Below are 115,343 nucleotides of genomic sequence, written 5' to 3' on the forward strand. Positions count from 1 at the left end.
CCGGCACTGGCGCAATGCCCGCACGCACACGCTGCACGATCCGGTGCGCTGGAAATATTCCATCCTGGGCAAGTATTTCCTCAACGGCGAAAACCCGCCGCTGCACGCCTGGAGCTGATTTCCCACCGGCGGGCGGGCGGCTCGCCACATCAAAACTTCGACCACCCAAGAGGCCCACTGCCATGTCAAACCCAACAGTCGTCGGCTTTTCCGGCAACATCACCCGGCCGTCAAAGACGCGCGCCTTCGTCGATCTGGTCACCAGGGACATCGCCGCCAGCCACGGCCTGTCAGCGAGCACCTATGACGTCGAGGATCTCGGTCCATCGCTGGGAACGGCAAGATGGGCCCGCGATCTCGACGGACAGGCGCGCGCAATCCTGGAGGAAGTCCTTGCCGCCGATGTGCTGGTCGTCGGGTCGCCGACCTACAAGGGCAGCTACACCGGCCTGTTCAAGCACTTCTTCGACCTGATCGATCCGGCTGCGTTGCGGGGAAAGCCTATCCTGTTGACCGCGACCGGCGGCGGTGAGCGCCACGCCCTGATCGTCGAGCATCAGCTGCGGCCGCTGTTCGGCTTCTTTGAGGCCTTCACATTGCCCACCGCCGTCTATGCCACAGACAAGGATTTTACGGACGGCGTGCTTCGCTCAGATGCGATCCTGAAGCGTGCGGCGCAGGCGGTGGACGAGGTCGGCTTCGTGCTGGCCAACCGCTCGGCAGGCAGGATCGCCGCCGAGTAGCATTCGGCCGGCCCATTGTGCCGATAAATCCGCGAGGGCAGTGCCCTTGCTTACGCGCAATTTACGACCGCCCGCCTACATCTGTTCCTGTCTGATTCGTCTGGGACAGGAACATCATGAGCAAAGCCCTCGCCTCCTTCGCACTCGTCACCGTGCTGACCGCCTTGCTCATGGCGTTGAGCCTGGCCGTGGCCAGGCACGGCTATCCCTATGGCGCGATCGGCGTCAGGCGTCTCGACGGCATCGCCGATGCCGGAACGTTCATTCCGCTTGCATCAGTCTATTTCTTCAGTGCGCTGCTGATGATGATCCTGCCGATCAGGGCGGCCAGCATCGTCCTGACCCATGCCGCCGACGCGCTCTTCTGGACGGTGATCGTGCTGTTTGCCGCCATTTTCGGCTGTCTTGCCGCCAGATGGGCCTTCGGCCAGGGCAGCGCTGTATGGGCGCTGCTCAACTGGCGGTTCCTGTTTGCCGCGGCGATCGTCGGTTGCCACTTCGTCCTGAACGAGCTGCGCCGCAACGTGCTGCTGCGCAGCCTGTTCTTCGTGGTTTTCGCCGCCGCGACGCTGGCCTGCCTGTTCTGGTCGTTCACTCTCTGAATCAGAAGATAGCCGGCTAATTATCTGAGTCGACGGCTATATTGCTGGCCGCTGTCTCCATCCATGTCCAGAGATAGGCCGCAAGACCGCGATCGACATGAATGCGCAGTCTGCCCTGATGGCGATAGACGACGGCGCTGATACCGGCGAAGGAAAGTGAAGGACTGGCGCTCGCTTGCTTGGGATCGAGCGTCGTTCCGCGCGCGATGAAAGCGTCGAGCGCCGAGCCCTCGACCTCGAACACCTGCAGCCCGGCGCTGATCCCCGTCACCGCGAAGCCTTCTGCGTGCCAGCCGGTCGCGATCCCGAGAGGTGTATTCGACACGACAAGCAGCCGGTCGCGCGCCAGCCGCGCCGCATAGCGCTCGCCCTGCGCGGTGCCAAAGGCGCCAACACCGTTCCCGTCCATCCCGGATGCCCGTGCCCAGGCGTCGAGGTCACCGCTGACCAGCAGTTGGTCGAGGCCGGAGATCGCGCGCACCACAAGTCCGGGCGCCGTGATGACCGCCGACTGCCAGTCCGGCGCGACGGACCATTTCTCCGCGAGATCACGCATGCAGCCTGTCTCCTGCCGGGTCGAAGGCGCAAGGCGCGGCGATCGTCGCCGTCCTGACCTTGCCGAGATGCTGGATTTCGATCGTCTCCCCGTGGCGCGCCGCGCCGCGTTCGATCAGGCCAAGTGCCACGGCGCAGCCAAGCGTTGGGCTCTGGTAGCTCGAGGTGACAAAGCCCTGGCTGCGCAATCTGCCGTCGATCCGCCGGATGCCGTGGGCACCGGTTGGCAGCGGCGCTTCGCCTCGCGGCACCGTCAGTCCGACAAGCTGCATGCGGTTGTCGCGTGAAGCCTCCTCGGTGAACAGCGAGCGGCGGCCGACGAATTCGCTCTGGCGTTTGGCGCGCGGACCGTCGACCCCGAGGTCATGCGGCAGCGTGGTGCCGTCAGTGTCCTTGCCGATGACGATAAAACCCTTCTCCGCCCGCAGGATCATCAGCGCCTCGAGGCCGATGACGACGGCGTCGAACACCTGGCCGGCCTGGCGCAGATGCGCCCAGAGCGGCGCGGCGCGATCCGCCCGGATCGACGTCTCGTAGCTCCTGTCGCCGGTGAAGCTGACGCGGGCAATGCGGACCTCGTCACCGGCATAGGAGCCATGACCGACCGCCATGTGCGGCAGATCGGCATCGTCGAGCGAGAGACCTAAGCCAAGCGTTTCGAGCAGCTTCCGGGCGTTTGGCCCCGAAACGGTCAGCGTCGCCATTTCGGCTGTGGCGTTGTGGATATAGACCGCACCGCGTCCGAAACGGTCCTGACGCCATTCCTCCAGCCGCGCATGCACGGCAGTGACATGCGAGGACGAGCACGACACGACGAATCGATGTTCGTCCAGTCGGACCAGAACGCCGTCATCGAAGACCACGCCGTTTTCCGACAGCATGAAGCCATAGCGGCAACGACCGGGCTTCAGCGTCGACATGGTGTTGTAGTAGATGAAATCGACGAATTCGGCCGCCTTCGGTCCGATCACCTCGATCTTGCCGAGCGTCGAGCCGTCGAACAGCGCGACCGACTGACGCGCGCGCCGCGCCTCGTCCTCGATCGAACGCTCGGTGTCGCCGCCGCCATAGTGCGCCGGGCGCAGCCAGCCGCCATACTCCTGGAAGACGGCGCCGCTGGCGCGATGCACGGCCTCCAGCGGCAGCCGGCGCACCGGCGCCATCAACTCGCCGCCGCGCGCGCCGGCAAAGCTTGCCAGCGGCACCGGCGTGAACGGCGGGCGATAGGTGGTGGTGCCGACTTCCGGCACGGTGCGGCCGGTGATCCCGGCCATCAGCGCGAGACCCGGCAGGTTGGAGGTCTTGCCCTGGTCGGTCGCCATGCCGAGCGTCGTGTAGCGCTTTAGATGTTCGACCGAGACGAAGTTTTCGCGTGCCGCCAGTTCGACGTCCTTCACCGTCACGTCGTTCTGGTAGTCGATCCAGATGCGTCCCTTCGAGCCCGGCATCGGCCATGCCGCGAGAATGCCGCCCGTCGCCTCCGCTCCGGTGCTGCGCGGCACTGCTGTCGTCGTTTGGCCAAGCGATGCAATCGCCTTGCCGGCGCCTGCAAACACCTCCGACAAGGAAACCGCACCGGCTGCTGCGCCTGCCACGGCGATGCCATCGACTGGATCGCCCGGCAGGAAGGCGGCGCACGCCTCGCTCCAGGCGAGCTTGCCCTTGGCCTGGCCGAAGAGATGAATGGTCGGCGTCCAGCCACCCGAGACCAGCACGCAATCGGCATCGACCCTTGTGCCATCATCGAGCGTTACCGCTTCGACGCGCAGCTTGCCGCTGGCGGAAGCGAGGGCGCGCCCTTTGATCAGCCAGACATTTTCCGGCTTGGAAGGCGTGCCATCGCGCCGCAGGTCGACAAGGGTGACTTCGGCGCCGGCCTTGACGATCGCCTCCGCCACCTCATAGGCACTGTCATTGTTCGTGGTGATGACGATGCGGCGGCCGACCAGCACCGCATGCCGTTTGAGATAGGCAAGCGCCGCATCCGCCGACATGATGCCAGGCAGGTCATTGTTGGCGAACGGCAGCGGCCGCTCGATGGCGCCGGTCGCCAGCACGATCTGGCGTGGCCTGACCCGCCACAGCGTGTCCGGCCGGCCGTCTGGATGGCGCTGGTTCAACCCGACCAGAATGTGGTCGTAAATGCCGAAGGCGGTGGTCGAAGTCAGGATCAGGTGACCGGCCGCAGCAAGCTCCGCAACCGTCTCATCGACCCAGATGTCGGCCGGCTTGCCGTCGATCTCGCCAGCGCGGTGGCCGAGCGATCCGCCTGGCCTCTGGTCGTCGACCAGCATGACGGAGAGGCCTGCGCCTGACGCCAGCCTTGCCGCCGCCAGGCCGGCCGGTCCGGCGCCCACCACCAGCAGGTCGCAATGGTGATTGATCTGGTCGGCCGTACCGGGCGATATCCAGTCCGCATCGACCTTGCCCAGCCCCGCCATGGCGCGGATGCGCGGTTCGAACATGTGCCAGTCAGGCCACATGAAGGTCTTGTAGTAGAACGCCGCCGGAATGAAGCGTGAAAAGCGGTCGAGGAAAGAGTTGCGGTCGCTCAATGCACTGGGCGTGGCGTTGACGCTCTTCGCCACCAGCCTGGCGCGCGCCGCCTCGGTCGTGGCGCGCGTGTTGGGCGCCGCCAAGGCACTGCCGCCGATGTCGACCAGCGCGTTCGGCTCCTCGACGCCGGCGCCCCAGATGCCGCGCGGCCGGTGATATTTGAAGCTGCGGCCGACAACCGCGACATCGCCCGCCAGCAGCGCCGAGGCGATGGTGTCGCCGGCAAAGCCATGCACGGTGGAGCCATCGAAGCTGAAGCGGATCGGCCGCGAGCGGTCGATGGCGCTGCCGCCGGTGGCAAGGCGCGAGGCGGTCACGCCGCGTGCTCCCCACCGAGGGCGGTTGAGGACAGCACGTTGTGGGTGACGGTGTCACGTTCCATGACGAAGAACTCGCCGCAGTTCATATGCACCCAGATTTCGCGCGCCGTGCCTTTCGGATTGGTGTGCAGATAGAGATAGTCCGCCCAGCGATCGATCGGCACGTCGCGACCGTCCGGTCGCGTGTTGCCGGCGTCGCCGCCATAATGGAACTCGGTCTCGTCGCGCGGGCCGCAAAACGGGCAGGGGAAGAGCTGCATCGGAACCTCGTCCTAGTCTTTGTCTTTGTGCATGTCGTTGTCCCAAAACCGCTGCGCACTTTTGGGCGACATGCATCAGTGCGCGATGCCGGAGCCGGCCGCTTCGTCGATCAGCCGCCCGCTGGCGAAGCGATCCAGGTCGAAAGGACGGCTGATGTCATTGTGCTTGCCGGTGGCCAGCAATTGCGCCAGCAGCGTGCCGCCGGCGGGAATGGCCTTGAAGCCGCCCGTGCCCCAGCCGCAATTGAGGAACAGGCCGGGCAACGGCGATTCGCCGATGATCGGCGAGGAGTCCGGCACGACATCGACGATGCCGGCCCATTGCCGCATCAGCTTGAGCTGGCCGAAGATCGGGAACATCTCCAGCAGGCCGGCAATCACCGTCTCCAGCGTCGGCAGATTGCCGCGCTGCGCATAGGAGGGGATACGGTCGAGCCCGCCGCCGATGACGATCTCGCCCTTGTCCGACTGGCTGACATAGACGCCGGCGCCAGGCGACAGCACCACCGTATCGAGGATCGGCTTGACCGGCTCGGAAACGCAGGCCTGCAGCGCGTAGGAATTGATCGGCAGCCGGAAGCCGGCCTTGGCCGCCAGCACCGAGGAATGCCCGGCCACCGCCATGCCGATGCGCTCGGCACGGATCGCGCCACGCGAGGTCTGGACGCCGCGGCAGCGGCCACTCTCGATGATGAAGTCGGTGATCTCGCAGTTCTGGATGATGTCGACGCCGAGCCGGCTCGCGGCCCGCGCGTAACCCCAGGCAACCGCGTCGTGACGCGCCGTGCCGGCCCGGCCTTGCCAGATGCCGCCGAACACCGGGAAGCGGGCGTCGGCTGAGAAATTGTAGATCGGCGCCACCCGGCGCACATCCTCGGGGGAAAACAGCTCGGCATCGATGCCGTTGATCTGCATGGCGTTGACGGTGCGCGCCCCGATCTCCATTTCGGCGGTGCTGTGGCACAGATTGACCATGCCGCGCTGTGACAACATGACGTTGTAGTTCAGGTCCTTGGACAGCGCCTCATAGAGCCGGTGCGCCAGCCCATAGAGCTCGACGCTTTCCGGATAGTAGTAGTTGGAGCGCACCACGGTGGTGTTGCGGCCGGTGTTGCCGCCGCCGATCCAGCCCTTTTCCAGCACTGCCACCCGGCTGATGTTGTGGTTCTTGGCCAGGTAATAGGCCGTCGCCAGCCCATGGCCGCCGCCGCCGATGACGATCGCGTCATAGGACGGCTTCGGCTCGGGCGAGCGCCAGGCCGGCTGCCAGCCGGTCTGGCCGGCCAGCCCCTCCTTGAAGAGCGACAAAGCGGAATAAATTCTGGTCATGGTGTGCCGGGCAAGGCTGATTTCTCAGGGTAAAGCGTAGTAGTATTGTACATATATGTCTAGTACACCTGTCGATCCTGCACGCAGCGGATGGTGCTAGCGTTTGCGCGAAATCGTCTCCTCGACATAGCGCGAGAACTCCTCGACATCCTCTGCCTGAGGCTCCTGGCCGGTGAAGCTGCGCAGATAGGCGGCGACGTGAGGCAGGCGGCTGCTCATCGGCTCGTTCAGCTCGAGCGAGTAATAGCCGATCTGCATGAAATAGAGCACACGGGCCCGCACGAACGCATCTTCCTCGTCATAGCCATGACGCATGAACATGTCGCGAATGGCACTGACGCGCTCCTCGTCGGCCGCGTCGAGCGCGCGCCGGATGGCAGGCGAGCGACGCGCCCAAGCCCTGATCGCGAAATCCAGTTGCGGATCGAACAGCCTCTCGTCGACCCAGCATTCGAAAATGCTCATCACCCCGCGGATCACGGTCGCGGAGGGCCGCCTGGCGCGTTCGACGATGAACCTGGTATTGGTCTGCCGCCAGTAGTCCAGCAACTGGTCGAGCAGGTCCTGGCGGCTCTTGAAATACCAGTAGAAGCTGGAGCGTGACACGTCGAGCTTTTGGCCAAGCGTCAGCACGCGGACGCGTTCGACGCCATCCGAGATCAACGTTTCAAGCGCAAGCTTCAGCCAGTCTTCGCGGGTGGCCTTGATGTTGCCGGTGGCGCCGGCGCGCTGGGTCGTCGTGTCGGTGGCTTCCATCGATACGACGCATGACACGCTGCATCAGCCAAATCAAGGCTATGGACACATATGTACAGAGCAATTCGATCAGGCCCGGCCGATGCCTCACGGAAGTTAGCCGAATTGGGGGATCTGTATGGCGCTGCCGCCACCGCGTCATCGGCGTGACGCCAGGCCAGGGGATTTTTGTCGCGGCGCTTGGCCCACTTGCGTGCTTTCCCGCAAGGCAATTGTCTGGCAAATACCAATTCAGACAGATGCCGCCGTGCGGCCCACCAGCAGGAAGACAAGATCATGACCCCGTTTCGACAGAACTTCATCGACGGCGAATGGGTTGGCGACGCCGGCTCCCGCAACATCAATCCCTCGGATACCGGCGATGTCGTCGGCGACTATGCCTCGGCGGGAGCCGCCCAGGCGGGGCAGGCGATCGCCGCGGCCAAGGCGGCGTTTCCGGCATGGTCCCGTTCCGGTCCGCTGGCGCGCCACGCGGTGCTGAAGAAAGCCTCGGACGAGATCCTGGCGCGCAAGGACGAGATCGGCCGCAACCTGGCGCGTGAGGAAGGCAAGACGCTGGCCGAAGGCATCGGCGAGACCATTCGCGCCGCCCAGATCTTCGATTTCTTTGCTGGCGAAACATTGCGCCTGTCCGGCGAGGTCGTGCCAAGCGTGCGGCCTGGCGTCGGCGTCGAGATCACGCGCGAGGCGGTCGGCGTGGTCGGCATCATCACGCCGTGGAATTTCCCGATCGCCATTCCGGCCTGGAAGATCGCTCCGGCGCTGGCCCATGGCAACACCATCGTCTTCAAGCCGGCGGAGCTGGTTCCCGAGAGCGCCTGGTCCATCGTCGATATCCTGCATCGCGCCGGGCTGCCGAAGGGCGTGCTCAATCTCGTCATGGGCAAGGGCTCGGTCGTTGGCCAGGCCATGCTCGACAGTCCCGACGTCAACGCCATCACCTTCACAGGCTCGGTCGGCACCGGCAAGCGTGTCGCCGCCGCAAGCATCGAGCATATGCGCAAGTTCCAGCTCGAAATGGGTGGCAAGAACCCGCTGGTCGTGCTGGACGATGCCGACCTAGCGGTCGCCGTCGATTGCGCGCTCAATGGCGCCTTCTTTTCGACCGGCCAGCGCTGCACGGCCTCGTCGCGGCTCATCGTGACCGACGGCATCCATGACCGTTTCGTCGATGCCCTCAAGGATCGCATGAGCAAACTGGTCGTCGGCGACGCGCTCGACGCACAAACCCAGATCGGTCCGGTCGTCGACGCGACCCAGTTGAAGCAGGACGAAGACTACATCGCCATCGGCCGCGCGGAAGGCGCCGAGCTTGCCTTCGGCGGCGAGCGGCTCGACCGCAAGACGCCGGGCTTCTACCTGCAGCCGGCGCTGCTGACGCAGGCCACCAACACTATGCGCAGTTCGCGCGAAGAGATCTTCGGACCTGTCGCCAGCGTCATCCGCGTCAAGGACTACGACGAGGCGCTGACTGTCGCCAACGACACGCCCTTCGGGCTGACCTCGGGCATCTGCACGTCGAGCCTCAAGCACGCCACGCATTTCAAGCGCAATTCGGAGGCCGGCATGGTGATGGTCAATCTGCCGACGGCGGGTGTCGACTTCCATGTTCCCTTCGGCGGCCGCAAGGGGTCCAGCTACGGACCGCGCGAACAGGGTCGCTATGCCGCCGAATTCTACACCACGGTGAAGACCGCTTATACGTTCGCAGGCTGATCGGCGCAGGGTGATCGGACGCCGGCCGATCGGGCCGGCGAGCCGCCACGCACATCGAGAACACCGGACCGGGGCAAGGCGATGACATTGCAAGACCTGACCTGGCTCAATCCGCCGCCGCACCATGTCATCGACGGCGATACGGTTCGCGTGCGCACCGGCAAGGAAACCGATTTCTGGCGCGAGACCTTCTACGATTTCTGGCGCGACAACGGGCACTTCCTGTACCGCAAGGTCGAGGGCGATTTCACCGCCGAAGTCTCGGTCGAGGGGCGCTACGAGGTGCTTTACGACCAGGCCGGATTGATGGTCCGGCTGAGCGAAACGCACTGGATCAAGGCCGGCATCGAATACACCGACGGCGTGATGTATTTTTCCGTCGTCGTCACCAACGACGCCTCGGACTGGTCGCTGGCCACCATTCGGGCCAGTGGGCACGGCGTGCGGATCCGGTTGACCCGTCATGCCGAGACGATCCGCATCCAGTATCTCGATGCTTCCGATGGCCACTGGAAGCCAGTGCGGCTCGCCTATTTCCCGATCTCGAAGGCGGTCGATGTCGGCATGATGTGCTGTTCGCCGCAACGCGAAGGTTTCGAGGTCACATTCTCCGGTTTCACTGTCGGTCCGCCGATATCACGGGAACTGCACGATTGAAGCCTGCGCTTCTGCTCCGAAGCATTGATCATGCGCCGGCCTCATCCAGTCCCAACCCATCGCGAACGGCATTGCTGATGGCTTGCGGCCCGAACCTCGCCCATACCGCTTGATGCGCGCTGATACGCTGCTTTGCTCTGCGGTCCGTGTCCAGGCAAAGTCTGACGGCCATGTCGGCAAGCCCTTCATCGGTATCCGACAGCAGCAACTCTTCGTTATCGACCAGGCCCAGCCCCTCGGCCGCCAACGGCGTGGCGATCACCGGCACGCCCCAGGCCATCGCCTCCAGGATCTTGATGCGCGTGCCGCCGCCTGCCGCAAGCGGAATGATGGTGAGATGTGCCCCGGACAGGAGCGGCGCCATGGTTTCGGGGTTTTCGACGAGCTCCACATTGGGCAATCGCGCCAGCGCCCGCACGGCAGGCTTCGGGCGGCGGCCTGCAATAACCAGTCTCGCCGCCGGCAAGGTCTGCCGGATGCGGGGCAATATGCTGCCGGCTAACCGCTTGGCGGCATCGACGTTCGGCGGATAGTCCAGATGACCGACCAACAGGATGACCGGAAAGCCATTGTCGGCCGCAGCCTCGGTGGGCAGCGTTTCGGGGATATCGCCGGCGTGGGGAATTCCGTTCGGAACGACATCGATCGGCACATTGTGCGGGAAAAGCGTCATCAGCCTTTCGCGATCCTCGTTCGAGCAGACCCAGACCCTGTCGACAAGGGAAAGCGCCTTTCTTTCGAGGCGCCTGATGGCAAGGGCCGTGGCGAGCCTGGCCGCGGCGGATCGCGCTCTATCGGCCCGATGCAATTGCGCCGCCAGGTCGGACTCGACATTGTGCATGTCGAGGATGAGCTGTTTGGTCAGGGGCCGCAAAGGCCGCAGCAGCTTGAACAGGCCGACGCCCTCGACCACAATGGTGTCCGCGCCGAAGTCTCGAACGAGCATCTCCAGCCGCGCCAAAGCGGAGCGTGAAATGCGATGCTCTGCCCTTAAGCGCCACCATCCGATCGAACCGGTGCGGGCTTCTCCTTCGATCGACAGGGCCTCGATGCGGATCGGCGGATCGGCCGCGTCCGGCACCATGGCCTGCGGACGCACCGACACCAGGCAGACGGGACCGAATGCCGCTGCCGCTACAGCATTGCGATGGTTCCGCAGATCTCCGCCGGAGGCCGGTGGAAAGGCCGGATCGTGCGACACGACCAGCACGCGCCGTCCGGCGCTCTGCGGCTCTATTCCAGACGGCATTCCAGGCGGTTCCGCAATCACAAAGACAGCTTCGACTTGTTTAGCCGAACGGCGCTTTCGTCAAGCACTGGATCCCCTTCCGGTGCAGCCAGTCTAACCATGGCCGGCCAGCATGCGGTAGGACACTAGGGTCACCGCCTGGACCACGCCAGCCAGCGCGCGGACAGCTGCCGCCAAAATGCGGTGAACCGGGTTCGCCGGTAGGCGTCGCCGGCCATCTTTATGCCTTGTGCCTGCGTCGGGAAGGGATGGATGACTTCGGCCAGCGCGTGCAATCCCATACCGGATTTGATGGCGAGCGACACCGCGTTGATCATCTCGCCGGCATGGCTGGCAACGACGGTGGCACCCAGGATGCGATCCGATCCTTCCTTGACGTGAATTTTGACAAAACCCTCTTCCTCGCCGTCCATGACCGCGCGGGCGACATCGTGCATCAGCACCGTATAGGTCTTGACCGGGATGCCGTTCTGGCGCGCCTGCGCCGGATAGAAGCCGACATGGGCGATTTCCGGATCGGTATAGGTGCACCACGGAACCACCAGTTCGCTCAGCCTCTTGCGTCCGAGGAACAGGGCGTTCTGCACGACGATGCGGGCCGTTGCTTCCGCGGTATGGGTGAATTTGTAATCGAGGCAGACATCGCCCGCCGCATAGACGCGCGGATTTGTGGTCCGCAGATAATCGTCCACCTTGATGCCGTCGGCAGCGTATGCCACCTCGGCGCTTTCCAGGTCGAGACCGTCGACATTGGGTGAGCGGCCGATGCCGGTGATGATCTCGTCGACGGAAATCGTCGTCGTGTCGTCGTCCCGCACCAGGTCGGCGAGCTTCTTGCCGCCTGCCGTCCGCACCGCCATCACTTCGGTGTTGAGGCGAACCTCGATCCCCTCGCGCGCCAGCGCGTCCGAAAGGACCTGGGCGGCGTCGCGTTCCTCGCCGGGCAGGAACATCGGATCCCGCTGCGCCAGGATGACTTTCGCACCCAGCAGGCAGAAGGCCTGCGCCGCCTCGCAACCGAGCGGTCCGCCGCCGATGACCAGAAGCCGTGGCGGGCAGGCTGTGAGGTTGAACATCGTCTCGTTGCTGAGATAGCCGGCTTCGGCCAGCCCTGGAATAGCCGGCAGGCTTGGACGTGCGCCTGTCGCGACCAGCGCCTTCCTGAAACGCAGCGTCTTGCCCGCCACCATGACCGCGTCCGGTCCGGCAAATCGCGCTTCGCCAAAATAGAGGTCGATGCCTTCCGACGCGATGGTCGCGGCGGCATCGGCGCGGCTGATCCGCTGCCGGATCTGCCGCATCCGCGTCATCGCCCGCTGAAAGTCGACGCGAAGATGGTCCGGCGCATCGCCGCCGAAATTCTCGGCATCGCGCATATCGGCATAGAGCCTGGCCGTGCGGATGATCGACTTCGACGGGATGCAGCCGACATTGATGCAGGCGCCGCCGATCAGGTTGCGCTCGATGAGCGCGACCTTTGCGCCGAGGCCGGCCGCTTCGCGGGCGGCGGTCAGCCCGGCCGGTCCGGCGCCGATGACGACGAGATTGTAGGGACCGTCCGGCTCCGGGTTCCGCCAGTGCGGCGGATGGGCGTGCTTGATCAGATTGATGTCATTGCGGTCGACAGGGAAGGCGCGGGCCCCGGTTCGGTCAGCCGACATCGCCGCCATCCCTCGACAGCCAGCCGCCGCTGAAACCCGCTTTGCCCAGGCCGCGACGGATGTGCTGGTTGGACTGCATCAGCTTCCAGATCAGGCGCGAGCGATGGTTCTCGATCATCATCACCACGATGCCCTGGTCCAGACCGTAGTGGCCTTCGGAGACCCAGCCGTGCCGGCCGAATTTTCTCCTGTTGGCCAGTGTCGGATTGAAGCCGCTCGGCAGCCGGAAATTGTCGATCACTTCGGGGTAGCGATCTCCGAGATGGCGCAACGCCGCCAGGCAGATATCCGGCGCGAAAGGCAACGACGCCGGATAGGACCATGGGGCGATCGTCCCGTCATCCGGCCCGAACGGGGCGCCGCGCGCGGCATAGCCGGAAAACCGGCGACGCTGTCGCGCTACGCTGGCGCGAAAGCCGCCCGGCCCGTCGCCCGCGGAAAGTCCCCACAAATTCTCGTCGTAGCCGTCATAACCATAGGGGTTGTGGCGCGCATAGTCGCGATGAAGGTAGGTCGCGCGGCGGCTGTTTTCGAAATAGTCCGAATTCTTCTCGCGCATGAAAGCGTCGCGGATGCCGGCGAAATCGATCCAGGCATGCGAGAACTGGTGCATGAACAGCGGTCCGCCATAGAGCAGGTCGTAGCCGTAGATGTTTTCCCACTGGTAGGTCGCCGTCCAGCCTGCATAGCTGTCGTCCGAGGTCGGGCTGTCGGGCGAGGCCATCGACAGCACGTAGAGGATCGTCGCTTCGTTGTAGCCTTCCCAACCATAATGGAGAAAGCCGCTCTTCGGCTTCCAGCCCTGCCGCAAGGTTGGACTGCTGCCTTGTGCCCATCGCCAGTCGACGCGCCGGTAGAGCGCCTCGGCCAGTTGGCGGATTTCGGCTTCCTCGCCATCGTCACCGGAGAAATAGGCACCCGCCACCAGCATGCCGGCGATCAGCAATGCGGTATCCACCATCGACAGTTCGCAGCGCCAGACACGCAGGCCGGTTCGCATGTCGAGGAAGTGATAGTAGAAGCCTTTGTGACCGGTGACGTCATCGCCATTGCCTTGCGGGCTGGTCCAGAAGAAACGCAGCGCGGCAAGGGTCAGCTTCACAGCCGCCTCGCGCGTCATCCAGCCGCGCTCGACGCCGATCGGATAGCAGGACAGGGCGAAGCCGACGACGGCGATGCTGGCCGGTGAATTCGGCCGCGACGTATCGGCGACCAGCCCGTTTTCCGGGTTCATGTTCTCGAGGAAATAGTCGAAGGCAGCGCGCTGATAGCGGTCCAGAAGCTCGTCATCGGGCAACGCGTCGGGTTCGGCTCTAAGCAAACGATGCAAACTCCAGCCTGATGGCCGCAGCCTTCGTTGGTCGTACTGCGATGGCGAGCCGCCGGCGGCTTGTCGCGCATGCCGAGCTGTCACTCCGTGTCATGGTTTCCCCGCATACTCTGCCTGGATCATCGCCGATTCGAGCATTGGCAACTATACGCGTGTCCAGCTCCGTTCGTTGCCCCGTCACGCAGAATTGTAGTTTCAACCGCCCGACGCAGGGATGTTCCGACTTGGACCAGCAGGTGGCGCTGCCGCCTCACCAGCCTGGACTTACGCCGGATTTCCCTCGAGCTCTCTGCCCAGGGCTTCGACCATCGCTACCAGCGCTGGCCCGATTTCCGCATGGGCGCGGTCCTCGGTGATGATCTCGCCAATGCCGCCACAAGTGATGGCGATCAGCGGCGAGCCGTCGCGCGGCCGGAAAGGCACGCCGACCGCATGGATGTAGCTGTGCCAGGCGCCAAACGATGTCACATAGCCGAACCGTGCATACTGCGCGATCGCGTCGGTGAAGGCCGCTTCTATCTTCTCGGTGCTCTCCGGTTCCGCTTCCTGCAAAGCTCGCAGGAGCCCCGCGCGTTCCTCGGGCGAAAGGGCCGCCACATAGGCCAGCCCCATCGATGTCTTCCAGATCGGCAGATAGGAGCCCGGATTGAGCCGCAACGTGACAAGGCTCTCCGAGCGGCAATTGGCCAGGTAGACCATGTTGAGGCTGTCGCGCGTGCCGAGCGCCACCGCCGCCCCGGTCAGGTCGGCCAGCGGCTGCATCAGCGGCCGCGCGACGTGAACGACGGCGCTGGAACTCAGCGCCGAATAGCCCAGGGCCACGGTCGCTGGCCCCAGGCTGTAGCGGCCGAGGTCCTTGTCGTACAGGAGGTAGCCGAGCGCGCTCAGCGTATAGGTGATGCGCGACACCGTCGCTTTCGGCAAGCCGGTGCGGGCGATGATGTCCTGGTTGCCGAGCGAGATGTCGCCCGGTCGGAAGGCGCGCAGGATGCCGAGCCCGCGCACCAGCGACGACGAAAGCTGCCCGCCTTCGCCTTCAAGCTCCGTCTCGTCCTTGGTCGCTCGCTTGCGCACGCTACGGGTCTTTCTGGCGACAAGTGTTCGCCGGTCAGGCCGGTGCCGCCGGCGCGGTGGTCGAAAAATGAAATTAAATTCCATTTATATTGACAGGGGCTTTCCCGGACTGTCAATATGCTGCATCGGTGGCATGTCCCAGCGCCTTGTGCCATCCTACGAAGCCCGTCCTTGTGAAGGTAGCCACGTGTCCCGCTATATTTTGCGCCGGCTTATCGCGATGCCGTTTCTGGTGCTCGGCATCGTCACCATCGCATTCCTGATCACCACGGTGACGAAGGGCGATCCCCTGACGGCGATCGTCTCCGAGCAGCAGATGAACAACCCGGAGGTGGTGGCTGCTGCCAAGGCGCGCTGGGGCTTGGATCGTCCTTTGCCGGAACGCTATATGATATATCTTGGCAATCTGTTGAGCGGCGATCTCGGCACCTCCTTCATCACCAAGCGCAATGTCGGCACCGACATCCTCTATCGCTTGCCGGCAACGCTCGAACTGGTCACGGCCGCGATGATCTTCGGCACCACGCTCGGCATCGTGCTTGGCGTGCTGGCGGCCTATTTCCGCAACAGCCTGATCGACCATGGCGCGCGGCTGTTCGCGCTGTTCGGATCGTCGCTGCCGGTGTTCTGGTCGGGACTCGGCCTGCTGTTCATCTTCTCCGTCCTGCTGAACTGGCTGCCGGGGCCGGGCCGGCTCGATGCCCGCCTGGCGCTGCCGCCTGGCATCACCGGCTTTCTCACCATCGATTCCCTGCTGGCCGGCAATCTCACCGTCTTCAAGGACGCATTGTGGCACTTGCTGCTGCCGGCCTTCGTACTCGGCTGGACGGTTTCGGGAACCATATCGCGGCTGGTGCGCGCCAACATGCTGGACGTGATGAGCCGCGAGTTCGTGCTCACCGCGCGTGCCAAGGGGGCGAGCGAATTGCGCGTCGTCGTCGTGCACGCGCTGCGCAACACGATGGTGCCGACCTTGACCGTCATCGGCTATTCCTTCGCCTACCTGATCACCGGCGCGGTGCTGACCGAGACCATCTTTTCCTGGCCGGGCATGGGCTCCTACGCCGTCGAGGCGGCGCGCGCGCTCGACTTCCCGGCGATCATCGGCGTCACCATCGTCGGCGGCCTCGCCTTCCTGGTCACCAATCTCATCACAGACATACTCTATGTCGTGGCCAATCCGCGCGTGAGATTGAGCTGATGACAGCCATCGTCACCAAGTCTCGCTCCTCGACGGTCCCGGAATGGCTGACCGGGCCGTTGGTCATCGGCACCGTCGTCATACTGTTCTGGCTGTTCATGACCGTGTTCGCCAATCTGGTCGTGCAGTTCGATCCGCTCGAAATGGTGGCACGCCGCTTGCAGCCGCCGAGCTGGGCACACTGGCTCGGCACCGATGCACTCGGCCGTGACGTCTTGAGCCGCACCTTGCACGGCGCGCTGCATTCACTGCCGATCGCGGTTCTGGTCGTCGTCTCAGCCGTGGTCATCGGCTCGCTGCTCGGCGCGATCTCAGGCTTCATCGGCGGCCTGCCTGGTGCGGCGATCATGCGGCTTGTCGACGTCACTCTGTCCTTCCCGCCGATGCTGCTGGCCATGGCTGTTGCCGCCTCGCTCGGGCCGGGTCTCGGCAATGCCGCCATCGCCATGGTGCTGGTGTGGTGGCCGGTCTACGCCCGGCTGATGCGGGCGCAGGTGCTGGAGGTGAAGGAGCGCGAGCATGTCGAGGCGGCGATTGCCGCCGGCGCCAGGCCGCGTCGCGTGCTGTTCACGCACATATTGCCGCTCTGCTGGACCCCGGTGCTGATCAGCGCCACCATGGATCTCGGCCAGGTCGTGCTGCTCGCCGCATCGCTGAGCTTCATCGGCCTTGGCGCCACGCCACCGACTCCCGAATGGGGCTCGATGATCTCCGATGGCGCCGTCCATTTCTATCAATGGTGGATCGCCTTCGGTCCCGGTGTGGCCATCCTCACCATCGTGCTCGGCTTCAACTTCATCGGCGACGGCTTGCGCGACATTCTCGATCCAAGGTCGGACTAGACGATGAGCGCACAGCACTCTTCGGCGCGCTCCGGCGCCATCGACAACAACGCAGCAGGGCGAGAGCCATTGCTGTCCATACGCGGGTTACGCGTCGGCTTCCGGCGAGCGGGCAGTCAGTTCGAAGCGGTGCGCGGCATTGATCTCGATGTCGCCAAGGGCGAGGTGGTCGGCATTGTCGGCGAGTCCGGCTCGGGCAAATCCGTCGGCATGCTCGCCGCTCTCGGCCTGACCTCCAAGAATGCGGTGGTCACCGGCTCGGTTCGTTTCAACGGCGATGAACTGGTCGGCAAGCCGGCACGCGAGATGCGCAAGATCAGGGGCGCGCGCATCGCCATGATCTTCCAGGACCCGCTGTCCTCACTCAACCCGGTGATGACGGTCGGCGCGCAGATCGCCGAGGCGGTCAGGCTGCATCAGCGCGTCACCCGCAAGCAGGCCATGGCGCGCGCAGTGGAACTGCTCGCCCTGGTGGCGATCCCGCAGCCGGAGCGGCGGGTCAACCAGTATCCGCATGAATTCTCCGGCGGCATGCGCCAGCGCGCTGTGATCGCGATGGCCGTCGCCAACGATCCGGACCTCTTGATCGCCGACGAACCGACCACGGCGCTCGACGTCACGGTGCAGGCGCAGATCCTGTCGGTGCTGCGCTCGCTGCAGAAGCGGCTCGGCCTCGGCCTGGTCTTGATCACCCATGACCTTGGCGTCGTCGCCGGCCACGCCGACCGCGTCGCTGTCGTCTATTCCGGCCGGGTCGTCGAACAGGCCGGCGTGTCCGAGCTGTTCGCCGACCCGCGCCATCCCTACACGCGCGGCCTCATCGCCTCGATCCCCAATCTCGAGGAAAGCCGCGACCGGCTGTTCTCGATCGATGGCTCGCCGCCGGCACTCGGCCGTTTGCCCGGCGGCTGCGCCTTCCATCCGCGCTGCATCCATGCCGAGGCACGCTGCCGAACCGAAGACCCGCCGCTGCACGATATCGGCGGCCGGTTCTCGGCCTGTCATTTCGCGACGACCTTGCCACCCTTCCACAGCGCCTCGCTGGCGGCGGCAAGCCTGGACAGTGGAAGCGTGGCCCCATGAGCGCAGCGGAGCAAATCCAGACTGAAGCCAAACCGGCGCCAGCACTTTCGGTTCGCCATCTCGTCAAGGACTTTCCGGTCCGTGGCGGGCTCGTCTTCGACCGCGCGGTTGCCCATGTGCGGGCGGTCGCCGATGTTTCCTTTGATGTTGCGCCCGGCGAAACACTGGGCCTCGTCGGCGAATCCGGTTGCGGCAAGTCGACCCTTGGGCGCTGCCTGATGCGGCTGATCGAGCCGACCAGCGGCGAAAGCTGGTTCCGCGGCCAGAACCTGCTTGCGCTGAACCACGAGGACATGCGCCTGATGCGGCGCTACATCCAGTTGGTCTTCCAGGACCCGTACGGCTCGCTGCATCCACGCATGCGCATCGCCGACAACATCGCCGAGCCGCTGCGCATGAGCGACATGTCGGCGGCCGATCGCCGCGCGCGCGTCGCCGAACTGCTGGAACTCGTTAAGCTCAATCCCGAGCACGGCAAGCGCTATCCGCACGAATTGTCCGGCGGCCAGCGCCAGCGCGTCGTCATCGCCCGTGCGCTCGCGCTCAACCCGCAAGTGGTGATCCTCGACGAGCCGGTGTCGGCACTCGATGTTTCGGTGCAGGCTGGCGTGCTCAACCTGCTCAAGGACATCCAGCAGTCCTTCGGCACCTCCTATCTGTTCATCGCGCATGATCTCTCGGTCGTGCGCCACATCTCGCATCAGGTTGCGGTGATGTATCTCGGCAAGATCGTCGAGATCGCGCCGGCGGCCGAACTTTATTCCAGGGCGCTGCATCCCTACACCCAGGCGCTGCTGTCGGCGGTTCCGCTCGCCAATCCCGAGAAGGAGCGCAAGCGCGAGCGCATCGTGTTGACCGGCGACGTGCCGAGCCCACTCAACCCGCCGTCGGGTTGCCGCTTCCGCACGCGCTGCTTCAAGGCGCAGGCGATATGCGCCAGCGCCGAACCGCCGCTCGATCCGGCCGGTGGTGCGCATCGCGTCGCCTGTCATTTCCCGGAGCCCGTCGACACCTTCAGGACTGTCTGAAAGGCCTGTCAGCTGCCGAACTTACCCGCGAAGGATTTTTGATCGTGACTGAAGACCACCCTAAGGATGCCATCACGGCGGGCCGCGCGCGCCTGCCGCTTGAAGGCATCAAGGTTCTCGATCTCTCGCGGGTGCTGGCTGGACCGTGGGCAACGATGAGCCTCGCCGATCTCGGCGCCGAGGTCTGGAAGATCGAAAACATCGACGGCGGCGACGACACCAGGGCGTGGTCGGTGCCGAGCTACAAGGGTGTTTCCACCTACTATCTCTGCGCCAATCGCGGCAAGCGGAGCATCGCGCTCGACATGAAAAGCCCCGAGGGCCTGGCCATCGTGCGCGAGCTGGCGGCCAAAGCCGACATCGTCGTAGAGAATTTCCGCTCCGGCACCGCCGACCGACTTGGCGTCGGTTTCAAGGAACTCAGCGCCTCAAACCCACGCCTGATCTACTGCTCGATCTCCGGCTACGGCCAGACCGGTCCCGATGCCGGCCGGCCCGGCTATGATTTCGTCATGCAGGCCGAAAGCGGCCTCATGGCCATCACCGGTGAGAGCGGCGGCGAGCCTATGCGGGTCGGCGTCGCCATCACCGACGTCGTCTGCGGCATGGTCGCCACGCAGTCGATCCTGGCAGCGCTTTTCGAGCGCGCGACGACCGGCAAGGGCCAGTTCCTCGACCTGTCGCTGATCGACTGCGCGCTCAGCCTGCTGATCAATGTCGGCAGCGGCTACCTCAACACCGGCCGCGAGGTCGCCCGCTACGGCAATGCCCATCCGACAGTCGTTCCCTACCAGATTTTCGAGGCCTGCGACGGCGGCTTTGCGCTGGCGGTCGGCAATGACCGCCAGTTCGCCGCCCTGTGCGAGCAGGTCGTGCAGCTGCCGCATCTGGCCAGGGATTCTCGCTTCATCAGGGCAGGGGCGCGTGCCACCAATCGCGAGGCGCTGATCCCGCAGCTTGCCGCCGTCTTCAAGTCCAAGACGCGCGACCACTGGATGGCGGCCTGCGCCGCGGCCAGCGTGCCGGCCGGCACAGTGAAGTCGATACCGGAAGTCTTCGACAGCCCCAATGTGCGCGAGCGCGGCCTCGTCCAGACCTTGCCGCATCCGCATCTCGGCTCCGTCGCCATGGTGCGCCCGGCGCAGGGGCTTGCCGCGCAGCTCACCGCCGACTTCACCGCGCCGCCGATGCTCGGCCAGGACACCAAGACCGTCCTAGCCGGTGTCCTCGGCTACAGCGCCGAGACCATCGATCATCTGATCGGGACCGGCGCCATCGGCATCCATGCGCCCGCCGCCGAGCCTGTTCCCGCCTGACCTTTCACGGAGCCTGATATGTACAAAAACGTGCTGCTGCACATCGACGGCTCGTGGCGCGGCGCACGCGAAGGCCGCACCATGCCGATCGTCAATCCAGCGACGGAAGGCCTGCTCGGCTCGCTCGCCCACGCCGGCATCGAGGATCTCGACGAAGCACTGGCGGCTGCCGCAAAGGGGTTCGAGACGTGGCGGCGCGTGTCGCCCTTCGACCGCTCAAAACTGCTGCGCAAGGCCGCCAACATCCTGCGTGAGCGCAACGAGCTTATCGCCACACTGATGACGCTGGAGCAAGGCAAGCCGATCGCCGAAGCGCGTATGGAGGCTTTTGCCGCCGCCGACATCATAGACTGGTTCGCGGAGGAGGCGCGCCGCAGCTACGGCCGCATCGTGCCGGCGCGCTTCGATGGCGTCAGCCAGTCGGTGGTCAAGGAGCCCGTCGGCCCGGTGGCGGCCTTCACGCCGTGGAACTTCCCGCTCAACCAGGCGGTGCGCAAATTGTCGGCGGCGCTTGCCGCCGGCTGCTCGATCATCATCAAGGGACCGGAAGAAACGCCGGCTTCACCCGCCGAACTGGTGCGCGCCTTCGTCGACGCCGGCCTGCCCAATGGCGCCTTGAATCTGGTCTATGGCACGCCGGCGGAAATCTCCGCCTATCTCATTCCACATCCGGTGATCCGCAAGATCTCCTTCACCGGTTCGACGCCGGTCGGCAAGCAGCTGGCATCCCTTGCCGGACTGCACATGAAGCGGGCGACGATGGAACTCGGCGGCCACGCACCGGTCATCGTCCTGCCCGACGCCGATCTCGACCGTGTCGCGCGCTCGATGGTGGCGGCGAAGTTCCGCAACGCCGGCCAGATCTGCGTCGCGCCGACGCGCTTCCTTGTCGACCATGCGGTCTATGATGATTTCGTGGGGCGCTTCGCCGAGGCAACCCGCCGGATCAAGGTCGGCGACGGGCTTGCCGATGGCACCACGATGGGGCCGCTCGCCAATCCGCGCCGCGTGCAGGCGATGGAAGAATTGGTCCACGACGCCGTCCAGAAAGGCGCCGAACTCGTCACCGGCGGCAAGCGCATCGGCAATTCAGGCTATTTCTTCGAGCCGACCATCCTGTCAAACGTGGGCGCCGATGCCCGCGCCATGAATGAGGAGCCGTTCGGCCCGCTGGCACTGATGACACCGGTGAGTGGTTTGGACGAGGCCCTGGCCGAGGCCAACCGGTTGAACTACGGGCTTGCCGTCTATGGCTTCACCCGCTCGGCGGCGAGCGCCGCGAAAATGTCGTCCGGGCTCGCCAGCGGCATGGTGTCGATCAACCACTATGGCCTGGCGCTGCCGGAGGTGCCGTTCGGCGGCATCAATGATTCCGGCAATGGCACCGAGGGTGGCGCCGACGCGCTGGAGAGCTACCTCAACAGCAAGTTCGTCTCGCACCTGCAAGTCGACTGAGTCGCTGCTGATTATTTCTGTTGGCCGTAGGTTTTGTAACGCCCGCGAATAGCGGCGAGCTCGGTGCCCTCGATCAGCACCGGCGTGCCGGCGCTGCGCGCCAGCAGATACTGCCGCGCCAGGGTTTCGAGCTTGATGGTGCGGATGAGCGCCATGTCGAGATCCACGCCGAAGGCGATCATGCCGTGGTTGGCGAGCAGGCAGGCCGAGCGGTCCTTGAGCGCTGCGACGGCAACCTTCGCCAGTTCGCTGGACGCAAACAGCGCATAGTCCGAGCAGCGCACATCGTCCCCGCCGAAGCCCGCGACCATGTAGTGGAACAGCGGCAACCCTTCGCGCAGGCACGACAGCGCCACGCAATGGTCGGGATGGGCATGGACGACGGCGCCGGCCTCGGGAAAGGCCTTGTAGATCTCGGCATGCATTTCCCATTCGCTCGACGGCCGGAACGCGCCGTCCCAGGATCCATCGAGCTGCATTGCCACCATCTGCTCCGGCAGCAAGGCGTTCGAGGCTATTCCGGTCGGCGTGATCAGCATGCCGTTTTCGGTACGCAGGCTGATGTTGCCGGTGGTGCCGACGTTCAGCCCATTGGCATCCAGTGTCTGCGTCGCGGTGATCAGCTTGGTGCGCGCCATTTCGACTTCCATCACGATGCTTTCCCCGTGGTCGGCCTTGTCGGTGGCCATGTATCGATTGCCGGCGCAATAGTGCTCGGACGCGTCATATCTTGCAGAACGTCGGTGAAGATGTTGGCCCCGCCGAGCTTTCCCGATTTCAGCATCAGCGCCAGCGGATCGGAAGGCAGGCCGGGGAGGTGGGCGATGGCGCGCGACAGTCCTGGGCCTTCATAGGCACCCATGGCGATCCGGTCGATGCCGAGCGCCTTGACCACCGAACCGGCCGTCTCGCCGCCGGCGACAACCAGCCGCCGCACGCCAAGCTCGCGCACCAGAATCTGTGCAATCCCGGCCAATATCGCTTCGGCCCTTGCCGCCACCGTCTCCCGGCCATGCGCCTCTTGCAGCGCCTCGACCGTTACCTGTGGGGCGGTCGTCGCGATGGCGATCATCGCATCGGGCAAATGCCGCTCGGCAAAGGCACGCGCCTCGGCGACGACGTCATCGCCTGCGAAGGCGCTGGCCAGATCGATCGTCAGCAGCGGATTGCTCTGCGCAAAACGTTCGAGCTGTTCGATGGTGCGGTCGGCGACACTGCCGGCCAGCACCATCGCCGGTCCGTTCACCGCCGGCAGGCTGGCCGCAACGAGATCTCCGGTCTTCAGCAGTCCATGCGCCAGCCAGGCCGGCGGCAGATGTGCCGCGACCGAGGAATTGCCGGTCATCAGGGGCAGGTCGAAGGCGGCTTCCGCGATCGCCGCCAGGTCGCGCTCGCGGATCGTGTCGGTGATCAGCAGCGTCTCGCCACGCGCACTTTGCTCTCGTATCGTATTGCGGATGGCCTCGGTGCCGGCATCGACAGTGAGACAGGGCACCAGCCCAACCCTGCCCTTGCTCTGCGCCTGCAACACACGAACCAGATTGGAATCGGTCATCGGTGTCAGCGGATCGAAGCGCTTGGGCGACTCAGCCAAGAGCTGGGCGCCGCCGAACATATGTCCCTGATAGACGGTGCGGCCGGTTTCGCACAGCGCCGGGGTGAACAGCGTGACGCCGCCACCAAGCCTGTCGAGCAGCGCCTCGGCGCAGGGGCCGATATTGCCGGCCGGAGTCGAATCGAACGTGGCGCAATATTTGAAGAAGATCTGCCGCGCGCCCGCCTCGGCCAGCCGGTCGGCGGCCTCGAGCACCTGGCGCACCGCATCGCTTGCCGCGATGACGCGTGTCTTCAGCAGGATCACATGGGCAAGATTACCTGAGGGGATCGGCGCCTGCAGCCCGACCGTGCATCCCGTGGAAATGCCGCGCGCCACCAGCATCGAGGCGAGCTCGGTGCCGCCGGTCAGATCGTCGGCTATGGCACCGAAGAGGAGGGAAGGCATCGACGTGGTCATGCGGCCCGTCTCATGTCTGCCCGGCTTATGTCCGCTTGTCTCATGTCGGTGGTCAGGCCATTCGTGGTATCATATACACAGCCCACGCGACGCAGGCGACGCCTGCGCGACTGTAAGAACGGAGAGCGGATGTGACTGCTTCTATCGCGCCGATCGCGCGCGACAATCTGACGACGCGTGTCTACGAGGAGCTTCGCCGCGCCATGATGGAAGGCCGTTTCTGGCCGGGCCATCGCTTCAAGATCCGCGACCTTGCCACCAGCCTTCAGGTTTCCGAAACGCCGGTGCGCGAGGCGTTGATGCAGCTCGTGCGGGAAAAGGGCCTGGAGATGGAGGCCGGCCGTTCGATCACCGTCGCCCAGCTGTCCCTGGCCCAGTATCTGGAACTGCGCAGCATAAGGCTGCATCTCGAAGGCATGGCGGGTGCTGCGGCGACGACACGCATCGAGCCGCGCGAGATCGATCGTCTGGCCGCGGTGCATGACAGGCTGATCGCCGACGAGGACAATGGCCGCTGGTTCGAGGCCGTCCGCGACAATTGGGAGTTCCACCATTCGATCTACCAGGCGGCGCAAATGCCGGAGCTGCTCGCCATCATCGAGGGTATCTGGCTGCGCAACGGCCCGCTGGTGAACTATCAATACCCGCACGCCAGGCCGACCTATGACGGCCGCCACCGGCATCTCGATATCCTCGACGCGCTGCGTGCGCGCGACGAGAACGGCGTGCGCAAGGGCATTCAGCAGGACATGATCGAAGGCGGCCGCCTGCTGGTCAAGGTTCTCGAACGGCTGAACGACGGCGCGGTCACACCCGAGGAGCTGCGCCGCGCGGCGCAGAATGGCCGCCTGGTCTCGGCTGCCGGCTGAACGATCTGTTTCTTCTCCCCACCGCATGGTCGCCGGTTCACGCCACCTGCGCCGCCGCAGCCATGCCGGCTTCGGCCGCCCGCAGGGCAAGGTCGATATCTCCGGCGGTATGCGCGGCACTCAGGAACATGTTGTGCCGGGGATGGAAATAGGCACCTTCGCGCAAGGCGGCCGAGCAGAACGCATCGGCTTTTCTGAACTCGGCATCGCCGTCGAAAAGCACCATCGGCATCGACACCGGACCGGTCTGACGCAGTGACAGGCCATGCTTCTTCGCCGCCGCGCCGAGGCCTGAGCGCAGTCTGTCGCCTGCCGTGGTCATCTGGCTGATCGCGTTGGTGTCGCGCAGCGTCTTGATGGTGGCGATCGCCGCGGCCATGGCGACCGCGCCATACCAGAACGAACCCGTCACATAGACCTTGGTCGCGGCTTCGCGAAACCGGTCGGTGCCGGTGATGGCGGCGAGCGGGTAGCCATTGGCGATCGCCTTGCTGAAGGCGGACAGATCCGGCAGCACGCCGAGCGGCTGCCAGCTACCGGCGAGATCGATGCGGAACCCGGCCCGGACATCGTCGACGATCAGCGCGGCGTCGGCAGCGGTGCAGAGTTCGCGCGCCCGTTTGGCGAAGGCGGCGGTCGGCAATTCCTGGTCGCGGGCAATGTCGTGCCGGAAGGCAGTGACGACGATCGCCGCGAGATCGTTGCCGGCCTGCTCGACCGCTGTCTCCAGGCTGGAGATGTCGTTGTAGTCGAAATGAATCAGGTGTGCGCGGTCCTCGGCGGTGACGCCGGCGAGCGAGGGCGTGCACCACGGCACGGCGCCGTGATACGAGCCACGCGCGACCAGCACCTTGCGCCGGCCGGTACCGGCACGCGCGATCGTCACGCAAGCGGTGGTGGCGTCGGTGCCGTTCTTCTGCAGCATCGCCCAGTCGGCATGCGCGACTGTCTTGACCAGGAGTTCCGCCAGTTCGACCAGCACTTCACCCGGTCCGTTCATCGCATCGCCCAGGCGACGCTGCCGCTCGGCCGCCGCCTCGACGGCCTGGTGATGGTGGCCGAGGATGTTGGGCCCCCAACTGCACATCAGGTCGATGTATTCGCGGCCGTCGACGTCCCATACCCGGCAGCCGTCGGCGCGCTCGAAGAACTGCGGATAGGCCGAGCCGAGATAGCGCGTGGCCATGTGTCCCCACATGCCGCCCGGAATGGCCAAGGCCGCACGTTCGCGCAGCATCTGGTCCTTGGAGTTGATCAGGGAAGGCATCGCGAAGTCTCCGTTCATTGATATATCATATATTGAAATTAACGTTGAAAGAGAAGGATTTGCTGGTCTTCCCTGGGGAAAACGGGGAGGCGGCTGTCCACCTCCCTGTCATCTCTTCGCTCAGTGGCTCAGTTCTGCCAGTGGCAGGTTGCAGCAGGCGCTGTAGCGCACGCCCTTGACGTCCGACTTGTAGGCCAGGATCAGGTTCGGGCTGACCAGCGGCAGGATGATCCTGTCCTTGATCATCTCTTCACCGGCCTGGTGCCAAAGCTTGGCGGCCTCGTCGCCGCTCGCTGCCAAGGCTGCCTTGTAGAGGTCTGCTTCCTTCGGGTTGAGCACCGACGGGTCGCGTTCGGCCCCCGCGCGCCGCGACCAGGGACTGCCCTTGGTCATGGCGAAATAGTCGACATATTGCGAGGTGCCGTAATAGTCCGGCGCGTAGAACACCGCCGTCATCGGAATGCCGTCGCCATTGACGCGCTCGCGCCAGTTGGCGAAGGGGATCGGCTGCAGGTCGAGCTTGATGTTGATCTTGGCCAGATCCTGCTGAACCTTCTGCATCAGCAGCGACAGGTCAACGCCGTAGACGTTCATGCCGGGGAATGCCGCTTCCATCTCGAAGCCGTCGGCGTGGCCGGCCTTGGCCAAAAGCTCCTTTGCCTTGGCGACGTCATAGGGCTGCGCCTCGAAGCCCGAGCCGCCTGGGAAGCCGAGCGGGATCGGCGCGCTGATCAGCTGGCCCTCGGAACCGATGGTGAAGTCGAGGATGCTCGGGCGGTCGAGGCCGAGCGAGATCGCCTCGCGCACCTCGGGCGTCAACGGAACCTTGTTGGCCTTGGCGCCCGGCGACAGCGCCACATAGATGAAGTTGTAGGACGGCACGGTCTCGATCTTGACGTCGCTGCCCGTCATCGTCTTGGCCGTATCGGGGTCGATCTGCATGGCGATGTCGGCGGTGCCGCTCTGCAGCATCTGCGCCTGCGCCACTGCATCCTTGGTCTGCCGGATGACGACTTCGCTCAGCGCCGGCGCGGTGCGCCAGTATTTGTCGTTGCGTGCCAGGCGCAGTTCCGAGTTGGGCTCATAGGACTTGAGCACGAACGGCGCGCTGCCGGCCGAATGCGCCAGGAACCAGGCCTCGGCATTGTCCGTGGTCGAAGCGTCCGCATCGGCCTTGGCGCCGGCTTCGGAAGCGACCTTGCTGTTGACGACCGCCGTGTAGGGCGCCGCCGAGATGTTGAGGAATTCCGAGCTCGGCGCCACCATCTTGACGACGACCGTATGCGCGTCCGGGGTCTCGATCGAAGCCACATTGTCCATCAGGAACGAGGCGCTGCCCTTGAGGTTCTTCAGCCGCTCCCAGGACCATTTCACGTCCTTGGCCTCGACCGGCGAGCCGTCGGAGAATTTGGCGGCCGGGTCGAGCGTGAAGGTGAAGCTGGTCTGGTCGGCATTGCCTTCCCACTTCGACGCCAGCAGCGGGATCAGCTTGTTGTCCTTGTCGAGCGTCAGCAGCGATTCATAGACGCTGGAATTGTAGATCTGGCAGGTGTCGCAGAAGGCGCGGTGCGGATCGAGCGAGTTGAGGTCGATGTTGCGCGCGATGACCAGCGGCTTGCTGTCCTGCGCGAACGTCGCCGGTGCCCAGAACGCGCTGGTCGCCAGCAGCACGGCTGCCAGCATCGTCGTCCTGGTCTTGTGTCTTGGTAGGATGGTCATGTCAGTTCTCCCATTTTCTTGTCGGATCTTTGTGGCAATGCGTTCGCTCTACCCGCCCACCTCGGTGAGGGATTGAAGCGCGGCCTTGAGCTTTTCAGCGCCGCCCAGTGCGGCCCGGTTGAGCGGGGCCGATACGACGGGAGCCGAGAGACTTCCCGTCACATGCAGGATCTCGTGGTCGAGATAGTCGAACACGCGGTCCTGAATCTCTTGTGTCAGTCGTCCGCCAAGCGACAGCCCGCGCTGCACCTGCTCGACGACGGCAACCCGGTTGGTCTTGCGGATCGAGGCTTCCACCAGCGGCCAGTCGAGGCCGGTCGGGTCGAGGCTGCGCAGGTCGATGATCTCGGCATCGATGCCGCTCTCCTCGACGACCTGTCTGGCGACGCCAACCATGCTGGCCGTGGTCAGCAACGTGCAGGCACTGCCGGGCCTGACGATCTTGGCCTTGCCGAGCCGCACGCAGAAGCCACGGTCATCCGAAGGCACAGGCCCCTCGCTTGGGAACAGTTCGACATGCTCGATGACGACGACCGGATCGTTGCATTTCAACGCCGAATTCATCAGGCCGACATAATCGAAAGGCGTCGTCGGCGCGACGATGCGCCAGCCGGGGAACAGCGCGAACAGGCCGGACGGATCGCCCGAATGCTGCGAGCCGTAGCCTGTGTGCGGCGAGACGCGGACCCTGAGCACGATCGGCACCGGAAAGCCGCCGCCGAACATGTGCCGCACCTTGCTGACCGCGTTGAACAACTGATCAGCTGCCACCAGGCAGAAGTCGCCGAACATGATCTCGACGATCGGCCGCAAGCCGCACAGCGCGGCGCCCAGCGCCACGCCGACAAAACCGTTCTCGGCGATCGGCATTGCCAGCACGCGCTCCGGCCAGCGCTCCAGCGCACCCTTGGTGGCGCCGGAAACGCCGCCGCGCAGCCGGTGCACGTCCTCGCCCATGACGATGATGCGCGGATCCTGCTCCATGGCGCGGGCAATCACCTCGGACGCGGCAACCATGAACTTGACCGGTTTGGTCTCGGCCGGCGGCACGTCCTCGATCTCAAGGAAACGCTCGTCCTGCAGTTCCGTGAGGTCGCCGCGGATCTGGGTGTCGACGTCGCTGGGGTTTGGCCACAGATGGTCGGGGATGCGCAGCGCGTTGCCGCTCATCTCGGTCAGCGAATCGGCGGCGGCGTTGACCACCTCCATGACGCTTTGGTCGAGTACGGCGAGCTCGGAGGCCTTGAGAATGCCCATAGACTTCAACCGCACCGCCATCGTTGCAAGCGGGTCGCGCGCTTTCCAGATGTCTTCTTCGGCCCGTGTGCGGTAGCCGAACTCGCTGCCCGGACGCGCGCCGCTCTGATGCAGAAAGCGGTAACAGAGCGCCTCGACCAGCACCGGGCCGCCGTCTTCCTCGATCGTCCGGCGCGCTTCGCGCATGGCGTGGTGGACCGCCACCACATCCATGCCGTCGCATTCGATGCCGCGAAAGCCCAGCATCGGCCCGCGGGAAGCCAGCCGCGTTTCGCGCGTCTGCTCGTTGATATGCGTCGAGACGGCATAAAGATTGTTTTCGGCGAAGAAGATCACCGGCAGCCGGTAGAGCGCGGCGATGTTCATCGCTTCATAGGCCGGCCCGGCCATCATCGTGCCGTCGCCGAAGAAGGCGACCGAAATGTTGCCGGTGCCGAGCAGTTTGTCGGCAAGCGCATAGCCGGCGGCGTGCGGCAGGTTGCCACCGATGATGGCGCTGGTGCCCGGAATTCCGGAGGCGTCGTTGCGCATATGCATCGAGCCGCCGCGGCCGCCGCAATAGCCGGCGCTCAAGCCCATGATCTCCGCCATCAGGCCGCGCACCGAGCCCTGCATGTCCGGGTTGAAAGCGTCGTGCAGCGGGTCGAACCCGCGAGGCGTCTGCGCGTTGACCAGCTTGGCCAGCACCTGGTGGTGGGCGCGGTGGGTGCCGTTGATGCGGTCGCCGGTGCCGAGCACGGACATGGCGCCGACCGCCGTTGCCTCTTGCCCGATGCTGGCATGCGCCGGACCGTGCACCAGCCCGGCATTGGCGAGATCGAGCACCTTTTCCTCGAAACGGCGGATGAGCAGCATCTGGTGATACCAGCGCACCAGGCTCGAAACCTCGGCGTTGTTCCAGTCCGATTGGTCGACGTCAAGCCGCAACCAGGGCGCCGATGGCTGGATCGATGTCTGCTGGACCATGTCAGCTATTTCCGTTCTGGTAGATGATATATCAAATATTTTCTCAGTCGATTGGGCCGATCATTTTTCCGGGCACGACACAATTAGAAGTCCGCGCGTAAATGGAATTAAATTTCATTTTATGCGCGAAGCCGAGACTATGCCGGGACGGCGCCGTTCCGCAAGAGGGAATTTTGAGAGGATGCCGGGCCGTTCCAACCCTGGAATTGGAACGCGAAGCGGCGTCTGGGCGAAGGCCATCTTGCCGCAATGAGGCGCGCAAATCGGCGAGAGGTCCAGCTGCTATCGGTCCGCCTGATGCTGGAAGAACTGCAAAAACAGTTCCCGCTCTGTGGTGATGTCGAGCTTCTCATAGATGCGCCGGCGATGGTTCTTGACGGTGCCGACGGTGATGCCGAGGCGCTCGGCGATATTCGCCGTCGGGTGACCGGCGAGGATCAGCTGGACCAGTTCGCGCTCGCGCAGCGACAGCTCCGGCCACAGGCTTACCGGGATGGTCGGCTCTTGCCGGGGCGAGGCGCCGGGACCGGTCGGCGCCGACGTGCGCGAGAACTCGGTTCCGCGGGCCTTGATGTCGAGCGCGTGCAACGCCTCGAACACTGGCAGCCGCTCGTCCAGCAGCGCGATCTCGCTGTCCTTGAATGCGGTGGTCGAGCGGTCGAGGAATATGCCGAGACACCAGTCGCCGCCATCGGCCAGCATGATGCCGACCTCGTCGCAGATTTCCGACTGCGCCAGGAAGCCGGCTATGTACTGGCCGCGCTTGGCCTCGTCGTCGGCAAGCCGCTTCAGCGGCATGATGCCGAGCCTGCGCTCGCGCCGCCACGAGGCATAGAACGGGTCGAACACGTAGTAGCTGGCGAGATAACGCTGCACCATCTCATCCGAGAAGCGCCGGTGCTTGACGAATTCCGGCGTCTGCGTCGCCGAATAGCGCGTCACGGTGACGAGGTCGTGCTCGATGTCCGCGCCGATCAGGTCGATCAGGCAGTCGACATGCCTGTCCGTGCCGGTGGCGGCGATCGCTCTGGCGAGCGGCGCCCAGATATTGCCCATGCGCATGCCCCTCTCTCGGCGATCTCAGCCCAACCGTCATTGTGTCTTTAGGCATATGGCGCGATGCCGCTCGTCGAATCTAGCCTAGCGTCAACCTAGACCAGATCCCGAGGCGACCGTGACCCAACCCAACCTCACCGCCCCTATCATCGGCAATCCAATCGTCATCGGTATCGACGCCGGCGGCACCATGACCGACACGATCCTTGTCGATCAGGACGGCCACTTCAAGATCGGCAAGTCGGCGACGACACCGAAGAACGAGGCCGAGGGCTTCCTGGCTTCGGCCGAGGACGCGGCGGACGCCTGGGGCATCTCGCTGGAATCGCTGTTTTCCGGCGTCAACGTCGTGCTCTATTCCGGCACCGGCATGCTCAACACGCTGCTGTCGCGCACCGGGCGCCGGCTCGGCCTGATCACCACCAAGGGTCTTGAAGACATGATCCTGATGGGCCGTGGCCTGCAGGCCTGGGCCGACTATTCCTATGCCGACCGGCTGCATGCGGTCACGCATCACCATCCCGACCCGCTGGTGCCGCGCCGCCGCACCCACGGCGTCACCGAGCGCATCGACCAGTTCGGCGACATCGTGCTGCCGCTCTACGAACACGAGGTTTCCGCCGCCGCCAAAAAACTGATCGCCGACAAGGTCGAGGCGATCTGCATCATGACCATTTTCTCGCACGTCAATCCGGTGCACGAGAAGCGCATCGCCGAGATCTGCCGTGAGGAGGTCGAGAAGGCCGGCGCCGACATCATCGTCTACACCAGCCACGAGGTCCGTCCGGTCATCCGCGAGCAGTCGCGGCTGAACTCGGTGCTGATCGAGGCATACGCCACGTCGCGTGGCCGCAAGCAGCTCAAGGGGATCGAGGATGTCTCGAAGAAGTACGGTTTCAAATATGGCGTGCAGACACTGCTCTCCTTCGGCGGCCTGACCTCGATCAACCATCCTCGCCTGCATGAAACCATGATCTCCGGCCCGATCGGCGGCATCCTCGGGGCTGCCTATGTCGGCAAGCTGATCGGCAATGACTCGCTCATCTGTTCGGACATGGGCGGCACCTCCTTCGACATGGGCGTCATCACGCGCGGCCAGACGCGGATCGAGAACGAGCCGTTGATGGACCGTTTCAAGCTCAACGTGCCGACGCTGCATCTCGACACTATCGGTGCCGGCGCCGGCATGATCCTCAAGGTCGATCCACTGACCAAGAAGGTCTCGCTCGGACCGGAAAGCGCCGGCTCCGACCCCGGACCGATCTGTTTCGATCGCGGTGGCACCGAACCCACCATCGCCGATTGCGACGCCATTCTGGGACGCCTCAACCCGCACTACTTCCTTGGCGGCAAGGTCGTGCTGCAGGTCGAAAAGGCCCGTCGCGCCTTCCAGGAGAAATGCTCCGACATATTGGGCGTCGGGCTGGAGGAAGCCGCCGAAGGCATGATCGACATGCTGGAATCCGACGCCAACAACGCGCTGCGCCGCGTCATCTCGGGCCAGGGCATCCATCCGTCGGAGTTCACTCTGCTCTCTTACGGCGGTTCGGGTCCGCTGCACCTGGCCGGCTGTTCGCGCGGCATCGGCTTCAAGGACATCATCACCTTCCAGTTCGCCGCCGCCTTCTCCGCCTTCGGCTGCACCACGGCCGATTTCATGCGCCGCCATTCGGTGTCGACGCAGCACGACATTCCCTCGCGCGCCGACGAGGCGACGCTTGCCGGTTTCGGCGCCAAGGTCACCACGGTGTGGAACGATCTGACCAAGGCGGCGGTCGAAGAGATGATCGCCGACGGCCATGCACGCGAAAAGATCAGGACCGTGCCGTTCCTGATGATGCGCTACACCGGCCAGCTCGAGGACGTCGAGGTCATGGCGCCGCTTGCCGAAGTCAATTCGGCCGACGACATGCGCAAGGTGCTCGATGAGTTCGAGGCGGTCTATGCCAAGGTCAACCACCGCGTGTCGCGCTATGGCGAAGCCGGCTTCACCATCACGGAACTCGGGCTGATCGCCACCGCCGACAAGGTCAAGCCGGTGCTGCTCAAGCGGCCGCTCGGGTCCTCCAATCCGGCTGCTGCCCAAAAGGGCGTGCGCGAGGCCTATATCAGTGGGCGCTGGCACAAGGCCAATCTCTACGAGATGGATCTGCTGCAGCCGGGCCATGAAGTGATCGGCCCGGCCATCATCGAACATCCCGCCACCACGCTCGTCGTCCATCCGCAAGACCGTGTCTTCGTCGATGAATGGACGCTGCTGCACTACACCCACGCTTGAGAGGGCGATCGCCATGTTGGACAAACCTGCCTCGGCCCTGCGCCTTCGCGAAAGACTGCTCGATTCTGAGCGGCTGATGGAAGAGACCGGCTGCTATGACGGCATCACGGAACTCACCCTGCGCAACCAGGATCCGCTGAAATTCGAGACGCTGCACACCAAGCTGCGTGCCTATTGCGTCTCGGCCCGCGAAATGGCCCGCCGCATCTCGGCCTCGCCCGGCGTGCGCGAGGTCGGCGAAATGGTGGTCGCCATCTACACGCCCGAGGGCGACGCAATCGCGCTCTCCAACGGCATCATGGTCCATGTCCATACGATGAGTCGTTTCATCAAATGGATGATCAAGAACAATTACGAGGAAAACCCGCGCATCCGCGAAGGCGACATCTTCGCCAACAACGACGCCTTCATCGGCACCGTGCAGGTGCCCGACGTGATGGACGTGGTGCCGATCTTCCATGAAGGCACGCTGGTCGGCTGGGCCGGTGCCGTCTGCCACGAGCTGGAAGCCGGCGGCATCACGCCCGGCGGCGACGTCTGCCTGGCCCAGGAGCGCTTCACCGAAGGCCTGTTCGTCTGCGCCGAGAAGATCGGCGAGAACGACGAGATCCGCCGCGACTATGTCATCCGCTGCGAGCGCAATCTGCGCATGCCGATTTACTGGGTGCTCGACGAAAAGGCCAAGGTCGCCTCCTGTATCGACATGCGCGAAAGCGTCAAGCAGCTGATCTCCGAGATCGGCCTCGACTACTGGATGAAGGTGTCGAAGGAGTTCATCGAGGAAGGCCGCCGCGCGCAGCTTGCCCGCACCCGCCAGCTCACCGTGCCCGGCATCTATCGCGGTCACACCTTTTATGGCCACGTCACAGCCGGCAAGCCCGGCTTCCAGCTGCTCGGCGATCCGGATTGGCTCTACAACATCCCGATCGAGATGGAGATCACCACCGACGGCAAGATCACCATGGACTTCGAGGGCACCCAGCCCTGGGGTTATCACTCGATGAACTGCACGCCGGCCGGCATGGATGGCGGCATGTTCGTCACTTTGACCCAGCACATGAATTTCGAAGGCCTGGTCAACGACGGCGCCTGGATGGCGACCGAGCTGAAATTGCCGCATGGCACCTGGACCAATCCCGACAACGAGATGGTGGCGACCGCCACCTCATGGGCGTTGTTGCTGCCGGCCTATGGCGTGTTCCAGCGGCTGCTGTCGCGCAGCTTCGTGGCGCGCGGCTTCGTCGAGGAGGCCTTCGTCGGCCAGGTCAACAGCCCGATGATCGAGATGGGCGGCGAAAGCCAGTACGGCACACCGTTCGGCATGGCGCATTTCGAATGCGCCGCCGCCGGTTCCGGCGCGCTGGCGATCAAGGATGGTCTCGACACCGCCTATGTCGGCTGGAACCCGGAATCCGACATGGGCAACATCGAGGTCTGGGAACAGTCGATGCCGATGGTCTATATCGGCCGCTCGATCGTCCCCAACTCGGGCGGCGCCGGCAAATATCGCGGCGGCTGTTCCTTCGTCTCGACCTGGCTGATCAACAAGACCTCGCATTTGCGGCTCCACACTTCGGAGCACTCCTCGCGTGTGTTCGACAATGGCGGCATGTGCGGCGGCTATCCGGCACCAACCTGCCAGAAGCACCGCGCGGTGCGCAATTCCAACATCCACGAACTGGCGGCCAGGGGCCAACCGCTGGCGCATGCGCCCGGCATCGACCCGCATGTCTCGGACTATGAGAAGAACATCGGCGGCGACCATGTCGTGGTCGAAGGCCCCTACATCACCTCGCCGCACAAATCCGGCGATATCTTCAGCCATTCCTACAATGGCGGCGGCGGCTATGGCGATGTGCTGGAGCGCGATCCGATCAAGACGGCCTGGGATGTCGAGAACGGGTTCCTGACCCGCGAAGCGGCGGACCAGGTTTTCGGCATTGTGCTGAAGGATGATGCCGACGGTTATCCCACGGCCGATATCGACGCTACGGTCGAACGCCGTGCCGCCATGCGCAAGCAACGTTTGGCTAAGGCGATCCCGGTTTCGGACTGGATCGCCGCCGAGCGTGATCGTGTCGAAAAGGCCGACTTCGCCCCCGAGGTGAAGAAAATGTATGCCAGCGCGATCAAGCTGTCGTCGCGCTTCACCAAGGATTTCAGTGATTTCTGGAACGTCGATGCCAGATCGATCTTCACGCCGGGAGCAAAGCCATGACCTCATACAGCAAGGAAGTCATCCGCGATCTGGCGGCCGGCCAACTGCCCTGGCCGCAGACCCGGCGCATCATGAGCGCCTACAAGGACGATGACCGCTTCTTCAAGATGGTCGCTGTCTACCAGGATCGCGTCGCCTGGAAGGACCCGATCCTGCTGCCGGTCTCCGACCACCTGTTCATCTGCCAGAGTGGCGACGAGCGCGTCACCCGTTGCGAATGCGGTCATTCCTTCGGTGACTACCGCAAGAACTGGAAACTGAACGCAGCGATCAACGTCCGCAACACCGAGGAAGCGCTGCGCGAGATCTATCCGAACAGCGATCTTCCCGATCCCGAATGGATGGAAATCCGCGAATTCATATGCCCGCAATGCGGCACGCTGCACGAGGTCGAGGCTGCGGCACCGGGCTACCCGATCGTGCATGATTTCGAACCCGACCTCGAAGGTTTTTATCGCGAATGGCTGGGAAAACCGCTCCAGGGAAGCTGATGTTGTGAACCGCGTCGCAGGCAAGGTAGCGCTCGTCACCGGGGCCGGCATGGGCCTCGGGCGGGCCGCTGCGTTACTGCTTGCGGCCGAGGGAGCCAAGGTCGTTACCTCTGACATTGACGAGATGGCCGCCCGCGAAACGGCGGGCCTGATCGATCAGAGCGGCGGCGAAAGCCTTTCTCTTCGCCACGACGTTTCGAACCCCGACGACTGGCCACAGGTGATGGCGGCGGTCGAGCAAAAATTCGGGCGGCTCGACGTGCTGGTCAACAATGCCGGCATCGCCATTGCGAAAAACATCGAGGACACCTCGCTGCAGGAATGGCGGCGCACCATGGCCGTCAATCTCGACGGCGTGTTCTTCGGCTGCCAGCAAGGTATCGCCCTGATGAAGCAATCGGGTGGCGGCTCGATCATCAACCTGTCCTCCATCGACGGCATCATCGGCGAGGCCGATCTCGCCGCCTACTGCGCCTCCAAGGGCGGCGTGCGCACGCTGACCAAGGCGGTCGCGGTGCACTGTGCCGAGCAGCGCTATGGCATCCGCTGCAACTCCATCCACCCCGGCTACATCTGGACGCCGCAGACCGAAAACTATCTGCGCGATCTCGGCACGCTCGACCAGGAAAAGGCCAAGGCGCTGGCCCGTCATCCCATAGGCTTCCTCGGCGAGCCCAACGACATCGCCTACATGGTCCTCTACCTCGCTTCGGATGAATCGAAATTCGTCACCGGCTCCGAAATGGTCGTCGATGGAGGCTATCTTGCCGTGTGAATCTCAAATCCTCTCGGGCCTGCTTGCCCGCACCAAACCGTTCGGAGACCAAGCCTGATGACAAACCTTTCCGGCCGCAGCGCGATCGTCACCGGCGGGTTCTCCGGCATGGGCTTCGCCATCGCCACGGCGCTGGCCGAAGCCGGCGCCAATGTCGCTGTCGGCTCCTACATCGCGCCCGCCGGGACCGACAAATCCGATGCCGCCTATTATCCCGGCGTGGACGAAATCGAGCGCGTGCGTTCGGCCCTTGCCGCCCACGGGGCCAGGGTCCACGCAGCCCATCTCGACGTCCGCGACAGCGATGTCACCACCCGTTTCGTAGCGGATGCCGTAGCGGCTATCGGACCCGCCGATATTCTGGTCAACGCCGCCGGCACCACCGCCGAACAGCCGGTCTGCGGCCATTCCGACGCGCTGTGGGACAAGATCGTAGACACCAATCTCACCGGTGCCTTCCGCGCCACCCGCGCCGTGCTGCCGGGCATGATCGAGCGCGGCTGGGGCCGCATCGTCAACATCGGTTCGACCGCGGCTTCCGTCGGCTGGAAGGACAATCCGGCCTACTGCGCGTCCAAGGCCGGCCTTCTCGGGCTGACCCGCTGCGTTGCGCTGGAAGGGGCGGCGCATGGCGTCACCTGCGTCATGATCAGCCCGACCTGGGTCGAGACCGAACTAATGCGCCGCAATGTGACGCAGGTCGTCGAGCGCGAAGGCAAGGGGCGCACCGCGGAGGAGGCGATGGCCGAAATCGCCAGGGGCAACCCGCAGCAGCGCATGCTGCAGCCGCAGGAGATCGCCGCTCTCGCCGTGTTCCTGTGCTCGGATCTGGCCAAGGGCATCACCATGGAAAACATACAAATCACCGGCGGAGCACTGTGGTAGCGTTCTTGCGGGATGGTTGCGGTCTTCATGGGAGGAGGCCGGCATAAGGTAAGGAAAAAGTCCAACCGACAGGGGAACTGATATGAAAAAGACCAATGTCTTGAAAGGCGCCGGCATCGGGCTGGCACTTCTGCTTGCAGCCAACACGCAGGGGCGAGCCGCCGAACTCGGCGCCAAAGACGAGCCGATCAAGCTCGCCATGCTCGAATGGACCGGCGCCCATGTCTCCACCCACATCGCCGGCCAGTTGCTCGAAAAGATCGGCTACAAGGTCGAATACGTTACCGCCGGCAATTTCCCGCAATTCTCCGGCCTTGCCGACGGCTCGCTAAGCGCCTCGGTGGAGATCTGGCTGAACAATGTCGGCGACATCTATCCGAAGGTGCTGGCCGAAAAGAAGATCGAGGACATCGGCAAGCTCGATCTCGAAACGCGCGAAGGCTGGATCTACCCGAAATTCATGGAGACGGTCTGCCCCGGCCTGCCCGACTGGTCGGCGCTGACCAAGCCCGAATGCGTGCAGGCATTGTCGACGCCGGAGACGGCGCCCAATGGCCGCTTCCTCGACTATCCGGCCGACTGGGGTTCGCGGGCCGCGACCATCCTGGCGGACAATTCGATGCCTTACACCGCAGTTCCGGCAGGGTCGGAAGGCGCGCTGGTGGCCGAGCTCGAATCCGCCGAGGCCGCCAAGTCGCCGCTGGTCATGATGTTCTGGGGTCCGCACTATGCGCTCGCCGAAAACGACGTCGGCTGGATCAAGATGCCGCCGTGCAAGGAGCAGACCAACGAGCATTGCATCACGCCGCCCGATGTCGACAAGATCGTCTGGTCCGGCTTCGGCGCCAAATGGCCTGCAGCGCTTGCCTTCCTCAAGTCCTTCAAGATGGATGCCACCGAACAGCAGAAGATGATGCTGGCCGTCGACAAGGACGGCAAGGATCTCGACGCTGTGGTCAAGGAATGGGTCGACAAGAACGAGGCTGTCTGGAAGCCCTGGGTGGACGCGGCCAAGGGATAGACGGCCCGATGTCCCGCCGTTTGGGCGGGGGTCGATTTGCCAGCCCGGCTCCGCGTCGATGCGTAGCCGGGTGCTGGTCGATTGAGGGCTTAATGCAATGACCGCCGCGCCGATCAAGCTGGCCTGCCGCAATGTCTGGAAGGTCTATGGGCGCCGCCCGGCCTACTATTTCGATTCGCGCGGCTACATCATCGAGCCCGATGCGTTGGCCGAGCGGCTGCGCTTGGAAGCGCATCTGCCTGCCGTGGTCGATGCCACGTTCGAGGTCGCGACCGGCGAGATCTTCGTCATCATGGGGCTTTCCGGCTCCGGCAAGTCGACGCTGGTGCGCTGCCTGTCGCGGCTGGTCGAGCCGAGCGCCGGCGAAATTCTGCTCGACGGCCAGGACCTGCTGAAGGCCACCGGCAAGGAGCTCATCGAACTGCGCCGCCACGCCATGGGCATGGTGTTCCAGAATTTCGGCCTCCTGCCGCATCTCACCATTCTGGGCAATGTGGCGTTTCCGCTGAAGATCCAGGGCAAGCCGGTGAAGGAACGCGAAGCCCGCGCCCGCGAGATGATTGCGCTGGTCGGGCTCAAGGGCCGCGAGGCTTCGTTTCCGCATCAGCTTTCAGGCGGCCAGCAGCAGCGCGTCGGCATCGCCCGCTCGCTCGCTGTCGGCCCGGAACTGTGGTTCCTCGACGAGCCGTTCTCGGCGCTCGATCCGCTGATCCGCCGGCAGATGCAGGACGAATTCCTGCGCCTGCAGCGCATGCTGAAGAAGACCATCGTCTTCATCACCCATGATATGGCCGAAGCCTTCCGACTGGCCGACCGGCTCGCCATCATGCGCGCCGGCAAGATCGTCCAGATCGGTCGCCCGGCCGACATCGTGCTCAGCCCGGCCGACGACTATGTCGCCCAGTTCACCGAGGACATGCCCCTGCTGCGCGTCATCAGGGCCGGCGACCTGGCGACGTCGCTGAATGGGGCAGCAGTGCCCGAGGAAAGCGTTGCCGCCGGTGCCAGCCTGGAGGAGCTCATTCCGCGGCTGGCCTCGGGCGTTCGCGCGTTCAGCGTTCCGAGCGAGGGCGCCGGCCCGCCGGCGCTGCTCACCGCCAGCGCCGTGCTTGCCGTGCTGGAGCGGGAACGGACAAGGCGGACCCGGTCATGACGGCGCCGGCCGCATCGTTTCGATCCTCGCCGATGGTCGCAATGGAGCCGGCTCCTCTGCCCTGGTGCGCCTTGATCGCGCTGACCGCGTTGTGTCTTGTCCTCAAGACCGATTTCCCCTGGCTGGTGACGTTTCCCAAGGAATGGACCTTGCCGCTCGCGGCAGGCGTGAACGCGGTCACCGACGCTGTCGTAACCGTCGTCCAGCCGGCGTTCCGGGCCCTTTCCGCCGCCCTCGAAGCGCCGATGCGTGGCGCTCGCCTCGTCCTGGTCTGGCTGCCATGGCCGGCGGTGATGCTGGCGGTCGCGGCGCTCTCCTTGAAATCCAGCGGCATCAGGCTGGCAGTCTTTGCCCTGCTGGCTTTGACCTACATACTGTTGGCCGGCTATTGGCCGCAGAGCATGAGCACGCTGTCGCTGGTGCTGCTCGCCGTGCCGATCTCTACCGTACTCGGTTTCGCGCTTGGCGTGCTTGGTCATATCAGCCCCAGGCTGCGTCCCGTGTTGTTGGGCGCGCTTGACCTGATGCAGACCGTGCCGGCCTTCGCCTATCTCATCCCGCTGCTTCTGCTGTTCGGCTTCGGCCCGGTGGTCGGGCTGATCGCCAGCGCCATCTATGCGACGCCGCCGATGGTGCGCAACACCATGCTCGGCCTCGACCGCGTGCCTTCCGATATCAGCGAGGCCGGCTTGATGAGCGGCTGCACGCGCCGCCAGCAATTCTGGCATGTCGAAGTGCCGACGGCGCTGCCGCAAATCCTCGTCGGCTTCAACCAGACGACGATGGCGGCACTCTCGATGGTCATCGTCGCTGCCATCATCGGCGGCTTCGAGGACATCGGCTGGGAGGTGCTGTCGTCGATGCGCAAGGCCGAGTTCGGCCAGAGCATCCTGTCGGGCCTGGTGATCGCGCTGCTCGCCATCCTCATCGACCGGCTGACCATCGGTTTCGCCAGGGCGCGCCTGACCGGACCGACGGCGGCCATGACTTGGATGACCTTCCGACGGCTGGCAATTGTCCTGGGCCTCGCAGCGGCGCTGGCGATTGCCATTCGCTTCTTGTGGCCGGACGAAACCTTGCTGCCGGCCACGGGGCTGCGCATGCAGGTCGGCGGCATCAATCAGTGGCTTTTGGGCCTCGTGCGCGACTATGCCTGGTTCTTCGACGGCCTGCGCAACGGCGTTCTCTATTGCCTGCTGCTGCCGCTCAGGATCGGCATTTCGGGCGCCGCGGTTCCCGCCATCTGGGGGTTCACCTTCTCGCCGACCGCGAACGCGGCCTATGCCGTCGTCGTCCTGCTCGCCTGCGCCTTGCTGCTGCACCGCTTCAACTGGCGGCCGGCGCTGGCTGTTCTGGTCGCCGGCACGTTGCTCTACACCGGCTTTCTCGGCTTCCCCTGGCCTGTCTTCATCCTCGGCATTGCGCTGCTTGCCTTTCAGGTCGCCGGCCTGCGGCTGGCGCTCTTTGCCGTGGCCGGGTTCCTGCTGATCCTCGTCAACGGACTGTGGGGCGCGCTGGTCCAGTCGCTCTATCTCTGCACGTTGGCGGTGCTGCTTTGTCTTGTCATCGGCGGCGCGCTCGGCGTCTGGGCCGCCTACAGCGAGCGCGCCTCACGCATCCTGAAGCCGGTCTGCGATGCGCTGCAGACCATGCCGCAATTCGTCTTTCTCATCCCGGCGCTGATGTTTTTCAAGGTCGGCGAGTTCACTGCACTGATCGCCATCATGCTCTACGCCATCGTGCCGCCGATCCGCTATGTCGAGCATGGCTTGCGGCATGTCCGGGCCGATGTCGTCGAGGCGGTCGAACAGATGGGCGCGACCCAGGCGCAGACGCTGTTCCAGGCAAAGCTGCCGCTGGCGTTGCCGGTGGTCATGTTGGGGCTTAACCAGACCATCATGGCGGCACTGTCGATGCTCGCCATCGCCGCCCTGGTCGGCACGCGCGATCTTGGACAAGCGGTCTATGTCGCGCTGGGCAAGGCCGATGCCGGCATGGGCCTGATCGCCGGCCTGTCGATCGCCTTTCTGGCGATCCTTGCGGATCGCCTGATCCAGGCGGCGGTGGCCGGACGAGCGACGACCTGATCTCCGCGTTTCCCGCAGGCTGTAAGACAAGGTGACCGGATTTGCCATTGAGCGCAGGGCGCAATAGGTTATATTGCACCGCACAATGGAGACGCCGTTTATTGCACGCCCTTGTTTGCGGAAATGCCGGCTGGCCAATGGCCCGCCGGCCCTGGGTCGCGCTGGCGGGACTCTGAGATGAAGATTCCAAAGTCCTTGCTGGTCGATCCCGACAAGAACTCGGTCTATGGCAGTTTTGCCGTGGCCGTCTCGATCTGGGCGTTTTCCTACTCGGTCATTTTTGGCCAGGTGCTGATCCTGGCCTATTACGCGGTTTGGCTTCCGCTCATCCTGGTCGACTACCGGCGGTTCCTGCGGCAGCTGTCCAGTGCCTGGCTGCCGCTGCTGTTTGCCGCCTATGTCTGCTTCTCGGTCTTCTGGTCGCAGGCGCCTGGTGTCACCGCGAGGACTTCAATCCAGTATTTTTCCCATATTGCCTGCGCCTACGTCGCGGCGCGCACCGTCAGCGTGCGCACATTGACCATAGGCGCCCTGGTCGGGATATTTGTCGTCCTGCTCTATTCGCTGCGGGTCGGAAACTATTCCGAGGACGTTCTCGACGGCACCTACAACTTCGTCGGCGCGTTCGCCTCCAAGAACCAGATCGGCTTCGTCGCCTCGCTCGGCATCTATTTCTGCGTTGTATTCATTGCTTTTTACAGGCGCGGCTGGTTGAGCCTGGTCCTGGCTGTGCCTATCGTTCTGTTATCGGCCTATCTGCTGGTCGTTTCGCATTCCGCGACCTCGATGGCCTCGATACCGGCGGTTCTGGCGCTGGTGGCGCTTCTTGCCATGAGCAAACTTCTGTCACGGCGCTACCGCCGGGTGATCTTCCTTGTCGGCGCCGGCCTGCTGGTCGTGGTTGCCTTCGTCGCCTTGAATCTCGGGCTGATGGACTTCGTCCTTGGCCTTTTCGGCAAGGATTCGACGCTCACAGGGCGGACTTATCTGTGGGAGCAGGGCTGGAACGCGGTGCAGAAAGCACCGATTCTCGGCGTCGGCTATGCCGCCTATTGGGTGCAGGGCTTCGCCGAAGCCGAGCGGCTGTGGAATGAATTCTACATCACCACCCGAACCGGCTTCCACTTCCACAACACCTATATCGAAGCGCTCGTCGAACTCGGCTTCGTCGGGGCGACGCTGGTCTCGCTGCTCATGCTGCGCACGCTCTACGGCCACGTCGCGGCGGTGATCTTCGGGGCATGGCAAGCGGATTCGGTGATCCTCATCGGCGTTATGGTGCTGCTGCTGATCCGCTCCTTCGTCGAGGTCGAGATCCTCAACCCCTACATCATGGGCTCTTTCCTGATGTATTTCAGCTTCTTCAAGCTGGCGCGGCAGCCTGTTACCCGCACGCGCTGGAGCCCCTCCTTCGAACAGGCGGAGGCGGCGAAGAGAGAGGCTGCCTGGCCCAGGCATGTCGGCGGTCCGGCGGTGGCCGACCAGTCATGATCGGGCGTTTCGCGAGCTGAAGTCGGACTCGTGCATCTCGCCCAAAACTGCGCTGCGGTTTTGGACGATATGCATAAAAAAGCAAAAGCTTCAACGCGACGCGCTTAAGGGCAGATGTTCTGCCAGGCATGGTGCTCGGGCGAGAAGTCCATCCCTTGGCGGCATGGAGCATGAAACAGATAGAGCCCCGTACCGATACCGGTACGGGGCTCTGAATCGAAACGCTGGATCGTGCTGGGGGTCGCGGGTTTACTGGCTGGCCATCGGCGCCAGCTTGACCTTGATCACGTCGCCGGGCAGCACCGGGGTATCTTCTTTCGCCGCGATTTCGCTGGTCTTGCCGTCCACGACCCGCACCAGTGCGTAGAGCAGGCTGGATTGCTGGTCGGTGTCGCTGGCTACTCTCGTCGCGGGATCGCTGGCCTGGGCCATCAGGCCTTTCTGCATATTCACCTTCAGCGCGGCCTCGTTCAGGTCGGCTTCGGTCTGCTGCCGGTCGGCGGCGAGGCTTGAACTCAAGGTGTTCTGGGCATCGATGGCGTCCTGCGCGGCCTTGCTGATCGCCTGCTTGGCGGTGAGGATGGCCGTTTCGTAGTCCAGGATCTTGCCCTGCAGGTCGGCGACGGACTGCCGCGAATCCAGCAGTCGGGCGTTGGCGATCAGGCCTTTCTGAGCCAGCGGACCGATGCTGGTGAGTTGCTGCTGTGCCAGGTCGACCTGCTGCTGCTGGTTGACGATCTTCTTCTGCAGCGATTCGATCTCGGACTGCAAAACCCCTTTCAGATCGTCGAGCGCCTCAAGCTTCAGCTTCAGCGCCTTCTGGTCGGAGGTCAGGATCGTCATCTCGTCGGCGACGATGGCTTGCAACCGCGGATCGCCCTCGACCTCCTTCGGCACGTCGAAGCTCGCCTTGCCGGCCATATCGGCGTCGATGCGGGCGCGCCTGACGATCAGCCGAATGCGCTGGTCGTCAGAGATATCGAAGTTGCCCTTGGCGGTGACCAGGTCCTTGCCGAGTTGCGGACCATAGTCGGCGTTTCGCCTGATGCCGCCGGCGACGCTGATCGCCTTCAGCACGGTCAGGTCGGGCACATAGGGAAATTGGCCGGGGTTCTGCACCTCGCCCGAGATGTAGAATGGCCGGAACTGCGCCATTTCGACCGAGGCTTCCGGCTTGTCCGACAAAGCGAGCTTGCGCTGCAGCGCCGCGCCGATCGCCGCGGCGATTTCGGACGTGGTCTTGCCGGATGCCGGCATCTCGCCGGCGAACGGCACGGACAGCGTTCCGGACGGGCCGACCGTGTACTCGCCATTCACCGCCGACCAGTCACGGAATGTGCCTTCGACGGTCTGCCATTCGGCAACGCGGATGGTCAGCTTGTCCTGCGATCCGAGGCGGTATTCGCCGCCGGCGGCGATGTGAGGGATGACCAGCGACACGGCAACGCATGTGGCCAGCAAACGCGCCCGCCGCAGGCGGCCGGAAAACGGGCCGCTGCGAAAGGCTTCGAACATATCTGTTTTCAACTGAACGTTCCGATCCGCTTTAGCCCCATCGCCCGATGAGCTTGCCGCCGCTTGTCTGGCATCGCGGCCGGTCAGTAAGAGCCGCGCGACATCCAGACGGCCGGGACGGTCTTGATGATGATGCGAACGTCCTCGAACAGCGACCAGTTCTCGACATAGTGGCGATCGAAGGCGACGCGGCTGTCATAGGACACATCGTTGCGGCCGCTGACCTGCCACAGGCCGGTCAGGCCCGGGCGGGATTTCAGATAATACACTGCGGAGGTGCCATAGATCTCTAGTTCGTCGCGCACGACCGGCCGAGGTCCGACAAGGCTCATGTCGCCCTGCAGGATGTTGATGATCTGCGGCAGCTCATCGAGGCTGAGTTTCCTCAGGACGGCTCCGACGCGGGTGACGCGCGGGTCGTTCTTCAGCTTGCGGGTCGCTACCCATTCCGCGTTGGCGTCCGGGTTGGTGGCGAGATAGGCGGCCAGCACCTTGTCGCCATCGGGAACCATGGTGCGGAACTTCAGGCAAGGAAAAATCCGTCCGCCGCGCCCGATTCGCCTGTGACCGTAGAAAATCGATCCGCCGTCGGAAAATTTGACGAGCAGAGCGACCATGACAAACAGCGGGCTGAGAGCGATCAAGCCAATCAGTGAACCGGTGATATCGAAACTGCGTTTGAGCAGGCCGCCGATCGGCGGCGGAAAATCAATGTCAGCCTGCGAAAAGCCCGCGGTGGCCGACTTGGCAACGTCCCTCATGCCGTAAACTCCATGCGTTGAACGAATGGTTCGCCGCAAGATACCAAAAAAATGTTGCAGCGCAACACACAATTTACCAACCCGTTGAAATAGTCGCGTCATGAATTGACCAAATAATAAGCTAGACATGCACAAATTTCGGGATATTTAGCATATTTGTGACAATAAACGGGCACAGTCGAAAAAATAAGGACCTTTTTGGGGCGATTTTTGGGCAGGCCTACCTATATGCCGAGATGTGGTGGGCATTAGTGCTTTAGCGCACCATGATGCTTGGGGAAAATCATATAAAATACTACTTAATATTGCCTGGGTTACTCGAAAATGATGACGGCCGGGGACCGGCTTATATCCCGCCGCGTGCATTGCAGCATGGCTGAGTCGATCGCGAAAGCTCAATCAAAAATATCTGGCGTTGCCCTTGCCGCCTACTGCTCGCTTTAATAGAATTGCAAATTATATCTGTCAGAGTTGCGACAGGTAGAAAAGGCCGGAAGCAACCGGCCGAGAGTGGGCGACCTTAACAAGCCCACATGACAAGGGACGGCGCTCGGGTGGGGCAAACGTTAAATATACCCGAGCCGGTTTATGGGCTGTTGGGTATGGCACTTCCAAAATTCATCCTCGGGATGATATTCGCTCTTGCAATCGTCGTCGGCTGGTCCTGGCTGGGCGGTGCGTCGATCGGCACGACGCTGATGCGCGTCATCATCTGCGCTGTTGTCATTCAGGCGGGCTACTTCGTGCTCGTCTATGCCATGATCGCCAGGAGCGCGCCGACGCCTGCCGAGAGGAGTCGCGACGCCGAAAGAAAGCTCAATGCGCCCGAGGTGACCGAAGGCCAGAAGCTGGGCGCCAGGCGAAGCCTGCATTAGGCCGTGTCGATAGTCAGGCGGTGCCGGCCTGAGCTGAATCTCGACAGATCCCAACCTCACTGATGGACCCTCAGGCTACGTCGGCAGCTTCCCTTTCGGATTGCTCGCCCGACAGCATCCTCGACAGTCGGCTGCCGGCGTTTTCCTTCAGCCGCTGATATTGCCCGACTTCGACGATGCGACCGTTTTCCATCGCCACCACCCAGTCGGCGAAAGCGATCATCGACGGCCGGTGCGCAATGGTCAGGATCGTCATCGTCCCGCGCAATCCATCGATCGACCTGGCGATCAGCGACTGGTTCTGCCAGTCGAGCGCGCTGGTCGCCTCGTCCAGGATAAGCAGGGACGGCTTGCGCAGCAGCGCGCGAGCCAAGGCGATGCGCTGGCGTTCGCCGCCCGAGAGCCGCACGCCGCGGTCGCCGACCACCGTTTCGAGCCCGAGGTCGAGCCGTTCGACGAATTCGCCGGCGTGCGCCGAGCGCAGCGCGGTCCACAGATCCTCATCGCTGGCCTGCGGCGCCGCAAGGCGCAGGTTCGCCGCGATCGTGTCATGCAGCAGGAACACGTCCTGCGGCACATAAGCCACCTGGTCGCGCCAGCGGCGGCGGTTGGCGGCATCGATCTCGACGCCATCGACGAGCATCTTGCCGGCGGTCGGCTCGAGCAGGCCAAGCAGCATGTCGGCTATCGTGCTCTTGCCCGATCCGGAGGGACCGATCAGGGCGGTGACCTTGCCGGCCGGCAGGCCGAACGTGATGTCCCTGACCACCATCTTGGCAGGGTCGTCGCCATAGCCGAAGCAGACGCCCCTTACGTTCAGCCCGGTGGCCAGCGACAGCTTGCCGCCTTCGCCGGCTTCGGCACCGTCTGGCTCGCGTTCGGCGTCGAAACGCGCCTGCAGGCTGCGCATCGCGGCATAGGCGGGCAGGTTGATCAGCAGCTGCTGGGCCTGCGTCTGCATGTCCATGAAGCGCGGCGCGATGCGCATGAAAACCAGCAGCAGGACGACGATCTCGGCCAGTGACAGGTTGAAGCGGACCAGCGCCACATAGATGAACAGGCTCAGACCAACAACGCTCGCCACCTGGAACACCGCGGTGCCGATCGTGCTGTTGCGCACATAGTCGACGTTGTCGGCCTTCATCTTTTCGAGCGTCGCTTGCAGCTGCGCGAAATAGGTCGCCTCGACGTTCAGGCTCTTGGCCACCTTGATGCCGCCGAGGAATTCCGAAACCGTCCGGTACTGATCCTGCCGATTGGCCGTCAGAACCCGGCCAAAGGCCGTGGCCCGCGCCCGGAAGGGCCGCAGCGCCACGAACATCAGGACGCCGATGACGACGGCAAACAGCGTCATCACAGGCGAGATGAACACCGAAACCAGCAGATAGCCGGCCAGAAGCACGGCGATCTGCACCAGCATCAACAGCGAGAAGGCAGCGCCCTGGACACGGTCGATATCGCCGGTCAGGGCATGGTCGAGGTCGGAACTGCGCATGCGCGTGAAGACGCCCCACCGTGCCTTGCCGATGCTCTCGAACAGGTTCATGCGCACGCGGTTGATGAAATCGAACAGCAGTCTGGCCATGTAGACCGACTTGAAACGGTTGAACGCCGCCTGCACGGCAACAAGCCCGACCAGCACGCAAAGCACTGTCGTCAACTGCAACGTTCCGTCCGGCGCCAGCCAGCGTACGACTTCATTGTTGGGCAGCTTGACCGCAAAATCTTGATCGGCGCGTCCGACCAGATGCAGCAGCGGCACAAGCAGCAGGATGGAGATGCCTTCGGTCAGGCTGCCCAGGATCAGGAAGAGCAGCGCCGTCCAGGTTCGCCGCCCGCCGATCTGGGCAATGACAGCGCCGAATGCGGCAACGTCTCGAAACAGCGACAGGCGAAGGAGTGAGGACTTCGACATGATTGCTCTCACGCTTGCCGACGACCAGCCGCCAGATCCCCAGCCGCCAGATCCTTTGTGATCAGCTCCACGGCCTCGCCGATCCTGTCGAGGCCGGTCGGGACTTCGAGGCGGCGAACGCCGACATGGTCCGCGAGCCGCGCGCATTGCCGAAGATGCATCTCCGCAAAATCGTTGGGCAGGGCCGCGCGGCCGAACCGTGTCACATAGGAGAACTTGATGATGGCCGGCAGGGCCGCGATGCCTGGCAAGTGCGTGATGTCAGCTTTTTCACCGCGCTCCAGGATATAGATCCTGGTCGCGGGCACCCTGTTGCCGGAAAAGCCGCCATTCAGCCGATGCTGCATCTTGTCGATTGCCGGATGCACTTGCGGCCGCACCTCCGCTTCCCCTAGCGAAATCGCCGCCGCGGCGTCGGCCGCCAGCTTGATCTGCGGAAAACCCGGAACGATCATCGGCTCACGCGGATTGGCGAGGTCGAGGGCCACCACGTCATCGGTAAGCAGGTCATGTCCGGCCCGGATCATCGCGCTTGCCGTCGTCGACTTGCCGGCACCCTTGTCGCCCATGAAGATGGCGCTCGTGCCGGCGACCGCAATGGCGCTGGCGTGCAGGACGAGCAGACCGCGCCGGTGCAGCAGCAGCGCCATGACCGGGCCGAGCAGCGGAAACGCGATCAGCGCGTCGTCGACGCCGGGCGCCGGCTCGACGTCGATGCGGCAGCCATCGCTGATCAGGAACGCGCCGACGGCATGCCACGCCAGATATTGCCGGTCGGGTTCGAAGCGAAAATCGGTCGCGGCTTCAGAGGCGGGTTTCTGCAGGTCGATCGGACCGACGGCGATCACCACATCCGCCGCCCCCGGCGCTGCCGGCTCCAGTTCGGGCAACGTCACCTCGGACGCTATGGTTAGACCATAGGCCCGGTAGAAGCGGCGTTCTCTCACGGCCCGGCCATGCGGACGGGGATGATCACTGTATGCGGCGAGCGGCTCGTTTCGCGGCATCATGCGGCACTCCCGCTATGCTGGACCTGCCGCAGCCAGAGCGACAGCGACGCCGAGCGCCAGACATACTGGACATCCAGAGGCGCCGGCTGATCGGGTTGGCGCAGCAGCCGCGCATAGGCAGCACTCACCTGAGGCAGATTGACGTAGGGCGCGATACGGCTCGCATCCGAGATCAGCAGCTGTTCCAAGAGGTCACGATGGTTGCGCAGCATGCCGTTGACGAGATTGGCGGTAAAATCGATCTTGTCGCGTCGCCACTGAACCGCCGCCGGCAGGACGCCTTCCATGGCGCAGCGCAGCACATAGCGGCCAAAGCCGTGGCTCAGTTTCTCCTCGCCCGGCAGCGCCAGGCAGAACTCCACCAGCGGCTTGTCCCAGAACGGATAGCGCGGCTCGACGCCGAAATTGGCCGCGGCCTTGTCGAGCACCTCGAAAGCATGCGGGACATAGCCGTTCGACAGGATCCAGCGATGGCTCAAGGCGTCGCTGGCCTGGACGCCGGGCGGCATAGTGCCGGCCCGGTGAAATCGGTCGACAAGCTCGGTGCGCCTGGCCAGATCCGGATTGATCAGGTCGCGCCAGCTTCGGCCGCGCGGGGCCTGCGCCGGCTTGCGGATCCTGTTCAGGACGCGGTTCGCCATGTGTCTCAGCTTGGCGATGCGCCAAGCCGGGCCGTAGAGGGTCAGGAACTGGAAATACAGGCCCAGCGTGCTGTCGCCATAAGTGTCGGAGGCGCTGCGGATCTCACGCCACAAATCCATCCATCGGCCGGCATTGGCAAGTTCATGCAGATGGCCATGACCTTGTGATACGACCTCGTCGCCGCCATGGCCGTCCAGCAGCACCTTGATACCCTTGGCGCCCGCCGTCCGGTAGATGCCGCGGGTCAGCGTCAGGCCCGGCGCCAGGAACGTTCCTTCCTGTTCCTCCAGCACCCGTTCGAATTCGGCGAATGGCGCATAGTTGCCGACTGGGATCAGCGTTCCATCGACCTTCTGCTGGTCAAGCACGGCATCGATGAACGGCCGCTCGTCCATCGACGAACCCTTCTCGAAAATCAGCGAGAAGGTGGGCAGTCTCGGCTTGCGCTCGGCGGCATTCTGCAGGCCGGCGACACAGGCGATCGAGGAGGAATCGAGGCCGCCGCTCAGCATCGCGCCGACCGCCGAGGTTCCGCGCGTGCGGTTACGCACCGATTGCGAGAACAGATGGGCGAATTCCTCGGGCGCATCCGACCGCATCGGTCGTGGCGACGGCTCAATCTGCCAATAGCGGCGCAGCACCACCTGTTGGTCGGTGACGGTGAGGCTGTGGCGCGCTGGCAAGCTGAAGATATCGCTGTAGGCTGTGGACTGCGGATCGTCGGGAAGCCCGGCCAGAAACCCCGAGATCTGGTGCTCGGAGACACGTGTGCCGACCCCTTCCACGCCCAGGATTGGGCCGATCTCCGAGGCAAAGGCAAAACGCCGATCCGCCGCGTGGTAGTAGAACGGTTTGACCCCGAAATGGTCGCGCGCGCAAAATAGGAGCTGCCGCTCGGCATCCCAGATGGCAAAGGCGAAATCGCCTTGCAGATGCGTGGGACAGGCTTCGCCCCAGCGCAGATAGGCCCGCATCAGCAAGGTCGCATCGGCGACCGACTGATCCCTTATGCCCAGCCTGGCCAACAGTTCGTCGCGGTTGTCCAGCCGGCAATCGGCCGTGACGGCGAGCTTGCCGCCGGCCATCGTCAGCGGACCGGGACCGGCTTCATCGGTGGTGTTGAGCCAGGCATGGCCAAGCGCAATGCCGGGGTCCAGCCACCACGAACTTCCGTCGGGACCACGATGGCGCATGCGCGCCAGCATCTGCTGGATATCGGCCGCGGCAACCGCCGGTGCGTGTCCCCGGACCGCTGATGCGTGTCCCTGTCGCAGCAGGATCCCAGCGACGCCGCTCATCGGCTGCCGTGGTCGACCAGATGGGCGAAACCGTCGATCGATCCGCCAAGCACGATGTGATTGTCGCTGACCAGCCAGGCATGCGCCTTGAGTTGATCGCCAGTGCCGCGTTCGATGCCGATGCGGATCTTCGAGGCATTGCCCTGGCGGGCGAGGATGTACTGGCCCGAAAGCGCCTGGGTCAGGCACGTGGCGTAAGGGACGAAACGGGCCGCGGCGGCAACCCCCCACGCAACACGCCGCAGTTCGCCCATGCTGGCGCATTGACGCGCGTCGAGCCGAGTCACCAGGCTGCGAACACGGTTGTAGGACAGCAGCGTCAACCCCAGCCGAATCGCCGCGACCACCAGCAGGCAACGGCCGAGGAAGATCATTTCCGAGCTGCTCAGGGAGAGAATCCCAAAAACACTTCGCCGGCCCTGCCGGTGCTTCGCCTGCCTGGGGCTTCTTTCCGTCGCGGGTTCCTGCCGCAAAACCATGGCCCTTTGCGGAGCCTGCTTAGACAAGTTCCTCATGATGCAGCCTCGCAAGCCCGTTGTCGGCCAGGCCCTTCAGCAACGCGTCGATGTCGGCCTGACAGCGCGCCGGATCGACATTGTAGCGCCCAAGCACGGCGCCGCGGATGTCCACGATCGACCTGGGCTCCTGGATCAAATCCCAGATGAAGGCACCGACGCCATTCAGGCTGTAATAGATGTTGGATTTCAGATTGAGCAGCGCCAGGCCATCGCCGAACTCGCAAGCCACGGCATCCTTGGTCGCACTCACATGATCGTGGTCGGCCAAATCTAGGTCGGATAGCTCTCGGCTCATCCCAAAACCTCGCTTACACTACGCTTCGGCAGTTCCAGGCAATGAACGGGGAGTCGGAGGTTTTGGCCCCCGACTCTCTTATGTTTTTATGGATCCAGAGTCCCAACGTCGTCACTCTGGGAAAACTGCGATAGGCTTAGGAAAACGTCAGGTCGCCGATCGGCGTATGCGCGGGGAACGATGCGTCGATCGCCGTGCTGCCGCCGCCGCCCTGGGTGATGGTTTCGATCGAACCATGTACCGTCAGGCTTGGCGTTTCGTAGTCATGCTTTTCAACATTCTGTTCCATTTTACTCTCCAATAAGGACTGGAAACGGCCTGTCGAGTGCCGTCAGCACTTTCATGCTGCGGCGCAATAGCTGCATGGCAGCATTTATGAGTCAAGACTGATTTACCAAGTGTTAATCAATTACGGGTTGCGCGCGCGGCCTTAGCGGCCTTATGTGTAGGCCATGCCTAAACCTGACTTCTTTTGAGCTAGTTCCATGTGCATTGGGGCACTGTCAACGGCGATTCTTTAAGCATCTGATTTTGCTTGCATAAAACAATTGCCATGGCGCCTCTTTTTTAGGCATCGCTAATAGGCAAATTTCATTTGGCAAATTCACGATCAAGAGTGGCTGAAAAGCCTTGGCAAAGGCGGCATTTCAGCTGCGGTTTTCGTCGCACTCGAGATGGTGTCGATAAACGCTCCGGTTGCAAAATTCCGCACTGCAAAAGGAAAGGCTTTACGGCATCGCGGTTTTTGGTGATGCTTGCTTCGCAGTTGCAGCATACGCGTTGCGCAAATCGCTTTTTTTGGAGACTGTGCGCTAAATGGCCTTGCCGGATAGTTCCTATGAACGATTGCGCGCCGCCGATTGTGCCGACGAGGTTGCCTATGTGCGGGCCTGCCTGCGGTTGTACTTCGCGGGGGCGGGAGCCACCGCGGGCGACGTGTCGATGCCTGGCCCTGGCGGTGTCCATGTCGCCGACATCGCCAGGCTGAACAAGGTCGCGACCTTTGTCCTCAAGGCCCTGTCGCGCGCGCCTGCGAACGAGAGGCCGCCGGAGCTTTTCCACTGGCTGGACACCTACCGCAGGAAGACGGTTTCGATGAACGCGTCCTGCATCATGGATTCGATGGCGATCCATGATGCGCTGCGCGAAAGCCGGATCGATTTCGTCTTTCTGAAGGGCCCGTTCCAGCAGCGTCTTCTCTACGGCGATCACTTCATGAAGCCTTCGGGCGATGTTGACATCCTGGTTTCTCCGGCCGGTTTTGTCAGGGCGCGTGATGCGCTTCGCGCGATCGGCTACGAGGTCGCCGGCAAGTCGCGCTCCGTCTGGTGGGTTCGCTTCCTCGGCGAACAGCATATGACGCGCGGCGACGGACCGAGGCCGTCCACGGTCGATCTCCACTACAGACTCCAGCAGCCCGGCTCGCCGAGCCCGCGTGATGCGGATGGGTTTCTGCGGCGCAAACGACAGGTCGAAATCGCCGGTGCGACGGTGCCGTTCACCTCGGTTGCCGATACACTGCTTCTGTCCTGCATCAGCGTCGCCAAGGCGCTGTTCAACAGGGAACCCTGCGCGGGCTATGTCTGCGACGTGCGCGCCAGCGCCAGCCGCCTCGACGAGGCGGACCAGCAGCTTGTGCTCGATGCCGCGACTGCGCAGGGACTGGATGACACGCTGCTGCTTGGCCTGCGCGCCGCCGATGTGCTGCTTGGCGGTGCTGGCACCCTGCTGTCGGAGCGGGCGACACGGATCCTGTCGCGCATCGGCAACGAGGACCTGCTCAACATGGTCATCGCGCCGTGGCTGTCGTCGCTTAGGTGGCCGCAGCGGCGAACGGTGCTATGGGAGTTGTGCGGCCGTGCGCCGGTCCGCTATCTGGCCGAGGCCAGCTGGGCAGCGTCGGCCGACATCAGCAGGCGTATCTTTGAACGGCCGGTCTGATGGAAATAGATCGGGCGCTGATGGAAAACAGATCGGGCATCGAACGAGTACGGGGCGAGGGCAAATCGATATCACCTGTACGAGAGGCAAATCCATGTCGATGACGAAATCCCAGGTCTGCGTGATCATCGCGGCCCGAAACGCGGCGCCGACGATCGCTGTCGCCATCGCGTCCGCGTTGCGCGAACCGGAAGTGGCGGAAGTCGTCGTCGTCGACGACGCCTCCACCGACGACACCGCGACAGTCGCGCGATCCGCCGACGACGGCAGCGGCCGGCTTGTGGTAATGCGCCTCGACGTCAATCGCGGCCCCTCCTTCGCCCGCAACGCCGCGATCGCCAGCTCGAGATCGCCGTTCATCAGCATTCTCGATGCCGACGACTTTTTTCTCGAGGGCCGGTTTCGCAATCTGTTTGCCGGCGCCGATTGGGATTTCGCGGCTGATAACATCATGCTGATCAGGGATGATGCGACGGGCGACGCGACGAAAATTGTCGCCCCGCAATTTGACGCGGATCCGGAATTCCTCGATTTCGAGCGCTTCGTCGAAGGCAATATATCGAGGCGCCGGGTGCAAAGGGGCGAACTGGGCTTCCTCAAGCCGGTGATCAGCCGTGCCTTCCTCGACCGCCATGGGTTGCGTTACGACGAGAGCTTGCGGCTGGGCGAGGACTATGAGCTCTACGCCCGCGCGGTCGCCTGCGGGGCGCGGTTCAAGGTCATCCGCTCATGCGGCTACGGCGCCATCGTCCGTGCTGATTCGCTCAGCGGCCGCCACAAGACGCAGGACCTGAAGCGTCTGGCCGATGCGGATCTGGCGCTGCTGGCGATCGACAGCCTGCCGGAAGGCTCGAAAGCGGTGCTGCGGCGGCACGAGCGGCACGTGCGCGACAAATACCGGCTGCGCAATTTCCTCGACGTCAAGGAAGAGCGGGGGCTGGCATCGGCCGCGGCCTACGCCTTCGCCAGCCAATCCAACCTCGTCCCCATCGTCCAGGGCGTGGCTTCCGACAAGCTTGAGGCGCTGTTTCGCCGCGTCGGCCTTGTGTCCAGGCACAAGCATGTGCCGCCGTTGCGGTTTCTGATGGCCGGCACTAGCACAGGCAAGGCGCGGTGAAACTGGTCTGCGTCGTCCGGTTTGCCCGCCGATGACAAGCTCATCGCGCAAACCATTTCGGTCCGATTTATGAGTTTACGAACTGGGAGGTTGCCTCGCGGCTCCGGGGATGGCAGTCTATGTTGCGGTGCAGCAAATTCAACGACCAGCCGAACTGGCCCCCGATCGGATTGGTCCGATGTCTCTCCCTCAGAGGAGCAGGACAATGCAACGTGAGTTTTTGAGCCCCGGCTGCGGGGATCGGCCAGAAGCCCGGCCCACAGGCCGGCGATGACAGGGATCTAAGTTCATGGCCTCGATATTCGGTTTCAGATCAAGGGATCCGGCCCGCGACCGGCAGACCGATGGTTCACGCCTCGATCGTCTGGCAAAGCTGTTTGAGCAGATCGCGGTCGAGATCGAGGCCGAAAGGGCTGGTTTGGAGAATCGCTATCGGACGAAAGCGACCAACGCCGCTTTCCTGGTCGAAGCGATGGAGAACGGCTCCACCTCCGACCGTCGGTCGTCCGAGGTCAGCGAACTGACGAAGTCGATCCTGAACTGCGAACGCCGCATTGCGGAGTTGTCGCGCCAGAACGGCATGATGAAAGAGCTTCGTCATTCGCTGGACATGGTCTTCGACGAGAAAGCGCCGTCCGATTCGGCCACCACCACGGAATTCGCCAGACCGGCGGGCGCTGGCAGAGGTTGAACGTGAAGGTTCGGAATTGTTGCAACAGGCTTGATGCGAGGCAGGACAAGGATACGGGAGGGGTCAAACAGGAGGTCAAGGTTGGCCCGTTCAGGAGCGGTTCGAAAGTCGACTTTGGGTTGGGGATGCACAGCACAAAGGTGAGTTTGGTATGAATTCGAATCCGAAAACTATGTCCACCATCGCAACCGGCGCAACGCCGTTCACGCGCCGCGCCGGGCAAGCCAGCCTCAGGCGGTTGAGTGCGATCGGCGCGTTGCTACTGGCCGCTGTTGGCAGCCTGTTGACGGCCCCTTCCCATGCCCAGGACATTGCGACGTCGCCATCATTCGTCGATGATTTTACCAGCTTCGATCGTGCACGCTGGTATGTTTCCGACGGCTGGACGAACGGCAGTCATCAAAATTGCACCTGGTCGAAAGGCCTGGTCGAGCTTTCCGACGGCGTGCTGTCGCTCGGCTTCGAAAAGCAGAAGCTGAAGGATCGCGACTACGCCTGCGGTGAGGTCCAGACCAAGCAACGCTTCGGCTACGGCACCTATGAGGCGCGGATGAAGACCGACACCGGCTCCGGCCTCAATGCGGCTTTCTTCTCCTATATCGGTCCCACCGACAAGCAGCCCTGGGACGAGATCGACTTCGAAATCCTGACCAAGGACACCTCCAAGGTGCAGGTCAACGCCTATATCGCCGGCAAGGGCAAGAATGAGAAGCTGGTCGACGTGGCCGGCGGCACCGAAAACGCCTTCAACGACTACGCCTTCGTCTGGGAGAAGGACAGCTTGCGCTGGTACGTCAACGGCAAGTTGGTGAACACCATCACCGATCCGGCGAAATTGCCAACCCATGCCCAGAAGATATTCTTCAGCCTTTGGGGAAGCGATACGATGACCGGCTGGATGGGAGCGTTCGCGGATCCAGGCCGCAAGCTCACGCTGCTGATCGATCGCGTCGCGTTCACGGCCTTGGGCGAGCCCTGCCAGTTTCCGGAATCGCTGGCATGCAGCATAAAGTAGTTGGGAAAGTCGACTTGAACTGGCCGGGCCGAAAGCGGTCCGCTGCCTCGCATGGGAATGAAACCGAATGAATTTGACGGTCTTTGGAATTGGTTATGTCGGTCTCGTGCAGGCGGCGGTGCTTGCCGAAGTCGGGCACCAGGTGGTGTGCGTCGACATCGACGCCAACAGGGTCGAGCGGCTCAACCAGGGCTTCGTGCCGATCTTCGAGCCTGGACTGGAAAGCCTCGTCAAGGAGAACCACGCCGCTGGCCGCATCAAGTTCACCACCGATGCCGCGGCCGCGGTCAGGCATGGCGAAATCCAGATGATCGCAGTCGGCACGCCGCCTGGTGAGGATGGTTCGGCCGATCTCAAATATGTGCTGGCCGTCGCCGAGACCATCGGCCGCGAGATGGACTCCCCCAAGATCATCGTCGGCAAATCGACCGTGCCGGTCGGCACCTGCGAGAAGGTGAAGGCCAGGATCGCCGAAACACTGAAGAAAAGAGGCCGCGAGGACCTGGCCTTCGACGTCGCTTCGAATCCGGAATTCCTCAAGGAGGGTTCCGCAGTTGCCGATTGCATGAAGCCCGACCGCATCATCGTCGGCACCGACAGCGAGGGCACCGAAGCGGTGATGCGCGAGCTCTACGCTCCCTTCAACCGCAACCACGAGAAGATGATCGTGATGGACGTGCGCAGCGCCGAGTTCACCAAATACGCTGCCAATTGCATGCTGGCGACCAAGATCAGCTTCATGAACGAGATGGCCAACCTGGCCGAGCAGCTCGGCGCCGACATCGAAGAGGTCCGCAAGGGCATCGGCAGCGATCCGCGCATCGGCTACCACTTCATCTATCCGGGTCTTGGTTATGGCGGCTCGTGCTTTCCCAAGGATGTGCGCGCCCTGATCAAGACCGCCGAAGGCGTCAAGTTCGACGCCAAGCTGCTGCGCGCCGTCGAGGAGCGCAACAACGAGCAGAAATCGGTGCTGTTCGACAAGGTGAACCGCTATTTCAAGGGCAACCTCAAGGGCAAGACCTTTGCGCTGTGGGGGCTGGCCTTCAAGCCCAACACCGACGACATGCGCGAGGCGCCGGCACGCACGCTGATGGAGGCGCTGTGGAACGCCGGCGCCAATGTGCAGGCCTATGACCCCGAAGCGATGCAGGAATGCCAGGCCATCTACGGGCTGCGCGACGACCTGCTGCTGTGCGGCACCAAGGAAGCAGCCCTGCGTGGCGCCGATGCGCTGCTGATCGCCACCGAATGGAAGAGTTTCCGGGCGCCGTCCTTCGACGCGATGAAAGATGCGCTGACCACGCCGATCATCTTCGATGGCCGCAACCTGTATGACCCCAAGGTCATTGCCCGCCACGGCATCGAATATCACTCGATCGGCAGAATGGCGGCGTGAGACTGCGAGCGAAGAGCCGGAAGCAAAATCCGGCGGGCGCGCCCGGCGCGGAAAGGAGTTGTGGCTGATGGTGCTGGACGTAAAGCCCGAGCAAATCACCAGGGATCATTTCGATCTCATCGCGATCGGTTCCGGCTTCGGTTCGGCCTTCTTCCTGCATGAGTTCGCCAGGCGGCGAAAGGCACGCGTGCTGGTGCTCGAATGGGGCCGGCACAACACCCATGAATGGCAGCTCGCGCAGAACGCCAACACCGATATCGAGGACGAGACGACCTACAAGACCAATTCCGACAAGCCGTGGAATTACACCATCGGACTGGGTGGCGGCACCAATTGCTGGTTCGCGCAGACGCCAAGGTTCCATCCGAATGACTTCAGGTTGAAAAGCACCTACGGCATCGGCAACGACTGGCCGATCAGCTATGACGACGTCGAGCCGTTCTACTGCGACGCTGAAGACATCATGTCGATCTCGGGCGATCCCGATATGGCGGCGATGCTGCCACGCTCGAAGCCGTTTCCGCAACCGCCGCATCGTATGTCGACGCCGGACCGGATGATGAAGGCGGCGCAGCCCGGCCAGCATTTCGTCATGCCGACGGCACGGGCGCGAGTGCCGACCGCGCAGCGCACCTCCTGCTGTGCCAATCTGCGCTGCTGGCTGTGTCCGGTCGACGCCAAATTCACCGTCAACAACGGGTTGATGCATGTCTTCGAGCATCCCGACATTTCGGTCTGCCTCGGTGCGGAGGTGCGGCGGCTCGATCACGTCGGCGGCACGGTCCGCTCGGTCACGTTCACGCATGACGGCAAGGAATACCAGGTCAGCGGCGACCTTTTCCTTCTTGGCGCCAATGCCATCCAGAGCGCGGCGATCATGCTGAGATCCGGGCTTGGCGGCGAATTCGTCGGCCGCGGCCTGCACGAATCCTACGGTTGGAACTTCGAGGTCTATCTCGACGGCGTCGACAATTTCGACGGCAGCACCATCACGACCGGCCTGAACTTCGGCCTCTATGACGGTCCGCACCGATCGGAGCATGCGGCGGCACTGGTCTATTTCGAAAACCGCTGGCAGCACGGAATGCGTGCGGAAAAGGGACGGCTGCGCCAGGCGCTGCCGCTCGTCGTGGTCACCGAAAACCTGCTCGACCACGAAAATTTCGTCACCCTCGACGAGGACGAGAACGCCTTCGTCAGCTTCAAGGCGCCGTCGGACTATGCGGTGAAGGGCATGGCTCGCGCGCTGGAGAAATTGCCTGACCTTTTGGCCCCGCTGCCGGTCGAAAAACTCTTCGATCGTGGCATCCGGCCAACCGAATCGCACGTCCAGGGCACGCTGAGGATGGGCTCCGGCCCGGCCGATTCGGTGATCGACAGCGACATGATCCATCACCAGCTGAGAAACCTGGTTGTCGTCGGCACCAGCACCTATCCGAGCTGCTCCTGCGCCAACCCGAGCCTGACCGCCGCGGCCCTCTCCCTGAGGGCAGCGGGCCGCATAGCCTAGGAGGAGGGCATCGGATGATCGAAATTTCCAGACGCTCGGCCTTGGCGATCGTGGCCGGTGGGGTGGTGTCGACCGGTGTCGCCTTTGCCGCCGTCAGTTCGTTTTCGGATGAGGACCTGGTGCGCGTCACACTCGAAAAATACCTCGGCAGGCTGAACATCCGCATCGAGCATCTGCAGCAGTTCGTGCGGGAATTCCGCAACCGGAACCCGTGGATATTTCCCAGCGAGAAGTTTAGCGACGCCGTCACTTTGGTCGAGGAGCTCAAATTGGGCGCCGTCCGCCGCCTGCTGCCCCAGGAGAAGCGGGAAGATCTGGTGCATTTCGACCGCTGGGTCATCGCCGAATTCCATATGCTGACCGACTATGCCTGGCGCAGTTCACCAAGTGATCCGATCCGCTTCACCGGCTGGCAATCCTGCACCAATCCGTTCGCGAATCTGGAGCCGCCGAAGCTTGCCTGACGTCGAAAGCGAGGCGCCGCCGGTTGCCTCGGAACCGAATACGAGATGCGACAAGGAGCCCGATCCCATGAAAGTCCTTTTTGCAGGTGGCAGCGGCTACCCACCCGAGTTCAGCGGCGGTGTTCAGTCGAGCACGCACCATCTGGCCGAACAGCTGATCGAACATGGGCACGAAGCCGCGGTGCTCGCCGCTCTGTTCGGCGATGGTGTCTTCGGCTTGAAGGCGCGCGCCAAGATGAAGCTGCTGCGGCAGCCGGCGGGCATCGACTGCTATCCCGGCTATCCTGTGGTGCGGGCCTGGTTTCCCTGGGAAGCGGCGACCTTTGCCGTCGACAAGCTGAAGCCGGATGTGGCCGTGGTCCAGTGCCACAACTCGGTTCCGCTCGGCAAGGCGCTGCAGGCGGAGGGCGTGCCTTTGGTCGTCTATCTCCGCAATGTCGAATTCCATGAACTGGGCGGCGACCTGCGCGAGCTCCATTCAGCGCTGTACATCGCCAATTCGGAGTTCACCGCGCGCACCTACAAACGGGAATTCGGCATCGAGGCGACGGTGATCCCGCCGACCATCAATCCGGCGCACTACAGCACACCGACGACGGGCCAGTTTGTCACACTGATCAATCCCTATGAGGAAAAGGGTTTTGAACTCGCGGTGCTCATTGCCGGTGCGTGCCGCGAAATCCCGTTCCTGTTCGTCGAAAGCTGGAAGCTGGAGGACGATCATCGGGCGCGGATCGAACAGACGATCGCACCTTTGGGCAATGTCGTGTTGGAAAGCCGCACCAGCGACATGAAGACGGTCTATGGCCGCACCAAGGTCCTGCTTGCTCCCAGCAAGTGGGAAGAGGCCTGGGGCCGCGTCGCGTCGGAGGCCCATTGCAGCGGAATCCCGGTCGTCGGCTCGCGGCGTGGTGGGCTGCCCGAGGCGATCGGTTCAGGTGGCGTGGTGCTCGATTACGATGCTCCGCTCGCCGACTGGGTCGCGGCCGTCAGGCGGCTGTGGAACGACAACCAGGAATACGACCGGCTCTCGGGCCTCGCGCGCGGCTTCGCCGGGCGCCCGGAACTCGATCCCGATCGCCAGTTCATCACCTTCTTCTCGATTTTGGACAGGGCGGTGCAGCAGCGCGCGCGCCAAGCCGCGTAGCCCGGCTCGCGGGCAAAGCCGCGTAGCCCAAGCTCGCGGCGCCAGCCGTGTAGCCTGCGGATCAGGCCAGGCGCTTCACCCGGCTTTTCAGCGTCTCGTAGCCGCGGGCGCCGAGCAGGGCGCGGGCAAGGGTCTTGGCGGCCTTGCGGCCCTCTTGCGAGTTGATCTGCCGCAGCCTCGCCGGCAGGTTGCGGGCTGCCTGGCCAAGTGCGGGCAGCGACAGCGCGTCGGGAAAGCTGACCATATGCGTTTCGACGCACAGCACCGGCTTGCCCGACAGTTCGGTGATCCTCAGCGCCTGCGGGTGCTCGCTCTCGATGAACAGGATGGCATCGGATTTGCGATAGAAGTCGGCCTTGAAACTGCCATGCGCGCCAAGCCGCTGCCGTTCCGCCTTGCTCGGCAGATCGAGCATGACCAGATGGTCGTATTTGATCCCGTTCTTGTCGAGCCACGCCTCGGTCAACGCGCGGTATTTCTCCAGCCGGCTGGTGACCAGCCAGCCGATCTTGTGGGTAGGGGCATAGAGAGGCCGCGCTTCGCTGAGGAACTTTTCGTAAGCCGGACCGTCGTCGTTTTCGGCTTCGGTCGGATCGAGGCACAGCACGCCGTCAATGTCGACGCAGCATTGCGCCAGGAATTTGTGATGCATGAAGTTCCACTGGAACATGCGCGGATGCGGCACGACCTCGAACACCACATCGGTCTCCTGATGCCGAGGCTCCAGACCGAACACGGCGGCAAAGGTGAAGTCTCCTTCGATTCCGGCAGCCTGTATACGGGCGCGCGCGTCACGCATCGCGTTGCCGCCGGCGACGCTGTCGTCGATCACCAGCACCTTGCGCATCTCGGAGACCTTGCGGTCGAGTGCCGCCCGGCGCTTGGTGATACCGGAAGTGTAGATCCGCCCAGCCAGAAAGCTGTCCAGATCGGTCATCGGGATGTTCGCCGAAAGGCTCACCAGCGTCGCCGCCAGGATGCCGCTTCTCGGAACGCCAACGACGAGGTCGATGTCGCGCGGCAGCCGGTGCAGGCCCCTGACGATGGTGTCGTTCATGTCGGAAATCGATCGGTAGTGCATGGGTTCAGACCTGGTCCTGGAGTGAATGTCCGTACCTGTCGAGGTCGCGCAACTATTGCGCCTCGCGGGGTGTTGCCGCGGGCAGCCTTGCCGGCAGCATCTTCAAAGCCTCGCGCAGGGCTTCGCGGCCGGATGCGAATGCCAACGCGATGACGATGGTGATCAGGTAGGCGAGAATGGCGCCGCTGGCCAAGCCAATGACATGCTGCTGCGGCAGCAGCGGCTTGATGAACCAGATGGCGGCCAGCGCCAGATGGGCGCCAAGCACGAATGGCGTTGCCGCGCGCAGCACATGATGCGCCTGCAGCGGACCGCTCTTGCCGACATAGAGCCACAGGAATGGCGTCCTCAGATATTCGCTGATCGCATAGGCGATCGCCACGCCCAGCGCGCCATAGGGCAGGCCGAGCGCGAAGGCCAGCACCGAGGTCACGGCCGTGACGATGCCCCAGCGCATGAAGTCGCCGGAGCGGCCCTGGCTGACGAAAAGCCATCCCGCTGGATTGTTGAGTGGCTGCAGCAGCCCGGCAAAGCCGAGCGCCAGGAAAATGCTGGCGCTGGCGCGCCATTGCTCGCCGAGCACGAAGGGGATCAGCACGTCCGACATCGCGGTGGCGAAGGCGACGCCCGGAAGCGCGACCAGCAGGATCAGCGGCATGACGCGCAGATAGGCGCTGCGGTAGCGATCCGGCTCGTCCTTCAGCCTGGACAGCGCCGGAACCATCACCTTCGACAATGGGTTGGTGATCTGGCTCAGCGGAAACAAAAGCAGCTTGTAGGCGCGGTCATAAAGGCCGAGCTGGGCTTCGCCCCAATATTTGCCGATCAGCACATTATCGAGGTTGCGGGCAAAGAAATTGGCGAAGTTGAAGCCGGTGATGCCGGCGCCGAAATTGATCAATTCACTGATTCCGGCGACCTTGCGCGGCATGCCGGGGCGCCAGCGCGAGCTTGCCCAATAGCAGAGCGTCGGCAGCACCGCGCCGGTCAGCGTGCCAGCAAACAGCGCCCAATAGGAGCGGTCGATGAAGGTCCAGGCGATCGATACGGCCAGCCCGGCGATGGCGCTGGTGACGTCGATGATGGCCAGCCGGCCAAACTGCATGCGGCGCGTCAAAAGTGCCAGATGCTGCGCGCCAAGCCCATAAGCCATGATCTGCAGCCCGAACGCGGCCACCAGGCCGGCCACGCGCGGCTCGCCATAAAAGGCGGCGACCAGCGGAGCGGCGCCCGCAAGCACACAGGCCAGGATCGCGCTGACGGCCACATTGATCCAAAAGAGGTAGTTCACCTCCTCATGCCGAATGCCGTTTTTCTGGATTGTCGCCTGGGTCAGGCCGAAATCCTGGAACAGCGCGATGAAGGCCAGCACTGGCGCACACATCGCAACGACGCCGAAATCCTGCGGCGACAACAGCCGCGACAGCACGATGACGGATATGATCTGTGTCGCGACCCGCACCGATTGCGCCATGGCCGTGACAACCGCGCCACGCCCGACAGATTTGCGCAGAGAGCCTTCCGGCGGATCGAATGCATTGGCTTCCAAATTCAGGATTCCTGATTTTTGCGCGGATTCCGAGCCCGAAAATCCACTACCGCCGCCAACGGACAAACTACGGCAATAATTTTGCAGTGCAACAGAAAACGTGGATCACTGCGCCAAAAATGTTGCGATGCAGCAAGAGCTGTACTAGGTTCCCCTTGGGTGGGCCAACAGCGGTCGAGTTTTCATGCTGCATGTCTTGTACCTTGTACACGACGTTTCCGACCCGGCAGTGCGCCGGCGGATCATAATGCTGAGGGCAGGTGGAGCCCAGGTCACCTTGGCCGGCTTTCGTCGCACCACGAATCCGATTGCGGATATCGAGGGATTGCGGCCGATCGACCTTGGCGCGACGCGTGACGGGCGATTCGGTCAGCGGCTCGCGGCGGTCGCCAAGGCGGCGGTTTCGATAGGCTCCAAGCTTGGCGGCATGCCAAGGCCCGATCTCATCATCGCACGCAACCTGGAAATGCTGGCGCTTGCCCGCCGCGCCAGATCGGCCTTCAGTGCATCGGTTCCGATCGTCTACGAGTGCCTCGACATTCATCGCCTTGTGCTTCGCAACGATGTCCTGGGCAAGGCACTGCGTGCCACCGAACGCTTTCTGGCCAGGGATGTGAAGCTGCTGGTGACCAGTTCGCCTGCCTTCATCGCCAATTATTTCAAGCCGTTCGGCCAGGTCGCGGCGCCGATCGAACTGGTTGAGAACAAGTATTTCGAGGCCGCAGCGATCTTGCCCGGCGCTCCCGAGGCGCTCAGTGATTCTGAGGCGGCTGAGAGTCCGGTCGGACCCCCATGGCGGATCGGCTGGTTCGGCGCGTTGCGCTGCCGCCGCTCGCTCAAACTGCTGGCCGCCTTCTCCCGCCGGATGGAGGGACGCTTCGAGATCGTGCTGCGCGGCCGTCCGGCCCTGTCCGAATTCCCGGATTTCCATGCTTTCGTCGAATCCGAGCCGTGGCTGTCGTTTCGCGGACCGTATCGCAATCCGGAGGACATGGCGGCGATCTACGGCGAAGTCCATTTTTCCTGGGCGATTGATTTCTTCGAAGCGGGGCAGAACTCGGAATGGCTGCTGCCCAACCGCCTCTATGAAGGCTGCCGCTTCGGCGCGGTGCCGATCTCGATGGGCAACACCGAAACCGGGCGGTTCCTCAGCCAGCAGGATATCGGCATTCTCTTGCCAGAGGCTTCGCCCGAGGCGCTCAAGGCCACACTTGGCAAGATGGACGGGCATTGCTTTGCCAGGTTGAAGACGGATGTTGTTGCCCGCAACCCGAGGACGTGGAGCTACGATCGCAGCGATTGCCGGGCGCTTGTGGAGCGGCTGCGCAGCCTGACCGCCGTGCCCGGTTCGTTTGCGGCCGAGGCGTTGGCATAGGATGGCTGGAGATGGACAGAGACTGATGACGCAGACGGAAAAACCCTCATCCAGCCTGATCGTTATCCCGTGCCTGAACGAGGCCGCCCATATCGGTGTGCTGCTGGCTCAACTTCGCCCTGCCGCGGCAAGGCTTCGCGCCAGGATCATCGTCGCCGATGGCGGCAGCACCGACGGCACGCTGGCCATCGTCGAGGATATCGCGGGCAGGGATCCGCGCGTTATCCTGCTTCACAATGAAAGGCGCATCCAGAGTGCGGCGATCAACCTCGCCGTTGGCACCTTCGGTGAAGGCGCGGACTATCTCATCCGCATCGACGCGCATGGCGGCTATCCCGACGACTATTGTGATCGGCTGGTCGAGGAGGCATTAGCCACCGGGGCGGATTCGGTTGTCGTTTCGATGCTGACCAGCGGCAGCGGCACCGTGCAGAAGGCCGTCGCGGCGGCACAGAATTCCAAGCTCGGCACCGGCGGCTCCAAGCACCGGCACCTCTCCGCCGGAGAGTGGGTCGATCACGGTCATCACGCGCTGATTCGGATTTCGGCCTTCGGGGCTGTCGGCGGCTATGACGAGACGTTCAGCCACAACGAGGATGCCGAGCTCGACTACAGGCTGAGACAAGCCGGTTACAAGATCTGGATGAGCGGCAAGACGCAGATGATCTACTATCCGCGCGCCTCGCTCCGTGGCCTCTATTTCCAGTATCTCGGCTATGGTCGCGGCCGCGCCAAGAATGTGCTGAAGCACCGCGTCATCCCGAAGGTCCGGCAGATGGTGCCGCTCCTGGTGTTTCCGGTCGTGCTGCTGGCGGCCTTCTCCTTCGTGCACTGGTTGGCGGCGGTGCCGCTGCTGCTGTGGGCCTCCGTGTGCCAAGGCTACGGCCTGTGGACGGCCATCCGCCAGCGCAACGCCGACATCGCGCTTGCCGGCGTCTCGGCGATGGTCATGCATCTTGGCTGGTCTGTCGGCTTCTGGCTGCAGCTTCTCGGCCTCCGGTCGCGGCGCGGGGTGGCGTGATGGCGGTGCAGGCCAAGAACCGCAGCATCGACATCGGCGTCTGCACGTTCCGGCGGCCGGAACTGGCCGACACGCTGCGCTCGCTCGACGCCATGGATATGCCGGCGGAGTTCGATATCAGCATCATCGTCGCCGACAATGACGACACGCCGACCGCCCGGGACCTGGTGACGGCGCTGTCGCGGGAATTGACGCTGCCGATCCGCTATCATCATTGCCCGGCGCGCAACATTTCGATCGCCCGCAACGCTTGCCTCGACGCCAGCACGGCGGATTTCGTCGCTTTCATCGACGATGACGAGACGGCCACGCCCCGCTGGCTCGCCGAGCTGGTCGCCATGGCGCAATCGAGCGGTGCAGCCGCCGTGCTTGGCCCGGTCAGGGCGCGCTATCGCTCGGATGCGCCGGACTGGATGCGGCGCGGCGACTTCCATTCGACCTTGCCCGTCTGGGTGCGCGGCGAGATCCAGACCGGCTACACCTGCAACGTCCTGCTCCGGATGGGATCGGACAGCCTGCGTGGCCGCCGCTTCAGCCTGGCGCGTGGCCAGACCGGCGGCGAAGACACCGAGTTCTTCGACCAGATGCACAAAGCGGGCGGCCGCATCTTCTTTTCGCCCGAGGCCTGGGTCGACGAGGTGGTGCCGCGCTCGAGGGCGGCCTTCGACTGGCTCGGCCGCCGCCGCTTCCGCGTCGGGCAGACGCATGGGCATCTTCTGGGGCGCAACGCGCGCGGCATCGGCCTGGTCAAGCAGGTCGGCCTGGCGTCGGCAAAGGCCATCTATTGCTTCGCCTCGGCAGTTCCGGTCGTCATCAGTCCGATTCGCAGGAACCGCAGCGTGCTGCGCGGCATAATGCATGTCGGCGTCGTCAGTGGCCTCGTCGGCATCCGCGAAATCCGCCTCTACGGCCAGCCTTCGCCTCAGGAAGGAGGCAAGCGTGCAGCCTGACGTCAGCTTTGTCATCGCCGCCTACAACGCCGAGGCGACCCTCGACCGGGCGATCGCGAGCGCCATCGCCCAGAAGAACGTCAGCGTCGAAATCATCGTCGTCGACGACAAGTCGCGCGACGCGACGCTCGACGTGGCGCGGGCTTACCCGCAGCATGTCGTCCGCGTCGTCGCCCTGGCCAGCAATCGCGGTCCTGGCGGTGCCAGGAATGCCGGGCTCGATGTCGCCCGCGGCAGATGGATCGCGGTTCTCGATTCCGACGACGCCGTCTTTCCTGACCGCATCGCCGCCATGATCGCCCGCGCCGAAAAGGCAGGCGCGCAGATCGCCGTCGACAATCTGCAGGTCATCCGCGAGGACGGTGTCGTCGAGGACGCGATGTTTCCGACGCGCTATCTGGAGGAGTTGAGCGAAATCTCGTTGGCCAGCTACATCGCCGGCAACGTCGTCTTCGAATCGAAGTTCAATCTCGGCTACCTCAAGCCGATCTTCCAGCGCGAGTTCCTGGATGAAAACGGACTTCGCTATGATGAAAAACTGAGCATCGGTGAAGACTACATCCTGCTCGCCAACGCTTTGGCCAAGGGCGGCAAATGCGTGGTCGAGCCGACGATCGGCTATGCCTATCATATCCGCAGCGGCTCCATCTCCCGCGTGCTCGAGCTTCGCCATGTCGAAGCGATGCGCAAGGCAGATGCCGTGTTCGCTCAAACCCATTCGATGGACGAGGCCGCGCAAGTCGCGTTCGCCCGGCGCGGCCGCAGCCTGCGCAAGGCCGCATCGTTCCTGTCTATGGTTCAGCACATCAAGGCGCGGTCCCCGCTTAAGGCGATCCGGACAGCGCTTAGCGACCCGGCGGCGGTCAGGCATATGGGCATGCCGATCGCCGTGCGGTTGCGAAGAGTGGCGGCGCAGTTTGCCGTTGGGGTGGGGAGGTGAAGATGCAGGCACATGGAGGGGTTTTTCGTGGCCTGCGAATGGACTGAAGTCGATCTCCTCAGAAGGAATTTGCGATGAAGAAAATCAGGAAGGCCGTGATACCGGTGGCGGGGCTTGGAACAAGGTTCCTGCCGGCGACCAAGTCGATGCCGAAGGAAATGCTCCCCGTCGTCGACAGGCCTGTCGTGCAATATGCGGTGGACGAGGCCTTCGAGGCGGGCATCGAGCACATCGTGTTCGTCACCGGCCGCAACAAGGCGGTGATCGAGGACTATTTCGACCTCCATCCAGAACTGATCGGAACCCTGGAGCAGACCGGCAAGAAGGCGCAATTGCAGTCGCTGGAGAGCCTGCTGCCGGTGGCCGGCGCCACCAGTTTCATCCGCCAGCAATCGCCGCAAGGCCTCGGTCATGCCGTCTGGTGCGCGCGCGAAGTCATCGGCAACGAGCCCTTCGCCTTGCTGCTGCCGGACATGGTGTCGTTCGGTGGGCGGGGCTGCCTGGCTGAGATCGTCGATCTCTATGCTGAAACCGGCGGCAACGTGATCGCCGTCGAGCGCTGCGATCCGACCGAGACCAACAAATACGGCATCGTTGGCCGTGGCGCCGATGTCGGCGGCGGCTTCGAAGTGACGGCCATGGTCGAAAAGCCGGCGCCGGCCAACGCGCCGTCGAATTTCTACATCAACGGCCGCTACATCCTGCAGCCCGAGATTTTCGGGCTTCTGGGCAATCAGCAGCGCGGCGCCGGCAACGAGATCCAGTTGACGGACGCCATGGTCCGGCTGTCGCGGGATCAAGCGTTCTTCGCCCAGCCCTTCAAGGGTCGCATGTTCGACTGCGGTTCGAAGGAAGGGTTCATCCAGGCCAACATCGCCTTCGCGCTGGCGCGCGACGACATGAAGGGCCCGATTTTCGAGATGCTTCAGGAGTTCGTCCGGTCGCATGAACGCCAGGAAGAAGCCGCATAATGCCCATGTTTTGGGAGCATTTTCAGATGGCTGATGACGCGGGGCGATAGCGCCCGCGTTGTCTGGCACGAAGCTTGCGTCGTGTCGCGCAATGCTCCGATCTTCGCGGCGCTCGCAAGCCAAGGCATGATCCCGAAAAGCGGCTATCGGTTTTCGGAAAGGATCATGCCCAAACACTGAGATAGACCCCATCCCGATCATTGGGATGGAACAGGCTCTAGAATTGGACCGAAGATGAATTATGCCAACTTTCCTCTCGACAAGAGGATGCCATTGCCGAATTCAGACGCAGGAGACGGCGAAGACTTCATCGATATCGAGCGGCTCCTTGGCATGGCTTCACGGCAGGCCAAGGTGGTTGCCGTGTGCGCCGTCATCGGTCTTTTTCTGGGCCTGATCTATCTGCAGACCACGCCGCCGCAATATCAGTCGGTCTCAAGCGTGCTGATCGACGAAGGCTTGAACAAGATCGTCGATGACATCTCGGCTGCATCGACAACCATGCAGACCGATTCCGCCATCCTGAGCCAGATCGAAATCCTGACGTCGACACGGCTTGCCGCCGTGGTCGTCGACAAGCTGAAACTCGACAAGAATGATGCGTTCATGAATCCGCCCGTGTCGGCTCTGGCCAAGGGCGTCGGTCTGGTGCGGGGCCTGATCCAGTATGTTCGTCCCAGCCCTGTCTTGCCGGGCGTTGGTGACATCAGCAAACTCGACCCCGCCACCCGCGATGCGCTGATCGCCTCGTCCAGTCGCGACTACGCGATCCTCAAGCTGCAGAACGAGGTGCGGGCAGAGCGCACGGGGCGAAGCTACGTCATCGCCCTTGGGTATCAGGCGACGGATCCGGCCCTCGCCCATGCGATCACCAAAGCCTATGCCGATGCCTATCTCGCCGATCAGCTCGATGCCAGCTTCGACGCCACCGAGCGGGCGGCGGTCTGGTTGCAGGGCCGGTTGACGGAATTGCGCGAGAGCTCGCAGGCGGCATCGCTCGCGGTCGAGAAATTCAGGGCAGAACATGGTCTCGCCGCCAACAGCGATGGCCAGCTGATGAGCGACAAGCAACTTTCCGATCTCAACGCCCAGCTCATCGTCGCGCAGGCCGACACCGCCCGCGCCAGTGCCCGCTACCAGCAGTACAAGGCGATTGTCGAAAGCGGCTCCGACAACGCGTTCAAGGATGCCGCCATATCAAGCGACCAGCCGAGCAGCTCGGTCATCGCGGCGCTCAAGACCCGCTACCTCACGGTCGCCAAGCGGCTGCAGGACGTCGAGGCGAATTTCGGCCAGCAGCACCCGCAGGCGGTGGCGCTTGCCAAGGAGAAGGCCGACATATCGACGCAGATTTTCGGCGAACTGAAGCAGCTGACCGAAAGCTATCGCAACGAATATGAAGTGGCGCTGGCGCGCGAGACCGCGCTCAGGGCCAATGTCGCGGCCGCACAAGGCAAGAGTTCCGTCGACAACCAGACACAAGTCAAGCTGCGTGAACTCGATCAGCAGGCGACGGCGCTGACCACGCTCTATCAGACATTCCTCGGCCGCTACGAGGAAGCCGCGCAGCAGCAATCCTTCCCGGTCGGCAAGATCCGCATCATCTCGGACGCCTCGATGCCGATGGCCGCGTCGAGCCCGCGCACGATCGTCGTGCTTGGACTTTCGCTGGTGCTTGGCATGCTGATGGGCGCCGGCTTCGGCGGCCTGAATGAATTCAACGAACGTTTCTTCCGGACCGGCGAGGATGTGCGCGACCGTGTCGGGCTGAAATTCCTCGGCTATCTGCCGGCGATCGGCGGCAAGCTGGGCAAGGAAGAAAAGCCGGGCGAGACGCAGGTGGATGCCAAGACCGCCAAATCGCTGTCGGCCGCCGAAAAGCGGGCGCGCATGCGGGTCAGCATCGATTCGCCTGCGTCGATGTTCTCCGAAACGCTGCGCAGCGCCAAGATTGCCTTCGATGTCGTGATGGAAGGGCACGGCAGCCGCGTCATCGGCATCATCTCGGTGCTTCCCGGCGAGGGCAAGTCGACGGTCGCGGCAAATCTCGCCGGATTGCTTGCCGCCAACGGCGCCAAGACGCTGCTGATCGACGGCGACCTGCGCAACCCCGGCCTCAGCCGTGGCCTTGGCATGGGAGCCGAGCAAGGCTTGATGGAAGCGGTGGTGAACGGCCAGACCTGGCAGTCCGTCGGCAAGATCGACCGGCAGACGAAGCTGGCGATCATCCCGGCCGTGCTGCGCGGTCACTTCTCGCATACCAGCGAACTTCTCTCCTCGGCCGGGATGCGGCGCTTCATCGAGAACGCCAAGGAGACGTTCGAATACATCGTCGTCGATCTGCCGCCGCTCGGACCGGTGGTCGATGCCAAGGCTTTCGCGCCGCTGGTCGACCGTTTTGTGCTTGTCACCGAATGGGGGCGCACGCCCCGCGCGATGGTGAGGTCGATGCTGGAATCCGAGCCCTATGTCGCCAACAAGATCGTCGGGGCGGTGCTGAACAAGGTCGAGCTGAAGAAGCTGGCCAAATACGGATCGTTCGGCGGTTCCGAGAAATTCTTTGACAAATACTCGAGCTACTATCTGGAAAAGTCGGAAGTGCGCAGCAAGGCAACAGTCTGATATCGGCCGTTGCCCAAGCAGGTCCTTTTGGTGAAACGGAGCCAGTCGGCGCGCTTTAAAGCCTTTGTTTTTCTGCATGTCGTTGCCCCAAAAGCGCTGCGCGCTTTTGGCCGACATCGACTAGGAGCAGATCAGTTCCAGGAGCGGATCGGCCTGCTCCGCTTGTCGACGATTCTGACGGCAATCAGTCGTCCGCTGTGGGCGGCGGCGGTGTCGAGCCGGGTCTCGAAACCCTGCGGCTGGACAGTACGGCTCCTGCGCGGATTGGGCTCCGAGGTGCCGTAGGTCAACGAGGTCGCGATTAGGCGGCCTTGAGACGATAGCGGAAAACGGTGTGGTCGAGCAGCAGTCGGATCCGCGGCTCGGCCTCGGTAGCCACCAGCCAGCTTGCCGCGATCATTGTCGCGCCGACCATCACCATTGAGAAGAGATGCGGCAGTCCGGCGCGGACCAGCACGCCCAGCATGGCCGCGCCGACGACGTCGTGCAGGAGGTAGAGCGGATAGGTCATCAGTCCGATTCGGCGCCAGCCACTCCAAGACAGGTCGAGCCGCAGCGACCACGCCATCAGTCCGATCGCGGCAAGGAAGATCAAGATCGGCGGCGCGAACGGCATCTCTCGCCCGACCTTCAGGATATGAACGTCGACCGAACTGGCGATCTGTAGCACGCCGCCGCCCAGGAACAGGGCGCAGAAGGCAAGGCGAGCCGTCGTCACCGCCTTGAAGCGCATCAGCCACAGCATGACGCCGGTCGCGAAGAAAACGCCGTGGTGCACCAACAAAAGGTCGAGCGTGCGTGCCTCGGCAAGATCGGCCCAGCCGAGCGGGTAATAGAGGCACCAGAAAAGCGTGCTGGCCAGGCCGATGGCGATGGCCAGCATGTCCATCTGGTGGAAGCGGCCGAGCCGCAGCAAGGTCCAGACGACGGCATAGAAGGCGATCTCGATGCCGAGCGTCCAGTAGACGCTGTCCACCCAAGGGCCATAGGGGACGAACAGGCCGGTACGGACGAGCCTGATGACCGCGTCGGTCGGCCAGCTGAGGCCGACGGCCAAAAGCACCATCGCGGTGATGGGCGCACAAATCCAGACCGCGGGCGCCAGCCGTTTCACCCTCGCCTCGAAAAACCGCAGCGGCGTCGAGGTCTCGGCGCTGAAGGCGATGACGAAGCCGCTGATGACGAAGAAGATCTGGACGCCGACCCAGCCGGATTCGACCCAGGCGCCTATTGCCGGCTGCGCGGGAATGCCGCCCGTGGCGCGTGCCGAAACGCCGTCCGGAAACGCCCACACCCAGAAGCCGTAGTGATAGACCATGACCATGACGGCGGCGAGGAACCGCAGGATGTCGACGCCGCCAAATGTTATTTTCTTCTGCTGAGCCATACCGTCTCGCCGGATGGCCCCCCAATCAAGGGTGTAAGGTGGATTGCTGCATTGCACAACAAAAGATTGCGGCGCCGACCTCGACGATTTTGCTAAACTCCGATCCCTCGCTCCTTCAGGGCGGCGGTGATCTCGTCGAGAATCAGCGGATCGTCGATGGTCGCCGGCATCGTCCATTCTTCCTTGTCGGCGATCTTCTGCATGGTGCCGCGCAGGATCTTGCCCGAGCGCGTCTTGGGCAGGCGCTTGATCGTCACCACTGTCTTGAAGGCGGCGACCGGGCCGATGCGTTCGCGCACCAGACCGACCACTTCGCTCTCGATGACACCGGTTTCGCGTGAAACGCCGGCATTCAGCACCACGAAGCCGAGCGGCACCTGGCCCTTCATCGTATCGGCGATGCCGATGACGGCGCATTCGGCGACGTCGGGATGGGCGGAAAGCACCTCCTCCATGGCGCCGGTCGACAAACGGTGGCCGGCGACATTGATGATGTCGTCGGTGCGGGCCATGACGTAGAGATAGCCGTCCTCGTCGACCATGCCGGCATCCGCCGTCTTGTAGAAGCCGGGGAACTCGTCGAGATAGGCTTGGCGGAACCGTTGGTCGGCGTTCCACAGCGTCGGCAGGCAGCCGGCCGGCAGCGGCAGCTTGACCACCACATTGCCCAGCGTGCCGCGCGGCACCTCATGGCCGGCATCGTCAAGCACGCGGATGTCGTAGCCGGGCATCGGCACGCCGGGCGAGCCGTATTTCACCGGCAAGAGGCCGAGGCCGGCGGGATTGATCGTCATCGGCGAGCCGGTCTCGGTCTGCCACCAATGGTCGACCACCGGCACGTTCAGCTTCTGCTCCGCCCATTTGATGGTTTCGGGGTCGGCGCGCTCGCCGGCGAGGAACAGCGTGCGGAATTTCGACAGGTCGTATTTCGGAATGAACTCGCCTTTCGGATCCTGCCCCTTGATGGCCCGAAACGCGGTCGGCGCGGTGAACAGCGCGACCACGCCATGCTCTGATATCACCCGCCAGTAGGTGCCGGCATCGGGCGTGCCGATCGGCTTGCCTTCAAACAGCACGCTGGTGCAGCCATGCAGCAGCGGCCCATAGACGATATAGGAATGGCCGACCACCCAGCCGACATCCGACGCTGCCCAGAACACTTCGCCCGGCTTGACGCCGAACTCGTTTTCCATCGTCCATTTCAACGCGACCATGTGGCCGCCATTGTCGCGCACGATGCCCTTGGGCTGGCCGGTCGTACCCGATGTGTAGATGATGTAGAGCGGGTCGGTGGCGAGCACCGGAACGCAGTCGACATTGGCGCCGGCTGCCCGTTCGCGGGCGACGGCATCGGCGTAGTCGATGTCGAAATGCTCCCGCAACTCGCAACGCAGTTGGTCGCGCTGCAGGATCAGGCAGCCGTCCGGCTTGTGGCGGGAGATCTCGATCGCCTTGTCGAGCAGCGGCTTGTAGGCGACGACGCGGCCCGGCTCCAGTCCGCAGGAGGCGGAAATGATCAGCTTCGGCTTGGCGTCGTCGATGCGGGTGGCAAGCTCATGCGAGGCAAAGCCGCCGAAGACCACCGAATGCACGGCGCCGATGCGGGCGCAGGCCAGCATGGCGAAGGCGGCCTCCGCCACCATCGGCATGTAGATGATGACGCGGTCGCCCTTGCGAATGCCACGGTTCTTCAGCACCGAGGTCAGCGCGACGACCTCGCGCTTCAGCTCGGCATAGGTGAACTTCTTGATCGTCCCGGTGATGGCGCTGTCATGGATCAGCGCGATCTGGTCGGCGCGTCCGCCAGCGACGTGGCGGTCGACGGCGTTGTAACAGGTGTTGCAGGTGGCGCCGGTAAACCAGCGGCCATAGACGCCGGCGTCGTCGTCGAACACCTTGTCGTAGGGCGAATACCAGTCGATGGCCTCGGCCGCATCCGCCCAGAACTTTTCCGGATCGCGTTTCCAGCCGTCATAGACCTCATGATAGCGTGAAGCCATCCGACCCTCCCCAGGAATGTTTTTCTTCCCTCCAGATAGCGTGCTCTAACCTTGGCCGCAAATGCGCGCCATTATGCGGCCGGCATCGACCTGGCGCTTGGGGGCAAGCTGCGATGAAATTTCGATACGGGATTGGCGCAGCGGTGCTGACCGCCCTGTCATTGACGGTCGTGTCCGCCGCCCAGGCAGGCGATGCCGCGGCACGGCACATCATCGGCTTTTCGCCCGACGGCAGCTATTTCGCCTTCGAGCAATATGGAACGCTCGACGCCGGCGCTTCGGCTTCCGGCTATTCGCAGATCGACATCATCGACACCCGTACCGATCTGTTCGTCGACGGCAAGCCGATCCTCATCGTTGACGAATCCGAGGAGGCGACACTGACGCTCGAACAGGCGAGGGCGCAGGCCGCCGCCAAGGCGGCGCCCATCCTTGCCAAATATGCCATCGCGTCGCGGGGCGAGCAGACGGCTTCCGACAAGTTCACCTTTGCGGACGAGATGGTTGCCTACAACGACATTTCGCGCCTTGAGCAGGTGTCGCAGAAATGGCTGTCGCCGCTCTATGACCAACTCGACATCTCGACCATCCAGCTCGACCAGATCCTGGCGGACAGCATGACCGACTGTTCGGCGGGTTTCGACGCCACCCAGCAAGGCGACATATCAGGCAAGGCGCTCGGCTTTCGGCTGACGTTGCAGGGGCAGGACGGCAAGCCCTTCAAGGTCCTGCATGAGGACAAGGCCGTGCCGGGGTCGAGGAATTGCCCGACCTCCTACAGTCTGTCGGAATCCTACGAATTCACCCCCGCCGGCAAGCCCGCGGTGATTGTGGTGCTGGTGCAGCGCTTCAGCCAAGGCTTCGAAGGACGCGACCGCCGCTTCATTGCCGTGACCGGCCAGCCGCGCTGACGGATCCACGGCCCAAAGCTGTCTGACGGGCGGCTTCCATTCGATGAAGATGGATTGCTCTAAATGGGCAAAGCCACAAGCATGAGACCGATGCCGCCGAAGATCAAAATGGCTGTCGCCAGGGCTTTTCTGTGACGTTCGAAGCTCGTCGGAGCCCGTTCCCAATTGTAACGCATACGCTATCTCCCGAAGTCCCGGGGAGTCTTTACCTTACTTAGGGGAAGAAAAGCAACGGTCCGGCCCGGATGGCTCGGGCGTTCCCACGTCGCGAGGAAGACTATTTCTGGGACGATTCCTGCCGGTGGCCGGCGGCCGGGCGCGATTCCAACCGCTGGCCTGGCAGGAAGGCTACATGCCCCAGCGCAGCGCCGCCGTATGCACCGGCGCATCCCAGAATGCGGTCGTTTCCGCATCGAGCATGGTCAGCGTGATCGAGCACCCGGCCATGTCGAGTGAGGTGACATAGGAGCCGACCAGCGAACGGGTCACGGTCACGCCGTGCTTCTCGAAAATCCTCCGCGCGCTGTTGTACATCAGATAGAGTTCCATCAGCGGGGTGCCGCCGAAGCCGTTGACGAACAGCAGTGCCGGGCCTTTTGCCCTGTCGCCGAGATCGCCCAGGATCGCGGCGCAGATTTCCTCGGCAATGGCATCGGCGCTTTTCAAGGTGTCGCGCCGGCGGCCGGGCTCGCCATGGATGCCGACGCCGAACTCCATCTCGCTGTCGCCGATGTCGAAAGTCGGTTTGCCGGCGGCCGGCACAGTGCAACTGGTCAGCGCCACGCCCATCGAGCGGGTGGCAGTGTTGACGCGTTCGCCCAGCGCTTTCAGCGGCGCCAGCGCCAGGCCATGCTCGGCCGCCGCGCCAACGATCTTTTCGACCACCAGCGTGCCGGCGACGCCGCGCCGGCCGGTCGTGTAGGACGAGTTTTCAACGGCGACATCGTCATTGGTGACGATCTGCTGGACGCCTTCCGACATCTCGGCCGCCATCTCGAAGTTCATCACGTCGCCCTCATAGTTCTTGACGATGAACAGGCAGCCGGCGCCGGTGTCGACGGCTACCGCCGCAGCCAGCATCTGGTCCGGTGTCGGCGAGGTGAACACCTGGCCGGGGCAGGCGGCGTCGAGCATGCCGTGACCGACAAAGCCGCCATGCAGCGGCTCGTGGCCGGAGCCGCCGCCGGAGATCAGCGCCACCTTGCCCGGCCGCAAGGCCCTGCGGCGTACGAACTTGTGCTCGTCGCCAAGCACGAGGATGTCGGCATGGGCGGCGATGAAGCCGTCGAGGCTTTCGGTCAGCACCGTGTCCACCGAATTCATAAATTTCTTCACGGCCGTCTCCTCCGAAATAGGCCTCAAACCAAAGCAATTCCAGAAAAAGTGTGTAACGGTTTTCCGTCCGGAATTGCGTAGAAACAAAAGGTTAGAGCGGCTCCATCATTCCACGAAATATTGCACCGCTCTAACGGATCAGCCACCCTTGCCGGTGATGCTGGTGATCTTCTGGATGAAGTCATTGACCGCCCTGTCCAGCGCCGCATTCTGCTTTTCGTCGCCGAAATCGGGCACGATGAGCGAAACATGCCGCGTCTTGCGCATGCCTGCCGCGACAGACATTTTTCCCGGATGCGCCTGATGGTAGGCCGCGAGAAACTGGTCGCGCTCGGCCGGGCTGAAATGGCAGACGGAAAAGATGGAAGGCAAATGTTTTGACGGAATCGGGATCGAATAGGCCGGACTGGAAATCTGCGTGACGAAGCTGCGGTGCTTGCCGAGCGCATCAGCAAGGCGCTGGCGCATGCCGGACGGCCGCTGGTCGATGACATGCGACAGGATCGTCTTGTAGGCGCGGATAGCCTCTTCGGAACCGGGTTCAGGTGTCTTGTCGACCATGCCCGGCGCCTAGACCGAAACGTCCGCTATGGCCGCCTTGGCCATCGCGAGTTGCGCCGGAGCGATGGAAAGATCGCGCAGGCCGGCCTCGAGCAGCGACGGGATCGAGGCGGGGTCACCGCCGGCATCGCCGCACAGGCTGACCGGAATTGCTTCACGCAGGCCAAACGCGGTCACGGCAGCGACCAGCCGCAGCACGGCCGGATGACGGACCGAGTTGAGGTGCGCCACCGCGGTGTTGTCGCGGGCAGCCGCCATGACATATTGGGTGAGGTCGTTGGAGCCGATCGAGAAGAAGGCGGCTTCTGCAAAGGCCTCCGGCACGATCGCCACCGAGGGCACCTCGACCATGATGCCGAGCGGCGGCATTTTGTGCGCGATGCCACGTGCGGCAAGCGCTGCTTGCTCTTCGGCGAACATCGCCGCTGCCTGTCTGTATTCCTCCACAATGGCGATCATCGGGAACATCACTTTCAGACTGCCGTGGATGGCGGCGCGCAGCAACGCCCGGATCTGTACACGAAACACCTCCGGTCTTGCCAGCGACAGCCTGATGCCACGCAGGCCGAGGAACGGATTGCCTTCCTCGACGGTGAAGCCGGGCACCGGCTTGTCGCCGCCGGCATCGACGGTGCGGATCGTCACCGGTTTGTCAGCGGCCCATTCCAGCACCCTGCGATAGGCGCGATATTGCGTTTCCTCATCCGGCAACGTCCTGCCGAACAGGAATTCGGTGCGCATCAGGCCGACGCCGTCGCAGGTCGCGATGTCGATGCCGTCGACGTCGGACGGGTCGGCGATGTTGACCTGCACGCGCACGGCCGTGCCGGTCCTGGTCACCGCCGGCCGCGCCAGGAAGGTCCCGGCCTGGTCGCGGCGGGCCGCAAACGATGAGGACGATTGGCGAAAGGCGGCGATCTCGGCCTTGGAGGGCGACAGCACGATACCGCCATGTTCGGCATCGAGCAGTGCGATGCCGGCAAGAGCGGCAGGCGGGTAGCCAAGCCCCACAACCATGGGCACGCCGCGTGAGCGCGCAAGCATGGCGACGTGGCTCGCCGTGCTGCCTGCCTTCAGCGCGATGCCGCCACCGCCACTCCAGTCGGTTTCGAGAAAGCGCGTCGGCGCGATGTCCTCGCCGTAGAGAATGGCGCCGGGTGGTATTGCAATCTCGCCATCCTCGGTCAGGGCCCGCAAAACCTGGTCCCTGATGTCGCGTATGTCAGCCGCACGCGCGCGGAAATAGTCTTGGTCTGAAGCATCGTAGCCGGCGATTTCGGCGTCGAGCGCCTGTCGCCATGCCGCATCGGCGGGATGTCCGGCGTCGATCTCTGCAAAAGCCGGGCCGCTTAGCGCGTCGTCCTCCAGCATGGCGATCTGGAATTCGAGGATGTCGGCGGCGTCACCGTCCGCCTTTTCGATCAAAGCGGTGAGGCGGCCCGTCGCAATGGCGATTGCGGTCTCGAGCGCAGCCTTCTCGTCGGCGGTATTTTCCTTGCAGGCGTAAGCAATGGCAATCCGGTCAAGGTCGAACAGCGGCCCCTCGGCATAACCGGCCGAGGCCGAGATGCCTTGCAGCCTAAGCGATGCGGGCATGGTCCGCGCCTTCGTCGAAATCGCGCCGCACCAGTTCGACCAGCGCGTCGACGGCGTCATTGGCGCCATCGCCGCTGGCCCGGATGTGCAGCACCGTGCCTTTCGGCGCCTTGGTTGCCATCACCTTGACGATGCTCTTGGCGTCGAACCATGGCCCGTTGGCGGCCAGCGCTATTTCCACCTCAGCGGCAAAGGTCTTGGCCAGCTTGGTGAACTTCACCGAAGGACGCGCATGCAGACCCACCTCATGGGTGATCAGGACGGTCGCTTCGGCGGATGCGGACATATCTTCAAGATTCCCGTTCATTCACGACGGCGACAATTCGTGCGCCGTCGCCACCACTTCCTTGAGCGAGGCCCCGCCGGACGCCTCGGTCGCCGCCATGACCGCGCCTTCGACGATCGGCGCGTTGCAGACGATGATCTTCTGCGCACGCGGCTCGCCGATCATCTCCACCGCCATTTCGCTGTTGGTCTCGGCGCCGCCGAGATCGACCAGGATGGCGACGCCGGCTTCCGACCATGCCCTGTCGATGGCGCCCATGATCGCCTCGATATTGGTGCCGAGCCCGCCATGGCCGTTTCCGCCGCACCATGCAAGCGGCACTTCGTCGCCCACCATCTGCCGAACCATGTCGGCCGTGCCCTCGGCAACCAGCGGCGAATGCGAAACGATGACGATGCCGACATTGCTCATGCGCTTTCCCCGATGGTTTCCGCCACTGTCCGCACCAGCAGAGCGGTTGAACGCGCGCCGGCATCCATATGGCCGATCGAGCGGTCGCCAAGGAACGAGGCGCGGCCACGCAGGGCCTTCATCGGCACGGTCGCTTCAGCTGCCGCGTCGGCGATATCGGCGATTTCCGCCGCTGTCTTTCCCTGCAGCAGCGCATCATGCACCGGCTGCAGCACATCGAGCATCGTCTTCTGCCCGACCTGTGACTTGCCCCGCGCCGCCACCGCTTCGATGGCCTTGCCGAAAGCCAGGGTCAGATCGGCTCGATCGGGCGCGGCGGAAATCTCCTTGCCGAGCGCCATGAACAAGGTGCCGAACAGCGGACCGGAAGCGCCACCGACCGTCATCACCAGCTTGGTGCCGATCGCTTTCAGGGCGTCGGGCAGCGGCTTGGCCGAAAACGCGTCGGCCTCGCTGCGCACGGCCTCAAAACCACGCTTCATGTTCAGCCCGTGGTCGCCGTCGCCGATCGCCTGGTCGAGCGCCGTCAACGCCTCGGCGTGGGCGGCAATCGTGTCCGCGGCGGCCGCGATCAGCCTGGAGAGGTTCAACGCAGCCATGTCAGCCAACTTCCCGGTTTCCGTTCTGCCGGCAGTAGCGAAAGAACTTTCATTCGACAACTGAAGCATGCGTCAGGCCGCTGCAAGCAGTGCGGCCGCGGCCGCGAAGGCCTCGGCCACGGCATGGGCGCCGGGGTCGACCACGCCTTGCAGCTTGCTGCCGACATAGGCGGACCGCCCGGCTTTAGCTCTCTCCATGGCAGACGTGGCCTCGGCACCGCGTCGGGCCGCCGTTGCCGCCTCCTCCAGGCCGCCGGCGTCCAGCGCTTTGAGGGCTGGCTCCAGGGCGTCGACCATGGTTCGGTCGCCGACCTTTGCGCCGCCGTAGAAGGTCATCCGTTCGAGGCCGGCAAGCAGCGCTTTCGCCACGCTGGCGCCGCCATCCAAAGCCTGCGCCGCCGCCGTGAAGAAGATCGACAGCAGCACCCCGCTTGAGCCGCCCATGGACGCGCTCAGAATGTCGCCCACCGCGCCAAGTGTTGCCGCCGGATCGGCCAGCGGCAGCGTATCAAGCCGCTCCAGCACACTGCGTGCGCCGGTCGCCACCGTCGAGCCGGTGTCGCCGTCTCCCGCCTTGGCGTCCAGCCCGTTCAATGTGGCTTCGAGCGCGATCAGCCTTTCGCAGATGGTAACGACAAGGCGACTGGTGCGAGCATCCTGGCTGGGCTTGCGTGCCGCGCTCAAAGTGGCTGGTGTCGCCAGCGGCACGACAGCGGGTGCAACAACCGGCTTTGCCGGCATCCAGGCGTGCGGGCCAACCGGCGTCAGCAGGGCTGTCTCGCGCACGGCATCGAGCCGGATCAGCGACAGCGAGAAGCCGTTCATGTTGAGCGCCGTCATCATCGGTCCGGGGCCGATCGTCAGCTTTATGGTTTTGGCGAGCGGCGAGGCCAGCACCGCATTGGCGACAAGCGACATTTCGAGCGGCGGCACCGAACCGAGATTGTTGATCAGCAAGGCATAACTGGCTGCAGGATCGAGCCGTACTGCAAGGCGCTCCGCCATGATCGCGACCAGCCTGTCGGCGCTTTGCACTGCAATCCGCTCGACGCCCGGCTCGCCATGAATGCCGAGGCCGAGCTCGCCGCTATTTTCGCCAAATCTATCTTCGTGCGGTTGGCCCGGGATCGAGCAGGATGAAAGCGACATGCCGAGGGAAACGATATCCTTCGCCGCCGCCCGTGCCGCCGCCGCGATATCAGCCAGATCGTGACCGGCTTCCGACAGGTGGCCTGATATCTTGTGCACGAACAACGTGCCGGCAACGCCGCGCGGCTGGGCAATGTCGGGGAGCGCGATGTCATCGGCGACGATCACCATTTCGACGCGAAAACCTTCGCCGCGCGCCTTCTCGGCCGCCAGGCCGAAATTGAGGCGGTCGCCGGTGTAGTTCTTGACGATCAGCAGGCAGCCGGCCGGGCCGGTGACGGCGCGAATGGCCGCCAGCACCGCCTCGACGCTTGGCGAGGCAAAGATCTCGCCCGAGACCGCCGCTGTTAGCATGCCCTTGCCGACGAAGCCGGCATGCGACGGCTCGTGCCCGGCGCCACCGCCGGAGACGACGCTGACCTTTGTCTTGTCCCAATTGGCGCGCAGGACGACCTTGATCTCGGGATAGCCGTCGAGGCGCGCGAGGTCGCCAGCGCCAATGGTCCGCAAGAGGCCATCCAGCGCCTCGGTGACGATCGTTTCCCTGCGATTGAAAAAGTGCTTCATCGAATTCGTCCAGTCACTGGTCTGCAGTCATCAATCAGAAGCCGGTGTTGAGCCCTTGGCAGGGAAACACCTAAACCCGTTCACATCAGCCTTTGCCCGTCGGCACCAAAATACAGCGGCGACCGGTAGCGGATCACCACTCTGTCGCCTTGCCCCAGATCCGTGTCGGGATCGGTCAGCGTCACCAGCTTCCTGGTCCCCACCGTCACATGCAGATGGTTCTGGTCGCCGAGATGTTCGACCCAGTCGACGATGCCGTCGGCTTGGCCGTTGGCGGCCTTCTGGATCGATAGATGCTCGGTGCGTGCGCCGATCGTTTTCGTGCCGGCCGGCGCGCCGCCGTCAGGCAGCAGCCCGGTCGGCAGAAGATTGATCGCCGGCTGGCCGAGCCTGGCCGCGACATGCAGGTTTGCCGGCTCCGAATAGATGGTGCGCGGCGAGCCGATCTGCACCAGCACGCCGTCGGCAAGGATGCCGATGCGGTCGGCCATGGTCATCGCCTCGATCTGGTCATGCGTGACATAGAGCATGGTGGCGCCGAGTTCGGACTGGATGCGCTTCAGTTCGAGCCGCAGATCCGCGCGCAGCTTGGCATCGAGCGACGACAGCGGCTCGTCCATCAGGTAGATGGCGGGCTTGCGCACCAGCGCACGGCCGATGGCGACGCGCTGCATTTCGCCGCCTGAAAGCTTGGTCGAGCGGTTGGCGAGCTTGTGATGAATGCGCACCATCTTCGCCACCTCTTCGACCCGGCGGCGGATTTGCTCCTCCGGCATTCTTCGCGCCGGCGAGCGCAGCGGGAAGGCAAGATTGTCGAACACCGAAAGGTGCGGATAGAGAGAATATTGCTGGAACACGAAGGCGGTGTCGCGCTCGGCCGGCGACAGTGTCGTGGCATTGTGGCCGCCGATTTCGATCGTGCCGGCATCCGGACGCTCCAGACCGGCGATCAGCCGCAGCGTCGTCGTCTTGCCGGCGCCTGTCGGCCCGAGCAGCACGACGAACTCACCATCGGCGATCGAGAGGTCAAGACCATTGACGGCGACATGGTCGCCAAAACTCTTGCTCACGTTCTTGATGTGCACGTCAGCCATGCTGCACTCTCCGCTCCGAGGCTGCATCGTGGATCGCGGTTCTCACCGCACGGCCCGACCCTTTCTCGAACAGCGACAGCCGCGCGCTGCTCAGCGTCAGGCCGACATGGTCGCCGGTGGAGAGCCGGATCTCGGCAGGCACCCGCGCCTTGATGATGCCGTCCGCCGTCTCCACCGCGACGATCTGCGTGGTGCCGAGATATTCGGTGCCGTAGATGGCGCCACGCAGCTTGGAGGCATCGTCGAAGCGGATGTGTTCCGGGCGGATGCCAAGCGCCATGTCGGCCGGTGCGATATCCTCGCGTACCTCCGGCACCGCGACCTTGGCGCCCTGGACGACGATTTCTTTCGCGCCCTTGGCGAGCCCGCCGCCGAAGCCCAGGAAATTCATCGGCGGTGAGCCGATGAAGTCAGCGACGAACATGGTCGCCGGCCGGTCGTAGATTTCACGCGGCGTGCCGAACTGTTCGATGACGCCATGGTTCATCACCGCGATCTTGTCGGCCATCGACATCGCTTCCATCTGGTCGTGCGTGACATAGACGGTGGTGGCGTGGATGCGGTTGTGCAGTTCGCGCAACTCGTGGACCATCAAATCGCGGAACTCGGTGTCGAGCGTGCCGAGCGGTTCGTCCATCAGGAAGCATTTTGGCCGCCGCACGATGGCGCGGCCGAGCGCGACGCGCTGGCGGTCGCCGCCGGCAAGGCCGGAGACGGATTTGTTGAGCAGATGGTCGATGCGCAGAAGCTTGGCCGTCTCTTCGACGCGCTCGCGAATCTCGGCCGACGGCATGCCTTGCGCCAGCAGCGGGAAGCCGATGTTCTTGCGTACGTTCATGTGCGGATAGAGCGCGAACAGCTGGAAGACGAAAGCGATGTCGCGCTCGCGTGCCCGCAGCATGGTGACGTCGTCGCCGCCGAGCAGGATCTGGCCGCCGGTCGGCAGTTCGAGCCCGGCGATCATGCGCAGCGTCGTCGTCTTGCCGCAGCCAGACGGTCCGAGCATGACGAAGAACTCGCCATCCTCGACGACGAAATTGGAATCCTGCACGGCGACGAAATCGCCGAAGGCCTTTCTCAGATGCTGAACACGAATTTCGGCCATGGCTATTCCGGGAACTTCGAGACGATGATGAACATCACGGTGCCGGCGAGCATGGTGATGAAGGAATAGGTGTAAAGCGCTAGCGCGAAGGGCTGGAACAGCATCAGGAAGCCGATGGCGATCAGCACTGTGGCGATGTTTTCCATCAGCCCGCGCCTGGCCCAGACCGGCCAGCGCGATTTGCGTTTCTGAGGGCTGGTCATGCTCATTTGCGCACCGCACCGAAGGTGATGCCGCGCAGCAATTGCTTGCGAAGCAGGATGGTGAAAACCAGGATCGGCACGAGGAAGATCGTCGTTCCGGCGGCGACCGCCGGCCAGTCCTGGCCGCCTTCGCCGATGATGGTCGGGATGAAGGGCGGCGCCGTCTGCGCCGTGCCGGAAGTCAGCAGAGCCGCGAACGCATATTCGTTCCAGGCGAAGATCAGGCAGAAGATGGCGGTCGCGGCGATGCCGGTGGTCGCCTGCGGCAGCACGGTGCGCCAGAAGGCCTGCAGCCGCGTGTAGCCGTCGATCATCGCGGCTTCCTCATATTCGCGCGGGATCTCGTCGATGAAGCCTTTCAACAGCCAGACGGCCAGTGAGACGTTGACCGCCGTATAGAGCAGGATCATGCCGAGCGCGGTGTCGGACAGGCCAAGCTCGCGGTACATCAGGTAGATGGGAATGGCGACGGCGATCGGCGGCATCATGCGCGTCGACAGGATGAAGAACAGGAGGTCGTCGGCCAGCGGCACCTTGAAGCGCGAGAAACCATAGGCCGAAAGCGTGCCGAGAAACACCGCGCAGAAGGTCGAGCCGAAGGCGATGATCAGCGAGTTGACGAAGCGCGGCAGGAAGTTTGACGGGCCGGCGATCACCATGTTGCGCTTGCGCGTGGTCTCGTCGCAGAAGCCGGTCGCCGGGCCCAGCGAGTTGATGTATTCCGGCGTCTGCCGGGTGCGCGTCGAGAACAGGTTGCAGTAGCCCTCGAGGCTCGGCTGGAACAGCAGCTTCGGCGGATAGGCGATCGAGTCCGGCGGCGTCTTGAAGCTGGTGGCGAAGATCCACAGCAACGGCACGATCGAGATCAGCGCGTAGAGCACGATGATCGTTCCGGCGATGCGCTTCGAGTTTGCCGAGGGTGCGACGACCGAATGGGCAGTGGTCAGGCTCATCTCTGCTTCACCTTGTTGAGCGCCTTGACGTAGATGTTGGCGAGGCCAAACACCGCGACGAACAGGATGATGGCGAAGGCCGAAGAATAGCCTGTCCGCCAGCTTTCGAAGGCCTGGCGTTTGAGCGTGATCGAGGCGACCTCGGTGGTCGAGCCCGGCCCGCCGCCGGTCAAAAGATTGACCATGTCGAACATCTTGAAGTTCTCGATGCCGCGAAACAGCACCGCCAGCATGATGAAGGGCAGCGCCATCGGCAGTGTGATCGACCAGAACTGCCGCCAGTTGGAGGCGCGGTCGACCTCGGCCGCCTCATAGATGTATTCGGGGATCGAGCGCAGCCCGGCGAGGCAGATCAGCATCACGTAGGGCGTCCACATCCAGGTATCGACGATGATGATCGACCACGGCGCCAGCGACACGTTGGAGAGCATCTGGATGTTCGTCGGCGGGATGCCGGTGACGAAGGAAATGGCATAGGCGAACAGGCCGATCTGCGGCTCGTAGAGGAAGCGCCAGAAATTGCCGACCACCGCGGGCGACAGCATCATCGGGACCAGGATGAGCGTCGTCCAGAAGGCGTGGCCGCGGAACTTCCTGTCGATCAGCCAGGCCAGCGTGAAGCCGATCAGCGTCTGCAGCAGGATGGTCCAGAACACGAAATGCGCCGTCGTTTGCATGGCGATCCAGATGTCCTTGTCGCCGAGGATGCGCTGGTAGTTGGCAAAGCCGAGATTCTTCACCACCTCGTTGGGCCGGTTGGCGCGGTAGTTGGTGAACGACAGATAGATCGCCCAGAACAGCGGAAAGATGTTGATGGCGAGCAGCAACAGGATCGTCGGCGAGATGAACAGCCAGGCGAGGCCCTTGTCGCTGATGCCCCGGACCTTGCGGGCCAACGGTTCCGGGGTCGCCCGGGCAACGTTCTCCGCGGTCCGATTGAGCATGGTCAGTCCTGCTTCGGTCACTTGGGTCGTCTCTGTCATGGAATTTATCTGAACTGCGTCCCGTGCCAAGGGTGGCACGGGACGCTTGGGCCTAGCTCGGGAGGAGCCGGTTACATTTTGCCATCGTCCTGGAAGACCTGCGTCCAGTCCTTGACCAGGCCGTCGAGCGCATCCTTGGCCGAACCCTGGCCGGCGACGACATAGTCGTGGAAGCGCTTCTGCGACGCCTGCAGCAGCGGCGCGTAGCTGGGCTCGGCCCAGAAGTCCTTCACGATGGCCATCGAGTCGAGGAAGGTCTGCGCATAGGGCTGGCTGGCCGGGAATGCCGGGTCCTTCACCACCGCGTTGAGGCAGGAATAGCCGCCAAGCGACCACCACTTTGCCTGCACGTCCTTGTTGGCGAACCACTTGATGTATTTCAGCGCCGATTCCTGCTTGTCGGAATAGGACACCACGGAGATGCCCTGGCCGCCGAGCTGGGCGAACTGGTCGCCGTCAGGCCCCTTGGGGTTGACGAAATAGCCGATCTTGTCGCCGCCGACATTCTCGTCCTTCTGCAGGCCCGGCCATGTGAAGGCGAAGTTCATGTGCATGGCCACCTGGCCGGATTTGAAGGCATCGACGCCTTCGCCCATGTAGCTGTTCGAGGCGCCCGGAGGGGTGCAGCAATCATAGAGCGCCTTGTAGAACTCCAGGCCTTTCACCGACTTGTCGGAATTGACGAAGCCTTCCATCTCGTAGGGCTTCTTCGGGTTCTCGTACTGGAAGCCGTAGCTGTAGAGCACGTCCATGGCGCCCATGGTGATGCCTTCCGAGCCACGCTCGGTATAGATCGAGGCGCCGTAGACGGTCTTGCCGTCGATCTGCCGCTTCTGGAAGAACTCGGCGATCTGCTTCAACTGGTCGAAGGTGGCCGGCGGGCCGAGATCCCAGCCGTATTTCTCCTTGAATTCCTTCTGCAGTTCCGGCTTGGAGAACCAGTCCTTGCGGTAGGTCCAGCCGACGACGTCGCCCATGGCCGGCAGCGCCCAGTAGTTCGGCGTGTTCTTCGGCCATTCCGAATAGCCGACGACGGTTGCCGGCACGAAATCGTCCATGCTGATCTTCTCCTTGTCGAAGAAGTCGTTCAGCTTGACGTAGTGGCCGTTCTCGGCGGCGCCGCCGATCCACTGGCTGTCGCCAATGATCAGGTCGCACAGCTTGCCGTGCGAGTTCAGCTCGTTGAGGAAACGGTCGGCATAGTTGGTCCACGGCACGAACTCGAATTTCATGCCGATGCCGGTTTCCTTGGTAAAATCCTTGGACAGTTCGACAAGTGCGTTGGCCGGGTCCCAGGCGGCCCAGCACAGCGTCAGGTCTTCAGCGTGCGCGACGGTCGAGACGGCTGTCGACGCGGATATCGCCGAGGCCAGTCCCAACGCCAGTTTCAAGCTCGATTTCATGCCTTCCTCCCATTTGCGAAACGCGCCCGGATGACGGTTTCAAGAGCCCTAAACCCCTCTCCTCAGGGCCCAAACATGGCGGCGCGGTAGCGCGGCAGATGTTTAGTAATTTGTTTAGTGATGCAATTTTACTAAACAACGCAAGCGAATTCGTTGCTGCGCCGCAGCATGCCGGCGACGGTGTCTGAAAACGTTGGGAAAAGCGTGGATCGCGGGTCGGACTGTCGAAGCCGCTCAAGTCGAGTCCGACCAGGCCGGAAGGTCGTCTCGACGCTCAGTCGACCCGTTTGGTGCTCACCATCACCGGCCGGATCGCCGGTGCCGGCGGCAGCAGCGCGCGGATGTCGGCGAAAGGAAACACAGGTTCGAAGCGGAAGGCCTCGGCCAACGAACCCTGCGCGCCGTTGCACTGGCCCGAACGAAAAAGGTTCTGCGTCCGCGTGCCGTCGACGAAGCGATCGGGATCCTGCGACTGATGCATGCGGATCGCCTTGGCCTTGATGTCGGCATGGCCGCAAATATCGACATAATGCGTCGGCGAAAACCCGGTGCCGCCGAGCGTGTCGGCATGCAGAACCGGAACGGAAAACGAAGCCGCGATGCGCACGCCGTCCGACAGCGCGCGATGGTCGCCGTGATAGTCGTTCGGGGCATGCGTGATCGCCAGGTCCGGGCCGATCTCGCCGATCAGCGCTTTCAGCGCGGCGATCAGCGTGGCATCGGCCACCAGCGCGCCATCCGGGAAGTCGAGAAAGCGTGGCGTGGCCCCAAGCAGGCCTGCCGCCCGTGTTGCCTCGTCACGGCGCGCCCGGGCAAGTACGCCGGGATCGCCCTTGCCGCCCTTGGCCCCATCGGTGGCTATGGCAAAAGTGAGTTCTGCGCCTTGCGCGGCATAGGCGGCCATCGTACCGAACATGAAGATCTCGATGTCGTCCGGATGCGCACCGAGCGCCAGTATTTTCAAGTCTCTCTCCCGGAAATGGAAAAACGTGACGAACGGAATTCTGCTCGCCCTGATCGCCTATGCAAGCTATTCGGGCAGCGATGCCGTTGTCAAAAGCCTGGGTGGGCAGCTTACGATCTTTGAGATCGGCTTTTTCATAACCTTGTTTGCCGGCTTCTTCCTCTTCTTCACGCGGCCGCCGGGCGAGCGCTGGCGCGATTTCTGGCGCACCAAAAGGCCCTGGGCGGTGCAGGCGCGCGCTTGGGCTGGCATCGCGTCCGGCGTGCTCAGCGTCTACGCCTTCACTACCATTCCGCTGGCGGAGGTCTATGCGCTGGTCTTTCTGGCGCCGCTCTGCGTCACCATCCTGTCCACACTCATCCTCAAGGAGAAGGTCGGTCCGTGGCGATGGCTGGCGGTGGTCGCCGGCTTTGCCGGCGTCATGCTGGTGGTGCGGCCCGGGTTTCGCGAACTCAATCTCGGCCATCTTGCCGCGTTTGGCGTTGCCTTCCTCGCCGCTGCCAGCGTCATTCTGATGCGCTCGCTGGCACAGCAGGAAAAGCGCACGACCATGCTGGGCGTGCTGGTCGGCTACGGGCTGGTGTTCAACGGCGTCGGTGCAGCCGCCACCTCATTCACCATTCCAGACGGCAAGCAGCTGGTGTGGCTGGTGATGTCCGGTGCCTTCACCGCTTGCGGGCAATTGCTGCAGCTCCTGGCGGTCAAGTATGCGCCCGCCAACCGGATCGCGCCGACGCATTATTCGCAGATCGTCTGGGCGGTGATCCTCGGCGCGATGTTCTTCCAGGAATACCCCGACTGGCTGTCGCTGGTCGGCCTCGCCGTCGTCGGCGGCTCCGGCCTGCTGACCATGGTGCGCGAGGAGGCGCGGCTGGGCACGGTGCGCTGGAACCCGTTTTCGCGCACCCGGCTTTGAACCGGTCCGGCTCCTAAGAGACTGTTTCGAAATTCGCTCTGGCGAGTCATATGGTGGTGGTTTCGAGAACCGGAGCGCAGCGGACATTTGGGTCCGTGAGCACCGGAAGCGCAGAAAACGCCATCAGATGGCCGCCAGAGTAGAAGTTCCAAACAGTCTCTAAGTTGCGTGGCCACCGCGACCGCTGATATGCGGACGGAGCGGGCCTGCCGCGATCGGACGAACGCATCCCTGGAACGATGACCACGAAACCCTTGCCGGAGCTTCCCGTATCCGCCGTGCTGCCGGCGCTGAGTGAAGCGCTCGGGCGTGGCAACAGCGCCGTGCTGGTGGCGCCGCCCGGCGCCGGCAAGACGACGCTGGTGCCGCTGGCGCTGCTCGATGCGCCTTGGCTGGGGGCCGCCAAGATCGTGCTGCTCGAACCGCGCCGGCTTGCCGCCCGCGCCGCCGCCCGCCGCATGGCCGAATTGCTCGGCGAGGAGGCCGGCGCCACCGTCGGTTATGCCATGCGCATGGAGAACCGCACCTCGGCAAAGACCAGGATATTGGTTGTCACCGAAGGTGTGCTGGCGCGGATGATCCTCGACGATCCCGAACTGCCCGGAATCTCGGCGGTCATCTTCGACGAATTCCACGAGCGTTCGCTCGATGGCGATTTCGGTCTTGCGCTGGCGCTCGACGTGCAAGGGGCGCTACGGCCGGATCTGCGGGTGCTGGTGATGTCGGCGACGCTCGACGGCGCGCGCGTCGCCAAATTGCTGTCGGGCGCGCCGGTGATCGAGAGCGAGGGCCGCGCCTTCCCGGTCGATATCCGTTACGACGAACGTCCGGCCGGCGTCACCATCGAGGACGCCATGGCCAAGGCGATTCGATCTGCTCTCGCTGAAGAAATCGGCAGCGTGCTTGCCTTCCTGCCCGGCCAGCGCGAGATCGAACGCACCGCCGAGCGGCTGGCCGGCAAGGTCGGCGCCGACGTTGACCTCGTGCCGCTCTACGGCATGCTCGACGGCAAGGCGCAGGACGCGGCGATCAAGCCGGCGCCTGCAGGCCGCCGCAAGGTGGTGCTGGCCACCTCGATCGCCGAAACCTCGATCACCATCGACGGCGTGCGCGTCGTCATCGATTCCGGCCTGTCGCGGCTGCCGCGCTACGGGCCGGCCAGCGGCCTCACCCGGCTGGAAACGGTGCGCGTCAGCAAGGCGTCCGCCGACCAGCGCGCCGGCCGTGCCGGGCGTACGCAGCCGGGCGTCGCCATGCGGCTGTGGCGCGCCGAACAGACGGCCGCGCTCCCCGCCTTCACGCCACCGGAAATCCTCGAAGCCGACCTGTCCGGCCTGTTGCTCGATTGCGCCGCCTTCGGTGTCGTCGACCCGACAAGCCTCGCCTTTCTCGATCCGCCGCCCGCGCCGGCGCTCAACGAGGCCAGGCTGCTGCTGCGCGCGCTCGATGCCATCGACGAGGCCGGGCGCCTGACGGAGCAAGGCGCTGCGATGCGCAAGCTCGCTCTGCCGGTGCGGCTGGCGCATATGGTCGCCGAGGCAGCCAGGAGCGGCCATGCCGACGAGGCAGCCTTGCTTGCCGTGCTGCTCACCGAGCGTGGCCTTGGCGGCGACGGCGCCGATCTGGAACGGCGGCTGATGCGCTTTCGCTCGGAACCATCGCCGCGTGCGACCGCGGCGCGCCAGCTTGCCGAACGGCTGGCGAGACAGGCCGGCGGCGCGAGGAGCGGCGAAGCTGTTTCCGCCGGCCTCCTCCTCGTCCACGCCTGGCCGGACCGCGTCGCCAAGGCGCGTGGCGAGCGCGGCCGTTTCGTGCTGGCCAACGGTTCCGGCGCCATGCTCGACGCTGCCGACCCGCTGGCGGGCGAGCCGTTTCTGGTCGTCGCCGACCTGCAGGGCAAGGCGCAGAATGCGCGCATCACGGCTGCGGCGGCAATCGGCGAGGACGATGTCCGCGCCGCCCTCGCCGACAGGATCGAAACACGCAGGCAAGCGAGCTTCGACCGCGACCGCCGCGCAGTGCGTGTGCGCGAGACGGTGCGACTCGGCGCCATCACGCTCGCCGAGCGCATGCTGCCGCCGCCAACCGGCGCCGATGCCGATCGCGCCATCCTCGATGCGGTACGCGAGCATGGGCTGGCGCTGCTGACCTGGAGCAAGGAGGCGCAAACGTTGCGCCAGCGGCTGTCCTGGCTGCATCGCGGCCTGGGAGCGCCGTGGCCTGACATGACGGACGCCGCCCTCATCGAGCGCCTCGACGACTGGCTGCTGCCGTTCCTGTCCGGCGCGGCATCCTTTGCCGCCATCGATCCGGGCGTTGTTTCGGCTGGGCTGGCCACACTCGTGCCGCACGACTTGCAGCGCAGGATCGACACGCTGGCGCCAACCCATTTCGACGCCCCGTCGGGCAGCCACGTGCCAATCCGCTATGATGGCGAATGGCCGGTGCTGGCGGTTCGCGTGCAGGAGCTGTTCGGCCTCGACCGCCATCCAGCCATCGCCGGCGGCACGGTGCCGCTGACGCTCGAACTGCTGTCGCCGGCGCACCGGCCGATCCAGACGACGCGCGACCTGCCCGGCTTCTGGCGCGGTTCTTGGGCCGATGTTCGCGCCGATATGCGCGGCCGCTATCCCAAGCATGTCTGGCCGGAAGATCCGCTGCTCGCCGCCGCCACCGCCCGCGCCAAGCCGCGCGGGACGTAGCCCCTCGACGCAGCATTTTTGATGAATCGCGTGCGGCTGCGGACTGCATGCCTTGGCGATTGGCGCAAACGCCCATCGCTTCGCACGGGCGGAGCAGGGAGTATAGCGCGACGCAGCGCAGACCCGTGGATGACGACGTTGGGAAGCTTCGGCCAACCCCGAATGTTTAGCCCACCGAAACGAACGATGAATTTCGGTCGCCAAGAGGCTTCCAACCCGTCAGATCACCGGTGCAGCGCTACTAGCGCTTGTCGCTCCGCGGCTGTAATTCATCACCATGATCAACGTTTTTCGTTCGCCCGATTTCCAGCAGAGCCAGAGACTGCGCCTCAACACGCTGATCAGGCTGCGCTGGCTGGCCATCGTCGGTCAGAGCGTGACGGTTCTCGTCGTCGCCTATGGCTTGAAATTCCCGCTGCCGGTCAGTCTCTGCTTCGCGCTGATCGCCTGTTCGGCCTGGATGAACCTGTTTCTCGCCTTTCACTTTCCGGCGGCGCACCGGCTCACTCCGCTCGCGGCCTTCGGCATCCTCATCTTCGACAGCCTGCAGCTTGCCGGCCTGCTTTACATGACCGGTGGTCTCACCAACCCGTTCTCGCTGCTGATGACCGTGCCTGTCGTCATTTCGGCGACATCGCTGCCCCTGCGCCTGACCGCGATTCTCGGTGGACTGGTGATGGCGGCGGCGACCCTGCTGGTCTTTGTTCATCTGCCGCTGCCCTGGCATGAAGGCGCGCCGCTGGCGATGCCGTTCATCTATGTCGCCGGCATCTGGATGGCGGTGCTGTCCTCGATCGCCTTCACCGCCATATACGCCTTCCGGGTGGCCGCCGAGGCGCGGCTTCTGGCCAATGCGCTTGCCGCCACCGAACTGGTGCTGCAGCGCGAGCAGCACCTTTCGGCGCTCGACGGGCTGGCGGCGGCGGCCGCGCACGAGCTTGGCACGCCGCTCGCCACCATCACGCTTGTCGCCAAGGAGATGGAAAAGGCGCTCGGCAAAGATCCGAAATACGGCGAAGACGTCAGGCTGCTGCGTTCGCAGAGCGAGCGCTGCCGGGAGATCCTCAAGCGCCTGACCAGCCTGTCGTCCGAGGGCGAGGCGCATCTTTCCCGGCTGCCGCTGACCTCGCTGGTCGAGGAGGTCACCGCCCCGCATCGCGACTTCGGCATCTCGATCAAGCTTCGCCCTGGCGAGCGCATCGGGCCCGAACCCGTCGGGCGCCGCAATCCCGGCGTCATCTACGGCCTCGGCAACCTGGTCGAGAACGCCGTCGATTTCGCCCGCAAGAGCGTCACCGTGCGCTGGAGCTGGGACGAGGCCGCCGTCACCTTCTCGATCATCGATGACGGACCGGGCTTTCCGGCCGAGATCATCGACCGTATCGGCGAGCCCTATATGTCGACGCGCCAGGGCACGGAAGCTGGCGGCGGCCTGGGGCTGGGGCTGTTCATCGCCAAGACGCTGCTCGAACGCTCGGGTGCGACGCTCGATTTCCGCAATTCGAGCGGCCTGGGCGAGGGCGCCGTGGTACAGATATCGTGGCCGCGTGGTGTGTTCCTCAATCCGGAAATCACCTCGGCCAGTATGTTCGACACCGCCTGAGAGCCTTCCAAGGGCTCGAAGAATTGGACAATCAGGCTCAGGAACTATATCTGCGTAAAATTAAGGCAGCAGGAATTTTGCGACTATGACAGGCGACGAAAATATTGGCGCAATGGTTGAAGGCGAGGACACCTCGCTGCTCATCGTCGATGACGACAAGCCGTTCCTCACGCGTCTGGCCCGCGCCATGGAAACCAGGGGCTTCGTGGTCGAGACGGCCGAGAGCGTCGAGGAGGCGGTCGCCAAGGCGCGCGCCAATCCGCCCGCCTATGCCGTGGTCGACATGCGGCTCGGCGACGGCAACGGCCTCGACGTGGTCGCGGCGATCCGCGAGAAGCGCGACGATTCCCGCACAATCATCCTGACCGGCTACGGCAACATCGCCACCGCGGTGACGGCGGTGAAGCTCGGCGCCGTCGATTACCTCTCCAAGCCCGCCGATGCAGACGACATCTTCGCCGCGCTCACCCGCACGGCAGGCGAGCGCGCAGCGCCTCCGGAAAACCCGATGTCGGCCGACCGCGTCCGCTGGGAGCATATCCAGCGCGTCTATGAAATGTGCGAGCGCAATGTCTCCGAGACGGCGCGCCGGCTCAACATGCATCGCCGCACCTTGCAGCGGATACTGGCCAAGCGCGCGCCGCGCTGAGAGACTGTTTGGAAATCCGCTCTGGCGGCCATCTGGGGGCGTTTTCTGCGCTTCCGTTGCCCACGGACCGATGTCCGCTGCGCTACGGTTCTAGAAACCACCACCATGTGACTCGCCAGAACGAATTCGGAACAGTCTCTGAGACGCCGAAACACGGTCTGGTACTTGCCCGGCTGACGGGCATCATCGCGAATGACGCCGGCCCAACAGGCGGCATGACGGAGGCGACATGCAGGACTTGAAGCAGCGGCCGGTTTCCGTCTTCCGCGAATTTCTCGATGGCGAGGCCGCCGGCGGCATCATCCTGATGGTGGCGGCGGCTCTGGCCCTGATCGTCGCCAACTCGCCGCTCTCCGAAACCTACTTCTCCGCTCTCCACGCCTATCTCGGTCCGCTCAGCGTGTCGCACTGGGTCAATGACGGGCTGATGGCGGTGTTCTTCCTGCTCGTCGGGCTGGAGATCAAGCGTGAGGTACTGGACGGCCAGCTCTCGACCTGGCCGCGCCGCGTCCTGCCCGGCATCGCCGCGGCCGGCGGCATGGTGGTACCGGCGCTCGTCTATGTCGCGATCAATCGCGACAATGCGGCGGCACTGTCCGGCTGGGCGATCCCGACCGCCACCGACATCGCCTTCGCGCTCGGCGTGCTGTCGCTGCTCGGCAGCCGTGTACCGGCGTCGCTGAAGGTGTTCCTCACCGCGCTGGCTATCATCGATGATCTCGGCGCCGTCATCATCATCGCCATCTTCTACACCAGCGGCCTGTCGCTGGCTTATCTGGGTGCGGCCTTCGCCGTCATTGCTGTGCTCGTCCTGCTCAACCGCATGCGGGTGATGACGCTGATGCCCTATCTCGTGCTCGGCGCCGTCCTGTGGGTGCTGGTGCTGAAATCGGGCGTCCATGCGACGCTTGCCGGCGTGGCATTGGCGTTGACCATTCCGCTCGAACGCTCCGCCGGGATCCGCCACGATCTCGACCATTCGCCGCTGCACCGGCTTGAGCACGGCCTGCACAGAATAGTGCCTTTCGTCGTCATCCCGATCTTCGGCTTTGCCAATGCCGGCGTTTCGCTCTCCGGCCTGAGCGTCGGCGCGCTGATCGAGCCGTTGACGCTGGGTGTCGCCGCCGGCCTCGTTGTCGGCAAGCTGGTCGGCGTGTTCGGCTCCTCGGCACTTGCCATCCGGCTCGGCCTTGCCGACCTGCCGGCTCATGCCGGCTGGTCGCACCTGATCGGCATCTCGCTGCTGTGCGGCATCGGCTTCACCATGAGCCTGTTCATCGGCCTGCTCGCCTTCGCCAGCGACGCGGCACTCCAGGACGCGGTCAAGGTCGGCATCCTCGCCGGCTCCTTCATCGCCGCCATCCTCGGCGCCGCGGTGCTGTTGATGGCGCCGGCGGCGGGTGGGGTGGAAGCGAGCGAGGACGAGGAGTAGGCTGGCCGGCAGATCCGGGTTCTGTGAACTACTCGCTCTCACCCTCCAGCGCCGGCACCGACACGCCGGCAAGCTCGGCCGCCAGCAGCCGCGAGGCACCGGCCCGCGCGATTCGCAGCATCAGCGCCTTGCGCGTTGCCGCCGCCATGCGGTGCTCCGGCGCGTCGCGCAGGATTTCGGCGCCGTAGCCGTCGGAGAGGATGAAGCCGCATTCTTCCGGAAAGATTTCCGAAGGCACGCCGGGATGGGTGGCGAAGAAGAAGCGGTCGGAGTGCAACCGGTAATCCGGCCATTTGCGGTCGACCCGGAAATCCTCGACCGACGATTTGATCTCGATGATCCAGATGTCGCCCTGGCGCGTCAACGCGACGAGATCGGCGCGGCGGCCGGTGGCCAGCGACAGTTCGGGCAGCACATGCGCGCCCAGCTCCATCAAAAGCCGCTGCACGCCGCGCCGCACCAGCATGGCACGCTCCGACTGACGACCGTCGATGAGGGGGTTGATTGGGATAGGGGAGATGATCGGCATGGCGGCACCATGCCAGATTCTGTTCACGGTTTGAACCCGCCTTATCGGGGCGATTATATGTTTGACAAACCCCGATCGCAAAATTGCTGACGCGTGCTGCCGGATAATGCCGCGCCAGCCACTCTCGCGGCGGACTTTAGGGAGCGCTGTCGCTAAAATTAGCGCTCCAAAAAGGAGTGGACAACGCACCAGGGCGGCTTGCGTTTGCGCCCGACTGGCGCAACCCTCACCTAGGGGAAGTGAGGAAGCATGAGCAGCTTAGGCTTGTGGGTCGTATTCGTGACGGCGACCATGGCGATCCTTTACCTGTTGTCGTATGTCTCGATCAGGATGTAGGGGCAGCAGCGCCCGGCGCGTCACTTAACTGCGCGGCGCCACCCAGCCGTAGGCGGATGGCCAGCGCCGCTACATCTTCTGTATCAGACCCGCCCTACGATCATATTGCTCGTCACCACCCCCGTTCTCGTTGGGCTGGGAGCGCTAGTCGCCCGGATGCACCCAAAAGAAGTCAGGCATTGGTCCTTGAAGGCCTGACTTGCAGGGCATACCGTTGCTGCAATGGGGATGGGCGACGCGACATTGAACGACAATAAAGGCGAGCAGCTGTGGGCCTTTGACCTTGACGCTCTGCGCAAGGCTTTCGGAAAGTCCGTTCAGGAACACAAAATCACGGCAGCGGATTGGGGGGAACACGCCAAGCGGTTCCTCGAAAAACAAAGAGATCGTCAGCGCGAATCGACGCCCAGCCGTACGGGCTCAAAGTAAGCTGCTATCGATTGAATCCAGCTTTGGTCGAATTCTGTTGATGGCATCCCCGATGGCATCTGCTGTCGTCATATCGAGGGCGACGTCTAGAGCAATCGCAGGAAAAGCGTGAAGCGGTTTTCCGTCTGGAATTGCGTCAAAACAAAGGGATAGAGCGGGTCGGCGTTTCTGTGAAGCGATGAATCGCTCCAGGCGGCCCTCGGTGGTCTGGATAGAGAGAATTCCGAGAAGATCGGCCTTGGCCGTGACTGTGCTGACGTGAGTTTCGGTCGGCACGAACGGTGCCTGTCCATACGCTTCGTTGGCTACTCGTTTCACGTTGGCGGACGCGACAGTCGCGCAACCAGGCACGATTTCAAGCAGACCTGGCGCTACTCGGCCGCAAAAGAATGGCCGGTGCAGGAATGCTTGGGTTGAAAGCGCGCCGCACCGGCCATCGCGGGATTAAGCTTTTGGGATAGTCCCCGCAATGCCCAGATTATAGTCATATTAGAAACAGCTCAACTAAGACTGAAGTCCCTCCTCGGCACCCATCTGCAGGGAGATGAAATGGCCGGTGCGGCTGGAGCTACCTTGGGGATGCGGTGGCCGCACCGGTCATTGCGGGAAGGTTGTGATCTCCTCCGCGCTGCTGAAACTATGGCATGTTAGCAATCCCGCAATTAAGCCTTTCGGCGGTACTCTGCCCCAGGGGACCATGCTATCGGCCAATTGAGAAGCAGGCCTCAATCATCCAGCCAGTATGCTCGAAAACAGCCGAATTGGGGCGCGATCCCAAGCCGCCGTTTGGCGTCAAATTCCAACTCGGACAGTGCCCAGGGTGAGTTGTTCTCGGTCGCGTCAGGCACAATGGTGTACCCTTCGGCGACCAACTGCAGTCGCATTTCCTCGTAGTGCCTCTTGAAGCCATTCTTGATTTTGTTCTGCGGATACCGCCGCCCGTGCATGCACTCCTGACTCAGGATGTCGGAATACCGCAGGGCGCTGGCCATTCTCACTGCATATTCGAAGATCGGCTTGTAGGGTAGCTTGTCCTTGGACCAGCATCGTCCTGCCGACGCCACCAGCGTCGCGGCCAACAGGCCTGCCAGGAACTTCCCCACTTTGGTCCCTTCCGACCAGGGAGACGTGAATTAGCCGTGGTTAATATTACGGCAAATCCTCGTGGTTTCCAAATAATGCTCCCGCTGGACGCTTAGCGCCTATGCGGCCGATGAAGCATCCTTGCCGCTGAGCAACGCCGCCCCCGCCATGTCATCCAGGATCGGGCAGTCCGGCCTTTCGTCACCATGGCAGGCGTGGATCAGCGTCTGCAGGGTCGAGCGCATCGACTGCAGTTCGCGCACCTTTTCCTCGATCGCCCTGACATGGGCGGCGGCGATCTCGCGCACGTCATGGCTGGCGCGGCTCCGATCCTTGTAGAGCGCCATCAGCTGGCGGCAATCGTCGATGGAAAAGCCAAGATTGCGCGCACGGCGCAGAAAGGCCAGCCGGTGGATGTCGTCGCTGGAATAGTCGCGGTAGCCGTTGCCGGCGCGCGCAGGGGCGATCAGGCCGATCTCTTCATAGTAGCGGATGGTCTTGGCTGGCAGGCCTGAATGGTGGGCGGCTTCACCGACATTCATGACGATTTTCCTTGATATTTAAGGGGCTTGCGGACGGGGCCATTGAATTTCCTTCACAATCCTGCGAGGCCTGTTGCCGAAATGCCATAGTGATGCGCTTACCGGCACGTAAGCCACTGCATATAGGCATCGCGTGCTTGGCAAGCAAAGCAAATGCCAGCATGAATGATCGTGAGAGAAAGCGGCCGACTCGTGCCGTTGAAGTTGGGGCGAGGCACCGGATCACCTGATGCGCATGAAGTCGTTTGCAATAGTCGCCGCACTGGCGCTTTCCACTGCCATCGCCGGTTGCAGCAGCATCGGCATGCAGATGTTCACCAACGACTATGGCGCGGTCTCCGATGCCGGTTACCAGCTGCCGCGTATCCCGATCGAGAAGGTGCCGATGAAGTATCATCGGCAGGAAGTGAACTACGACAGCTCGGAAAGGCCGGGCACCATCATCGTCGATACGCAGAACAAGTTCCTCTACTTCATCGAGGGTGACGGCCGGGCAATTCGCTACGGCATCGGCGTCGGCCGTGAGGGCTTCGAGTGGCACGGCACCGCCCATATCGCGCTGAAGCGCGAATGGCCGACGTGGACGCCGCCTTCGCAGATGATCCACCGCCAGCCGGAACTGGCCAAGTTTGCCGGCGGCATGGAGCCGGGCCTGAAGAACCCGCTCGGTGCGCGCGCCATGTACCTGTTCAACAAGGGGGGGGATTCGGGCTATCGCCTGCATGGCAGCCCGGAATGGAATTCGATCGGCAAGGCAATGTCGTCAGGCTGTATCCGCCTGATGAATCAGGACATTATCGACCTCTATGACCGCGCCTCGGTCGGCGCCAAGGTCATTGTTCTTTAGACCATGATCCCGAAAACCGGTGACGGTTTTCGGAGAAATCATGATCAGATAGAGGCACCTTTCATACGCGGACCGTCTAGGCAACAACGGACGTCCCAAACAGAAAACCGGGCAATTTGGCCCGGTTTTTTGTTTTTTGCGATTGATTGGATCTGGTTTGCCGGCAAAGCTGCCAGCAGAACGAACGATCAGGAGACCTGTTCGACCTGCTGCACCTCAGGCACGAAGTGGCGCAGGAGATTCTGGATGCCGTGCTTCAGTGTCGCCGTCGATGACGGGCAGCCGGCGCAGGCGCCCTTCATGTGCAGGAACACGGTGCCGTTCTCGAAGCCGCGGAAGGTGATATCGCCACCGTCCTGGGCGACCGCAGGGCGCACCCGCGTGTCGAGCAGTTCCTTGATGGTGATGACGAGTTCCTCGTCGGCCTTGTCGTAGAACTCACCGGTCAGGCTGGTCTCGGCGGCAGGACCGGCCTTGACCATGACAGGCGCGCCGGACATGAAATGCTCCATGATGGCGCCGAGGATCGCCGGCTTCAAATGCTGCCAGTCGGGACCGTCCTTGGTCACGGTGATGAAGTCATAGCCGAAGAAAACACCGGTAACGCCGGGAATCTCGAACAGCCGGCCAGCCAGCGGCGACGCGGTGGCGGCACTGTCGGCATCGCGGAAATCCGCGGTGCCTTCCACAAGCACTTCCTTGCCGGGCAGGAATTTCAGCGTCGTCGGGTTTGGCGTCGATTCGGTCTGGATGAACATGGCCGTCTCCGTGCCCGTTTCGGGCAACCAGTTTGGAATAGTTCTAAATAGGCTCTATTGGCTGGACATTCAAGCGAAACGCATCGCCGGAACGGCTGGCTGGCGGAATGTTTTTGCGAGATTCCTGCGACGCGCGTTGCGGTGTATTGAGATTCAGGTCAGGCCGTTTGCAGGCCGGCATCACCGGAATCCCAGCACACCTCACGCGAGGCTGTCGATCTCCTCGTCCGACAGGTTCTGCGGCACCACGGTCACCGGGATCGGGAAGGCGGCACCCTTGCCGGCCACGGCGCCGACCAGCGGTCCTGGCCCTTCCTTACCGGCGCCGGCGGCCAGCACCAGGATGGCGATATCCTGGTCTTCCTCGATCAATTTGTGGATCTCTTCCGTCGGCTTGCCTTCGCGCACCACCATCTCCGGCTCGATGCCGAGTTTCTGGCGCACCTTATTGGCATAGCTGTCGAGTGCTGCGCGCGCCGTGGCGTTTGCCTCCTCGCGCATGATCTTCTCGACCCCCAGCCAGTGCTGGAAATCATCCGGCTCGATGACATAGAGCAGCACCAGCATGCCGCTGGTGCTCTGCGCCCGCTTCGAGGCGTAGGCGACGGCGCGCTCGCACTCCGGCGTGTCGTCGATGATCGCCAGGAACTTGCGGCGATGGCCGGCTTCGCGGCTGAGGCGTTTGGAGACCATGTCTACATACTCGGTGTCATTGCGGCCGCAATCTGCCACCGCCGCAGACCGGCGGCAAGCCGCCGGCCTTATGCCAGTGTGGTGCAGTGCACCCGAGCTGGGATCAGTCCTGCAGCAGCCCGATGATGTCGCGCACCGTCTTCATCGTTGCTTCGGCCAGCACGCCGGCGCGCTCGCCGCCATCCCTGAGCACCGCGTCGACATAGGCGCGGTCGTCGGAGATGCGGCGCATCTCGCTGGCGATCGGTGCCAGCTTCTCCACCGCAAGGTCGGCCAGCGCCGGCTTGAACACCGAAAACTGCTGGCCGGCGAACTCTTTCAGCACGTCGGCCTTCGACATATCGGCGAGACCCGCATAGATGCCAACCAGGTTTTCCGCCTCGGGCCGGCTGGCCAGGCCGTCCAGCTCGCTCGGCAGCGCTTCCGGGTCGGTCTTGGCCTTGCGGATCTTCTTCGAGATGGCGTCGGCGTCATCTGTCAGGTTGATGCGCGACAGATCCGACGGGTCCGACTTCGACATCTTCTTCGAGCCGTCGCGCAGCGACATGATGCGTGCCGCCGGCCCGCCGATGACCGGCTCGGTCAGCGGGAAATAGCCGTTCACCGTCTCTTCGCCGACCTGCATCTCGATGCCGACGCCAAGGGCAGCGATGCGGTCCGAAAAATCGTTGTTGAATTTTTGCGCGATGTCGCGGGTCAGTTCCAGGTGCTGCTTCTGGTCCTCGCCCACCGGGACATGGGTGGCACGATAGAGCAGAATGTCGGCAGCCATCAGGCTCGGATAGGCAAGCAGGCCCAGCGAGGCATTCTCGCGGTCCTTGCCGGCCTTGTCCTTGAACTGCGTCATGCGGTTCATCCAGCCGATGCGCGCCACGCAATTGAAGATCCAGGCGAGCTCTGCATGCTGCATGACCCGCGACTGGTTGAAGACGATGTGCTTCTTCGGATCGATGCCCGAGGCCAGGAACGCCGCGGTGATCGACCGCGTCTGGTCGGCGAGGTCTTCATAGACGAGCTGTGCCGTCAGCGAATGCAGGTCGACGACGCAGTAGATGCAATCGGATGTGTCCTGCAGGGCGACGAATTTCTTGATGGCGCCGAGATAGTTGCCGAGATGCAGATTGCCGGTCGGCTGGACGCCGGAAAAGACGAGTGGCTTGAAGGCGGTCATGCTTGTTCCCTTGGCTTGTGGAGGGCCGTTTCGCGCGCGGCGAAAGTCTTGCGACGGCGCGCTTATGGACGAACACGACGATACGATCAAGACCGGTTTTGCCCTCAACTTGTCCGGTTTACTCGTCCGGGTTGGTCTTTGCGGCCGGTGGCGCCGCTTTCCCCGTTCCCCGCTTGACGTTGCGCCGGATCATGCCGAAATCGGCGCCGCCGGTGGCAAAGGCGGTGATGAAGTAGAGCAGCGCCCCGCCGGCGACGAGGGCGAGAAGCGTCGTCGCCTTGACGACCAGTGGCGCACCCCGGCCGAGCCTGACGGCGAACCAGTGCTCGGCAAAATACAGTGCTGCCCCCATCACGATCGCCGACAGCACCAGCCGCGGAATGCGTTTCATCAGCGGCACGTCGCGGCCCCAATGGCCGCGCCGGATCAACACGCCGAGCAGCATCAGGGCGTTGACCCAGCCGGCGACGGCCGAAGCGACGGCGATGCCTGGCGCGCCCATTTCCGGAAACAGCGTCAGCGCCGTGGTGACGTTCACCGCCACCGAGATGGCGGCGAACATCATCGGCGTGCGCGTGTCCTCGCGCGCGAAATAACCTGGGGTGAACGCCTTGATCAGCACGAAGGCCGGCAGGCCGAGGCCGAAGATCGCCAGGATCGCCGCCACCGTCGGCGTCGAGCCGTTGGCGGCAAACGCGCCGCGCTCATAGACCAGCCGCACGATCGGTTCCGACATCACCCAGAGCGCGGCGGCTGCCGGCAAGGTGAGGAACAGCGTGAACTCGAACGAGCGGTTCTGCAGATTGGCCGCCTCGATCAGGTTGCCCGACTTCAGCGCCCGCGACAGTTCGGGCAACAGCACGATCGCGACCGCGACGCCAACCACGCCGAGCGGCAGCTGGTAGATGCGGTCGGCATAGGCGAGCGACGACACCGCGCTGTTCTGCGCCGAGGCGATCGCCGTGCCGATCAACTGGTTGATCTGGGTGATGCCGCCGGTGATCGCCGCCGGCAGCGCCAGGATCAGCAGCCGCTTGACCGCGGGCGTCATTTTCGGACGGCGGAAGCCGATCGAGATGCCGGCATGGCGCACCGCCACCCAGACGATCGCCAGTTGCACCAGTCCGGCGGCAAGCACGCCCCAGGACAGCCCGTAGCCGACTGTGAGGGCGTCGGAGCCCTTGTACCAGGCATAGGCGAGCACGCCGATCAGGATGATGTTGAGAAACACCGGCGCCACCGCCGCCGCGAAATAGCGGCGCAGTGAATTCAGCATGCCCGCCATCATGGCGCCCAGCGACATGCAGATCAGGTAGGGGAACATGATCGTCGCCAGCGACACCGTGGTGTCGAATTTCCCCGGCGTGCCGGCAAAACCCGGCGCCACCAGGTAGCGCACGATCAGCGGCATCGACAGTTCCATGACGATCGTCAGTGCCAGCAGCGCGGTGAACAAGACGCCGAACACTTCCTCGGAGAAGCGCTTGGCGCCATCGGTGCCGTGCGTCTCGATCTCCTTGGCGAACAGCGGCACGAAGGCGGCGTTGAAGGCGCCCTCGGCGAACAGCCGGCGGAAAGTATTGGGAAACTGGAAGGCGGCGTTGAAGGCGTCGGCGACCGGTCCGGTGCCGAGCGCCGCCGCCATCAGCATCTCGCGGCCGAAGCCAAGCGCGCGGCTCATCAGCGTGCCGGAAGCGACCGTTGCGAATTTCTTGACGAGGCTCATGCGTCTGGAGACTGCCTGCAGGATGAGGATAAAGTGATGGTGGCGGTCACTCGGCCGCCGCCTTGGCCTTGCCGCCGCGTTCGGGCACGACGCCTTCGAGCGCCGCCATCAGCCGGTTGCGGATGGTGGCGATGCGGGCCGGGCTGTCGATCTTCTGGCCGGTGAGGTCGGTGACGTAGAAGGTGTCGATGACCTTTTCGCCGAAGGTGGTGATGTGGGCCGAAGCGATGTCGAGCGACAGGTCGGAAAGCGTTCCGGTGATCTCCGACAGCAGTCCTGGCCGATCCAGCCCCTCGACCTCGATGACCGAAAAACGGTTCGACAGCGCGTTGCGGATTTCGGCCCGCGGCGGGATTTTGAACACCTTGGCCCCCCGCCGCGGCTTGGTCCGCTTCTCGATCATCTCCGGCAGCCAGCTCTTGCCCGACAGCACGTCCTCGATCAGCCGGCCGACGCGCTCGGCGCGCCGGCGCTCATCCTCGTCGCGGTCGAATTCCCTTGAAATCAGGATCGTGTCCAGGGCGCGGCCGTCCGCTGTGGTGAAAATCTGCGCGTCGACGATGTTGCCGCCGGCCCCGGCGCAGGCCCCGGCGATGACCGAGAGCAGGCGGGGATGATCCTGCGCCAGCACGGTGATTTCGGTCACTGCCTCGAACTGGTGGGTCTTGACCATGGTCGCGAGCTTGTTGCCCGAAGCGTCCGCCTCGCGGATGAATTCGGCATGGCGCAGCTGATCGGCAAGATCGACGGTCAGCAGGTAATTCTCATAATGCAGGGCGACATAGCGCTTGCGGGCCTTGTCCGGCCAGTCGGCGAGCGCCTCGGCCAGACGCTCGCGCGCCGCCGCCGTCCGCTGCGCGCGCGACACTTCCGAAAAGCCGCCGGTCAAAAGCAGCTCGGTCTCATAGTAGAGCGTGCGCAGCAGCTGGCCTTTCCAGCCGTTCCAGACACCGGGGCCGACGCCCCTGATGTCGCACACGGTGAGGATCAAAAGCAGCTTCAGCCGCTCGACAGATTGCACGATCGCGGCGAAATCCTCGATGGTCTTGCGGTCGTTGAGATCGCGGGTCTGCGCCGTCATCGACATCGCGAGGTGGTTCTCGACCAGCCAGGCGACGGTTTCGGTATCTGCCGGCGAAAGCCCCATATGCGGGCAGATGCGCCGCGCGATCCTCGCCCCGGCCTCGGAATGATCCTCCGGCCGGCCCTTGGCGATATCGTGCAGCAGCACGGCGACATAGAGCGCCTCGCGGCTCTTCTTCAGGCCTGGCATCAGCGTGTGGGAGAGGGGATGGACCTTCTCGCCGTCCCCGCGCTCGATCTCGGCCAGCACGCCGATGCAGCGGATCAGGTGCTCGTCCACCGTGTAGTGGTGGTACATCGAGAACTGCATCATGGCGACGATCTTGCCGAAATCCGGGATCAGCCTGCCGAGCAGCCCGGCCTCGTTCATGCGCCGCAGATTGAGTTCGGCATTGCGGTCCGAGGTCAGGATGTCGAGGAACAGCCGGTTGGCCTCCTCGTCGCGCCGCAGCGACTTGTTGACCAGGCCGAGCGAGCGGGTCAGCAGCTTCAGCGCATCGGGATGGAACTCCAGGCCGTGCTTGTCGGCGAACCAGAACAATCTCAAGAGATTGACCGGATCGCGCTCGAACACCTGGTCGTCGGCGATGTTGATGCGGTGGTTGTCGACAATGAAGTCCGAGGTGCCGGCAAGCTTGCGCTTGCGCCGCGAGAAGGTGAGGAAGATGCGGTTGAAGCCCGGCACGTGCTTGGCCTGCTCTTCCTCCAGCGCGGCGCAGAAGATGCGGGTCAGGTCGCCGACATCCTTGGCGACGAGGAAATAGTGCTTCATGAAGCGCTCGACCGCCGACAGGCCGGGATGGCTGGTGTAGCCCAGCCGCTCGGCGATCTCGCGCTGGATGTCGAAATGCAGCCGTTCCTCGGCCTTGCCGGTAAGGAAATGCATGTGGCAGCGCACCGCCCACAGGAAATCCTCGGCCTTCTGGAACTCGCGATATTCGCCCTCGGTGAAGACGCCCTTGTCGACCAGTTCCTCCCCGGTGCGCACGCGGTAGAAATACTTGCCGATCCAGAACAGCGTCTGCAGGTCGCGCAGGCCGCCCTTGCCATCCTTGACGTTGGGCTCCACCAGATAGCGGCTTTCGCCGGCCTTGGCATGGCGATCGTCGCGTTCGGCCAGCTTGGCCTGGACGTATTCGGGGCCGGTCGTGCGCACCACCTCATGGTCGAAGCGCAGCATCAGTTCGTCATAGAGCTTGAGTTCGCCCCACAGGAACCGCGCCTCGAGAATCGAGGTCCGGATGGTGACGTCGGTGCGCGACAGGCGCAGGCATTCGTCGATGTTGCGGGTGGCGTGGCCGACCTTCAGCCCGAGATCCCACAGCATGTAGAGCATATATTCGACGGTCTGTTCGCCCCACGGCGTCTGCTTGTAGGGCAACAGGAACAACAGGTCGATGTCGGATCCCGGTGCCAGCGTACCGCGGCCATAGCCACCGACCGCGACGACGGCCATGCGCTCCGCCGAAGACGGGTTCTTGACCCGGTAGACATGCGTCACGGCGAAATCGTAAAGCGCCCGGATGATCTCGTCCATGAGATGCGACAGCCGCGCCGCGCAGGCCCGGCCGCCGCCATCGTCCCGCAGCATGCGTTCGGCAATGACGCGCCCGTCGGCCAGCCGCCCCTTGAGAAGCTGGAGCACACCGCTGCGCGCGGCCTGTCCGGAGCCGTCCCCGGCCGTGGCCGCGGTCAGCGCCGTCATCTCGCGGCGCAAGGCTTCGCCGTCGATCAGTTCGTCGAGCTTCAGGGAGATTTTCGCCATGGTACCGGTTGGCCTCGCCTTTTCGGCGGCGTCTATAGCGCTTTTTCGCGCTTGTGGGTATGGGCAGGACGGACACGCTTTCCGTGGTAGTCGAACGGGATGGTCTTTCCTCTTCTCAACTGGAAGATGTCGAAAATCTGCCGCCATATCCGCCCGGCTTCGTTCCCGAATTTCGCCAGCGGTGGCATTTTTTGCCTTTTGGACTTGCCGTTTTCGCGCTCCTCACTGAGCAGGCTCTGCAATCCCATCGATTTTTCGCTCAGGAACCGATCCTGTATGCATAGCGCCGGCAGGATCTGGTAGATCGTCTTGCTCGACGATATCGCGAACCCCGGATCGAACAGGACGTGATCGACGGGACTGTCGATATTCCCTGTCGCTTCGAGCAAGTCGCGCGCCGCCTGTCTTGAAACGATGTAGCCGGCCGCACCGAGATGGGCTCGATGGAGCCTGGCCACTGAAAAGCCATGGCCGATGGAGGCGCGCTTCATGGCGATCACGGTTCTCCTGAAGGTCTCGATCTTGACGATATCGGCATCGGCGGGGATCCAGCTGGCATCGGCGAGCAATGGCTCCGCTGCCTCGGACAAGACGGTATCGTCCTCGAAGATCGCGCCATAGGCATCGTCGCCATCGGCGATCTTTGCCCAGCAGGCTTTGTGGCTGAGGAAACAGGCGATCTCGGTGTTGGCTAGACGCAACTGCGTCAGCGGATTGAGTCGCATCGGTATTTCCGCCAGATCGGGCCGACCCTGGGCGTCGACCGCCGCGATCCGTTCGAATTCAATGCCGATACGGGCAAACTCCGCCGTCATATGGGCAAGCCGGTCCGGGGACCGGTCGAGGTTGATAAGCAGGCACTTCATTGCAAATGGAATCGATGCCTTTGGAGTGTCGATCGGCGGGTCCATAGCACAAGACGCCATCGCGTATTCGACTTTCTTTGACGTGGCTCGGCGCCCACAACGGCATAAGGAAAAAGAAATTATGCCCTTGACCTTCTAGTTACTGGAAGCACTACCTCCGCATTGAAACGCGGCATCGAGGCACTTTTGAATGAAGCATTCAGACCATCATCATCACCCCCATGGCGGCTGTTGCGCGGCGAAAGCTGCAGACGGGGATACGGCCGTGGTGCGGGATCCGGTCTGCGGGATGGTCGTCGCTCCGGCCGCCAGCAAGCCGACAGCCGAGCGGGATGGCCATCTCTATCATTTCTGCAGCGAAGGCTGCCGCGCCAAATTTGTCGCCGAGCCGGAGAAATTCCTGACGGCCACCGATCCGGTCTGCGGCATGACCGTCGACCGTGCAACAGCCAGGCATTTTTTCCGTCACGAAGGTCAGGGCTTCTATTTCTGCTCGGCCGGCTGCCAGGCGAAGTTCGAGGCCGAGCCGCAAAAATATCTCGGCGGCAGGGCCGCACCCCAGCCAATGCCCAAGGGCACGCAATACACCTGCCCGATGCATCCCGAAATCATCCGCGACAAGCCCGGCTCCTGCCCGAAATGCGGCATGGCGCTGGAGCCGATGGGCGTGCCATCGGGCGATGAGGGGCCAAATCCCGAGCTGGTCGATTTCACCAGGCGCTTCTGGGTCAGTGCCGCGCTGTCGGTGCCGTTGCTGATCGTCGCCATGGCGCCGATGCTCGGCCTGACCTTCCAGGCCTTTGCTAGCGAACGGACGATGGTCTGGCTGGAGCTGGCTTTGGCCAGTCCCGTCGTCTTGTGGGCGGCGCTGCCTTTCTTCCATCGCGGCTGGGATTCGCTCGTCAACCGCAGCCCCAACATGTGGACACTGATTTCACTCGGCGTTGGTGCTGCCTATCTCTACAGCGTCGTCGCGACGCTGTTTCCGGATATTTTTCCGCATCAGTTCCGTGGCCACGGCGGTGCGGTGCCGGTCTATTTCGAGGCTGCCGCCGTCATCGTCGCGTTGGTCTTCCTTGGCCAGGTGCTGGAACTGCGCGCCCGTGAAATGACCGGGTCGGCAATTCGCGCGTTGCTCGATCTCGCGCCGAAGACAGCGCGGCTGATTGACGCCGACGGCTCAGAAACCGACGTGCCGCTCGACGCGGTCAAGGCCGGTGATCGTTTGCGCATCCGTCCCGGTGACGCCGTGCCGGTCGACGGCACCGTGCTGGAGGGCCACTCCTCCCTCGACGAATCGATGATCACAGGCGAACCGTTGCCGGTCGAAAAGACCGAAGGCGATACCCTCACCGCCGGCACGCTCAACAAAAATGGCTCGCTGATCATGCGCGCCGAGCGGATCGGCGCCGAGACGACGCTGGCGCGCATCGTCGAACTCGTCGCCAAGGCGCAGCGCTCGCGCGCCCCGATCCAGGGGCTGGCCGACCGCGTTTCCTTCTACTTTGTCCCGGCCGTGGTGCTTGTCGCTATCGCGGCCTTTGTCGCCTGGGCGATCTTCGGGCCCGAACCCAGCCTGATCTTCGCCATCGTCTCGGCGGTTTCGGTGCTGATCATCGCTTGCCCCTGCGCGCTCGGTCTCGCCACGCCGATGTCGATCATGACCGCCACCGGGCGCGGCGCCCATGCCGGCGTGCTGATCAAGGAAGCCGCGGCGCTCGAACGCTTCGCCTCCGTCGACACGCTGATCGTCGACAAGACGGGAACGCTGACCGAAGGCCGGCCGAAACTGACCGATGTCGTTGCCGCCACGGGCTTTTCCGAGGACGAATTGCTGGCCCTTGCCGCGGGCCTGGAAAAAGGCTCGGAGCATCCGCTGGCCGAGGCCATCGTCGAGGGCGCCTCGACGCGCGGCCTGGAGATCGCCGACGCCAGCGGCTTCGAGGCGATCACCGGCAAGGGCGTTTCCGGTACGGTGTCGGGAAAGAAGGTCGCGCTCGGCAATGCGGCGATGATGGCCGATCTGGGCATCGATGTTGCCTCCTTCTCGGCCAGGACCGAAACGCTGCAGACCGAAGGCAGAACCGTGATGTTTGTTGCCGTCGGCAACAAACTGGCCGGCATCGTCGCTGTCGCCGATCCGGTCAAGGCGACCACCGCCGAGGCGATCCGGGCGCTGCATCACAGCGGCTTGAGGATCGTCATGGCGACCGGCGACAATGAACGCACGGCAAAAGCGATCGCCAGGAGCCTCGGTATCGATGAGGTTCGCGCCGGCCTGTTGCCGGAACACAAAGCCGCCCTCGTCGAGGAACTGCGCGCCACGGCCAAGGGCGTCGCCATGGCCGGCGACGGCGTCAACGACGCACCCGCCCTTGCCGCCGCCGATGTCGGCATCGCCATGGGCACCGGCGCCGATGTCGCGGTCGAAAGCGCCGGCGTCACACTGGTCAAGGGCGACCTCAACGGCATCGTGCGGGCGCGCACCCTCGCTCGGGCGACGATCCGCAACATCCGCCAGAACTTGTTCTTCGCCTTCCTCTACAACGTGCTCGGCGTGCCGGTCGCCGCCGGCGTGCTCTATCCGCTCACCGGCACTCTTCTGTCGCCGATGCTGGCTGCGGCGGCGATGAGCCTGTCGTCGGTGTCGGTGATCGCAAACGCATTGCGACTGAGAACGTTGAAACTCTGAGCAAAGCCCCCAAATACGAAACCCGTTCAACAGGAGACCATGAATGACCTTGGCTAGAAAACTCGTACTGTTGCTGATGGCCGCTGGAATGCTGCTTGCCGTCTTCCTCGAAAGCGTTCCGGCGCAGAGCGAAGAGATGAAACACGACATGGGTGCCATGTCGACGGATGCGACGAGCCCTTCAACCGAAGGCTACAAGGCGGCGATGGACAAGATGCATGCCGATATGATGGCCTCCGAATATAGCGGCAATGCCGATGTCGATTTCGTCCGTGGCATGATCCCGCATCATCAGGGCGCCATCGACATGGCCAAGGTCGAGCTTGCCAACGGCAAGGACCCGGAAATCCGCAAGCTGGCCGAGGGGGTTATCGCCGCGCAGGAAGCCGAGATCAAGCAGATGCAGGACTGGCTCGCAGCCCATCCGGTGAAGTAAGCCTTTTTCGCGAAGCAGAATCCGGGGAGAACTCTCTCTGGATTTCTCGCCGAGGCTGTGATGCGATCCGGTCTCAACTGGAGCCCGCCATGCCGTCGATCATCAGAACCACCACGCTGCCTTCCAGTGAAACAATCCCCGTTCTCGGTCAGGGCACATGGAAGATGGGCGAGGATTTGCGCCGTCGTGCCGACGAGGTGAGTGCCCTCAAGCTCGGCCTCGACCTTGGCATCACGCTGATCGACACCGCCGAAATGTATGCCAGCGGCGGTGCCGAGGAGGTGGTCGCCGAGGCCATTGCCGGGCGCCGCGACGAGACCTTTCTGGTTTCCAAGGTGCTGCCGTCCAACGCCTCGCGCGCGGGCGTGCAGCGCGCCTGCGAGAACAGCCTGAAGCGGCTGCGCACCGACCGCATCGATCTCTATTTGCTGCATTGGCCCGGCAGCGTGCCGCTGGCGGAAACCGTCGCGGCCTTCGAAGCGCTGAAAGAGGCCGGCAAGATCCGTCACTGGGGCGTCAGCAATTTCGACACCGACGAGATGGAAGAGCTGGTCGGCTTGCCCGAAGGCGGCAACGTCCAGACCAACCAGGTGCTCTACAATCTGGTTCGGCGCGGTCTCGAATTCGACCTAGCGCCGTGGAGCCGGCAGCGCGGCATACCCTTGATGGCCTATTCGCCGGTCGAGCAGGGCGCGCTGGCGCGCAACGCCAGGCTCGACGCCATCGCCGCCCGCAACAACGCTACACCGGCGCAGATCGCGCTGGCCTGGGTGATGCACCAGGAGGGTGTCATTGCCATTCCAAAGGCTAGCAGCCTGGAGCATGTCCGCCAGAATTTTGCGGCGCTCGACATCGAACTTTTGCCGCAGGACATCGCCGATCTCGACCGCGCCTTTCCGCCGCCGACGCGGAAGCGCGGACTGGAGATGGTTTGACTACTTTCCCGCCAGCCCCTTCAACCGATACAGTGCCTCAAGCGCTTCCCTTGGCGTCATCTCGTCGGGGCTGATCGCACCGAGCGCCTCGCTGAGAGCGTCGCTCTTGACCGCCTTCGGCGCTTCGCGCTTCACCGCCACCGAAAACAGCGGCAGGTCGTCGACCAGCCGGTTGGTCTTGCCGGAAACCTCGCCTTCTTCCAGCTGGTGCAGCACTTGCTTGGCCCGGTCGACCACTGCTTCCGGCAGGCCGGCCAGCCGCGCCACCTGCACGCCATAGGAACGGTCGGCGGCACCCTTGCCGACCTCGTGCAGGAAGACGACGTCGTTTTCCCACTCCTTGACCCGCATGGTGACGTTGTGGAGCCGCGCCAGCTTGCCGGCCAGCGAGGTCATTTCGTGGAAATGGGTGGCGAAGATCGCCCGGCAGCGGTTCTTCTCGTGCAGGTACTCCACCGCTGCCCAGGCGATCGACAGGCCGTCGAAGGTGGCGGTGCCGCGGCCGATCTCGTCGAGGATCACCAGCGCCCGTTCGCCGGCCTGGTTGAGGATCGCCGCCGTCTCGACCATCTCGACCATGAAGGTCGAGCGGCCGCGCGCCAGATCGTCCGAGGCGCCGACGCGCGAGAACAGCCGGTCGACGACGCCGATATGGGCTGATGCCGCCGGCACGAACGAGCCGGTCTGGGCGAGGATGGCGATCAGCGCGTTCTGCCGCAGGAACGTCGACTTGCCGCCCATGTTGGGGCCGGTCAACAGCCAGATCGCGCCGTTCTTGGCGCTGCCCTCCGGCGACAGGTCGCAATCATTGGCGACGAACGGCCCTTCGCCGGAGCGGCGCAGCGCCTGCTCGACCACCGGATGCCGTCCGCCCGAAATCTCGAAGGCGAGGCTCAAATCCACCACCGGCCGGCACCAGGCCTCGCTCTCGGACAAAAGCGCGAGCGCCGCCGACACGTCGAGCACGGCAAGCGCGTCGGCGCCGGCGCGGATCCTCTGCGCCTCGCCGACCGCTTCCGCCGTCAGCGCATCGAAGGCGGCAAGCTCGATGCTCAGCGCCCGGTCGGCGGCGTTGGCGATCTTCGTCTCGAGTTCGGCGAGTTCGGTCGTCGTGAAGCGCATGGCGTTGGCCATGGTCTGGCGGTGGATGAAGCGCGCCTTGGCGCCATCGCTGCCGGTCATCACTGCATGATGGTTGGCGGTCACTTCGATGTAATAGCCGAGCACATTGTTGTGCCGGATCTTCAGCGAGCGGATGCCGGTCTCGTCGATCAGCGAGCGTTCCAGCCCGGCGATGACTTTTCGCGATTCGTCGCGCAGCGCCCGCATCTCGTCGAGCTCGGCATGGTAGCCGCCGCGAACGAAGCCGCCGTCGCGCCTGAGCAGCGGCAATTCGTCGCCAAGCGCTTGCGTCAGGTGCTGGGCAAGCGCCCTGGGCAGTGCCTCGATGGCGCCCAGCGCCGCCGTCAATTCCCCGGGCAGGGTGGTCTCGCCGAAGATCCCGGCGATCGCGCCAGACGCTTCGAAACCGGCGCGCAGCGCGCCGAGGTCGCGCGGGCCGCCCCGGTTCAGCGCCAGCCGGGACAAGGCACGCGGCATGTCGGCGACGCTCTTCAGGCTCGACCGCACCACCTGGCATAGCCGCGTCTCGGAGCGGAAGAACGACACCGAGTCCAGCCTGGCGCCGATCGCAGCCGGGTCGGTCAGCGGCGCCATCAGCCGGTCGGCGAGCAACCTTGCGCCGCCGCCGGTCACCGTACGGTCGATCGCCTTGAACAGCGACCCTTCGCGGCTGCCCGACAACGTGCGCAGCAGTTCCAGATTGCCGCGCGTCGCCGGATCGATGAACAGCGTCGATCCCTGCTCCTCGCGCTCCGGCCGCGACAGCGGCGGGCGCTCCGCCTTCTGCGTCTTCTCGACATAGGCGATGGCGCCCGAGATCGCCGACAGTTCGGCGCGCGAGAAGGCGCCGAAGCTGTCCGGCGTCGCGACGTCGAAGAAGCGGGCGATGCGGCCCGTGGCCGAGGCCGAATCGAACAGCGAGGGCGGTTGCGGGTTGGCGACGCGCCCAAGCACGTCGAACACCGCCTTCAGTTCCGCGTCGTAGAACACCGGCTCGGCAACGATCAGCTCGCGCGGATCGACACGGAAGATGTCGGCCAGCAGCCTGTCGGCGGTGGTGTCAGTAACACGGAAGGCGCCTGTCGAGATGTCGATCCAGGCCAATGCGAAGGCGTGTTCCGCGCCACCCTTCACCCGCCCCAGCGCCATCAGGAAACTCGATTCCGACGGCGCCAGCAATTTGTCCTCGGTGATGGTGCCCGGCGTCACCAACCGCACCACGTCGCGGCGCACCACCGATTTGCCGCCGCGCTTCCTGGCCTCGGCGGGATCCTCGATCTGCTCGCAGACGGCAACGCGGAATCCCTGGCCGATCAGTTTCTGCAGATAGTCGTCGGCCGCATGCACCGGCACGCCGCACATCGGGATGTCGAGGCCCTGGTGCTTACCGCGCTTGGTCAGCACGATGCCCAGCGCCCGGCTTGCCTTCTCGGCATCGTCGAAGAACAGCTCGTAGAAATCGCCCATGCGATAGAACAGCAGCGAATCCGGGTTCGCCGCCTTGATCTCGATGAATTGCTCCATCATCGGCGTGACGGCGGCAGCGGCTGTCGGCAATGGCGCCATCGCCTCGGGAGCGTCGGGCTCGTTCGGGGTGTGCATGTTCATGCGCGGCACGC

Annotated in this window: 100 protein-coding genes (1 of these 100 cut by a window edge); 48 read left to right on the top strand and 52 right to left on the bottom strand. The window is 63.8% G+C overall.

Annotated elements, in window-relative coordinates; all coding sequences use genetic code 11:
* From ACFSOZ_RS21725 to ACFSOZ_RS21735, 3 genes are all read left to right on the top strand, one after another.
* Positions 1-118, top strand: the end of a protein-coding gene (locus ACFSOZ_RS21725; RefSeq protein WP_379101369.1) for an SfnB family sulfur acquisition oxidoreductase. It extends 1,130 nt beyond the left edge of the window; only the last 118 of its 1,248 coding nucleotides appear in the window; the start codon falls outside the window, past its left edge; its stop codon occupies positions 116-118.
* Positions 119-182: 64 nt separating this feature from the next.
* Entirely contained in the window at positions 183-743 is a 561-nt protein-coding gene (gene msuE, locus ACFSOZ_RS21730; protein ID WP_379101371.1) for an FMN reductase, read from the top strand.
* Between the two features lie 116 nt (positions 744-859).
* Positions 860-1,345: a hypothetical protein gene (locus tag ACFSOZ_RS21735; protein ID WP_379101373.1), complete on the top strand. Its 486-nt coding sequence runs from the start codon at positions 860-862 to the stop codon at positions 1,343-1,345.
* Between the two features lie 16 nt (positions 1,346-1,361).
* Here the strand turns inward: ACFSOZ_RS21735 and ACFSOZ_RS21740 are convergent, their stop codons facing one another.
* From ACFSOZ_RS21740 to ACFSOZ_RS21760, 5 genes are all read right to left on the bottom strand, one after another.
* Positions 1,362-1,901 carry a hypothetical protein gene (locus tag ACFSOZ_RS21740; RefSeq protein WP_379101374.1) on the bottom strand — a complete coding sequence of 180 codons (540 nt, stop codon included), beginning with the start codon at positions 1,899-1,901 and terminating at the stop codon, positions 1,362-1,364.
* Positions 1,894-4,773 carry a sarcosine oxidase subunit alpha family protein gene (locus ACFSOZ_RS21745; protein ID WP_379101376.1) on the bottom strand — a complete coding sequence of 960 codons (2,880 nt, stop codon included), beginning with the start codon at positions 4,771-4,773 and terminating at the stop codon, positions 1,894-1,896. The genes ACFSOZ_RS21740 and ACFSOZ_RS21745 overlap by 8 nt, the downstream gene beginning before the upstream one ends.
* Complete coding sequence (locus ACFSOZ_RS21750; RefSeq protein ID WP_379101378.1) at positions 4,770-5,036, bottom strand: sarcosine oxidase subunit delta; 267 nt, start codon at positions 5,034-5,036, stop codon at positions 4,770-4,772. The genes ACFSOZ_RS21745 and ACFSOZ_RS21750 overlap by 4 nt, the downstream gene beginning before the upstream one ends.
* A 75-nt stretch (positions 5,037-5,111) precedes the next feature.
* A complete protein-coding gene (locus ACFSOZ_RS21755; RefSeq protein ID WP_379101380.1) occupies positions 5,112-6,365 on the bottom strand; it encodes a sarcosine oxidase subunit beta in 1,254 nt (417 codons plus the stop codon).
* A gap of 96 nt (positions 6,366-6,461) precedes the next feature.
* Positions 6,462-7,121, bottom strand: coding sequence for a TetR/AcrR family transcriptional regulator (locus ACFSOZ_RS21760; protein ID WP_379101382.1), 660 nt, complete (start codon positions 7,119-7,121; stop codon positions 6,462-6,464).
* Between the two features lie 276 nt (positions 7,122-7,397).
* Here ACFSOZ_RS21760 and ACFSOZ_RS21765 point away from each other — a divergent pair, with 276 nt between their 5' ends.
* Both ACFSOZ_RS21765 and ACFSOZ_RS21770 read left to right on the top strand, forming a co-directional pair.
* Positions 7,398-8,837, top strand: coding sequence for an aldehyde dehydrogenase family protein (locus tag ACFSOZ_RS21765; protein ID WP_379101384.1), 1,440 nt, complete (start codon positions 7,398-7,400; stop codon positions 8,835-8,837).
* A gap of 81 nt (positions 8,838-8,918) precedes the next feature.
* Positions 8,919-9,494: a DUF1349 domain-containing protein gene (locus ACFSOZ_RS21770; RefSeq protein WP_379101386.1), complete on the top strand. Its 576-nt coding sequence runs from the start codon at positions 8,919-8,921 to the stop codon at positions 9,492-9,494.
* Between the two features lie 28 nt (positions 9,495-9,522).
* Here the strand turns inward: ACFSOZ_RS21770 and ACFSOZ_RS21775 are convergent, their stop codons facing one another.
* The 4 genes from ACFSOZ_RS21775 to ACFSOZ_RS21790 form a co-directional block, all read right to left on the bottom strand.
* Entirely contained in the window at positions 9,523-10,743 is a 1,221-nt protein-coding gene (locus tag ACFSOZ_RS21775; protein ID WP_379101388.1) for a glycosyltransferase family 4 protein, read from the bottom strand.
* 131 nt (positions 10,744-10,874) lie between these two features.
* Positions 10,875-12,404, bottom strand: a complete 1,530-nt coding sequence (locus ACFSOZ_RS21780; protein ID WP_379101390.1) for a mercuric reductase — start codon at positions 12,402-12,404, stop codon at positions 10,875-10,877.
* On the bottom strand, positions 12,394-13,725 hold the full coding sequence (locus tag ACFSOZ_RS21785; protein WP_379101392.1) for a glucoamylase family protein: 1,332 nt from the start codon (positions 13,723-13,725) through the stop codon (positions 12,394-12,396). The genes ACFSOZ_RS21780 and ACFSOZ_RS21785 overlap by 11 nt, the downstream gene beginning before the upstream one ends.
* 273 nt (positions 13,726-13,998) lie before the next feature.
* Entirely contained in the window at positions 13,999-14,808 is an 810-nt protein-coding gene (locus ACFSOZ_RS21790) for an IclR family transcriptional regulator (RefSeq protein WP_379101393.1), read from the bottom strand.
* A gap of 187 nt (positions 14,809-14,995) precedes the next feature.
* On the opposite strand from ACFSOZ_RS21790, the gene ACFSOZ_RS21795 reads away from it, so the two are divergent.
* Genes ACFSOZ_RS21795 through ACFSOZ_RS21820 form a run of 6 tightly spaced genes read left to right on the top strand, consistent with a single transcriptional unit; the run spans position 14,996 to position 21,733 of the window.
* The gene (locus ACFSOZ_RS21795) at positions 14,996-16,009 is read left to right on the top strand and encodes an ABC transporter permease (RefSeq protein ID WP_379101395.1); all 1,014 of its coding nucleotides are present in this window, start codon (positions 14,996-14,998) and stop codon (positions 16,007-16,009) included.
* Positions 16,009-16,851, top strand: coding sequence for an ABC transporter permease (locus tag ACFSOZ_RS21800; protein WP_379101397.1), 843 nt, complete (start codon positions 16,009-16,011; stop codon positions 16,849-16,851). The genes ACFSOZ_RS21795 and ACFSOZ_RS21800 overlap by 1 nt, the downstream gene beginning before the upstream one ends.
* Before the next feature lie 3 nt (positions 16,852-16,854).
* Positions 16,855-17,934: an ABC transporter ATP-binding protein gene (locus ACFSOZ_RS21805; RefSeq protein ID WP_379101399.1), complete on the top strand. Its 1,080-nt coding sequence runs from the start codon at positions 16,855-16,857 to the stop codon at positions 17,932-17,934.
* Positions 17,931-18,962 (top strand): ABC transporter ATP-binding protein, encoded by a 1,032-nt coding sequence (locus ACFSOZ_RS21810; RefSeq protein WP_379101401.1) that lies wholly within the window; start codon positions 17,931-17,933, stop codon positions 18,960-18,962. Before ACFSOZ_RS21805 ends, ACFSOZ_RS21810 begins: the two co-directional genes overlap by 4 nt.
* A gap of 44 nt (positions 18,963-19,006) precedes the next feature.
* Positions 19,007-20,278 (top strand): CaiB/BaiF CoA transferase family protein, encoded by a 1,272-nt coding sequence (locus ACFSOZ_RS21815; protein ID WP_379101402.1) that lies wholly within the window; start codon positions 19,007-19,009, stop codon positions 20,276-20,278.
* An 18-nt stretch (positions 20,279-20,296) separates the two neighbouring features.
* On the top strand, positions 20,297-21,733 hold the full coding sequence (locus ACFSOZ_RS21820) for an NAD-dependent succinate-semialdehyde dehydrogenase (RefSeq protein ID WP_379101404.1): 1,437 nt from the start codon (positions 20,297-20,299) through the stop codon (positions 21,731-21,733).
* 11 nt (positions 21,734-21,744) lie between these two features.
* On the opposite strand, the gene ACFSOZ_RS21825 is transcribed toward ACFSOZ_RS21820, so the two are convergent.
* Together ACFSOZ_RS21825 and otnK are read right to left on the bottom strand one after the other, a co-directional pair.
* The gene (locus ACFSOZ_RS21825; RefSeq protein ID WP_379101688.1) at positions 21,745-22,383 is read right to left on the bottom strand and encodes a class II aldolase/adducin family protein; all 639 of its coding nucleotides are present in this window, start codon (positions 22,381-22,383) and stop codon (positions 21,745-21,747) included.
* Positions 22,383-23,747 (bottom strand): 3-oxo-tetronate kinase, encoded by a 1,365-nt coding sequence (gene otnK / locus ACFSOZ_RS21830; protein WP_379101405.1) that lies wholly within the window; start codon positions 23,745-23,747, stop codon positions 22,383-22,385. The genes ACFSOZ_RS21825 and otnK overlap by 1 nt, the downstream gene beginning before the upstream one ends.
* Before the next feature lie 131 nt (positions 23,748-23,878).
* Here otnK and ACFSOZ_RS21835 point away from each other — a divergent pair, with 131 nt between their 5' ends.
* Positions 23,879-24,616: a GntR family transcriptional regulator gene (locus tag ACFSOZ_RS21835; protein WP_379101407.1), complete on the top strand. Its 738-nt coding sequence runs from the start codon at positions 23,879-23,881 to the stop codon at positions 24,614-24,616.
* A gap of 37 nt (positions 24,617-24,653) precedes the next feature.
* Here the strand turns inward: ACFSOZ_RS21835 and ACFSOZ_RS21840 are convergent, their stop codons facing one another.
* The 4 genes from ACFSOZ_RS21840 to ACFSOZ_RS21855 form a co-directional block, all read right to left on the bottom strand.
* The gene (locus ACFSOZ_RS21840) at positions 24,654-25,883 is read right to left on the bottom strand and encodes an aminotransferase class III-fold pyridoxal phosphate-dependent enzyme (protein ID WP_379101409.1); all 1,230 of its coding nucleotides are present in this window, start codon (positions 25,881-25,883) and stop codon (positions 24,654-24,656) included.
* A 120-nt stretch (positions 25,884-26,003) separates the two neighbouring features.
* Positions 26,004-27,566 (bottom strand): ABC transporter substrate-binding protein, encoded by a 1,563-nt coding sequence (locus tag ACFSOZ_RS21845; protein WP_379101689.1) that lies wholly within the window; start codon positions 27,564-27,566, stop codon positions 26,004-26,006.
* A gap of 84 nt (positions 27,567-27,650) precedes the next feature.
* The gene (locus ACFSOZ_RS21850; protein WP_379101411.1) at positions 27,651-29,825 is read right to left on the bottom strand and encodes an alpha-ketoacid dehydrogenase subunit alpha/beta; all 2,175 of its coding nucleotides are present in this window, start codon (positions 29,823-29,825) and stop codon (positions 27,651-27,653) included.
* Positions 29,826-30,107: 282 nt separating this feature from the next.
* Positions 30,108-30,887, bottom strand: coding sequence for a helix-turn-helix transcriptional regulator (locus ACFSOZ_RS21855; protein WP_379101412.1), 780 nt, complete (start codon positions 30,885-30,887; stop codon positions 30,108-30,110).
* 142 nt (positions 30,888-31,029) lie between these two features.
* On the opposite strand from ACFSOZ_RS21855, the gene ACFSOZ_RS21860 reads away from it, so the two are divergent.
* The 9 genes from ACFSOZ_RS21860 to ACFSOZ_RS21900 all read left to right on the top strand — a co-directional run bounded on the left by ACFSOZ_RS21860 (position 31,030) and on the right by ACFSOZ_RS21900 (position 43,280).
* Positions 31,030-33,159 (top strand): hydantoinase/oxoprolinase family protein, encoded by a 2,130-nt coding sequence (locus ACFSOZ_RS21860; protein WP_379101691.1) that lies wholly within the window; start codon positions 31,030-31,032, stop codon positions 33,157-33,159.
* A gap of 13 nt (positions 33,160-33,172) precedes the next feature.
* The gene (locus ACFSOZ_RS21865) at positions 33,173-35,377 is read left to right on the top strand and encodes a hydantoinase B/oxoprolinase family protein (protein ID WP_379101414.1); all 2,205 of its coding nucleotides are present in this window, start codon (positions 33,173-33,175) and stop codon (positions 35,375-35,377) included.
* A complete protein-coding gene (locus ACFSOZ_RS21870) occupies positions 35,374-35,868 on the top strand; it encodes an acetone carboxylase subunit gamma (protein WP_379101416.1) in 495 nt (164 codons plus the stop codon). Before ACFSOZ_RS21865 ends, ACFSOZ_RS21870 begins: the two co-directional genes overlap by 4 nt.
* Before the next feature lie 4 nt (positions 35,869-35,872).
* Entirely contained in the window at positions 35,873-36,643 is a 771-nt protein-coding gene (locus ACFSOZ_RS21875; RefSeq protein WP_379101418.1) for a glucose 1-dehydrogenase, read from the top strand.
* Positions 36,644-36,700: 57 nt separating this feature from the next.
* Complete coding sequence (locus ACFSOZ_RS21880) at positions 36,701-37,528, top strand: SDR family NAD(P)-dependent oxidoreductase (protein WP_379101420.1); 828 nt, start codon at positions 36,701-36,703, stop codon at positions 37,526-37,528.
* Positions 37,529-37,610: 82 nt separating this feature from the next.
* The gene (locus ACFSOZ_RS21885) at positions 37,611-38,549 is read left to right on the top strand and encodes an ABC transporter substrate-binding protein (protein WP_379101422.1); all 939 of its coding nucleotides are present in this window, start codon (positions 37,611-37,613) and stop codon (positions 38,547-38,549) included.
* Between the two features lie 97 nt (positions 38,550-38,646).
* On the top strand, positions 38,647-39,702 hold the full coding sequence (locus ACFSOZ_RS21890) for a quaternary amine ABC transporter ATP-binding protein (protein WP_379101423.1): 1,056 nt from the start codon (positions 38,647-38,649) through the stop codon (positions 39,700-39,702).
* Positions 39,699-41,789 (top strand): ABC transporter permease, encoded by a 2,091-nt coding sequence (locus tag ACFSOZ_RS21895; protein ID WP_379101425.1) that lies wholly within the window; start codon positions 39,699-39,701, stop codon positions 41,787-41,789. Before ACFSOZ_RS21890 ends, ACFSOZ_RS21895 begins: the two co-directional genes overlap by 4 nt.
* A 177-nt stretch (positions 41,790-41,966) precedes the next feature.
* On the top strand, positions 41,967-43,280 hold the full coding sequence (locus ACFSOZ_RS21900; protein ID WP_379101427.1) for an O-antigen ligase family protein: 1,314 nt from the start codon (positions 41,967-41,969) through the stop codon (positions 43,278-43,280).
* A gap of 249 nt (positions 43,281-43,529) precedes the next feature.
* Here the strand turns inward: ACFSOZ_RS21900 and ACFSOZ_RS21905 are convergent, their stop codons facing one another.
* Both ACFSOZ_RS21905 and ACFSOZ_RS21910 read right to left on the bottom strand, forming a co-directional pair.
* A complete protein-coding gene (locus tag ACFSOZ_RS21905; protein WP_379101692.1) occupies positions 43,530-44,795 on the bottom strand; it encodes a polysaccharide biosynthesis/export family protein in 1,266 nt (421 codons plus the stop codon).
* A gap of 83 nt (positions 44,796-44,878) precedes the next feature.
* A complete protein-coding gene (locus ACFSOZ_RS21910) occupies positions 44,879-45,556 on the bottom strand; it encodes a sugar transferase (RefSeq protein ID WP_379101428.1) in 678 nt (225 codons plus the stop codon).
* Between the two features lie 602 nt (positions 45,557-46,158).
* On the opposite strand from ACFSOZ_RS21910, the gene ACFSOZ_RS21915 reads away from it, so the two are divergent.
* Positions 46,159-46,431 (top strand): exopolysaccharide production repressor exox, encoded by a 273-nt coding sequence (locus tag ACFSOZ_RS21915; RefSeq protein WP_379101430.1) that lies wholly within the window; start codon positions 46,159-46,161, stop codon positions 46,429-46,431.
* 70 nt (positions 46,432-46,501) lie between these two features.
* On the opposite strand, the gene ACFSOZ_RS21920 is transcribed toward ACFSOZ_RS21915, so the two are convergent.
* From ACFSOZ_RS21920 to ACFSOZ_RS21945, 6 genes are all read right to left on the bottom strand, one after another.
* Entirely contained in the window at positions 46,502-48,346 is a 1,845-nt protein-coding gene (locus ACFSOZ_RS21920) for an ABC transporter ATP-binding protein (RefSeq protein WP_379101431.1), read from the bottom strand.
* 8 nt (positions 48,347-48,354) lie between these two features.
* On the bottom strand, positions 48,355-49,356 hold the full coding sequence (locus ACFSOZ_RS21925; RefSeq protein WP_379101433.1) for a serine kinase: 1,002 nt from the start codon (positions 49,354-49,356) through the stop codon (positions 48,355-48,357).
* Entirely contained in the window at positions 49,353-51,296 is a 1,944-nt protein-coding gene (locus tag ACFSOZ_RS21930) for a lasso peptide isopeptide bond-forming cyclase (RefSeq protein WP_379101434.1), read from the bottom strand. Before ACFSOZ_RS21930 ends, ACFSOZ_RS21925 begins: the two co-directional genes overlap by 4 nt.
* Positions 51,293-51,670, bottom strand: a complete 378-nt coding sequence (locus ACFSOZ_RS21935; protein ID WP_379101435.1) for a lasso peptide biosynthesis B2 protein — start codon at positions 51,668-51,670, stop codon at positions 51,293-51,295. The genes ACFSOZ_RS21930 and ACFSOZ_RS21935 overlap by 4 nt, the downstream gene beginning before the upstream one ends.
* Positions 51,671-51,794: 124 nt before the next feature.
* Positions 51,795-52,109 carry a PqqD family protein gene (locus ACFSOZ_RS21940; protein ID WP_379101436.1) on the bottom strand — a complete coding sequence of 105 codons (315 nt, stop codon included), beginning with the start codon at positions 52,107-52,109 and terminating at the stop codon, positions 51,795-51,797.
* A 136-nt stretch (positions 52,110-52,245) separates the two neighbouring features.
* Positions 52,246-52,398, bottom strand: coding sequence for a lasso peptide (locus ACFSOZ_RS21945; protein WP_379101437.1), 153 nt, complete (start codon positions 52,396-52,398; stop codon positions 52,246-52,248).
* A 527-nt stretch (positions 52,399-52,925) separates the two neighbouring features.
* On the opposite strand from ACFSOZ_RS21945, the gene ACFSOZ_RS21950 reads away from it, so the two are divergent.
* From ACFSOZ_RS21950 to ACFSOZ_RS21985, 8 genes are all read left to right on the top strand, one after another.
* A complete protein-coding gene (locus tag ACFSOZ_RS21950) occupies positions 52,926-54,050 on the top strand; it encodes a nucleotidyltransferase family protein (RefSeq protein ID WP_379101438.1) in 1,125 nt (374 codons plus the stop codon).
* A 94-nt stretch (positions 54,051-54,144) separates the two neighbouring features.
* Positions 54,145-55,167, top strand: a complete 1,023-nt coding sequence (locus tag ACFSOZ_RS21955; protein WP_379101440.1) for a glycosyltransferase family 2 protein — start codon at positions 54,145-54,147, stop codon at positions 55,165-55,167.
* A gap of 289 nt (positions 55,168-55,456) precedes the next feature.
* Positions 55,457-55,858, top strand: coding sequence for a hypothetical protein (locus ACFSOZ_RS21960; protein ID WP_379101442.1), 402 nt, complete (start codon positions 55,457-55,459; stop codon positions 55,856-55,858).
* Positions 55,859-56,009: 151 nt separating this feature from the next.
* On the top strand, positions 56,010-56,873 hold the full coding sequence (exoK, locus tag ACFSOZ_RS21965; RefSeq protein ID WP_379101443.1) for an endo-1,3-1,4-beta-glycanase ExoK: 864 nt from the start codon (positions 56,010-56,012) through the stop codon (positions 56,871-56,873).
* A 67-nt stretch (positions 56,874-56,940) separates the two neighbouring features.
* Positions 56,941-58,272: a UDP-glucose dehydrogenase family protein gene (locus ACFSOZ_RS21970; RefSeq protein ID WP_379101445.1), complete on the top strand. Its 1,332-nt coding sequence runs from the start codon at positions 56,941-56,943 to the stop codon at positions 58,270-58,272.
* Positions 58,273-58,339: 67 nt separating this feature from the next.
* The gene (locus ACFSOZ_RS21975) at positions 58,340-59,782 is read left to right on the top strand and encodes a GMC oxidoreductase (protein WP_379101447.1); all 1,443 of its coding nucleotides are present in this window, start codon (positions 58,340-58,342) and stop codon (positions 59,780-59,782) included.
* Positions 59,783-59,796: 14 nt separating this feature from the next.
* Positions 59,797-60,246 carry a hypothetical protein gene (locus tag ACFSOZ_RS21980; RefSeq protein WP_379101449.1) on the top strand — a complete coding sequence of 150 codons (450 nt, stop codon included), beginning with the start codon at positions 59,797-59,799 and terminating at the stop codon, positions 60,244-60,246.
* Between the two features lie 67 nt (positions 60,247-60,313).
* Positions 60,314-61,393 (top strand): glycosyltransferase, encoded by a 1,080-nt coding sequence (locus tag ACFSOZ_RS21985; protein ID WP_379101451.1) that lies wholly within the window; start codon positions 60,314-60,316, stop codon positions 61,391-61,393.
* A 61-nt stretch (positions 61,394-61,454) separates the two neighbouring features.
* Here the strand turns inward: ACFSOZ_RS21985 and ACFSOZ_RS21990 are convergent, their stop codons facing one another.
* Both ACFSOZ_RS21990 and ACFSOZ_RS21995 read right to left on the bottom strand, forming a co-directional pair.
* Positions 61,455-62,474 carry a phosphoribosyltransferase gene (locus ACFSOZ_RS21990; protein ID WP_379101453.1) on the bottom strand — a complete coding sequence of 340 codons (1,020 nt, stop codon included), beginning with the start codon at positions 62,472-62,474 and terminating at the stop codon, positions 61,455-61,457.
* A gap of 52 nt (positions 62,475-62,526) precedes the next feature.
* A complete protein-coding gene (locus tag ACFSOZ_RS21995; RefSeq protein WP_379101455.1) occupies positions 62,527-64,023 on the bottom strand; it encodes a lipopolysaccharide biosynthesis protein in 1,497 nt (498 codons plus the stop codon).
* A 184-nt stretch (positions 64,024-64,207) separates the two neighbouring features.
* Here ACFSOZ_RS21995 and ACFSOZ_RS22000 point away from each other — a divergent pair, with 184 nt between their 5' ends.
* The 7 genes from ACFSOZ_RS22000 (at position 64,208) to ACFSOZ_RS22030 (ending at position 72,187) form a co-directional block, all read left to right on the top strand.
* Positions 64,208-65,398 carry a glycosyltransferase family protein gene (locus ACFSOZ_RS22000; RefSeq protein ID WP_379101457.1) on the top strand — a complete coding sequence of 397 codons (1,191 nt, stop codon included), beginning with the start codon at positions 64,208-64,210 and terminating at the stop codon, positions 65,396-65,398.
* Between the two features lie 25 nt (positions 65,399-65,423).
* Positions 65,424-66,419 (top strand): glycosyltransferase family 2 protein, encoded by a 996-nt coding sequence (locus ACFSOZ_RS22005; protein ID WP_379101458.1) that lies wholly within the window; start codon positions 65,424-65,426, stop codon positions 66,417-66,419.
* On the top strand, positions 66,419-67,369 hold the full coding sequence (locus ACFSOZ_RS22010) for a glycosyltransferase family 2 protein (protein ID WP_379101460.1): 951 nt from the start codon (positions 66,419-66,421) through the stop codon (positions 67,367-67,369). Before ACFSOZ_RS22005 ends, ACFSOZ_RS22010 begins: the two co-directional genes overlap by 1 nt.
* A complete protein-coding gene (locus tag ACFSOZ_RS22015; RefSeq protein WP_379101462.1) occupies positions 67,359-68,309 on the top strand; it encodes a glycosyltransferase family 2 protein in 951 nt (316 codons plus the stop codon). Before ACFSOZ_RS22010 ends, ACFSOZ_RS22015 begins: the two co-directional genes overlap by 11 nt.
* A 74-nt stretch (positions 68,310-68,383) precedes the next feature.
* The gene (locus ACFSOZ_RS22020; protein WP_379101464.1) at positions 68,384-69,280 is read left to right on the top strand and encodes a UTP--glucose-1-phosphate uridylyltransferase; all 897 of its coding nucleotides are present in this window, start codon (positions 68,384-68,386) and stop codon (positions 69,278-69,280) included.
* 234 nt (positions 69,281-69,514) lie between these two features.
* Positions 69,515-71,902: a polysaccharide biosynthesis tyrosine autokinase gene (locus ACFSOZ_RS22025; RefSeq protein WP_379101466.1), complete on the top strand. Its 2,388-nt coding sequence runs from the start codon at positions 69,515-69,517 to the stop codon at positions 71,900-71,902.
* Positions 71,903-71,911: 9 nt separating this feature from the next.
* Positions 71,912-72,187, top strand: coding sequence for a hypothetical protein (locus ACFSOZ_RS22030; protein WP_379101468.1), 276 nt, complete (start codon positions 71,912-71,914; stop codon positions 72,185-72,187).
* A 16-nt stretch (positions 72,188-72,203) separates the two neighbouring features.
* On the opposite strand, the gene ACFSOZ_RS22035 is transcribed toward ACFSOZ_RS22030, so the two are convergent.
* Both ACFSOZ_RS22035 and ACFSOZ_RS22040 read right to left on the bottom strand, forming a co-directional pair.
* Entirely contained in the window at positions 72,204-73,289 is a 1,086-nt protein-coding gene (locus ACFSOZ_RS22035; RefSeq protein ID WP_379101470.1) for an acyltransferase family protein, read from the bottom strand.
* 92 nt (positions 73,290-73,381) lie between these two features.
* Positions 73,382-75,289 (bottom strand): propionyl-CoA synthetase, encoded by a 1,908-nt coding sequence (locus tag ACFSOZ_RS22040; protein ID WP_379101471.1) that lies wholly within the window; start codon positions 75,287-75,289, stop codon positions 73,382-73,384.
* Between the two features lie 113 nt (positions 75,290-75,402).
* On the opposite strand from ACFSOZ_RS22040, the gene ACFSOZ_RS22045 reads away from it, so the two are divergent.
* Complete coding sequence (locus ACFSOZ_RS22045) at positions 75,403-76,200, top strand: DUF2259 domain-containing protein (RefSeq protein WP_379101473.1); 798 nt, start codon at positions 75,403-75,405, stop codon at positions 76,198-76,200.
* Positions 76,201-76,548: 348 nt separating this feature from the next.
* On the opposite strand, the gene dhaK is transcribed toward ACFSOZ_RS22045, so the two are convergent.
* From dhaK to ACFSOZ_RS22115, 14 genes are all read right to left on the bottom strand, one after another.
* Positions 76,549-77,535 carry a dihydroxyacetone kinase subunit DhaK gene (dhaK, locus tag ACFSOZ_RS22050; RefSeq protein ID WP_379101475.1) on the bottom strand — a complete coding sequence of 329 codons (987 nt, stop codon included), beginning with the start codon at positions 77,533-77,535 and terminating at the stop codon, positions 76,549-76,551.
* Positions 77,536-77,673: 138 nt separating this feature from the next.
* On the bottom strand, positions 77,674-78,096 hold the full coding sequence (locus ACFSOZ_RS22055) for a hypothetical protein (protein ID WP_379101476.1): 423 nt from the start codon (positions 78,094-78,096) through the stop codon (positions 77,674-77,676).
* 9 nt (positions 78,097-78,105) lie between these two features.
* On the bottom strand, positions 78,106-79,692 hold the full coding sequence (gene ptsP / locus ACFSOZ_RS22060; protein WP_379101478.1) for a phosphoenolpyruvate--protein phosphotransferase: 1,587 nt from the start codon (positions 79,690-79,692) through the stop codon (positions 78,106-78,108).
* The gene (locus tag ACFSOZ_RS22065; protein WP_379101480.1) at positions 79,676-79,978 is read right to left on the bottom strand and encodes an HPr family phosphocarrier protein; all 303 of its coding nucleotides are present in this window, start codon (positions 79,976-79,978) and stop codon (positions 79,676-79,678) included. The genes ptsP and ACFSOZ_RS22065 overlap by 17 nt, the downstream gene beginning before the upstream one ends.
* 21 nt (positions 79,979-79,999) lie before the next feature.
* Entirely contained in the window at positions 80,000-80,389 is a 390-nt protein-coding gene (dhaM, locus tag ACFSOZ_RS22070; RefSeq protein WP_379101481.1) for a dihydroxyacetone kinase phosphoryl donor subunit DhaM, read from the bottom strand.
* Positions 80,386-80,988, bottom strand: coding sequence for a dihydroxyacetone kinase subunit DhaL (gene dhaL / locus ACFSOZ_RS22075; protein WP_379101483.1), 603 nt, complete (start codon positions 80,986-80,988; stop codon positions 80,386-80,388). The genes dhaM and dhaL overlap by 4 nt, the downstream gene beginning before the upstream one ends.
* Before the next feature lie 72 nt (positions 80,989-81,060).
* Positions 81,061-82,704: a dihydroxyacetone kinase subunit DhaK gene (locus ACFSOZ_RS22080; RefSeq protein ID WP_379101485.1), complete on the bottom strand. Its 1,644-nt coding sequence runs from the start codon at positions 82,702-82,704 to the stop codon at positions 81,061-81,063.
* An 80-nt stretch (positions 82,705-82,784) separates the two neighbouring features.
* Positions 82,785-83,798 (bottom strand): ABC transporter ATP-binding protein, encoded by a 1,014-nt coding sequence (locus ACFSOZ_RS22085; RefSeq protein ID WP_379101487.1) that lies wholly within the window; start codon positions 83,796-83,798, stop codon positions 82,785-82,787.
* Complete coding sequence (locus ACFSOZ_RS22090; RefSeq protein ID WP_379101489.1) at positions 83,791-84,903, bottom strand: ABC transporter ATP-binding protein; 1,113 nt, start codon at positions 84,901-84,903, stop codon at positions 83,791-83,793. Before ACFSOZ_RS22090 ends, ACFSOZ_RS22085 begins: the two co-directional genes overlap by 8 nt.
* 2 nt (positions 84,904-84,905) lie before the next feature.
* Complete coding sequence (locus tag ACFSOZ_RS22095; RefSeq protein WP_379101491.1) at positions 84,906-85,112, bottom strand: hypothetical protein; 207 nt, start codon at positions 85,110-85,112, stop codon at positions 84,906-84,908.
* Positions 85,109-86,059 carry a carbohydrate ABC transporter permease gene (locus tag ACFSOZ_RS22100; RefSeq protein WP_379101493.1) on the bottom strand — a complete coding sequence of 317 codons (951 nt, stop codon included), beginning with the start codon at positions 86,057-86,059 and terminating at the stop codon, positions 85,109-85,111. The genes ACFSOZ_RS22095 and ACFSOZ_RS22100 overlap by 4 nt, the downstream gene beginning before the upstream one ends.
* Positions 86,056-87,003, bottom strand: a complete 948-nt coding sequence (locus tag ACFSOZ_RS22105; RefSeq protein ID WP_095084297.1) for a carbohydrate ABC transporter permease — start codon at positions 87,001-87,003, stop codon at positions 86,056-86,058. Before ACFSOZ_RS22105 ends, ACFSOZ_RS22100 begins: the two co-directional genes overlap by 4 nt.
* 110 nt (positions 87,004-87,113) lie before the next feature.
* Entirely contained in the window at positions 87,114-88,445 is a 1,332-nt protein-coding gene (locus ACFSOZ_RS22110; protein ID WP_379101495.1) for an ABC transporter substrate-binding protein, read from the bottom strand.
* A 274-nt stretch (positions 88,446-88,719) separates the two neighbouring features.
* Positions 88,720-89,409 carry a PIG-L deacetylase family protein gene (locus ACFSOZ_RS22115; RefSeq protein WP_379101496.1) on the bottom strand — a complete coding sequence of 230 codons (690 nt, stop codon included), beginning with the start codon at positions 89,407-89,409 and terminating at the stop codon, positions 88,720-88,722.
* Between the two features lie 25 nt (positions 89,410-89,434).
* On the opposite strand from ACFSOZ_RS22115, the gene ACFSOZ_RS22120 reads away from it, so the two are divergent.
* From ACFSOZ_RS22120 to nhaA, 5 genes are all read left to right on the top strand, one after another.
* Positions 89,435-90,325, top strand: coding sequence for a DMT family transporter (locus tag ACFSOZ_RS22120; RefSeq protein WP_379101498.1), 891 nt, complete (start codon positions 89,435-89,437; stop codon positions 90,323-90,325).
* A gap of 239 nt (positions 90,326-90,564) precedes the next feature.
* Positions 90,565-93,027: an ATP-dependent helicase HrpB gene (gene hrpB, locus ACFSOZ_RS22125; RefSeq protein ID WP_379101500.1), complete on the top strand. Its 2,463-nt coding sequence runs from the start codon at positions 90,565-90,567 to the stop codon at positions 93,025-93,027.
* 277 nt (positions 93,028-93,304) lie between these two features.
* Positions 93,305-94,630 (top strand): ActS/PrrB/RegB family redox-sensitive histidine kinase, encoded by a 1,326-nt coding sequence (locus tag ACFSOZ_RS22130; RefSeq protein ID WP_379101502.1) that lies wholly within the window; start codon positions 93,305-93,307, stop codon positions 94,628-94,630.
* A gap of 85 nt (positions 94,631-94,715) precedes the next feature.
* Positions 94,716-95,279, top strand: coding sequence for an ActR/PrrA/RegA family redox response regulator transcription factor (locus ACFSOZ_RS22135; protein ID WP_111544836.1), 564 nt, complete (start codon positions 94,716-94,718; stop codon positions 95,277-95,279).
* A gap of 229 nt (positions 95,280-95,508) precedes the next feature.
* Positions 95,509-96,711, top strand: a complete 1,203-nt coding sequence (gene nhaA, locus ACFSOZ_RS22140) for a Na+/H+ antiporter NhaA (RefSeq protein WP_379101504.1) — start codon at positions 95,509-95,511, stop codon at positions 96,709-96,711.
* Positions 96,712-96,739: 28 nt separating this feature from the next.
* On the opposite strand, the gene ACFSOZ_RS22145 is transcribed toward nhaA, so the two are convergent.
* The gene (locus ACFSOZ_RS22145) at positions 96,740-97,240 is read right to left on the bottom strand and encodes an MmcB family DNA repair protein (protein ID WP_379101693.1); all 501 of its coding nucleotides are present in this window, start codon (positions 97,238-97,240) and stop codon (positions 96,740-96,742) included.
* Positions 97,241-97,819: 579 nt separating this feature from the next.
* On the opposite strand from ACFSOZ_RS22145, the gene ACFSOZ_RS22150 reads away from it, so the two are divergent.
* Entirely contained in the window at positions 97,820-98,005 is a 186-nt protein-coding gene (locus tag ACFSOZ_RS22150; RefSeq protein WP_379101506.1) for a hypothetical protein, read from the top strand.
* Here the strand turns inward: ACFSOZ_RS22150 and ACFSOZ_RS22155 are convergent.
* The 3 genes from ACFSOZ_RS22155 to cueR form a co-directional block, all read right to left on the bottom strand.
* Positions 97,997-98,323 (bottom strand): hypothetical protein, encoded by a 327-nt coding sequence (locus ACFSOZ_RS22155; protein WP_379101508.1) that lies wholly within the window; start codon positions 98,321-98,323, stop codon positions 97,997-97,999. The two genes, ACFSOZ_RS22150 and ACFSOZ_RS22155, sit on opposite strands and share 9 nt — an antisense overlap.
* A 407-nt stretch (positions 98,324-98,730) precedes the next feature.
* Entirely contained in the window at positions 98,731-99,108 is a 378-nt protein-coding gene (locus ACFSOZ_RS22160) for a hypothetical protein (RefSeq protein ID WP_379101510.1), read from the bottom strand.
* A 99-nt stretch (positions 99,109-99,207) separates the two neighbouring features.
* A complete protein-coding gene (cueR, locus tag ACFSOZ_RS22165; RefSeq protein WP_379101512.1) occupies positions 99,208-99,630 on the bottom strand; it encodes a Cu(I)-responsive transcriptional regulator in 423 nt (140 codons plus the stop codon).
* A gap of 229 nt (positions 99,631-99,859) precedes the next feature.
* On the opposite strand from cueR, the gene ACFSOZ_RS22170 reads away from it, so the two are divergent.
* The gene (locus tag ACFSOZ_RS22170; RefSeq protein WP_379101514.1) at positions 99,860-100,477 is read left to right on the top strand and encodes a L,D-transpeptidase; all 618 of its coding nucleotides are present in this window, start codon (positions 99,860-99,862) and stop codon (positions 100,475-100,477) included.
* 188 nt (positions 100,478-100,665) lie between these two features.
* Here the strand turns inward: ACFSOZ_RS22170 and ACFSOZ_RS22175 are convergent, their stop codons facing one another.
* The 6 genes from ACFSOZ_RS22175 to ACFSOZ_RS22200 all read right to left on the bottom strand — a co-directional run bounded on the left by ACFSOZ_RS22175 (position 100,666) and on the right by ACFSOZ_RS22200 (position 108,539).
* The gene (locus tag ACFSOZ_RS22175; protein WP_379101516.1) at positions 100,666-101,235 is read right to left on the bottom strand and encodes a NifU family protein; all 570 of its coding nucleotides are present in this window, start codon (positions 101,233-101,235) and stop codon (positions 100,666-100,668) included.
* A 201-nt stretch (positions 101,236-101,436) separates the two neighbouring features.
* A complete protein-coding gene (locus ACFSOZ_RS22180) occupies positions 101,437-101,928 on the bottom strand; it encodes a universal stress protein (protein ID WP_111544824.1) in 492 nt (163 codons plus the stop codon).
* Positions 101,929-102,031: 103 nt separating this feature from the next.
* On the bottom strand, positions 102,032-103,099 hold the full coding sequence (trpS, locus tag ACFSOZ_RS22185) for a tryptophan--tRNA ligase (RefSeq protein WP_379101518.1): 1,068 nt from the start codon (positions 103,097-103,099) through the stop codon (positions 102,032-102,034).
* 118 nt (positions 103,100-103,217) lie between these two features.
* Positions 103,218-104,825, bottom strand: coding sequence for a murein biosynthesis integral membrane protein MurJ (murJ, locus tag ACFSOZ_RS22190; RefSeq protein WP_379101520.1), 1,608 nt, complete (start codon positions 104,823-104,825; stop codon positions 103,218-103,220).
* Positions 104,826-104,871: 46 nt separating this feature from the next.
* Positions 104,872-107,673, bottom strand: coding sequence for a [protein-PII] uridylyltransferase (locus ACFSOZ_RS22195; RefSeq protein WP_379101522.1), 2,802 nt, complete (start codon positions 107,671-107,673; stop codon positions 104,872-104,874).
* 32 nt (positions 107,674-107,705) lie between these two features.
* On the bottom strand, positions 107,706-108,539 hold the full coding sequence (locus ACFSOZ_RS22200; protein ID WP_379101524.1) for a glycosyltransferase family 25 protein: 834 nt from the start codon (positions 108,537-108,539) through the stop codon (positions 107,706-107,708).
* Positions 108,540-108,729: 190 nt separating this feature from the next.
* Here ACFSOZ_RS22200 and ACFSOZ_RS22205 point away from each other — a divergent pair, with 190 nt between their 5' ends.
* The 3 genes from ACFSOZ_RS22205 (at position 108,730) to ACFSOZ_RS22215 (ending at position 112,602) form a co-directional block, all read left to right on the top strand.
* Positions 108,730-111,231, top strand: coding sequence for a heavy metal translocating P-type ATPase (locus ACFSOZ_RS22205; protein WP_379101526.1), 2,502 nt, complete (start codon positions 108,730-108,732; stop codon positions 111,229-111,231).
* A 43-nt stretch (positions 111,232-111,274) separates the two neighbouring features.
* Positions 111,275-111,667 (top strand): CopM family metallochaperone, encoded by a 393-nt coding sequence (copM, locus tag ACFSOZ_RS22210; RefSeq protein WP_379101528.1) that lies wholly within the window; start codon positions 111,275-111,277, stop codon positions 111,665-111,667.
* An 89-nt stretch (positions 111,668-111,756) separates the two neighbouring features.
* Entirely contained in the window at positions 111,757-112,602 is an 846-nt protein-coding gene (locus ACFSOZ_RS22215; protein WP_379101530.1) for an aldo/keto reductase, read from the top strand.
* On the opposite strand, the gene mutS is transcribed toward ACFSOZ_RS22215, so the two are convergent.
* Positions 112,603-115,332 carry a DNA mismatch repair protein MutS gene (gene mutS, locus ACFSOZ_RS22220; protein WP_379101531.1) on the bottom strand — a complete coding sequence of 910 codons (2,730 nt, stop codon included), beginning with the start codon at positions 115,330-115,332 and terminating at the stop codon, positions 112,603-112,605. It lies immediately after the preceding gene.
* Positions 115,333-115,343 lie beyond the last annotated feature (11 nt).

The organism is Mesorhizobium newzealandense, assembly GCF_042682145.1.
Classification (GTDB): domain Bacteria; phylum Pseudomonadota; class Alphaproteobacteria; order Rhizobiales; family Rhizobiaceae; genus Mesorhizobium; species Mesorhizobium newzealandense.

Coding starts and splice junctions, on each gene's coding strand:
- msuE (WP_379101371.1), top strand. CDS start 183: ATGTCAAACCCAACAGTCGTCGGCTTTTCCGGCAACATCACCCGGCCG.
- ACFSOZ_RS21735 (WP_379101373.1), top strand. CDS start 860: ATGAGCAAAGCCCTCGCCTCCTTCGCACTCGTCACCGTGCTGACCGCC.
- ACFSOZ_RS21740 (WP_379101374.1), bottom strand. CDS start 1,901: ATGCGTGATCTCGCGGAGAAATGGTCCGTCGCGCCGGACTGGCAGTCG.
- ACFSOZ_RS21750 (WP_379101378.1), bottom strand. CDS start 5,036: ATGCAGCTCTTCCCCTGCCCGTTTTGCGGCCCGCGCGACGAGACCGAG.
- ACFSOZ_RS21755 (WP_379101380.1), bottom strand. CDS start 6,365: ATGACCAGAATTTATTCCGCTTTGTCGCTCTTCAAGGAGGGGCTGGCC.
- ACFSOZ_RS21760 (WP_379101382.1), bottom strand. CDS start 7,121: ATGGAAGCCACCGACACGACGACCCAGCGCGCCGGCGCCACCGGCAAC.
- ACFSOZ_RS21765 (WP_379101384.1), top strand. CDS start 7,398: ATGACCCCGTTTCGACAGAACTTCATCGACGGCGAATGGGTTGGCGAC.
- ACFSOZ_RS21770 (WP_379101386.1), top strand. CDS start 8,919: ATGACATTGCAAGACCTGACCTGGCTCAATCCGCCGCCGCACCATGTC.
- ACFSOZ_RS21775 (WP_379101388.1), bottom strand. CDS start 10,743: ATGCCGTCTGGAATAGAGCCGCAGAGCGCCGGACGGCGCGTGCTGGTC.
- ACFSOZ_RS21780 (WP_379101390.1), bottom strand. CDS start 12,404: ATGTCGGCTGACCGAACCGGGGCCCGCGCCTTCCCTGTCGACCGCAAT.
- ACFSOZ_RS21800 (WP_379101397.1), top strand. CDS start 16,009: ATGACAGCCATCGTCACCAAGTCTCGCTCCTCGACGGTCCCGGAATGG.
- ACFSOZ_RS21805 (WP_379101399.1), top strand. CDS start 16,855: ATGAGCGCACAGCACTCTTCGGCGCGCTCCGGCGCCATCGACAACAAC.
- ACFSOZ_RS21810 (WP_379101401.1), top strand. CDS start 17,931: ATGAGCGCAGCGGAGCAAATCCAGACTGAAGCCAAACCGGCGCCAGCA.
- ACFSOZ_RS21820 (WP_379101404.1), top strand. CDS start 20,297: ATGTACAAAAACGTGCTGCTGCACATCGACGGCTCGTGGCGCGGCGCA.
- ACFSOZ_RS21825 (WP_379101688.1), bottom strand. CDS start 22,383: ATGGAAGTCGAAATGGCGCGCACCAAGCTGATCACCGCGACGCAGACA.
- otnK (WP_379101405.1), bottom strand. CDS start 23,747: ATGACCACGTCGATGCCTTCCCTCCTCTTCGGTGCCATAGCCGACGAT.
- ACFSOZ_RS21840 (WP_379101409.1), bottom strand. CDS start 25,883: ATGCCTTCCCTGATCAACTCCAAGGACCAGATGCTGCGCGAACGTGCG.
- ACFSOZ_RS21845 (WP_379101689.1), bottom strand. CDS start 27,566: ATGCTGGCAGCCGTGCTGCTGGCGACCAGCGCGTTCTGGGCACCGGCG.
- ACFSOZ_RS21850 (WP_379101411.1), bottom strand. CDS start 29,825: ATGGTCCAGCAGACATCGATCCAGCCATCGGCGCCCTGGTTGCGGCTT.
- ACFSOZ_RS21855 (WP_379101412.1), bottom strand. CDS start 30,887: ATGCGCATGGGCAATATCTGGGCGCCGCTCGCCAGAGCGATCGCCGCC.
- ACFSOZ_RS21865 (WP_379101414.1), top strand. CDS start 33,173: ATGTTGGACAAACCTGCCTCGGCCCTGCGCCTTCGCGAAAGACTGCTC.
- ACFSOZ_RS21870 (WP_379101416.1), top strand. CDS start 35,374: ATGACCTCATACAGCAAGGAAGTCATCCGCGATCTGGCGGCCGGCCAA.
- ACFSOZ_RS21880 (WP_379101420.1), top strand. CDS start 36,701: ATGACAAACCTTTCCGGCCGCAGCGCGATCGTCACCGGCGGGTTCTCC.
- ACFSOZ_RS21885 (WP_379101422.1), top strand. CDS start 37,611: ATGAAAAAGACCAATGTCTTGAAAGGCGCCGGCATCGGGCTGGCACTT.
- ACFSOZ_RS21890 (WP_379101423.1), top strand. CDS start 38,647: ATGACCGCCGCGCCGATCAAGCTGGCCTGCCGCAATGTCTGGAAGGTC.
- ACFSOZ_RS21895 (WP_379101425.1), top strand. CDS start 39,699: ATGACGGCGCCGGCCGCATCGTTTCGATCCTCGCCGATGGTCGCAATG.
- ACFSOZ_RS21900 (WP_379101427.1), top strand. CDS start 41,967: ATGAAGATTCCAAAGTCCTTGCTGGTCGATCCCGACAAGAACTCGGTC.
- ACFSOZ_RS21905 (WP_379101692.1), bottom strand. CDS start 44,795: ATGTTCGAAGCCTTTCGCAGCGGCCCGTTTTCCGGCCGCCTGCGGCGG.
- ACFSOZ_RS21910 (WP_379101428.1), bottom strand. CDS start 45,556: ATGAGGGACGTTGCCAAGTCGGCCACCGCGGGCTTTTCGCAGGCTGAC.
- ACFSOZ_RS21915 (WP_379101430.1), top strand. CDS start 46,159: ATGGCACTTCCAAAATTCATCCTCGGGATGATATTCGCTCTTGCAATC.
- ACFSOZ_RS21920 (WP_379101431.1), bottom strand. CDS start 48,346: ATGTCGAAGTCCTCACTCCTTCGCCTGTCGCTGTTTCGAGACGTTGCC.
- ACFSOZ_RS21925 (WP_379101433.1), bottom strand. CDS start 49,356: ATGATGCCGCGAAACGAGCCGCTCGCCGCATACAGTGATCATCCCCGT.
- ACFSOZ_RS21930 (WP_379101434.1), bottom strand. CDS start 51,296: ATGAGCGGCGTCGCTGGGATCCTGCTGCGACAGGGACACGCATCAGCG.
- ACFSOZ_RS21935 (WP_379101435.1), bottom strand. CDS start 51,670: ATGATCTTCCTCGGCCGTTGCCTGCTGGTGGTCGCGGCGATTCGGCTG.
- ACFSOZ_RS21940 (WP_379101436.1), bottom strand. CDS start 52,109: ATGAGCCGAGAGCTATCCGACCTAGATTTGGCCGACCACGATCATGTG.
- ACFSOZ_RS21945 (WP_379101437.1), bottom strand. CDS start 52,398: ATGGAACAGAATGTTGAAAAGCATGACTACGAAACGCCAAGCCTGACG.
- ACFSOZ_RS21950 (WP_379101438.1), top strand. CDS start 52,926: ATGGCCTTGCCGGATAGTTCCTATGAACGATTGCGCGCCGCCGATTGT.
- ACFSOZ_RS21955 (WP_379101440.1), top strand. CDS start 54,145: ATGTCGATGACGAAATCCCAGGTCTGCGTGATCATCGCGGCCCGAAAC.
- ACFSOZ_RS21960 (WP_379101442.1), top strand. CDS start 55,457: ATGGCCTCGATATTCGGTTTCAGATCAAGGGATCCGGCCCGCGACCGG.
- exoK (WP_379101443.1), top strand. CDS start 56,010: ATGAATTCGAATCCGAAAACTATGTCCACCATCGCAACCGGCGCAACG.
- ACFSOZ_RS21970 (WP_379101445.1), top strand. CDS start 56,941: ATGAATTTGACGGTCTTTGGAATTGGTTATGTCGGTCTCGTGCAGGCG.
- ACFSOZ_RS21975 (WP_379101447.1), top strand. CDS start 58,340: ATGGTGCTGGACGTAAAGCCCGAGCAAATCACCAGGGATCATTTCGAT.
- ACFSOZ_RS21980 (WP_379101449.1), top strand. CDS start 59,797: ATGATCGAAATTTCCAGACGCTCGGCCTTGGCGATCGTGGCCGGTGGG.
- ACFSOZ_RS21985 (WP_379101451.1), top strand. CDS start 60,314: ATGAAAGTCCTTTTTGCAGGTGGCAGCGGCTACCCACCCGAGTTCAGC.
- ACFSOZ_RS21990 (WP_379101453.1), bottom strand. CDS start 62,474: ATGCACTACCGATCGATTTCCGACATGAACGACACCATCGTCAGGGGC.
- ACFSOZ_RS22000 (WP_379101457.1), top strand. CDS start 64,208: ATGCTGCATGTCTTGTACCTTGTACACGACGTTTCCGACCCGGCAGTG.
- ACFSOZ_RS22005 (WP_379101458.1), top strand. CDS start 65,424: ATGACGCAGACGGAAAAACCCTCATCCAGCCTGATCGTTATCCCGTGC.
- ACFSOZ_RS22010 (WP_379101460.1), top strand. CDS start 66,419: ATGGCGGTGCAGGCCAAGAACCGCAGCATCGACATCGGCGTCTGCACG.
- ACFSOZ_RS22020 (WP_379101464.1), top strand. CDS start 68,384: ATGAAGAAAATCAGGAAGGCCGTGATACCGGTGGCGGGGCTTGGAACA.
- ACFSOZ_RS22025 (WP_379101466.1), top strand. CDS start 69,515: ATGAATTATGCCAACTTTCCTCTCGACAAGAGGATGCCATTGCCGAAT.
- ACFSOZ_RS22035 (WP_379101470.1), bottom strand. CDS start 73,289: ATGGCTCAGCAGAAGAAAATAACATTTGGCGGCGTCGACATCCTGCGG.
- ACFSOZ_RS22040 (WP_379101471.1), bottom strand. CDS start 75,289: ATGGCTTCACGCTATCATGAGGTCTATGACGGCTGGAAACGCGATCCG.
- ACFSOZ_RS22045 (WP_379101473.1), top strand. CDS start 75,403: ATGAAATTTCGATACGGGATTGGCGCAGCGGTGCTGACCGCCCTGTCA.
- ACFSOZ_RS22055 (WP_379101476.1), bottom strand. CDS start 78,096: ATGGTCGACAAGACACCTGAACCCGGTTCCGAAGAGGCTATCCGCGCC.
- ptsP (WP_379101478.1), bottom strand. CDS start 79,692: ATGCCCGCATCGCTTAGGCTGCAAGGCATCTCGGCCTCGGCCGGTTAT.
- ACFSOZ_RS22065 (WP_379101480.1), bottom strand. CDS start 79,978: ATGTCCGCATCCGCCGAAGCGACCGTCCTGATCACCCATGAGGTGGGT.
- dhaM (WP_379101481.1), bottom strand. CDS start 80,389: ATGAGCAATGTCGGCATCGTCATCGTTTCGCATTCGCCGCTGGTTGCC.
- dhaL (WP_379101483.1), bottom strand. CDS start 80,988: ATGGCTGCGTTGAACCTCTCCAGGCTGATCGCGGCCGCCGCGGACACG.
- ACFSOZ_RS22080 (WP_379101485.1), bottom strand. CDS start 82,704: ATGAAGCACTTTTTCAATCGCAGGGAAACGATCGTCACCGAGGCGCTG.
- ACFSOZ_RS22085 (WP_379101487.1), bottom strand. CDS start 83,798: ATGGCTGACGTGCACATCAAGAACGTGAGCAAGAGTTTTGGCGACCAT.
- ACFSOZ_RS22090 (WP_379101489.1), bottom strand. CDS start 84,903: ATGGCCGAAATTCGTGTTCAGCATCTGAGAAAGGCCTTCGGCGATTTC.
- ACFSOZ_RS22095 (WP_379101491.1), bottom strand. CDS start 85,112: ATGAGCATGACCAGCCCTCAGAAACGCAAATCGCGCTGGCCGGTCTGG.
- ACFSOZ_RS22100 (WP_379101493.1), bottom strand. CDS start 86,059: ATGAGCCTGACCACTGCCCATTCGGTCGTCGCACCCTCGGCAAACTCG.
- ACFSOZ_RS22105 (WP_095084297.1), bottom strand. CDS start 87,003: ATGCTCAATCGGACCGCGGAGAACGTTGCCCGGGCGACCCCGGAACCG.
- ACFSOZ_RS22110 (WP_379101495.1), bottom strand. CDS start 88,445: ATGAAATCGAGCTTGAAACTGGCGTTGGGACTGGCCTCGGCGATATCC.
- hrpB (WP_379101500.1), top strand. CDS start 90,565: ATGACCACGAAACCCTTGCCGGAGCTTCCCGTATCCGCCGTGCTGCCG.
- ACFSOZ_RS22130 (WP_379101502.1), top strand. CDS start 93,305: ATGATCAACGTTTTTCGTTCGCCCGATTTCCAGCAGAGCCAGAGACTG.
- ACFSOZ_RS22135 (WP_111544836.1), top strand. CDS start 94,716: ATGACAGGCGACGAAAATATTGGCGCAATGGTTGAAGGCGAGGACACC.
- nhaA (WP_379101504.1), top strand. CDS start 95,509: ATGCAGGACTTGAAGCAGCGGCCGGTTTCCGTCTTCCGCGAATTTCTC.
- ACFSOZ_RS22145 (WP_379101693.1), bottom strand. CDS start 97,240: ATGCCGATCATCTCCCCTATCCCAATCAACCCCCTCATCGACGGTCGT.
- cueR (WP_379101512.1), bottom strand. CDS start 99,630: ATGAATGTCGGTGAAGCCGCCCACCATTCAGGCCTGCCAGCCAAGACC.
- ACFSOZ_RS22170 (WP_379101514.1), top strand. CDS start 99,860: ATGCGCATGAAGTCGTTTGCAATAGTCGCCGCACTGGCGCTTTCCACT.
- ACFSOZ_RS22175 (WP_379101516.1), bottom strand. CDS start 101,235: ATGTTCATCCAGACCGAATCGACGCCAAACCCGACGACGCTGAAATTC.
- ACFSOZ_RS22180 (WP_111544824.1), bottom strand. CDS start 101,928: ATGGTCTCCAAACGCCTCAGCCGCGAAGCCGGCCATCGCCGCAAGTTC.
- trpS (WP_379101518.1), bottom strand. CDS start 103,099: ATGACCGCCTTCAAGCCACTCGTCTTTTCCGGCGTCCAGCCGACCGGC.
- murJ (WP_379101520.1), bottom strand. CDS start 104,825: ATGAGCCTCGTCAAGAAATTCGCAACGGTCGCTTCCGGCACGCTGATG.
- ACFSOZ_RS22195 (WP_379101522.1), bottom strand. CDS start 107,673: ATGGCGAAAATCTCCCTGAAGCTCGACGAACTGATCGACGGCGAAGCC.
- ACFSOZ_RS22200 (WP_379101524.1), bottom strand. CDS start 108,539: ATGAAGTGCCTGCTTATCAACCTCGACCGGTCCCCGGACCGGCTTGCC.
- ACFSOZ_RS22205 (WP_379101526.1), top strand. CDS start 108,730: ATGAAGCATTCAGACCATCATCATCACCCCCATGGCGGCTGTTGCGCG.
- copM (WP_379101528.1), top strand. CDS start 111,275: ATGACCTTGGCTAGAAAACTCGTACTGTTGCTGATGGCCGCTGGAATG.
- ACFSOZ_RS22215 (WP_379101530.1), top strand. CDS start 111,757: ATGCCGTCGATCATCAGAACCACCACGCTGCCTTCCAGTGAAACAATC.
- mutS (WP_379101531.1), bottom strand. CDS start 115,332: ATGAACATGCACACCCCGAACGAGCCCGACGCTCCCGAGGCGATGGCG.